We start from the raw sequence: 115,343 nt of genomic DNA, 5'->3' as shown, positions 1-115,343 counted from the left end.
CTTTTACAATGTATCACATTTTACGCCGACTACGCCTTCAATGTCTTTAATGTCATAGTAGACATCGGTCGTGTACCTGTTTTTATGAACGCGGACCTTGACTTCCATGATTGGAAATTCCTTTTCACCCAGGTCATCGATCCGGACGGAGTGCGTTTTAATATCTTTTCTTTTCATTTCTTTTAAAATATCTGTCATTTTGTCTTTATCCGAAAGCGACATTCTGATGCGGATGTCTTTTTCCTGCAGGCGGTCGGGACCGATTTTTCTGATCGCCCATGGTAAAAATTCCACGCTGATCAGGATGAACAGAAGACTGGCAAAGGCTTCTTTATAAAACCCGGCTCCGGTTGCCAGCCCAAGCCCCGCTGCACCCCAGATCATAGCTGATGTTGTCAGGCCGGAAATGACGTCGTTGCTTTTCCGCAAGATGACACCGGCACCGATAAATCCGACGCCGGAGATAATTTGGGCCGGGAGACGCAGCGGGTCCATCATAATGCGATAGTATTTAGGGAAATGATATGCCGCATTAATACTGACGATCGTGAGCATGCATGAGCTGACGGCGATAACGATACAGGTTTTTAATCCGAGCGGCTTATTTTTTAATTCGCGCTCAAGCCCGATGACCATGCCAATCAATGTGGCAATGCCCAATTTTAATAAAATATCAGGGTCAATATACCAGCTCAACAGCAACTTCCCCCTTCTCTAAGGTGTTTTTAAATAAATATGATTTTCTCACAGTATTTATAGCAAAACAAGAGCACAAAAGCCACCAAGCGGTGCTTGATGGCTTATTGCTTACTTTTTGCGTTTTAACAGCTTTTCCATGACACCGAATAATCGATACGAGGCTTTTGCAGGACGTTTCGTGATCAAGCTGCCGATAATACCCGCGATCATACTCAGGAAAAATCCAGGTATCATTTCATAGAGGCCTGTAGAGTCAGCTAAACCAGTTGTAATCCAAATTAATACTGTCGCAGCTCCGACAACCATGGCTGAAAGAGCGCCCCATTCAGTCATCCGTTTCCAATACAGACTCAGAAGAATGGCAGGCCCGAAAGCAGAACCGAATCCGGCCCACGCATACCCAACCAAATCAAGAATCGTACTGCTTGGATTCAAGGACATCAGAATCGCAATGACCGCGATAATGAGCACTGACAGACGGCCGGTCATGACCAATTCTTTATCTGATGCTTCACGTCTGAAAAATGTCCGGTATAAATCCTCTGTCATTGCGCTCGCTGTGACCAGAAGCTGAGAAGAGATCGAACTCATAATCGCTGCTAAAATAGCAGACAGCAAAAATCCCGTAATCAATGGATGGAACAATATTTTAGAAAAAATAATGAAAATCGTTTCAGGATCACTTACAACTACTCCGAATTTATGTGCGTAAGCCACACCGACCAAACCCGTTAAAGTTGAACCGAGAATGGAGATCACCATCCAGCTCATCCCGATTCTGCGCGCGGGTTTTAAATCTTTGATATGCTTAATCGCCATAAAACGGATGATGATATGAGGCTGGCCATAGTAGCCTAAACCCCAGGCCAAATAAGAAATAATGCTAATGACGCTCGCGCCTTTAAAAATATCCAATAGCTTCGGGTCCACGGCTGAAATCTCATGTAAAGCAGGAGAGACGCCGCCCAGCTGGGTAAAAGCAACGATCGGCACAAGCACTAGTGCTGCAAACATGATCGCACCCTGTACAAAGTCAGTCAGACTGACAGCAAGGAAACCGCCAAACAGTGTGTATAACACGACAACGCTCGCAGTCAGCAGGAGTCCAAGTGTATAATCGGCTCCAAAAGCAGATTCAAATAATCTTCCGCCTGATACCATACCAGAAGACGTATACAATGTGAAAAAGATCATAATGATCAAAGCTGATACAATTTTAAGCACTGATGAAGAATGCTGGAATCTTTTATCAAAGAAATCGGGAATTGTAATCGCGTCATCCGCCGCTTCCGTATACGCTCTAAGACGCGGAGCCAAAAGAAGATAATTCGAATACGCACCGATTGTCAAGCCGAGTGCAAGCCATAATGTCGACAAACCTGTGGCGAACATGGCCCCCGGAATTCCCATCAGCATCCATCCGCTCATATCCGCCGCACCGGCAGACAAAGCAGTGACAAACGGGCCGAGTCCTCTTCCCCCAAGCATGTAATCGTTGATATCAGTTGTTTTCCTAAATGAATACCAGCCGATTAACAGCATGGCAGTAAAGTAAATTCCTAACGATATAATAATTTCAATACTCACGTTTTACCCTCTCTTCAATCCTATAAATGTGACATCACCTCTCCAATTGATGGTGCCAGTTAAGTCTGGCGCAAGTGTGACCTATTTTGGTGCACTTGTTAACTTAACCTAACAAAGTATTCCCGGCCATTCAAGCGATGAAACTTTCAGCAGCAGTAAGAAATACCGCTGAAAACCTAGAAGGGACTAATAGATAAAGCGCTTTCATAAATGAATAAAATTAAAAATATTCAGAAAAATATTTTGTTTCTCCTTCGTCTCTTTTTAGTATAAAATATATGAGGTATTGTCTCGAAAACACAAGCCTGTTCCAAGGCGTTTTGTTGCTTTAAAGGGCTTGTTTTTGATATGATCAGTATTATATGACTTAACGGAGAAATATGTGGAGGTGGATCAGATGTCACGAATTTCAATAGAAGAAGTAAAGCACGTTGCGCACCTTGCGAGACTTGCGATTACAGAAGAAGAAGCAAAAATGTTCACTGAACAGCTTGACAGCATCATTTCATTTGCCGAGGAGCTTAATGAGGTTAACACAGACAATGTAGAGCCTACAACTCACGTGCTGCAAATGAAAAATGTCATGAGAGAAGATGAAGCGGGTAAAGGCCTTCCGGTTGAGGACGTTATGAAAAATGCGCCTGACCATAAAGACGGCTATATTCGTGTGCCATCAATTCTGGACTAAAGGAGGGACACAAGAATGTCATTATTTGACCATAAAATCACAGAATTAAAACAGCTCATACATAAAAAAGAGATTAAGATTTCTGATCTGGTTGACGAATCTTATAAACGCATCCAAGCGGTTGATGATAAGGTACAAGCCTTTTTGGCATTAGATGAAGAAAGAGCGCGAGCGTACGCCAAGGAGCTTGATGAAGCGGTTGACGGCCGTTCTGAGCACGGTCTTCTTTTTGGTATGCCGATCGGCGTAAAAGATAATATCGTAACAAAAGGGCTGCGCACAACATGCTCGAGCAAAATTCTCGAAAACTTTGATCCGATTTACGATGCTACTGTTGTTCAGCGCCTTCAAGATGCTGAAGCAGTCACAATCGGAAAATTGAACATGGACGAATTCGCCATGGGCTCATCTACCGAAAACTCAGCTTACAAGCTGACGAAAAACCCTTGGAACTTGGATACAGTTCCCGGCGGTTCAAGCGGCGGTTCAGCGGCTGCGGTTGCTGCGGGAGAAGTTCCGTTTTCTCTTGGATCTGACACAGGCGGCTCCATCCGTCAGCCGGCATCCTTCTGCGGCGTTGTCGGATTAAAGCCAACATACGGACGTGTACCCCGTTACGGATTGGTCGCATTTGCGTCTTCATTAGACCAAATCGGGCCGATTACTCGCACGGTTGAGGACAACGCATTTTTGCTTCAAGCGATTTCCGGCGCAGACAAAATGGACGCTACAAGCGCAAATGTGGATGTTCCTGATTTTCTTTCTTCATTAACTGGCGATATTAAAGGACTGAAAATCGCGGTTCCGAAAGAATATCTAGGTGAAGGTGTCGGCAAAGAAGCGAGAGAATCTGTTCTTGCCGCGCTGAAAGTTCTTGAAGGCCTCGGCGCTACATGGGAAGAAGTGTCTCTTCCGCACAGCAAATATGCGCTTGCGACATATTACCTGCTGTCATCATCTGAAGCGTCAGCCAACCTTGCACGTTTTGACGGCATCCGCTACGGCTACCGCACAGACAACGCGGACAACCTGATCGACCTTTACAAGCAAACGCGTGCTGAAGGTTTCGGAAATGAAGTCAAACGCCGCATCATGCTCGGAACGTTCGCTTTAAGCTCAGGCTACTACGATGCGTACTACAAAAAGGCGCAAAAAGTGCGTACGTTGATTAAGAAAGACTTCGAAGACGTATTTGAGAAATATGATGTGATTGTCGGACCGACGACACCGACACCTGCGTTTAAAATCGGTGAAAACACGAAAGATCCGCTCACAATGTACGCAAACGATATCTTAACGATTCCGGTCAACCTTGCCGGCGTACCGGGAATCAGCGTGCCATGCGGTTTAGCAGACGGACTTCCGCTCGGCCTGCAAATCATCGGAAAACACTTTGATGAAAGCACTGTATACCGCGTTGCTCATGCTTTTGAACAAGCGACAGACCATCATAAAGCAAAACCTGAACTGTAAGGGGTGAAAAGAATTGAACTTTGAAACGGTAATCGGACTTGAAGTCCACGTCGAGTTAAAAACAAAATCAAAAATTTTCTCAAGCTCTCCAACGCCATTCGGCGCGGAGGCGAATACACAGACAAGCGTCATTGACCTCGGATACCCGGGCGTCCTGCCTGTTCTGAACAAAGAAGCTGTTGAATTCGCAATGAAAGCCGCTATGGCGCTCAACTGTGAGGTCGCAACGGATACGAAGTTTGACCGCAAAAACTATTTCTATCCGGACAACCCGAAAGCGTACCAAATTTCTCAATTTGATAAGCCAATCGGCGAAAACGGCTGGATCGAAATTGAAGTCGACGGAAAAACAAAACGCATCGGCATCACACGTCTTCACCTTGAAGAAGATGCCGGAAAACTGACGCATACAGGAGACGGCTATTCTCTTGTTGACTACAACCGCCAGGGAACGCCGCTAGTTGAGATCGTATCAGAGCCGGATATCCGCACGCCGGAAGAAGCGTACGCGTACCTGGAAAAGCTGAAGTCCATCATCCAATACACAGGCGTTTCTGACTGTAAAATGGAAGAAGGCTCGCTACGCTGTGATGCCAATATCTCTCTTCGTCCGATCGGCCAAGAGGAATTCGGCACAAAAACAGAATTGAAAAACTTGAACTCCTTCGCGTTTGTTCAAAAAGGCCTTGAGCATGAAGAAAAACGCCAGGAGCAGGTTCTTCTTTCCGGCGGCGTCATCCAGCAGGAAACACGCCGTTACGACGAAGCAACGAAGAAAACCATTCTTATGCGTGTCAAAGAGGGATCTGACGATTACCGTTACTTCCCGGAGCCAGACCTTGTCGAGCTCTACATTGACGATGAGTGGAAGGAGCGCGTAAAAGCAAGCATTCCTGAGCTTCCGGATGAGCGCCGCAAGCGTTACATTGAAGAGCTTGGCTTGCCTGCATATGACGCGATGGTTCTGACGCTGACAAAAGAAATGGCTGATTTCTTTGAAGAAACCGTTCAAAACGGCGCTGAAGTTAAACAAGCGTCTAACTGGCTGATGGGTGAGGTATCAGCTTATCTGAACGCTGAGCAAAAAGAGCTTGCCGACGTTGCGCTGACACCTGAAGGCCTTGCCGGCATGATCAAATTGATTGAAAAAGGAACCATTTCTTCTAAGATCGCGAAGAAAGTGTTTAAGGAATTGATTGAAAAAGGCGGCGACGCTGAGAAGATTGTCAAAGAGAAAGGCCTCGTTCAGATTTCTGACGAAGGCGTGCTTCTGAAGCTTGTCACAGAGGCGCTTGACAACAATCCTCAATCAATCGAAGACTTTAAAAACGGGAAAGACCGTGCGATCGGCTTCCTTGTCGGACAGATTATGAAAGCGTCCAAAGGACAAGCCAACCCGCCGATGGTCAACAAAATCCTGCTTGAAGAAATTAAAAAACGCTAATATAAAAAAAGCAGCCTGCCTCTTGAGAGAGGGGGCTGCTTTTTTATGGTCAAATCGAGATGAAGACAGAGATCAGAGCCCGAAGCTTTTCAACTTCTTTGTGATTGGTTCCGGTTAAATTGGACAGCATGCCTTTCATAATCGGCTTGCGCGGTTTATCCTGAGACAGTTCTTCCGCGATGACATCAAGCGACACGGTGATATCCTCGGGCAGCGTGCTGTTTTCTTTCACTTTCTGAATGTCCTCAAGCAGCTGTTCTTTGCCCGCGGGCATCAGTCTGAAAATGTCTTTTGGCACAATCGGATTGAGAGTTGAACGACTCAGTCCCTGTACAAGGTCATCCAGTCTTTCGATGATAAAGGCTGAGATTTCTTCTGCATCGATGCTGAGCTCACCGTTAAATATCATGACATTCATATAGGAATGTACAATGCCTCTTGCCATGATGGAAAGGTCTGCGACGTACCGTTCGATTCCCTCGCCATAAGACGCCAGCAAGGCGTTCCGGTACAGTTTATCCGTCTCCGCGGTTATTTTGTAAAAGTATTGCTTGATCTCTTGATTCTCCGGAATGATATTTTCGGTAAGCAAAAGAACAATAAAATCTCTATGATCCCGGAAATCTTCAAATTGAGCGCCGATTTGCTTTTTCAGCACTTCCTTAGGCGATTTTTCGGCGAGATCCTCTTCTATATGTTTCATTTTTTTCATAGACATGCCGATGTAATATTCGCAGGCTGATAACAGCAGCGCTTCTTTCGATTTGAAATGCAAATAAAAAGCGCCCTTCGAGATGCCGCATTCATTGGCGATTTCCTGGATTGTCGTAGCTGTGAATCCTTTTGTCGCAAATAAATGAATGCTGGTTTTTATGATTCTTTCTTTTTTTTCATTCATGACGTGCTTCCCCTTAATCCTTGAAAAATTTAGTAAAATTTTCTCGTATATGAGTTGACGTTGTTGCAATATAACGTTTAGTATTATATAGAATGACCAGTCAGTCAATAAAAAATGTAATGGAGGATATGATGAATCACGTTATTAATTTTGTTCTGAAAAACAAATTCGCCGTATGGCTGATGACGATTATTGTAACGGCAGCCGGATTGTATGCGGGTATGAATATGAAGCAAGAATCCATTCCTGACGTGAACATGCCTTACTTGACGATCAGCACCACATATCCGGGCGCGACGCCAAGCCAAGTGGCTGATGAGGTGACCAAACCGGTTGAACAAGCGGTGCAGAATCTGGATGGGGTCAGTGTTGTGACTTCGACCTCCTATGAAAACGCATCGTCGGTCATGATTGAATATGACTATGAGAAAGATATGGACAAAGCCAAAACAGAAGCGGCTGAGGCATTAGAAAACGCCAGCCTGCCTGATGACGCGAAGGATCCGGAAATTTCACGCTACAGCTTGAACTCCTTCCCGATTCTGACGCTGAGCGTGTCCAGCGATAAAGACAATCTGCAAGAGCTGACGAAAAAAGTGGAGGACAGCCTCGTTACGAAGCTTGAAGGTATAGAAGGCGTTGCTTCAGTCCAAGTATCAGGGCAGCAGGTTGAAGAAGTTGAATTTTCTTTCAAAGAAGACAAACTGAAAGATTACGGCCTTGATGAAGATACAGTCAAACAAGTGATTCAAGGTTCTGATGTGACAACTCCGCTTGGATTGTACACATTCGGAAATCAAGAGAAATCTGTCGTCGTCAGCGGCGATATTGAAACCATTAAAGATTTGAAGAATATGAGAATCCCGACGGCATCTGCTTCAAGTGCAGGCAGCAGCGCAGCATCTCAAGCGGCGGCCCAAAGTGCACAAGCGGCAGCGCAGGCGCAGCAAAGCGCGAGCACAGCTGTGCCGACGGTCAAGCTTTCTGACATTGCCACAATGAAAGATGTGAAAAAAGCTGAATCTGTTTCACGCACAAATGGCAAAAACAGCATCGGCATCAACGTCGTTAAAGCAAACGATGCGAATACAGTAGAGGTTGCAGACAATGTCAAAGATGAGTTGAAGCAGTTCAAAGAAGACCATAAAGGCTTCGATTACAGCGCAACACTTGACATGGCAGAGCCAATCACACAGTCAGTTGAAACGATGTTAAGCAAAGCCGTTTTCGGTGCTATTTTCGCGATTGTGATTATTCTCTTATTCTTAAGAGATATCAAATCAACATTAATTTCAATAATTTCTATTCCATTATCACTGCTGATCGCGCTTCTTGTGCTGAACCAGCTGGATATCACACTGAATATCATGACGCTAGGCGCAATGACCGTGGCCATCGGACGTGTAGTCGATGACTCGATCGTTGTTATCGAAAATATTTACCGCCGCATGAGGCTCAAAGATGAACCGCTCCGCGGAAAAGCCTTGGTCCGTGAAGCGACGAAGGAAATGTTTAAACCGATCATGTCATCGACGATCGTGACAATCGCGGTGTTCCTGCCGCTCGCGCTTGTAGGCGGACAAATCGGTGAATTGTTTCTTCCATTCGCTTTAACAATCGTATTTGCGCTTGCCGCATCCCTGTTGATTTCGATCACGCTTGTGCCGATGCTCGCGCACAGCCTGTTCAAAAAATCATTATCGGGCGCGCCGGTCAAAGCGAAAGAACATAAACCTAGCAGACTGGCAGGCTTCTATAAAAAAGTTCTGAACTGGGCGCTGAGCCACAAATGGATCACGTCTATCATCGCTGTTCTAATGCTGCTGGGAAGCTTGTTCCTCGTACCGTTAATCGGTGCCAGCTACCTGCCGTCCCAAGAAGAAAAAACGATGCAGCTCACATACAGCCCTGAGCCGGGGGAAACGAAAAAAGAAGCCGAAGCTGAAGCTGAAAAAGCGGAAAAAATTCTGCTTGACCGCAAGCATGTCGATACGGTCCAGTACTCATTAGGCTCTGGCAGCCCGCTTGCCGGGGGAGATTCAAACGGTGCGTTGTTCTATATCAAATATGAAAGCGACACGCCTGATTTTGATAAAGAAAAAGACAACGTGCTAAAGAAAATCCAAGATCAGTCAGATCGCGGAGAATGGAAGTCACAGGACTTCAGCTCTTCAGGCAATAACAATGAATTAACATATTATGTGTATGGCGATTCAGAAAACGATATTAAAGACACGGTCAAAGACATTGAAAAAATCATGAAAGATGAAAAGGATCTGAAAAACGTAAGCTCAGGCCTTTCCAGCACATATGATGAGTACACATTTGTCGCTGACCAAGAAAAATTAAGCAAACTCGGTTTAACCGCGTCTCACATTTCTCAGGCCTTAATGACACAAACAGCACAAGAACCGCTCACAACCGTGAAAAAAGACGGCAAAGAGCTTGATGTGAACATTAAGACGGAAAAAGACGAGTATAAGAGTGTGAAAGATTTAGAGAACAAAAAGATCACTTCTCCGACTGGCCAGGAAGTCAAAATCGGCGATGTCGCCAAAGTGAAAGAAGGATCAACCTCTGATACGGTTTCAAAACGTGATGGAAAAGTCTATGCGGATGTCACAGGTGAAGTGACAACAGACAACGTCACAGCTGTATCAGCTGATGTCCAGAAGAAAATTGATAAGCTTGACCTTCCTGATAACGTATCAATTGATACAGGCGGCGTATCCGCAGATATCGCTGATTCCTTCACGAAGCTCGGTTTAGCGATGCTGGCCGCAATAGCGATCGTCTACCTCGTGCTTGTGATTACATTCGGCGGAGCCCTAGCGCCATTTGCGATTCTGTTCTCATTGCCGTTCACAGTCATCGGTGCCCTGGTCGGACTATATGTATCAGGTGAAACGATCAGTCTGAACGCGATGATCGGTATGCTCATGCTGATCGGTATCGTTGTCACGAATGCCATTGTCTTAATTGATCGCGTCATTCATAAGGAAGCGGAAGGACTGTCTACGAGAGAAGCGCTTCTAGAAGCCGGCTCTACACGACTCCGTCCGATCCTGATGACAGCCATTGCGACAATCGGCGCCTTGATTCCATTAGCGCTCGGCTTTGAAGGCGGAAGCCAGGTCATTTCAAAAGGACTCGGCGTAACGGTTATCGGCGGTTTAATCAGTTCAACGCTTCTGACGCTCCTGATCGTGCCAATCGTATATGAAGTATTGGCGAAGTTCCGCAAGAAAAAACCGGGAACGGAAGAAGAGTAAAAAACAAAAAGCCTCAGCTCTGCTGAGGCTTTTGTGCGTTTTCACCTGTAAGATTATGTACATTTTGTTGCGATTTTTTTAACTCATAGTATAATTAAAGGTTGTTAGTGTAAAAATGGATCGGATACTCTTAAGTAGGATGATGAGATAATGAAACGTGCACGCATAATATACAATCCGACTTCGGGACGGGAGATCTTTAAAAAGCATCTGGCCCAGGTCCTGCAAAAATTTGAACAAGCCGGTTATGAAACCTCCACCCATGCCACGACATGCGCAGGAGACGCAACGCACGCCGCCAAGGAAGCGGCATTGCGTGAGTTCGACTTAATCGTTGCAGCGGGCGGGGACGGAACGATCAACGAGGTCGTCAACGGACTTGCGCCTTTAGACAACCGTCCGACACTCGGTGTGATTCCTGTCGGCACAACAAACGACTTTGCCAGAGCGCTCAATATTCCGCGCGAGGATATTTTAAAAGCTGCAGATACGGTCATTAACGGAGCTGCCCGCCCGATTGATATCGGACAGGTCAACGGCCAGTATTTTATCAATATCGCCGGAGGAGGCCGCCTGACGGAGCTGACGTACGACGTGCCAAGCAAACTCAAAACGATGCTCGGCCAGCTTGCTTATTATTTAAAGGGAATGGAAATGCTGCCTTCACTTCGACCGACAGAAGTCGAGATTGAATATGACGGCAAGCTGTTTCAAGGTGAAATCATGCTGTTTTTGGTCACGCTGACAAATTCCGTCGGCGGGTTCGAAAAGCTCGCACCGGATTCCAGCCTGAATGACGGCATGTTTGATTTGATGATACTAAAGAAAGCAAACCTTGCTGAATTTATCAGAGTCGCGACGATGGCGCTCCGCGGCGAACACATCAACGACCAGCACATTATTTATACAAAAGCGAACCGCGTGAAAGTCAATGTATCAGAAAAGATGCAGCTGAATCTGGACGGCGAATACGGCGGCATGCTGCCGGGCGAATTCGTGAATCTGTACCGGCACATTCACGTCATCATGCCGGAAGAGAAAGCGGAACAGCTGGATGACTAAAAACTTGGCTTAAATAGGCCAAGTTTTTCTTTCGCTTAAAACTAGAGGTGATTATAGATGAAAATGAAACCCCCAGTAGAAAAAAACGAATACTACGACGTGACATTTGAGGATTTGACCCACGAAGGAGCGGGCGTCGCAAAGGTGCAGGGCTTCCCGATCTTCGTGCCGAACGCCCTGCCGGAGGAAAAAGCCCAAATCAAAGTGACACGCGTCAAAAAAGGGTTCGCCTTCGGCCGACTGATTGAGCTGAAGGAAGAAAGCCCGCATAGAACCGACGCCCCATGCCCGATTTACAAGCAATGCGGCGGCTGCCAGCTCCAGCACATGACCTATGAAGGCCAGCTCTTGTTTAAACAGAAACAGGTCAAAGACGTCCTAGAACGCATCGGCAAGCTGGACCTGTCAAACGTCACCGTACACCCGACACTCGGCATGGAAGACCCGTGGAACTACAGAAACAAAGCGCAGGTACCGGTAGGAGAACGGGAAGGCGGACTCGTCGCCGGATTCTATCAGCAAAGAAGCCATGACATCATCGACATGAGCGCCTGCCTGATCCAGCAATCCAAAAACGACGCAGCCGTCCAAGCCGTCAAAGACATTTGCGCAAACTACGGGGTCAAAGCTTACAACGAAGAACGCCACAAAGGCTGGCTTCGCCACATCATGGTCAGATACGGCGTCGTTACGGGTGAAATGATGATCGTCTTCATCACAAAAACAAACGACTTCCCGCACAAAGCGAAGATTATCGAAGACATCACAGCGCAATTCCCGCACGTTAAATCCATCGTGCAAAACATCAACCCAAATAAGACAAACGTCATCTTCGGCAACGAAACAAACGTTATCTGGGGCGAAGAATACATCTACGATCTCATCGGAGACGTCAAATTCGCCATCTCCGCCAGATCATTCTACCAGGTCAACCCGGAGCAAACCAAAGTGCTGTACGACAAAGCGCTTGAGTACGCGGAGTTGAAGGGCGAGGAGACCGTCATCGACGCCTACTGCGGCATCGGAACAATTTCTCTATTCTTGGCGAAGCAGGCGAAAAAAGTGTACGGCGTAGAAATCGTGCCTGAAGCAATTGAAGATGCGAAACGAAACGCCGAATTAAACGGCATCACAAACGCAGAGTTCGCGGTCGGGGAAGCGGAAACCGTGATTCCAAAGTGGTATGAAGAAGGCATCACGGCCGATACGCTAGTTGTAGACCCGCCAAGAAAAGGCTGCGACGAAGCCCTCCTGCGGACGATTGTGGAGATGAAACCGAAGCGGGTGGTGTATGTGTCCTGTAATCCTGGCACGCTTGCGAGAGACTTGCGGGTGCTTGAGGATGGCGGGTATCAGACGCTCGAAGTACAGCCTGTGGATATGTTTCCGCATACGAATCATGTAGAGTGTGTGGCGAAGCTTATATTGAAATAAACAGTGTCTTCTTTTAGAGGACACTTTCTTTTTTTATAAATTATTAAAAAATGAATGAAGTGAAGTATTGCTTTTTTTACTGATAAAAATATAAAACTAGCTTATTTGAATGTGGTAAAATTATAACAAATAAGTTTTTTAGTGTTAAATATCATATAAATTCAAATGTTACACTTTTAAAATGATAGTAAAAATGAAAAGGTGAAAGAAATGATAGTTTATGAAGCTACAAAAGAAGAGTTTCTAAGTGATGTGTTTGACGATAAATTGGTGACGAATATCTGTAAAAACTACAATGATAAAATTGGCAGAATAAATGAGAGAGAGGTTAGATCTTGGGATAACTCTATGCAGTACATGTACAGGGTATTAAGTGATAGAGAAATTCCTAAGGACGCAGGAATTGCTATTGAGTTCAAAATACCCCATACTTCAAAGCGTATTGATTTTCTTATATCTGGATCAGATAAGGATGATCGTTCATCTGTTGTGATTGTAGAACTTAAACAATGGGAGAAAGTAGAGAAAATTGATGGTAAAGAGGCTATCGTTAAAACGTTTATAAATCAAGGTTTACGTGAGACAACCCACCCCTCTTATCAAGCTTGGTCTTATGCTGCATTAATTAAAGACTATAATGAAAATGCTCAGAAAGAAGATATTAATCTATATCCTTGTGCATACTTACATAACTACTTGAATCAGGGTACAGATGATCCGTTAATTGATTCAATATATGATTATTATATAAAAGAAGCACCTGTTTTTATCAAAGGTGATTCAGGTAAGCTTCGTGATTTCATTAAAAAGTATGTTAAGTATGGAGACAACAAAGAAATTCTATATACAATAGATAAAGGCAGAATAAGGCCTTCAAAGTCTCTTCAAGATTTGTTAAACAGTATGCTTCAAGGTAATCAAGAGTTTATGATGATTGATGATCAAAAAGTCGTTTATGAGGCTGCTTTACATTTGGCAAATGAAGCGTTACGTACAAACACAAAACAAGTCTTAGTTGTTGAAGGCGGCCCTGGTACAGGAAAGTCTGTTCTTGCAATAAATTTATTAGTAGAAGCAACAAATCGAAGTCTGGTTGCACAATATGTAACAAAAAATGCAGCTCCCAGAAATATATATGCTACTAAGTTAAAACAAAATTTTCGAAAGGGGCACATTGATAATTTATTTACAGGATCGGGCAGTTATGTTAATGCTCCATCAGATGAATTTGATGTTCTGATTGTTGATGAATCGCATCGATTAAATGAAAAATCAGGGTTATTTAATAACCTTGGGGAAAATCAAATTAAGGAAATAATAAATGCTTCCAAACTTTCTGTTTTTTTTATAGATGAACGTCAAAGAGTGACGCTAAAGGATATTGGGAGCATTGATACAATTCATAAATTCTCAAAAGAATTAGGTGCCAAGATTACAAATATGAAACTGGATTCACAGTTTCGTTGCAATGGTTCAGATGGTTATATAAGCTGGTTAGATGATGTTCTGCAAATTCGGGAAACTGCGAATTCTAATTATATTGGAACGAACTATGATTTTCGTATATATAAAAATCCAAATGAACTGCGTAAAGAGATAGAAAAGCTGAATAAAGTTAATAATAAATCTCGAATAGTTGCCGGTTACTGTTGGAATTGGGTGAAGGAAGGAAAAGCTAAAACAGAATTCCATGATATCGAGATTCCTGAATATCAATTCGGAATGAGTTGGAATTTAAATAACTCTGACACGTGGGCAATTGATGAAGATTCTGTTAATGAGATAGGTTGTATACACACATGCCAAGGTTTGGAATTTGACTATGTAGGTGTAATTATAGGTGATGATCTAGTATGCAGGGATGGAGTAGTATTGACCGATCATTCAAAGCGGGCAAAAACAGATACCTCCTTACGTGGTTTGAAGAAAATGTTAAAGCAAAATTCAGATAAAGCTGAGAAACTTGCAGACGAAATTATTCGCAACACATACAGAACATTGATGACTCGGGGACAGAAAGGCTGTTTTATTTATTGCATAGACAAAGAACTGGAAAATTACTTTTTAAAGAGAATGAAACAGATGCAAATGAATTATAAAGAGAATGAGTTTTTTAAGACTTCATCAGTTGCTGAAGAAAAAGCACAATACAGGTATTAAATAACATGATGCTATTAAAACAGACGCAGCCAAAAGCTGCGTCTTGTTCTTAACCAAGCGTTCCGTTTTCTGCAATCGTCATTTCTTTGTCAAAGATGGTTTTGTCTGCTAGGGAGTTCGTTGAATCGTTTGCAGCTTTGCTTGTCATGTTTCTGGATGCCACATTTACTTCATTTACTAAGGAAGAACTGATAAAGCTTACACCGATCAAAGCAATTACAGCGCACAAAGTCAGTTTAAATCTCATACAAACAATCCCCTCTCTGAATTTGTTTGCGGGCATGAACCATCTTTTTGAAACAGATAACAGAATCATCCATCTGCCCAATATCAGTATAAAACTTTGCGGCTAATAATGCCAACTCTTCCATATAAGGATATCCTTGGGATGTCTCTAATTTGTTGAAAACATTTAATAAAATGGACGCTTCTCCTTGCTTGATAAACAGCGCCTGCAATCCTTCAAACATAATTTTAAATAGATCATCGTCGAATTTACATGCGAAGCGTACGCCTTTTCTGAAACAATCCATTGCCTGTTCTTGTTTGTGTTGAAGAAAATAAATTAAGGCTAAATCGTGGTAAGCTTGTGTCAAGTTGTTGAAATTTGATTTTTTAAATTGGAGTATTGATTGCTCCATGTATTTTGCTGCTTTCGTCAATTCGCCCATTTTAAGATAACAATTTCCGATATTGAATAAAGCTTGGCCGTAAATCCGCTTGTTTTTGCTTTCAAGCAGCCGTGCGCCTTTTAGTGCCTGTTCGAGGTGAGGGAGCGCCTTTTCATGACTTTCTAGGTCATCGTAGTTTCCTGCGATCACAAAATGGCATTGTATGCGGCGGACTGAGTAAAGGTCGTGCGTTTTATAAATGTTATACGCCTGAGAAGAATAGTGCATGGATACGTGGGTTTGTTTCATATGATAAAACACTTCAGCCATTTTAAAATAAAATTCCGCTCGCTCAATTTCATCTGAAATATAGGGAATTGTGTTTTCCGCTTTTTGATAGAATGTAATGGCACTTAAGAAATTGCCCTCTTTGAATTCATACATCCCTTGAAAAAAGTAATAGTAGTATTCAACGAGTTTTTCCATCTTCCTGTTGCTGCCTTCAATTCTCTTTAAATATTCTGATAACTCCATTTGATTTCCTTCAGATGGGATCACATAGTCGATCATAAGCTGATGACGAAATGCAATGAGCTGATAGTAAATCAAGAGGTCTTGGTCTTCTTCCATGTTGTCAATGTCCCGTTCGATCTCAGCTTTAAGCATTTCAGCATCTGTCACATTAAACTTTTGAATATGCCGGTTCCACTCATTAATTTTCATCCCAACGTGCGGAGACGAAATCATGCCCAAACTTCTCACCCTTCCTCTTCTCACTAATTATGTAAATTTTATCAATACTGAAATTTAATAGGAAGGGGTTGAGAGACCGCAAAATAAATTTTCGGTGCAGTCCGCAAAAGGGAGTTTGGGTGTTTGTTTTGTGAAGGTTAGTGAATTCTCAATAAGTGAATTTTGAATTTCGGTTATTATGATTGAGTCATTACATAAATTAACTGGCATCAACACATAAACGATGTTTACCGCAATGAAGACACTTAAAAAGGTATCCTTGCAAAGTTCCGTTGTTCACTAACCAGCTTTTGAATTCCTCTCTTGTCATACGATAGTCATTGCATATGCTGTTAATATCGTTATCTAACTCATCTTCTAAATGACTGATTTCTTTCCATCCAACATATTGGACAATGGCACAAAAGTCTCCGCAATGACTCAGCCAATATTCTTGCTGCCAGCCGAAGTAACCCGGTGATCTATGTATTAGTTCATCGATGAATGTTTCATTTTCCACTTCATCACAGCGGCCCGGATCTTGGAATTCACCATCATACAATTTGGCTGCTGATCCGTCAGAAATGCACCATGGACAAATTCCTTCTACATCATCTATTGAATAGAAAGGACCTTCATATACGTATTCACGTTCTTGATTACATACAGGGCAGGTTGTCTTTTCTTTACTAATTACATTTAATGCAACTGAGTTTGGATTGTATTTAAACGTTGGAAGTGACATGGTTTATCCTCCTAATGTCCGCTTTTAGACTGTATGTACTTTCTAAAAAAGTTTTTACCGACTCTCTCTTAGGGTGGGTTCCCAAGTGTTCATAAACCCAAATTGCTTTCCGCTGAGAGATTGTGTATTGGGATTGTAAAACATCCTCATAATCGTATTCTATTGAGAATTTTCCGTTTATCTCTAGCTGAAGTGTTAAGTTCGTCCAGACATCCTGGTTATTTTTTCTTTGAACTCATCTCGTAATTCCTCAAATGAGTCATGTAATTCGAATAATAATTCATCATAAACGTCCTCACTAACATGAAAATGTTCAGGAATATTATGAGAATAGATATAATCCTCACCTTGCGGAGGATTGAAATAAAAGAAAACCTTAGAAGAATCGTCGAGTATTTCTGCATAAAGAATGACTTTTTCCCACAGAAGGAATGATTTCGTTAATGCCTTCTGCTATCTGTTGATATAATTCACCCATTTTTTCTGCTTCCATAGTAACCTCCAGTTTTATTTCAAAAGCTATATCAAATTTATAGATGTAGGTAGCTAAATAAAAATTCTTTATCATCCTGGTCTTCAGGCAAAGTTCCAAGAGTTTTGTACTCCCATAATGCAATTCTTTGATACCCATCTAATTCAGAGGCCAAAATATCGTCATCATTATAATCAAGTTGGAATTGACCATTGCTCTCCAATGTCAATGTAAGGTTAGTCCAAACCTGATCATTATTATTTTTGTGCGCAATTCTTAATTTCTCAAAAAGTTCTCGGATTTCCATTAATAAAGTTTTGAAGATATCTTTACTTATGTTGTATCGGGCAGGTATATCTTGTGAATAAATAAGTTGATGTTTTTCCGGTGTCTTGAAGTGAAAGAGAACCATAGTAGAGTCATCTAATACTTCTGCATAAAGATAAATTATTGTCCATTCACAAGGTATGATGTCATTTAATTTCTCACTAATAATCTGGTACAAATCTTGCATTTTTTAGTTTCCAATCTTTTCACCTCAGTCGTCGAGAAATCCTAGTTATAAAAAATAGCCCAGCAGTGAAGAGCTGAACTATTTTTGATCATTGCTTATTCTTCTTCCGAATTGAGATAGCGTTCCAAGAACTCCCTGTTTTTCTTACCTGTAGGAACCAAACCTAAATTGTTATATTCCCAAACAACTTGACGTTGAGTACCGTTTAGTTCTGAAGCAATAACATCATCATAATCATAGTCAATTGAAAACTTTCCGGTATGCTCTAGCTTGAGTGTAAGGTTAGTCCACACATCTGAGTTACTCGCTTTCCATTCATCCCTTAACTCATCAAATAAATCTTGTAGTTCGATTAACAAGTCATCATAAATTTGTTCACTTACTTGATAATGTTCCGGAATATCATGTGAATAAATGAAATCTTCACTATTTTTTGTATTAAAGAAAAAGTATACTTCTCTAGAGTCATCTAAAATCTCTGCGTATAGAGCAATTTTATTCCATTCTGCTGGAATCATTTCATTAATTTGTTCTGCTATTTTTTGATATAATTGGCCCATTTTTTCTGTCTCCATAATATCAACCTCCTGCTTGGTTTCTTATTGTCATATTTTTATATCTGCCATCACCAACTTTATACTTTACTTTAAATAAAGTTGGTCTCAATGAATCGCCTTGATAAACATTTTCTATTTGCACACTAACTGTTTCGGGAGGCTCTTCTTTAAGGGCTTTTGCCCACTCCTGCTCCATTTCATACCATTTCCCGCCGCTCCTATTAATCTGAGAATTCATCGGCACGATATTGTCAAACTGGCCTGAGCCTTTGAATTGGGTGGCGATTAAATGCCCGCCATCATCGTCGGGATTTCGGTCTTGGGGCTTTCCAGCGTTTGATTGCGCATATTGATTTCGTTTTGCTTCTCCCAGCTGCAGGTCTGCTTTGACACTTGTAATTCTACCATAGTTGTCTGTGGTGTACGTGTAGCCTTCTTTTGTTTTATAAACGACATTTGGCTTTAGCACTTTCTTTCTGCTCCATTTTGCGTAATGCTCGCCGTATTTGACGGTTACCGGCGGTACATGTGGCGCTGGTGTTCGTCTTCCGCTTGCTGAGATTCCGTACGGTTTCGGCAGGATGACTTTGGCGAATTTCTGCAGTCCTTCTTTAAGTGTGACCCCGTTGACTGCGTTGTAAGGAACGCCTGCCGGCACTAAATCGTGACGGGGATGATAGGGGAGAATATCCGCAAGTTTGAGATCTCCGATTTGATTTAATTTGGTTTTGACGTGTTTTTTTGATATTTCAACGCCTGTGTTTACTTTTTGTTTGATGTGATCAATGGTTTGTTTTGAGACTGTTATGGCTTTTTGAGCTTTTGCTGATTTGCTTGCTGCTGTTTTGACTTTGGTCGTCACTTTGGCAGCTGTGCCTGTTTTAGAGACGGCGCCAACGCCTTTTGTGCCGACAACTGATGTGACAACAGTGCCAACCGCATATGACACCCATCTTGCTCTTGAGTAGGTGTCGCCATTCACCATGTCTTTTTGGTACGATTCTTCGATTGCTGCTGAAATGGCTTCATACGTTTTGATCGGGTGAGCCACCGCTCCAGTAATCGCTTCAACGGTTCCGCCAGGATCTGTGACCATATCCCACAGGCCTACGACCGCATCCTTTCCAGAATCATAAAGGCCGACGGCAACCCCTTTGAAGCCTGCTTCAAGCTCACGCGTGTTTTCAATTTGGGTGAAGTATCTTTGCTGTTCTGCTGTCAGATTTTCATAGCCGATCGTTTTTGCCATTGAGTAAAATTCATCAGCATCCGCATAATCGTAGTTTTTCAGTCTTTCTTTCAGTTTTTCAATCTCGCGTTCCTTCTCTTCCTCTTTCTTAACCTTCAAGTAAGCCTCAGCCCGCTTTTCAATATCGCCTTTTTTCTTATGTATGTCACTCTCACGATATGCCTTGGCGTTGTAGTGGATAGGTGTGGCGTTTTTGCCTTTGCCCGTTGCCTCTTGGAGCTTTTGGAAGTCGGACTTGATGAATTGTTCGTTTGGTTCTGACAGGGCGTATTCGGTCTTTAGGTCTTCGTCCAAGGCGTCCAATTTTTCCAGTGTTTTTTTGCGTTTGTCGTTGGCATCGGCTAGCTCGTCTTTGAAGGTTTCTGTTGAAAACAGGTCGAGCGGGATGATGTCGTCGATATCGTTTAAGATGTCTTTCATTGCTTTTTTCTGTTCGGACATGATGGACTTTGATGTTTTATGGGCGTTTGCCAGTTCGTGCTCCAGAAAGGATTCTTCGATGTATGCATCAGAGATGCCTTTGTCCTCCGCGGCTCCGGCGATGCTGTTGAAAAATGCGATTTTCATGTCGATATAGTCGATCCATTGGTCGGTGGCGCCGACGTGGTCGTGGTAGAAGGCTTTGATGTTGCTGGCGCCTTTTCCTGAGAATTCGCTGTCACTTAGATCGGCAACGCTTTTTAACGCTTTTCTCAAGTTAACCATTTGCGTTCTTAGTTCTTTGTACTCTTTTGCACGATCTGTCGCTTCCGAAAGCAGTGTTTTCGCTTCAAATACTTTCATGACCATTTCCCTTCTTTTGTTCGCTCGATATCAAAATTTTACCACGAAGCGGGATGAGAGAGGCTGTGAGAACATGTTTTGGTGGAAAAATGAGTCATTAGGCGTGTGTCTATATACATAGGTTTGATATGATGATGATAGATCAATAAAAAGGGGAAGAGCTCATTTGGATAAAGAATTCTTAATCATAAAGATAAAGGATATTCAAAAAGACGACACGCTAACGAACCGCGCCTGCGGGAACTGGGATATGAAATTGTCCAGAGCAAAGGAATGTAAACGGGCAATTGTTGTTCGGAGCGGTGTGATTTTAAATGTTTACAAGATCGTAGACGCTTGGGAATCTGATGAACCCGCCAAGATCACTAAAACGAATAATAGAGTTCGGTTTCAATTGGCAGAGTGCCGTGATTATTCTTATTTGATTGGCAATATGCTGAAAACGAAAACGCAAAATCCAGTTTCGAGTCTATCCTTAGAAACCCTAATGGAACTAGTAAATTAAAAGGAGCCCAGCATGTATCTCTATAAAGTAAACAATCAAAACCAAATCGAAGATATTCGTGAGAAACCGTTTAAAAAAGAAAAAGAGATTCAGGATTTATGTGAAGCCAATCTTCAGCAGATGTTGGGTCTTAGGTTTGTGAAATCGGAATTCAGGATCAGCCATTTCCGCATTGATACGTTGGCGTTTGATGATGAGACGAACGCTTTTGTGATTATCGAGTATAAAAATACGAAGAACTTTAGTGTTGTCGACCAAGGGTATGCTTATTTAGCGGCGATGCTTAATCATAAAGCTGATTTTATTCTTGAATACAATGAGAATCATGATCGTCCGTTAAAGCGGGATGATGTGGACTGGTCGCAGTCGAAGGTCATTTTTATTTCCCCTGTTTTTACGGTGTATCAAAAGCAATCCATCCATTTTAAAGATCTGCCAATTGAATTGTGGGAGATGAAAAGATACGAAAATGATCTGATTCATATGAACCAAATGAAAGCGGATGGCGTATCCGAGTCGATTAAGACCATTTCGCGGCAAAGTGAGACCATTCAAGAGGTCAGTAAAGAAATTAAAGTGTTTTCTGAAGAGGATCACCTTGCAGATAAGCCGTTTGACACCACAGAGCTTTATCAGCAGCTAAAGGAGTTCATTTTAAATTTGGATGATCATATTTCAATCAAATCGACGAAGATTTATATCGCGTTTACGTCAAATAAGCGGAACTTCGTGGATATTTCTCTTTTAAAAAGCGGGCTTAAGGTGTGGGTGAATATGAAAAAGGGAGAATTGCACGATCCGGAAAAGAGAATGCGCGATGTTTCTGAGACCGGCCACTGGGGAAATGGCGACTATGAAATTTTTATAAAAGACGACGAAAACATTGAATATATCATGGGATTGATCAAGCAATCCTATGAGAAAAATAAGTGAGGGCTTCCATTGAGGAGTTCTTTTTTTATGGGGTTACAAGGGAAATGTACAGAGTATGTTGAAAACGATATAGAGTTTTGAACCATATACTGGGAGTTGTTTATATGAAAAAGCGTTTTATACTATTGGGCTTGTGCGCAAGTGTTTTTATATTGGCTGTATATATTTATTTTCAAAATAAGAATACGCATCCTGTCCAGTCTTCCGCCATACACCCCGAAGAAGACCGCATCTTTTTTATTTACTCCAATCCTTTCATCAAAGAAAGCACGCTGCTTTCGACTTCAACAGGCGACAGGTTTAATAGGCGCACGTTCAAGGTGGCGGATGTGCCTTATATTCAAACGAAATCTGACGCATCAACAGACCTTGTGTTATTAGCGGAGCACGAGTCTTTTTATTACACGCTGGAGAAGGATGTGATCAAAGAGCATCCGCTATCAGATCCATTTGCGTTTTGGTATGAGGGGAAGGATGTTTCTGTAAAGGCTTATAACGTTGATACGACGGGGAATGAGATCCATATAAACGATAGAAAAACGGAAAAGGAATATAGTCTTACTTTGCCTTCGCTTGTCACGATGGGTTCTAATGATGAGAACTATATTTATATCATCCAAAGCATGTCTCTTTATGTGATCGATAGAAAAACAGAGGAAATTGTTAAGACTCTGGGTTTAGCCTCATACGCAGATACATTCGCAGACTCCGAGAATTTTATTGTCGCGAGCTCGGAGCACAAATTGACTGTTATTGAAAAAGGGACATGGAAGACGACATATATTCCGTATCCCGATGATCTTGAATACGCTGATACCGTGTACTATGACAAAAAAAGCGGCCATTTTCACGTGACGTATGAAGACAAAGAGGGTGAGGCTAACTTGCTGGAATATGGGAAGGATTTTTCTTTTCACGCATACGATTTGAAATTCCCTTATATGGAGGCGAAGTTTAAGGGGAATCAACTGTATATTGTTGCTCAGGAAGAGCATAAGAAGGGCATTGGCGGGTACGTGGGTGTGTTTGATATTAAATCTAAGAAGAAGCTTTATCAGTTTGATTTGCCTGAGGAACAGGTGAAGGTTCAGGATTTTGTTGTGGTTGATTAGAGTCCAAAGCTATAGTCTTGAAAATCTCCTTCGGCTGAATAATAGAATTTGTTAACTTCAGCTTGATAGCGGTTATTGATAATGAAAAGAGTAACATTTGATGACACTAGTTTCTGCGGATGTAATGACATTTCAGGGGCAGGTCCATCAGCTAAGGCAAAAAATTAATAACTGGGATCATTCAGACTATATGGCAAACAGTATATTCCAATCTCTCCTTTTCTGAAAGTAACGGCTGCCGAGAAAATGTCGACAGCCGTAATTTTTTTCTTAACATATCGTCGATGTTCCGCACAAGAAATCTTCTCAAAAAGCGGGCGAATGAGGTACGAAGAAAATCCTTGTTCCGACAACATGTATCAATACATAGACTTCTCTTTTATCCCAGAAAAGCATGGTTTTCACAACAATCGTTGATTACTCTTTTTTTGATCTATAAATTTAGTTTTATGATTCATATATTAAGTGCTACATTGCATGTTTAACGCCTTTTTTAACAAGGAACCAGTTTGCGGGATAGCTTGTTGCTGTTCCTAAGATCATGGCGATTTGCATCATGAACCAAAATACGGGATCGTTAGGTTCAGGCGCATTAGAGGCAAAAATTCCGTAATGAACAATTGCCATCCAACCGAACATGCCGATTTCAAAGGCTATTAAGGATAACGTGTCTGCTTTAATGGCAGCCACAAAACCTTTTCCCCAGCCCATTCCTTTATTCATTGGAACAATAGAAAAGACTTGGAAAAATATCCCGAATAGGTATGCGAGAATGAATTCAACGACATAATCCGCAAATAAAGTTGATCCCGCAATCGCAAGACCTGTTAGAAAAACCAAAGGTGCGCCAATAAGATCCCCGATAGCACATCCGCTGGAACAATGGCTTGTAGAAACAAAAACGCTTTGATAGAAGGGCTTATTACCGTGCCCGTGACTTTGATGATTCATTTCCTTATGAGTGCTATGATGAAAATGTTCCCCGTGATTCGTATTCATTTGTGAATGTTTTTGGTTTTTCGTTTGACGTCCCATCGTCCAATAAAACCAAATCGCAAATGGCCCTAAATAGAGTCCTTGTATTGGCCAAACCACACTCATAATTTTCATCTTTTGCGGGTATCTAACCACATCTACGAGTATAGTGAAAAAAGATAAAACTCCTAAAAGTATCGCGGTATAAGCTATCACATCGAGTGTACTCATAACCAACCTCCGTTTTGATGTATATTCCGACGATACCCAGTACCCCTGTTGTTAAAACAGGTCTGACTCCTTAGAATAAGACAAATAAAAACACGCCTTCCAGTTTGAGAACGGATCAACAAGGGGGCCTATGCCGCAACGTATCTATAGGCCTTTTTTGTTGATAAGGGAGTCATGTTTTACAAACGGGGGAAGTGGATATGGTATAAATGAAATCATTCTTGAGGAGGTTTACGAATGGCATATGAACAATATCAATCATTAGTTGAGACGCTGCACGACTGCATGGTGGCATGCAACCATTGCTATGATGCCTGTTTAAAAGAAGAAAATGAAAATATGATGGCGGATTGCATTCGGCTGGACCGGGAATGTGCTGATATTTGTGCGTATGTTGCGCAAGCGATTGTAAGAGGCACGCCGTTTGTTTCTGAGCTGACACAGGCTTGTGCGGCGATTTGTGAGGCTTGCGGAAATGAATGCAAAAAGCATGACAAAGAGCATTGCCAGGATTGCGCCGAGGCTTGTTTTTCCTGTGCCGAGGCTTGTAAACAGGCGGTTTAAACATTGAGACAAACAAGGGCTTGAAACAGTGGAGATGAGACTGTTTCAAGCCCTTTTTTATTCAGATGGAGAATTTTCTTTTTTATCAATATACAGAGTGCCGTCTGTTTGAACTTCTGCGTAAAATACTTCTTTAGGATGTTGGATGCCAGATTCTTTTAGCTGGTCCATCAGCCATTGTTTGTTCAGATTCAATTTTTTCAAGTTGTCTTCTCTCACTTTCCCATCGGCTATGACTGAAGCGGGATGGGAAACCTTCGCATTTTCTCCTTGAACGTTCATATCCTTTTTCGTCACGTTTTGTTTTGCTTGCTTTTTCAGGACGGATAAACTGCCGTCCGTTTCAAAAATGGCATAATCGACATCGGCTAAGGAAAATATATTTTTTTTGCGCAGTAAGGTTTGTAAAGCATCGAGATCAAGACGGACGCTTCTTAACTGCTTATCCATTATTTTACCTTTTCTTATTAAGATGACCGGCTGCCCTTCAACAGCAAACCGAAAAGCGGGGAACTTAATATCCAGAAATCCGACGATGATTGTAAAAGCACTCCAGGCAAACAGGGCGATGAATCCATTTCTGATGTTGAGGGTGGAGTCAATGGCAAGCGAGGCTCCGATGGTTCCAATGGAAATGGCTGAAACAAAGTTAAAAAAGGTCAGCTGGGCGATTTCTTTTCTGCCCATCAGTCTCGTTAACACCAACAAGGTGATAAAGGCGATGATCAGTCTAATGATCAGTTGAGGAATAGGCATTGGCGAAAGCTCCTTCTATATAGATTCGATTCATATGTTTTTTATTTTCATCATTCTTTGGGAAAACAATGCACCATTTTTTCAATCGTTCATAGCCTATATAGACAATAAAGGAGGGATGTTCATATGAAACTTCCTGCCGCGGATCTGGGGATAATGGCAGAGCATTTGAGCACCCATGAAGGTGTGATTTCTAAGCTGAAAGCATACGGATCTACTGTTCGGCATCGCGATTTGAGGGATTTGCTCCACCTGCATGCGAATCTTTTAAGAACTCATGTCACGGCGATGCTGGCACTGATCAATCCGGATCAAACGAGTGAGGTGTATTTGCCTGAAATGCCGCACGTTCATTTTCACCAGCATTCAGGAGCTCTTTCGGCTGCTGAAAAAGATATCGCTCTGGAGGCTAGGTCGACCGCAAAACTCATGGGAAGCGATAATTTTAATTCGGCATTAATGATGAAACATCCTAACGTGAGGAATATTCATCTTCAAATGTCTTTCCAAAATGCCGCGCTGCAAATGCTGTATACCCGTCTGATCAGAAGAGGAAATGGTGAATTTGTTCCGATGGCCAGTGAACAAATGCAGCGGCTGACGCTGCAGCACTATCAGCATGTCGGGAATGAGTGAACCATAGGTGAAAGCTTTTCCAATGATCAAATGGAAAGGCTTTTTTGAGTGAAAGATACATAAAAAGGGAACCCCAAATAATGAATTTTATTTGAGGAGGTGCTTTTGCTTGGACATGCTTCAGAAAGAAATTCAGGTTGGGGAGCACAGATTATTTTACCGGACTGCAGGTGTCGGCAGCAAAACGATTTTCTGTTACATGGAATTCCGACAAACTCTTTTTTGTGGATGAATGTGATTCCGCAGCTGGCAAAGGAGTACATTGTTATTGCTCCTGATATGCTTGGCATTCAGAAAGTAAACGTTGTCGGGCATGATCTGGGCGGAGGAGTCGCTCAAATATTAGCTGTCCAGTATCCGGATCGGGTAGAGAGTTTTGTTGTCATTGATGACGTGACCTTCAGCAACTGGCCGCTGCCTAAAGTTGTATCGCTGCGGTATCCGACAGCGCCTGAGTTTGAGCCGTCTCCATATTTCATTGAGCGGATGATCAGGGAAGGGGTCTTTCATCAGCAGATGGTTACCCCTGAGATTCTTCAAGCATTTATCGCGCCGTTTGACCATGAAAACGGACCAAGGGAGTTACAGGAAGCTTCCCTCGCGCTTGAACATCATCAAACAGAAGATGTGGTTCCCGGGCTTCAGGGAGTGCGCGTACCGGCCACGTTTTTATATGGACAATATGATCGGTACCTTCCTCCATACTGGGGATTCAAGCTGCAGGAAACGGTCCTGAATTCCACGTTTAAAGTGCTTCCGGAATGCAGCCATTATTCCATGCTGGACAATCCTTTATTGGTGTCTCAAGAGATTGCGGCCCATATGAATCAAATGAATGGATAACACGTAATGCCTGACAGTTTCCGATATGATTTCTCTGTCAGGCATTTGTTGTTTACGGAAAAACGAATTGACAGGATGAAAAAACAATTTCTTCCTTTTATCTTGTTTTCAAATTTTTGGGTTGATAAAATATGACATATCTTACATAGAGGGAGGGAAGCCGTTGAGTCAAGCCATACCGTCTTCGCGTGTTGGTGTTAAGATTAATGAATGGTACAAGATGATTCGTCAATTTAGTGTTCCGGATGCTGAGATTCTCAAAGCGGAGGTGGAGCAGGACATTCAGCAGATGGAAGAGGATCAGGATTTGCTGATCTATTATTCTCTCATGTGTTTTCGGCACCAGCTGATGCTGGATTATTTAGAGCCGGGACAAACATACGGGAATCGCCCTACAGTGACAGAGCTTCGGAAAACGATTGAAACTCCTCAGAAAAAACTCACAGGCCTTTTGAAATACTACTCTTTGTTTTTCCGCGGCATGTATGAATTTGATCAGAAAGAATATGTGGAAGCGATCGGGTTTTATCGCGAGGCGGAGAACGAGCTGCCGTTTGTGTCAGATGAAATCGAGAAAGCGGAATTCCATTTTAAAGTGGCGGAAGCGTATTACCATATGAAGCAAACGCATGTGTCGATGCATCATATCCTTCAAGCTTTAGACATTTATCAAAAACATCCTCTATACAGTGTTAGAACCATACAAAGCTTGTTTGTGATCGCCGGAAACTATGATGACTTCAAGCATTATGACAGAGCGCTCCCGCATTTAGAAGCGGCGTTGGGATTAGCAATGGACATCCAAAACGACCGGTTTATCGCCATTTCTTTGTTGAACATCGCGAACAGCTATGACAGATCAGGAGACTATCATATGGCGGTAGAACACTATCAAAAAGCGGCGAAAGTAAGCAGGAAAACGGTACCTGATCTGCTTCCGAAAGTCTTGTTAGGTTTAAGCTGGACACGATGTAAAGCTGGCCGGAAACAAGAGGCGTTTCAGTCAATAGAAGAAGGATTAGCACATATTACAACATATCCGCAACGGACGTCTTATAAATTCTATAAAGAATTATATACGTTCTTGCAGGCCGTGTACAAAGAGGCTGTTGACGAAAGCAAAATTTATGATCTTTTAAACTTTTTTGAAAAAAAGAACCTGCACGCTTACATTGAAGCATGTGCCCGAAGTGCTGCCGCTGTTTTTGAGAGCCGCTGTCATTTTGAACACGCTGCCGCGTTTTATCGAAAAGTGCTGAAAGCCCAAGAAGATATTCAAAAAGGAGAGTGTTTATATGCTTATTAAGAAAAAAGTGATGATGTGCCTTGCTGTTACCCTGATTTGCGGAAGCATTTCGGTTCCTTTCCTGACAAAGTCCGGCGATTTTAAGGAATCAACGGATCGAAACACGACGTATATCGATCATTCCCCTCACAATAGTATTGCTGATCAGGAGAAGAAAGCCCTTAGCTAGGGCTTTTTTCTTGCTTTACGGAAGAAGTTCATCCTTTTACACCGCTGCATTCCTTCTATTTCTAACGCAAGACACTCGAAACAACCAAACCATTTGAGGTATAATGGATAAAGTGAATAACAATATGTAGATAGATATATATGAAAGAGAGTGGAGCATCATGGGCCGTAAGTGGAACAATATTAAAGAGAAGAAGGCGTCTAAAGACGCGAATACGAGCCGGATTTATGCCAAGTTTGGCCGTGAGATTTATGTGGCGGCCAAGCAGGGCGAGCCTGATCCGGAATCCAATCAGGCGCTGAAGGTTGTGCTTGAGCGCGCGAAGACGTACAGCGTGCCGAAAAATATCATTGAGCGTGCGATTGAGAAAGCGAAGGGCGGAGCGGAAGAGAATTTCGATGAGCTTCGTTATGAGGGCTTCGGACCGAACGGATCAATGATCATCGTTGATGCACTGACGAATAATGTAAACCGTACGGCGCCGGAAGTGCGTGCGGCGTTCGGGAAAAACGGCGGAAATATGGGTGTAAGCGGATCTGTCGCTTACATGTTTGACGCGACAGCAGTTATCGGTGTGGATGGCAAAACAGCTGACGAAGCGCTTGAAATTCTGATGGAAGCCGATGTCGATGTCCGTGACATTTTAGAAGAAGATGAGAGCGTCATTGTATATGCAGAGCCGGATCAATTCCATGCGGTGCAGGAGGCGTTTAAAAACGCGGGCGTTGAGGAATTTACTGTTGCCGAGCTGACGATGCTTGCGCAAAGTGAAGTGACGCTTCCGGATGATGCGAAGGAACAATTTGAAAAATTGATTGATGTATTAGAGGATTTGGAAGATGTTCAGCAGGTGTACCACAACGTTGATTTAGGTGAATGAGAAATGAGCAGGCTGTGGTGGCCTGCTTTTTTCTTTTCCCCTGAATTTGTATGAGCTGTAATGGGCGGCCGCCTATACGATCTGTAAGATATTCTCATACTCTGGACTGTAACCTATGTGAAGGAGAGAGTGAATATGACTGATATGGATACAAGACATATCTATGGCGGACCTGGTTTTGGCGTTTCTCCAGGCTATGGCATGCAAGCTGGAGGCTACCCGGGCTACGGCATGCAAAGCGGAGGCTACCCGGGCTACGGCATGCAAGACGGAGGCTACCCGGGCTACGGCATGCAAAGTGGAGGCTACCCGGGCTACGGCATGCAAGACGGAGGCTACCCCGGCTACGGCATGCAAAGTGGAGGCTACCCAGGCTACGGTATGCAAAGTGGGGGCTACCCGGGCTACGGCATGCAAGACGGGGGCTACCCGGGCTACGGCATGCAAGACGGAGGCTACCCGGGCTACGGCATGCAAGACGGAGGCTACCCGGGCTACGGTATGCAAAGTGGAGGCTACCCGGGCTACGGCATGCAAAGTGGAGGCTACCCGGGCTACGGCATGCAAAGCGGAGGCTACCCGGGCTACGGCATGCAAGACGGAGGCTATCCGGGATCTGTAAGTTCTCCGAGCTACGGCATGTACCATGAGAATGATGGGAATCCACATCATCAAGAGGATAATCCCCATCATCATGAAGGAAAAGATAATCACCACCATATGGGCCACTGGGGAAAAGACTGCTATAAATAAAGATGATGTAAAAAGGGACACTCTTGCAGACCAAGGGTGTTTTTTATCTTTTAATTGAAATGAAAAAGCTCAGTTGCGTTTTCGGTCATAATCATACCTCCTGCCTCATACCTATTAAGGTCATTGTATTTAAGAAAGGAGGAGCGGGAATGAAGGATATGCAGCCGTTTACGCCTGTTAAATCATACACGCCCTTTCACAGCCGTTTTGATCCCTGTCCGCCCATAGGGAAGAAATATTACAGAACGCCGCCTAATCTCTATATGACCTTTCAGCCTGAGCATATGGAGCAGTTTTCGCCGATGGAGGCTTTAAGGAAAGGCACCCTTTGGAAGGATCTCTATGATTTTTATGAAAACCCTTATCGAGGGGGAGACGCACATGGCAAAAAAGGTTGATGCCGAGTATTACCGTCAGCTTGAGCAAATTCAAGCCGCGGATTTTGTGCTTGTTGAGCTGAGCCTTTATTTAGATACACATCCTCACGATGAAGACGCGCTGAAGCAATTCAATCAATATTCCGGCTATTCAAGGCACTTAAAAAGAAAGTTCGAATCCTCTTACGGACCGCTTTTGCAGTACGGCAACAGCCCCGCGGGCGAGGATTGGGATTGGAATCAAGGGCCTTGGCCGTGGCAAGTATAAGGAGGAATGCCTGAATGTGGGTGTATGAAAAGAAGCTGCAATACCCTGTTAAGGTCAGTACGTGCAATCCGACGCTGGCGAAATATTTGATTGAACAGTATGGCGGAGCGGACGGCGAGCTGGCCGCGGCTCTCCGTTATTTGAACCAGCGGTATACGATTCCTGATAAAGTCATCGGCCTTTTAACGGATATCGGCACGGAGGAGTTTGCCCATTTGGAAATGATCGCGACCATGGTGTATAAGTTAACTAAAGACGCCACGCCGGAGCAGCTGCGTGAAGCGGGGCTTGGCGAACATTACGTGAATCATGACAGCGCGCTGTTTTATCATAATGCGGCGGGTGTGCCGTTTACAGCGACTTATATTCAGGCGAAGGGCGATCCGATTGCCGATTTATATGAAGACATTGCGGCAGAAGAAAAAGCGCGGGCGACGTATCAATGGCTGATAGATATCTCCGATGATCCTGATTTGAATGATTCCCTGCGTTTTTTGCGTGAGCGTGAAATTGTGCATTCCATGCGCTTCAGAGAAGCGGTTGAAATTTTAAAAGAAGAGCGGGATAAAAAGAAGTTTTTCTAACGGGCAGCCGGGCCTCTCTTTCATGCACCCCTTTTACATACAGAGAAAATGTCTGTTTTTGCTGGAAGGTCTGCATTATAATCAAGGTGTGTGCAAGCTTACTTTTGGATTGGGAGGCCTTTATGTCATCTTTTAAGATTACGAATGAAACACTAGCTGATGGAATTTGCGCGTGTCCGGCCGTGTATGAGGATGCAGAATCGATTACCGGGCTGCTCGTCCGAACAGCTGAATGGCTCCGGGATCGGGGCTCTAACCAATGGAGCGGACTGCTGGAAGGGCAAGATACACACGATATCATGGGTTCAATTGAAAATGGACATGTGTTTGTGTTTAAAAAAGGTGAAGAGCTTGCGGCTGTCGTGATGCTGCTGCCGGAACCGAGCGAGTGGGATCAGACGCTTTGGGGAGACGATGGGCATGGGGCGTCCATTTATTTGCATCGTCTGGCGGTCAGCCGCCGGTTTGCGGGACAAGGACTTGGGGCGCGCGTTCTTCATTGGGCGGAGACGGCTATTGACTATCCGGGGAAAACACGGATTCGGCTTGACTGTGTCGCTGATAATGACGCCTTACACTCGTTTTATCGGCGTATGGGATATGAGTTCATGGGTGCTGATGCATCCGGTTATCATTTATTTGAGAAAGAGCTTGCGGCAGAATAAGCGTCCTTTATAGGAGGCTTTTTTGTCTTTTTCTAAAAAGGGGGGACATGGGATGGGGTCACTTGTTTTTGTGATAGGGATCGTAACGGCTTGTCTGTTCGCTAGCGTATCCGTTTTTGTACGGGGGAAGCTTCCTGACAAAAGGTGGCCGGAATGGATATTGGCCGGGCTGATTGTCCTTGGTGTGCTTGCCATCTGGTACAGCCTCGTGTATGTACGCGGCTGGGAGGGGGCTGCGCTCGGCATGCTTGGATTTCAGGTCATTTGCGGAGCTATTGCTGGATATTTGATCGAAAAGGCCATTCAGCGATACAGGAAAAGATAAGGGCGTCTGCTGTCTCAAAAGATGTCGAATTTTTCACGGGGCGGCAGGAATTTTCTTTCGAAAAGAGAAATACATATTACTTTAAAATGAAAGCGTTTTCTGAATCGGGAAGGTGATGTTAATGATACACAGTGTGACGAATGGGCTGAATCGTTTTTGTACGTGGGTGATGAGACTAGCTTATTTGAATGTGCTTTGGCTCTTGTTTTCTCTTGCGGGTCTGGTTGTGTTTGGGCTGTTGCCCGCTACCGCCGCGATGTTTTCAGTGGCGAGAGAATGGGCGAAGGGGAACACGGATGCACCGGTGTTTTCTGTCTTTTTTCGGGCGTTTCAAAAGGAGTGGAGGGCATCGCAGCTTCTCGGGCTCATGCTTGTGACGGCCGGCCTGTTTCTGTTTGCGGATATGCGGATTGCGGCTCAGATGAATCAGCCTGTGCTCGTCAATGTGTTCCTGAGCATCAGCTTGATTTTCGCGTTTGTTGTGCTGTACGTGTTTCCGGTGTTTTCTCATTTTGATGTGAAAATCAGGGAAGTGCTGAGCATCAGTTTTTTGATTGCCTTCAGCCGTCCGGCGGTGACGCTCATGATGGCGGCGGGCGCTGTCGGTGTGTTGTTTCTCGTGCTTTTTCATGTTGTGTTTCTGCTGTTTTTCAGCGGGAGTTTACTTAGCCTGATCTTAACGAAGCTATCCTTTAAAGCGTTTCGGTCAATGGATCAGCGTCAGGAAAAAGAAAAGGCGGCATGAAAAAAAGAGTCGCGGGCTGGTACAGACGGATGAAGATTAAGGATAAGCTGTTTGTGTTTCTATCTTTGATTATGGCCGTGTCCTTTCTGTTTGTATACAGCGGGGTGCAGTACGCCTTTCATGTGTATGATGAGCAGATTTACCGCAAGTCGTCGGAGGTGCTGCGGATGTCTTCTGAAAGGATCGAAGACGAGCTGAAAAAGATAGAGGATGTGTCATATGAAATCATTACGAACGAACAGATTCAGCGCATCCTGAGCATGCAAAATCGTGATGATACGTACGATCAGTATCAAATGAAGCAGGAGCTGTGGGATCAGCTGGCGGAATATGCCGGCGATGAAAAGTACATCGATTCCATTCATTTGATTGACGCCCGCGGCTCAGAGTATTCAGCCGGAAGCAGTTCCTCAGATCTTTTGAAGCAGCAGCAGAAAGAGGTGTTTACACGAGCCAAAGCGAAAAATGGAAGAAATCTTTGGATGACGCTCGGCGGTTCAGATCCTGTCCTCATTTCAGCGCGGCAGATCAGATCCTATCATCAGCTGAGTTTGAACGGTTTGGGCATGGTGCTGATTCAAGTCAAGGTGAAACAGATGATTCGTGATTTGCCAAAGGATTGGGGCGATGCGGTCGGAGACATCATGATCGCCGACCAAGGCGGGAATTTGGTGTACTCGGCACATGCTTCGGTGTTGGCGTCCGAGGCGGCAAAGGAGACGCTGAAGCACCCTGGTTATGACCTGATAAAAAAGAATGGCAAACGTTACTTTATTTCTTTCCTTCAATCATCCTATCAAAATTGGAGCTACTATAACGTCATCCCCTTTGATCAGATGTTCGAAAAAATTTCCTTTATGAAAACGGTGATCGGCACGTGTTTTCTCCTGTTTTTCTGTGCGGTTTTGCTTTTCGGAAGAAAAATCGCCAACAGCATCACGGAGCCGATTGAGCAGCTTGTGTCCGCGATGAAATCGGTGCAGGACGGCGGCATTGAGGCTGGGGTATCGCTTTCTCTGCCGGAACATACACAGGATGAGGCCGGCATGCTGAACCGCCATTTTACTGTCATGATGAAACGGATTAACGAGCTTATGGAAGAAAATGTGGAAAAGCAGCTCATCATTAAAGAAACCGAATTGAAGGCACTGCAAGCCCAGATCAACCCGCACTTTTTATATAATACGCTCGAGTCCATCAATTGGCTGGCAAAGGCGAATCAGCAAAAGCAAATTTCAAAAATGGTGGAATCGCTCGGCTTTCTGCTGCGAAACAGCATTCATATGAAAAAAGATACAGTGACCATTCAGGAGGAGGCGGACATCGTTCTTCACTATATGACCATTCAGCGGTTTCGATTTGAAGAGCGCCTGAATTTTACTTTGGATATCGACGAAGAAGTAAAGCATTGCCTTATTCCGAAACTGACGCTTCAGCCGCTGGTTGAAAATGCGATTCAATACGCGCTTGAGCCCTTCACCAGGCCGTGCGCCATCCGCCTTCAGGCGAAAAAAATGAAGAACTGTGCCTGTATTACGGTCGAAGATAACGGTCCCGGCATGGATGAACAGATGCTCGAAACATCGGGCGGAAGAGGAATCGGGCTTTGGAATATTCGTGAACGCATCAAGCTGACATTCGGAGAGCCGTACGGCTTGCGCATTCATAGTGAGCAAGACAAGGGAACGAGGATTGTGATCACAATACCGTGCCGAAATGAGGTGGCGTGATGTATAAGATACTGCTGGCTGATGATGAGAGGATTATTCTTGACGGAATGGCGGGAATCATTGAGTGGGAGGCGCTTGGCGCTTCATTGATCGGCAAAGCGCAGAACGGGAATGAAGCGTATGACAAGATCTTAAGCAAGCAGCCGGATATTGTCATTACAGACGTGAAAATGCCCGGTATGGACGGGCTTGAGCTGATTAAGAAGGTGTCAGCCGCCAGTCCGTCGGTTCAATTTATCGTCTTATCCGGGTTTGGAGAGTTTGAGTACGCGAAGGAAGCCATGAAATACGGGGTAAAGCATTATTTGCTGAAGCCCTGCAATGAACAGCAGATTATCAGCTCGCTGGAGGAGATCATGGCCGAGCTGAAGCAGTTCGATGTGCGGAAAAAGAGAACCGCTCATCTGAAGCATGAGCTCGATCATATCCGTTCCTTTGCCGCCGATCAATACTTGGAGGGCTTGATCGCCGGTGTAGCCCAGCTGTCACCGCTGCCTTCACTTGCCGGAAAAAAGGTCCGCCTCCTGATTTTAAAAGGGGAACAACCTGTTGATGTCGGGGCCAGAGAGACATTCGGTTCGGCGCTGACAGCGGTTTGCAGCAGCGGAGAATGGACGGTGCTCGCCGTGGAGGAAAACGCCGCTGAAAAGGCGGCGGACGTTTTCGGGGACGATCGGATGGCAATCAGCCAGGCGGGAGAACTCCGGCACGCGGGGCAGCTGTTTCGGGACACCATCGAAACGTCTGGTGACCTGCACGGGAGCGCAGTGATTTCAAAAATGATCAGGCTTGTTGCCGATGAGCTCGGAAATCCGAATCTGTCCTTAAAATGGGCGGCGAAGGATATGCTGTTTATGAATCCTGATTATCTGGGAAAATTATTTAAACAGGAAACAGGCGAGAAATTTTCCCAATACGTGACGCGAGTGCGTCTTGAACATGCGATGAAGCAGATGAAAATCAGGCGGGACGCGAGTGTCTCAGAAATCGCGGAAGAAATCGGGTTTGGCGATAATCCGAAGTATTTCAGTCTCGTCTTTAAAAAATATACCGGTCTGACACCGTCAGAATTCAGAAAAAAACAGGGAGGCGCTTCCGCAGGATAGCCATCTCTGTTTTTTTTACTTTCCCCACTGTTTTTTGAGTGTTTCGCCCTATCTGAACGCTTTAAAATAAAATGTAAGCACTTACATTAAAGGGGGGGATTGATTTGAAGAAGATTTGCTACGTGCTGCTGTCGCTTGTCTGCGTCTTTTTTTTCAGCGGATGTTCCGCGGGTGAAGAGGCATCGGGGAAAAAAGAAGACATTACGCTCAGAATCGCATGGTGGGGCGGGCAGCCAAGGCATGATTATACAACGAAGGTAATTGAACTTTACGAAAAAAAGAATCCGCACGTCCATATTGACGCAGAATTTGCGAACTGGGATGACTACTGGAAAAAGCTTGCGCCGATGTCTGCCGCCGGCCAGCTTCCCGATGTCATTCAAATGGATACCGCTTATTTGGCACAATACGGCAAGAAGAACCAGCTGGAAGATTTAACGCCGTATACAAAGGATGGAACGATTGATGTCAGTTCAATCGACGAGAATATGCTGTCGGGCGGAAAAATTGACAATAAGCTCTATGGGTTTACGCTGGGCGTCAACGTGCTGTCTGTGATTGCCAATGATGATTTGCTGAAGAAAGCCGGTGCGTCCGTCAATCAGGAAAACTGGACGTGGGAGGATTACGAGAAGCTGGCGTATGATCTTCAAGAACAAGCCGGCGTCTACGGCTCCAACGGCATGCATCCGCCTGATATTTTCTTCCCTTATTATTTGCGCACGAAGGGTGAGCGTTTTTATAAAGAAGACGGCACAGGCCTCGCGTATCAGGATGATCAGCTGTTTGTCGATTATTTTGAACGGCAGCTGAGGCTGGTGAAAGCGAAAACATCTCCAACGCCCGATGAAAGCGCACAGATTAAAGGGATGGAGGACGACTTTATCGTCAAAGGCAAGTCGGCGATTACGTGGAACTACTCCAATCAATATTTGGGTTTTGCCCAGCTGACAGACTCGCCGCTGTCTCTTTATTTGCCGCCGGAGCAAATGAAGGAAAAGGCGCTGACGCTGAAGCCGAGTATGCTGTTTTCGATTCCGAAAAGCTCTGAGCATAAAAAAGAGGCCGCGAAGTTTATTGATTTCTTCGTGAATAATGATGAAGCGAATCAGCTGATTAAAGGCGAGCGGGGAGTGCCGGTATCCGACAAAGTGGCGGATGCGATTAAACCAAAGCTGAATGAGGAAGAAGCCAATATCGTTGAATATGTAGAAACCGCTTCAAAACACATCAGCAAAGCCGATCCGCCGGAGCCCGTGGGAAGCGCGGAGGTCATCAAGCTGCTGAAGGATACGTCTGATCAAATTCTGTTTCAGAAGGTATCGCCGGAAAAAGCCGCCAAAACGTTCCGGAAGCAGGCCAATGACATTTTAGAGAGGAATAATTGACGGGAAATGGGGCTGACGCAATGAAAAAAAGCCGGAGTATGAGAAAAGACAATCTGGCGGGATACGCTTTTATTTCTCCGTTTATTATCGGGTTCCTTTGTTTTACGGTGATTCCGATGGGAGCGTCCCTGTTTCTGTCCTTCACAAGCTATGACTTGTTTACGGCGCCGAAATGGATCGGGCTCGATAACTACAAGGAAATGTTTACGGGTGACGAAAAGTATTGGCAGTCGCTGAAGGTGACGTTTACGTATGTGCTTGCCGGGGTTCCGCTCCGCCTCGGCTTCGCGCTTTTTATCGCTGTCATTTTAAACAATGCATCAAAAGGAACGGCCATTTACAGAACGCTCTTTTATCTGCCTTCGATCATCGGCGGGAGCGTGGCCGTGGCGATTATGTGGCGCAATATTTTTGGCAATGACGGGGTCATCAATGCGCTGCTGTTTTTTGTGGGGATTGATCAAAAAATTCTTTGGTATCAGGACCCGACAAGTGCGCTGTGGACATTGATTTTGCTGTCCATCTGGCAGTTCGGGTCATCGATGCTGATTTTTCTGGCCGGCCTGAAAAACATTCCGTCTTCGTATTTGGAAGCGGCCAGTGTGGACGGGGCAAATCGGGTGCAGCGTTTCTTTCAAATTACGCTTCCGATTCTCACGCCGATTATCTTCTTTAATCTAGTGATGCAGACGATTTCTGCTTTTATGACGTTTACACCTGCCTATATCATTTCAAAGGGAGAGGGCGGGCCGCTTGACGGGACGCTTTTATATTCGCTTTATTTGTTCCAGCGGGCGTTTAACTATTTTCAAATGGGCTACGCATCGGCGATGGCGTGGGTCATGCTGATCATTGTCGGGCTGATTACGCTGATTTTGTTTAAGACATCGGCCTATTGGGTTCATTACGAGTCAAAGGAGGAATGACGGATGGAGCCGGTCAACCAGCCTGTCAGAGAAGCCCCGGTTTTTGAGAGAAAAAAAGCCGGACGCGTCAGGCTCAAGCGCATACTGTTCCATGTTTTTACGGCATCGCTGGCGGTGTTATTGCTGTACCCGGTCATTTGGCTGTTTGTCAGCTCGTTTAAGGAAAGCTCCAGTATTTTTACAACCTCTCATTCTCTCATTCCCGACCCTTTTATTCTCAGCAACTATGCGGAAGGATGGAAGGGCATTGCGGGGCAGCCGTTTCTGACCTTTATTAAAAACTCGGCGATCATTGTCGGGCTGTCCACAATCGGCGCCGTCCTGTCATCGGCTGTCATTGCATACGGATTTGCGCGCATCCCGTTTAAGGGAAAAGCGTTTTGGTTCGTCTGCATGATGGGGACGTTAATGCTGCCGCATGAAGTGCTGATGATTCCGCAGTATATTTTGTTTGCGAAATTAGGCTGGCTGAATTCTTTTAAACCGATTGTCGTTCCGCCATTTTTCGGGCATGCGTTTTTTATTTTTCTGATGATCCAGTTTATCCGGACGATTCCCGAGGAGTTGGATGAAGCGGCGAGAATCGACGGATGCGGGCGCTTTGCCTGCTTTTGGCGGATTATTCTGCCGCTGATTGCCCCAGCGCTTGCGACGTCTGCGATTTTCTCCTTCTATTGGAAGTGGGAGGAGCTGATTCAGCCGCTTTTGTACTTGAATAAACCTGAGCTTTACTCTGTTTCACTCGCGCTGAAGCTTTTCCTCGATACGGAATCAGCTTCGAACTGGGGCGCGATGTTTGCCATGTCGGCTGTCTCGTTATTGCCTGTGATTCTTGTATTCTTTTTGTTTCAGAAGTATATCGTTCAGGGCATTAGTACGACCGGATTAAAATAAAAAGGAGTGTTGCAGATGGCACAGCTTATCTTTGATGAAGAAAAGGTCACATCCGTCATTGACCGGATTGTAAAAAGGACATTTCAAATGGATTTTGCATGGGATTGGCCGGGCGGCGTGGCGTTTTACGGTGTGGCGGAGGCGTATGAAGCGACGGAAAACGAGGAATATATCAATCTGTTAAAAACGTGGGTTGATGAACAGCTTGAGGATGGGCTGCCGCTGCTTTCGATCAACGGAGTTTCCATCGGCCATACGCTTTTGTTTCTCCACAAGGTGACGGGTGATCACGTGTATTTGGAAACGGCGGGTGAGATGGCGGAATATGTGCTGCATAAGGCGCCGCGCTTTGGCGAGGGGATCCTTCAGCATACGGTTAATTCGACGGAATACGTGTTTCCTGAGCAGGCATGGGCGGACACGCTGATGATGGCAGGGCTGTTTATGCTGAGAATCGGGCGGGTGATGGAGCGTGAGGATTATTTTGAAGATGGTCTGCGCCAGTTCCACGGACATGAAGATGTGCTTCAGGACCCTGTCACGAATTTGTACTACCACGCCTGGGACAACAAAGCGCAAAATCATCTGTCGGGGATTTATTGGGGCAGGGCGAACGGCTGGGCCGCACTTACGATGGCGAAGGCGCTTCCGCTCATTGAGGTGACGCATCCTTCTTTTATGATCATTGACGGCTCGCTCAGAGACCAGCTGAGCGCGCTCGTCCGGCTGCAGGATGAATCAGGGCTCTGGCACACCATTTTGGATGATCCGGATTCGTATCTCGAGGTTTCGGCTTCGGCGGGGATTGCATCTGCTCTTTTGCCGAACGGAAAGCTGTATACAAAATACGCGCAGAAATCGCTTGCCGCCATTTTGGATGCGGTGGAAGAGGACGGACGGGTCAGCAAGGTATCGGCCGGAACAGCCGTCATGAAAAATGCCGAAGGATACAAACAGGTGCCTTACAAACGAATACAAGGATGGGGACAGGGACTTGCGCTGACTTTTCTTGCTGATGTGCTGAGAACGAAAAAACGCGTGTATCAGTAAAGCGGCGGCGGGGGGAAAGGGATGAAAAAACAGCCTCAACAGAAGGAACAGGTTTCACGCTGGAAGGGAACGTATTTCAAAAGAAACTTTGTCTTTATTTTGCTGATTGCCTGTATTCCCGGATTGCTGACTGGCGGCGCTATCTATTTTCTTTCGATCGACAAGGTGGAGAAGGAACTGCAGAGGTCGCATGAAACACAGGTGGCGCGTGAAGTCAGCCGGATGGATGAAAAGCTGGGAGTGCTGGAGCTGACTCTCACCCAGATGGCGTACGATTCTTCGCTGATGAATGGATTGGCAGAGAAGGATTTGGAGAAAGATTATACGTTCTCCTATCAATTAACGAAAAAGCTGTTTCTTTTACGGGACCAGCAGCCGCTGATCGAGCAGGCTTCCATCTTTCTGAACAGCCCCCGGCCTCTTGTGCTGAGCCCTGAATACAGCGCTTTGACAGAACAGGAGACGCTTCGCAAGTATCGCTCGCTGCTTGCCTCGGACAACAGTATTTATTGGAACCGATCCGGAAATCAAGCGATGCTGATCCAGCTCATTCCGGGTTCGGCGGAGAAACCGTTCGGCGCGATCATGCTGGCGGTTGATCCGTTAGAAATGGAGTCGATCCTGCAAAGCTTGTCCCCTTATCCTGAGGGCAGTGCGCTGCTTCTGGACCAAAATCGGGAAGTGCTTTTTCAGGAAGGAGAAAAGGATTTAGAAAAGACTTTAATTGAAGAGATAAAAAAACAGCCGGACGAGAAAGGGCATTTTCAGATGGAATGGGGCGGCACGTTGTATTCCGTCTCCTTTGGAGAAATGAACCGCATGCATCAGCAGTGGACCTTTGTGTCAGCGGCGCCTCTTTCAGCCATTACAGCGCCGATGGTGTTTTTATCAAAAGTGATCATCGTCATGCTTGGCATTTGCATCGGCTTAGCGGTGTGCATGACGTGGTACGCAGCAAAAAAAATCTATCGCCCCATTCAGCATTTGCTTGGCTTGTTTACCGGGGGAGAGAAGAAAACATGGCAGGTGTCCGGGCAGGATGAATTCAAGTGGATTGAAAAGCGATGGCATGACCTATCCCTTGAAAGCCGGAAGCTTCAGGAGCAGCTCCTGCGGCAGACGCCCCATATGAAAAAGAGTTTTTTGCAGCACCTCTTGCAGGGCGATTTTTACTATGACAACGAGGCAAGTCTCAGATCACGGATGGAGGAGGCTGGATGGAACATCGGAGAAAACGTGTTTCAGGTGCTTGATCTTCAGGTGACAGGGCTCCGTTGTGAAACAAGCATCTTCCGCGCCGGTGATGAACAGCTCGCTGTATTTACCCTGACCAATCTGGCCGAGGAGCTTGCGGCAAAACGCTGTTTTCAGCCCTCCATTCTTCATATCGGCCGGCTTTCCGTCACCGTGCTTGTGATGAAAACAAACAGAGCTGATCTGAGGGCGTACGTAACGGAGCTTGCACACCAATTTGACGATCTCACCGGATTACACCTGACCGGGACGATGAGCAGGAAGACGGAGCTCGTCACGGAAATCCGTTCTTTATATCAGGATGTGAAAAGCGGAAAATCCCACAGGCGGTTTGCCAACCGGCATCAGGTGATTGATTTACAGGCCGGCTTCCCTCAGGATGAGCAGTCCGCCCCTTATTACCCTTTTGAGCTGGAAAAACAAATTGTTCGGGCCATCCGTCTGGAAAGAAAACAGGAAGCCGAGGACCTGATACGTGTCTGCATGGAGGAACTGGCGGAAAAGGCGGGCATAGACAGACATGTGCACTCCGCCCTGATTCAAGTGTTTTCCCGCATTCAGGAGGATATTCTGCATTCCGGGCTCAATCCGAGCGAACTGTTTCAGCATCGGGATCTGCTTCTGGAGATTTCAGAATTGCGCGAATCCGGTGAAGCGGCGGCCTGGCTGATGGATGCTGTCGTTACACCATATCTTTCCAAGCTTGAGGGCAGAAAAAACAGACAGGAAAAGCAGCTGGCGGAACGTGTGATGGCCATGATTCATGAACAGTATATGGCGGATCTTTCGCTGGAAAGCTGTGCCGATGCGCTTGGCATGAATTCATACACGTTAAGCAAGGCATTTAAGCAAGTAACCGGCATTAATTTTATTGATTATGTGACCCAAATCAGAATTGAAAAGGCGAAAGAGCTGCTGGTGAATACGAATAAGAAAATTCTTGACGTGTCAGAAGAAGTCGGCTACCGACACAATTACTTTAACCGGATTTTTAAAAAACAGGTCGGCGTGCCGCCGGGTGTCTTCAGGCAAATGTATCAGGAAACGCCGTGAAAGGAGAGGGCATGTGATGGAAAAAGCGATTCAAGTGTTTTTAGCGGGGGATTCCACCGTGAGTGACTGCCCGCCTCATGAAGCGCCTATGGCGGGGTGGGGGCAGGTATTCGGGCAATTGTTTTCTAAAGATGTGAAGGTGCGCAATCACGCCAAAGGAGGAGCGAGCACCAATTCTTTTGTGGAGGAAGGAAGGCTTCAGGCGATTGCTGACCGTATCATGCCAGGCGATTATTTGTTTATTCAATTCGGCCACAATGACCAGAAACCGCGGGGGACGCAGCCGTACTCTACGTTTCAGCAGTTTCTCACCCTGTTTGCAGATACGGCACGCGAAAAGGGAGCGCATCCTGTGTTCGTCACATCAGTGCAGCGCCGCCGCTTTGATGAAAACGGGCGGATCGAGCATACGCTTGACGAATATCCTGATGCGATGAAAGCACTGGCAAAGGAGCTTGCTGTGCCCGTGATCGATCTGCTGGCGAAAACAAAGGTGCTGTATGAAGCATACGGACCGGAGGAGTCGAAGCGATTGTTCGTTTGGCTTCAGCCGAATGAACATCCGAATTATCCGGAAGGCATTGCGGACAATACGCATTTTTCGGAAGAAGGGGCGATGGAGGTTGCGAAGCTTGTGGCAGAAGGCATTGAGGAACTCGGCCTTCCGCTGAAGGACCATCTCGTGAGCCGGGAGGGAAAAGAATATGTATAAGGAAGGCGCGTGCCTGTACCGCAATCCGCTCCGGTCAGCAAGCGATGTGAAGGATTGGCGGATGGAGGGGGGCGGACAGATTTCATTTGACGATCGCCGCTTGCACCTGTCGCATGTTCAGGACGAAGCACACTTTGTCTATTGGTGCCCGGAAACCTTTCCGGACGGCATCATTGTGACGTGGGATTTCTCGCCGATTGAGCAGCCTGGACTTTGTATGCTGTTTTTTTCCGCTGCGGGGATTGGAGGCGAGGATTTGTTTGATCCAAGTCTCAAGAAAAGAACGGGAAAGTACCCTGAATATCATTCAGGAGACATCAACGCGCTCCACCTGTCGTATTTCCGCAGAAAATACGCGGAAGAAAGAGCGTTCCGCACCTGCAATTTAAGAAAAAGCCGCGGTTTCCACCTCGCCGCGATGGGAGCTGACCCGCTGCCTTCTCCAGACGACGCTGATTCTCCGTATCAGATGAAGCTCATCAAAGACAAAGGCTATGTGCACTTTTCAATCAATGATCTGCCCATTCTTGAGTGGACGGACGACGGCAGCGCACATGGGCCTGTGTTAACAAAAGGAAAAATCGGGCTCCGGCAGATGGCGCCCATGAAGGCGGCTTATCGAGATTTTGCCGTGCACCAAGCGGTGAGAAGATGAAAACAACGGTAACGGATGCGCTTTACGCAGGATGCGAAGCGGTGGTGAAAATCGCGTGGCTCAACGGGTTATGGCTGTTGTTTACGCTTTTGGGCGGGATTCTTTTCGGCTGGGCGCCGAGCACAGCCGCGATGTGTGCGGTCATACGAAAATGGCTGATGGGGCAAAAGGATGTCCCGGTGTTTCCGTTATTTTTCGATATCTACAAAAAAGAATTTCTCAAGGTCAATGCGATCGGATTGGCGTTTGCGGCTCTTTTGCTCATATTGTCCGCGAATTATCATTATTTTTCTGCCAGTACGGATTGGCTGTCCTTTGCCGTAACAAGCTGCACGCTGCTTGCTGGGTTTTTGTATATCATTGCCTTAATGTATGTGTTTCCCCTTTACGTGCACTACCAGCTCCCGCTTCGTAAATATATTCCGCAAGCGCTGCTGTATGGCGCCATGCGGCCGCTGACGACCGGCTGTATGCTGATCGGGTGCGGATTTGTCCTTTATTTGCTGTATACGCTCCCGGGCCTGATCCCCTTTTACGGCCCTTGTTTATTTGGGCTTGTGTCGATGTTTTTTGCTTTCAGGGGGTTTCAAAAGACGGAGGCCCAGCACCGCCAAGCCGGGTAACAAAAAAGTGACCATTTCGCAAAAGAGTGCAGTGTCTGAATAAGGCGGATGCAAAAAAGTGAAATTGAAGGCAGCTCATACAGCGCATAAAATCCAATTTGAGTAAGCGCTTACAAATGAATGAGAAGGAGCTGTCTGATGAATACACGAAGGAAACGCATGTTTACCGCTGTGATGTTGCTGGTCTTGTTGGTGATGGGGGCCTCTGTATGTCCTGTGAAAGCTGAAGGGGCAGCGCGGCAGATGGAAGGGCTGAACCGGGGGCTTGTGGCAGTCAAGACGGACGGCGGCATTTTTGTCAGCTGGCGGTTTCTTGGCACTGAAAATGCATCTGTTTTGTTCAATGTGTACAGAGACGGGCAAAAGCTGAATGCCGCACCTGTCAAAAGCACGAACTATGTGGATCAAAACGGATCGGCGGCCTCCACGTATACGATTCGGGCTATCGTAAACGGAACCGAACAGGCGGCTTCTGAAAAAGCCTCCGTATGGGCGCAGCCGTATCATTCCATCCGGCTGGATAAACCGGCTGGCGGCACGTCGCCAAAGGGTGAAGCTTACACGTACAGCGCCAATGACGCCAGTGTTGGCGATGTGGATGGCGACGGGCAATATGAGCTGATCCTGAAATGGGACCCGTCTAATTCAAAGGACAACTCACAGGATGGCTATACGGGTGACGTGCTGATTGACGCGTATAAACTGGATGGAACGAAGCTATGGCGGATTAATCTCGGCAAAAACATCAGAGCGGGAGCGCACTACACCCAGTTTATGGTGTATGACCTTGATGGTGACGGAAAAGCGGAAGTGGCGATGAAAACGGCGGACGGGACAAAAGACGGCACGGGCAAAGTAATTGGAAATGCCAATGCTGATTACAGAAATGAACAGGGGCGTGTGCTTTCAGGCTCTGAATATCTCACTGTGTTTCAAGGTGCAACCGGGAAAGAGCTTGTCACAACAAATTTTGAACCGGCCCGCGGCAATGTGTCAGATTGGGGAGACAGCTACGGCAACCGGGTTGACCGGTTTCTAGCTGGGATTGCCTACCTCGACGGACAGCGGCCGAGCTTGATCATGACTAGAGGGTATTATGCCAAAACCATGCTTGTCGCCTATAACTTCAGAGACGGAAAGCTGTCAAAGCTATGGACGCTCGATTCTTCGAAGTCGGGAAATGAAGCGTTTGCCGGACAGGGGAATCACAGCCTGAGCATTGCGGATGTTGATGGAGACGGAAAAGATGAGATCATTTTTGGCTCAATGGCTGTTGATCATGACGGCAAAGGCATGTATTCGACTGGCTTAGGCCACGGGGATGCCCTCCATACCGGGGATCTTGATCCGAGCCGGCCGGGTCTTGAGGTGTTTCAGGTGCATGAGGACAAAAACGCAAAATACGGCTTATCCTTCCGTGATGCGGCAACCGGGAAAATCCTTTGGGGTGTTTATGCCGGCAAGGATGTAGGCCGGGGCATGGCTGCTGATATTGACCCGCGTTATCCGGGACAGGAAGTGTGGGCGAACGGTTCTCTTTACACAGCGAAAGGGGTCAAAATCGGAAGCAGTGTTCCGTCCTCGACCAACTTCGGCATTTGGTGGGACGGCGACTTGCTGCGGGAACAGCTGGACAGTAACCGAATCGATAAGTGGGATTATCAAAACGGCGTATCGAAAAATATTTTGACTGCTTCAGGGGCGGCCGCCAACAATGGCACAAAAGCAACACCGGCGCTGCAGGCTGATCTGCTCGGTGACTGGCGTGAGGAAGTTGTGTGGCGAACGGAGGACAGCAGTGCGCTGCGCATTTACACGACGACCATTCCGACTGAGCACAGGCTGTACACGCTGATGCACGATCCTGTGTACCGGCTTGGCATCGCCTGGCAAAATGTCGCGTATAACCAGCCGCCGCACACAAGCTTCTTTTTAGGAGACGGCATGGCGGAACAGCCAAAACCGAATATGTATACGCCTTAACAGAAAGGGGGAAGGAACGGGCTGCGCACAGCCCGTTCCCATTAAAATGAAACCAAAAAAGAGGCAGATGGAATACTTGACCAGAGGTTTAATTGCGGTCAAGACAGAGCAGGGCGTGTTTGTCAGCTGGCGTTTTCTCGGAACGGATCATGAGACGACGGTTTTTCACCTTTATCGAGATGGAAAGCGAATCACCCGCGAGCCGATCGCGGACAGCACGAATTTTCTCGATCAAAACGGAACGGCGGACGCTGTTTATCAGGTGGCGGCCGTCAATAAAGGACGGGAAGAAAAGCTGTCCAAAGAAACTCCCGTCTGGCGGGAAAATGTCCTGGAGGTTCCGCTTAACAAACCGGAAGGCGGTGTGACGCCGGACGGAAAGCCGTACACCTACAGCGCCAATGATGCCAGTGTCGGGGATGTGGACGGGGATGGAGAATATGAAATCATCTTGAAGTGGGACCCGTCTAATTCTAAAGACAACGCCCATAACGGATATACCGGGGACGTTCTCATAGATGCCTATAAACTGGACGGCACCTTTTTGTGGCGCATCGACCTCGGCAGAAACATTAGAGCGGGCGCGCATTATACCCAGTTTATGGTCTATGACCTAGACGGTGACGGAAAAGCAGAAATCGCCATGAAAACAGCCGACGGCACAACAGACGGGAAAGGAAACGTCATTGGCGATGAACATGCCGATTTTAGGAACGAACAGGGCAGAATCCTGTCCGGTCCGGAATATTTGACGGTGTTTAAAGGAGAAACCGGTGAAGCGCTAACGACCGTGGAATATGAACCGCCCCGCGGCAAACTGGAAGATTGGGGAGACGGATACGGCAACCGGATGGACCGTTTTCTCGCCGGAATCGCTTATTTGGACGGGGAGCGGCCGAGCCTCGTGATGGCGCGCGGCTACTATACGAGAGCGGTGCTCGCGGCATACGATTTCAGAAACGGAAGGCTGAAAAAACGCTGGATATTTGACTCCAATCAGCCGGGCCATGAAGCGTACGCAGGGCAGGGGAACCACAGCTTGAGTGTGGCGGACGTTGACGGAGACGGGAAGGATGAAATCATTTACGGCGCCATGGCGGTTGATCATGACGGCACAGGCCTGTACACAACGGGGCTTGGACACGGAGACGCGATGCATGTAGGTGATCTAGATCCGTCCCGAAAAGGGCTTGAAGTGTTTCAGGTGCATGAGGATGCCTCGAAGCCGTACGGACTGTCGCTGCGTGATGCCGGAACGGGCGAGATTTTGTGGGGCGTTCATGCTGGGACAGATGTCGGCAGAGGCATGGCGGCCCATATTGATCCAAACTACAAAGGATCGCTCGTCTGGGGAATTGATCCGCCGGGCAATGACGGAATGTCATATGGGCTTTTTACAAGCAAAGGAGAAAAAATCAGCGACAAAGCGCCAGCCTCAGCCAATTTTGCCATCTGGTGGGACGGCGACTTGGTCAGGGAACTGCTCGATCATGACTGGGACGGAACGATCGGCAGGCCGAAGATTGAAAAATGGGATGCTGAAAACCGCTGTCTGAAAACAATTTTTCAGCCGGCCGGCGTGCTGTCTAACAACTGGACAAAAGGAAACCCTGTTCTTCAGGCCAACCTGTTCGGAGATTGGCGGGAAGAAGTGATATGGAGAACGGAGGACAGCAGCGCGCTCCGCATCTATACATCGACACATCTCACCGGCCACCGCTTGTACACGCTCATGCATGACCCGGTTTACCGGCTCGGCATCGCCTGGCAGAATACCGCCTACAACCAGCCGCCGCATACGGGCTTTTATCTTGGAACGGGAATGAAAAAACCGCCGAAGCCCGCCCTGTACACAGCGGGAAGCAAAACGGAGACGCGGCTATAGGAGGAACGTATCGTATATAAAGCAAAAGCTGGTCGCTTTGAAAGGATGGCGTACGGGCAGGTTCAGGCGTTGCACGCACCGGTTTTCTGACCATGATCGAAATCATATTAAAACAAAAAAAACGAGGGGGAATGAGGAATGGCAAATCATATTTATCTTGCCGGTGATTCGACGGTTCAAAGGTATGGAGACAGCACAAATCAAGGGGGCTGGGGACAGTTTCTCGGCTCGCATCTGCCGGAGCATATTCAGGTGATCAACAGAGCGATCGGGGGAAGAAGCTCGAAAACATTTGTGGAAGAAGGCAGGCTTCAGGCGATTCTGGAGGTGATTGAGCCGGGTGACTGGCTGTTTGTGCAGATGGGCCATAATGACGCGTCGAAAAATAAGCCGGAGCGCTACACCGAGCCTTATACCACCTATAAACAATATTTAAAGCAGTATATCGCAGGCGCGCGGGAAAAAGGCGCCCAGCCGCTGCTCATCACCCCTGTAGCCCGCTTTCATTACGAAAACGGCGTGTTTTTGAACGACTTTCCTGATTATTGCATTGCCATGAAACAGACGGCTGCTGAGGAGAATGTCCAGCTCATTGATCTCATGGAGAAAAGCCTCGCTTTCTTTACCGAGAAGGGTGAGGAAAAGGTGTACACCTATTTTATGGTATCGGAAGGAATAAACGATTACACACACTTTACAAAAAAAGGCGCAAATGAAATGGCCAAACTCGTGGCAAAAGGCATCAAGGAGCTCGGCCTGCCATTGACAGAATCGATCATCAAAGAAGGGTGAAGAATGTGAGGAGAAAACTGTATCATGGCGCTTGCTATTACCCGGAATTATGGGATGAGGAAACGATTCAGCAGGATATTGACAAGATGCGTGAAGTTGGCGTGAATGTTGTGCGGATCGGCGAGTTTGCCTGGTCTGTCATGGAGCCGGAAGAAGGGAAAATTGACGTCGGTTTTTTCAAAGAGATCATCACCCGGCTGTATGACAACGGTATCGAAACGATCATGTGCACGCCGACGCCTACACCGCCGATTTGGCTGTCGCACGGCCGGCCGGAGCGCATGCATGTAAACGAAAAAAGGGAGGTCATGGGGCACGGCTCCCGTCAGCATACTTGTACGAACAACCCGTATTTCCGAAAAAAAGCCGCCATGATTACCACAAGCATCGCCAAGGAGCTTGGCCAGCTCCCGGGCCTGATCGGCTGGCAGCTAGACAATGAGTTTAAATGCCATGTTGCTGCATGCATGTGTGAGACGTGCTTGCACTTATGGCATGACTGGCTCAGAAACCGCTATGGCGTGATTGAGCGGTTAAACGAGGCATGGGGAACCGATGTGTGGAGCGAAACGTACCAGGCGTTTGAGCAGGTTCCGCAGCCGGGGCCGGCCCCGTTTCTGCATCACGCCTCTCTAAGCACAATGTATCAGCTGTTTTCGATGGAGATGATCGCTTCATTTGCGGATGAACAGGCCAAAATCATCCGCTGTTATTCGGATGCGCCGGTCACGCATAACAGCTCTGTCATGTTCAGCGTGGACAATGAGCGGATCTTTCAGAATCTCGATTTTGCCTCCTATGATACGTACGCTTCGCAGGAAAACGCCTCCGCCTTTTTACTGAACTGTGATTTGTGGAGGAATTTGAAACAAGGGCGCCCGTTTTGGATTTTGGAAACAAGTCCGTCGTATGCCGCTTCGCTTGAAAGCTCCGCTTTTCCGCATGCTGATGGGTATTTACAGGCCGAAGCCGTATCTTCCTACGCCTTAGGGAGCGATGGCTTTTGCTATTGGCTGTGGCGCCAGCAGCGTTCAGGAAGCGAGATTTCACACGGTTCGGTTCTCAGTGCCTGGGGTGAGCCGGCTGTTGGTTACCAGAATGTGCTGGCGGTCGAGCGGGCAAGAAAGGAGATCGAATCAATTATTCTATCGACAGAACCTGTTCAAGCCGAGGCGGCGATGACATACTCCGACAGAGCAAAAGCTTTTATCAAAACAGAGCCTCATCGGGGGCTCCAGCACCGTTCGCTTGTGACGCATTTTTATGAGCGTATGCTCCATACTGGGATTCACCGTGACCTTATTCCGGAAGGCGTTCCGCTGGACGGCTACCGCCTGCTGTTTACGCCATTTGTGCCGTATCTGTCTTCCGAATTTATCAACAAAGCTTTGGCATTCGCTGAAGCGGGAGGCATCTGGATCGCCGGGCCGCTGACAGGCGGGCGCACAAATGAGCATACGATTCATACGGATTGCGGGCTTGGAGAACTTGAGAAAACAGCCGGGATCAAAACGCTATATACCTTTCCAATGAACGAGAACGTGAATACAGGAAAAGCGTTTGGCATCACTGCGCCGCTCGGGCTGTGGAGTGCGGTGTTTGATACAGAGAGCGGAAGCACGCTTGGCACGGTTGAATCAGGACCTGGAGCAGGCCATGCGTTTCTGACAGAACGGAAACTCGGCAAAGGGAAAATTGTCATGCTTGGATCGCTTCCATCCGGTCAAGAAGGGGATGCGATGCTGGAAGCGCTCGTCAGGCATTACGCAGCGGAAGCAGCCATCTCCGTTCGGTCGGATGTGACACCCGGCACGATCGTTGCCCCGCGCAAAGGGGATCACGGCATGGTGTGGATCATCGTCAATATGGATGGAGAAGGCGGAAGCGTGACACTGCCTGAAGCGGGAACGGATCTGTTGACGAACCGTTCGGCGAAAGCGGGGAGGCTGGCGGTCGGACCGCATGAATACCATGTGATTCAGTTTGACAATCACAGCTGATTCTTTGCATTGAATCAGCTTTTTTCTATGGAGGGAGAGAACTGATGAAAAAGATCAAATGGTTATCAAAGCAGCCGAAGGTGACAAGCGGTGTAACGTGGGGCGTGCCATGGAAAAAAGGAGAATTGAAAAAAGGTGACCCTCTGGCGCTTGTGAATGAAAAGGCGGAAAGCCAATTTGTGCAAAGCGAACCGTCGGCCTATTGGCCGGACGGGAGCATCAAGTGGACGAAGCACGCGGCGGTGTTCGGCGGACAGGAACATCAAAGCTTTACAGTGCAAATAGAAGAAGCCCCGCAGCCAATAGAAACCCTCAGCATCAATGAGTCAGAGCATGACATGCAAGTGGATACAGGAACGCTCGTCTGTACCATCCATAAAACAGGCTCCGATCTCATTCAATCATTGCAGATCAACGGAAAGCCGATCGCCGCAGGCGGGAGGCTCGTTGCCATAAGAGAAACGAGACGGGAGTCGGCGGCGGAAACGGTTCTTTTTCAGGAAGCGTCTATCAGCCTCATCAAACGTGCGGTGATTGAGAAGCAAGGCCCTGTCAAAGCGGTGATCAAAATAGAGGGTGTGCATATCCTTCAAAAAACAAATGAGGAATGGCTGCCGTTTGTGGTCAGATTGACGTTTTATGCCGGGCTTTCTGAGATCGGCATCGTGCACTCGCAGCTGATCGACAGAAATGGCAAACAAGAATTCATTAAAGGGCTCGGCATCGTGTTTGATCTTTTTTTGGAAGGGGAGCCGTACAACCGCCATTTCCGTTTTGCGGGAGAGAAAGGGATGTATAAAGAACCCGCCCAGCTGTTTGGCACACGTAAATTCAATGAACGGTATCCGCTTTATCAAAAGCAAATCAATGGCGAAACGCTGTCACCAAGTGAAGAGCATAAAGAATGGTTTGCTCACGGCACACAGAACGCGGTTTGGAATGATGTCAAAATCGTTCAGGATTCCAGCGATCATTACAGCCTGTCAAAACGGACCGGAAAAGACTATGCGTGGGTCGGCATGCTGCATGGCAGCCGGGCGAAGGGGCTCTTCTATGCGGGCGGCGAAAATGGCGGCATGGCTCTCGGCCTGCGGTATTTCTTTGAAAAATATCCGTCAGCACTGGAAATCAAAGGTCTCGCCAGCGGCCATCCAAAAATGACCGTCTGGCTTTGGCCCCCGGACGGAGAAGCGATGGATTTACGGCATTATACAGGAAACACCTATGTGGCCAGCGCTTATGAAGGCTTTGATGAAATGCGTTCTGACCCGACCGGCATTGCCAACACAAATGAAATCAGCCTGTCGTGTTTTTCGCGCATGCCGTCTGAGGATGCCCTCAATGCGCTCGCTGACAAATGGCAAGCGCCGCCGCTGCTTGTATGCGAGCCGGACGTCTATTACGAGTCAAAAACGCTAGGGGTTTGGAGTGTCATCGACACCTCCCATCCGCTCAAAAAAGAACTGGAAGAACAGCTCGACGCTGCCTTTCAATTTTACAAAAAGGAAGTAGAGCAGCGCAGGTGGTACGGGTTTTGGCATTATGGCGATGTCATGCATACGTATGATCCGATCCGGCATATGTGGCGCTATGATCTGGGCGGATACGCATGGCAAAACAATGAGCTCGTTCCGACCTTATGGCTGTGGCAGGCGTTTTTCCGCTCAGGCCGTGAGGATATCTATCGCATGGCAGAAGCCATGACCCGCCACACGAGCGAAACGGACAGCTTTCATCTCGGTGAATACGCGGGTCTTGGCTCACGGCATAACGTTGTGCATTGGGGATGCGGCTGCAAGGAAGCGAGGATCAGCATGGCCGGTCTTTATAAATTTTATTATTATTTGACGGGAGATGAGCGGACGGGAGATCTTTTGACAGAAGTGAAGGACGCCGATTACGCCCTCGTCAAAACCGATCCGATGCGCGCTTTTTACGAGAAAGGCAAGCATCCGACCCACGCCAGAACGGGACCTGACTGGGCGGCGTTTTGCTCGAACTGGCTGGCGGAATGGGAGCGAACCGAGAATCCAGATTATCTCAAGAAAATCCAAACGGGCATCAGCTGTCTGAAGCGGCTGCCGCTCCGCTTATTATCCGGCCCGACATTCGAATATGATCCGGCGACCTCGATGCTTCATCATATGGGCGACGGCATAGCGGGCGGATATCATATGATCATTGCCTTCGGTGCGCCGCAAGTATGGATGGAGCTGGCTGAGCTTCTTGATGACCGGGAATGGGAGGAAATGCTGAGTGAATTCGGCGAATTTTACACACTCAGTGATGAAGAAAAACGGAAACAAAGTGGAGGAGCGCTTCATGACGGGCATTTTCACTGGCCGATGTTCGCCGCTGCCATGACAGCCTATGCAGCGAGAAACAAACAGGATCAGAATCTCGCCGCCAAAGCGTGGAATCTTTTGCTTGATGATAAGCTGAGCCATACGCCGCTTCCGATCCAACCAGAGCGCATTGAGACATGGACGCAGCTGGAAGAGCTCCCGTGGGTGACAACCAACACCGTCTCTCAATGGTGTTTAAACGTCATTGCGGCGCTGGAATTAATCGGAGATGCCCTTCCGGCAAAAAAAGAGACATCCGGCAAAAAAGGATAACAGCCGGATTTTCATAGGAGAATTGGTGCAAAAAATGAAGATTGCAAGAATTTATGTAAGCGCTTTATATTAGGAGGGGCAAAGGGGAATTGCAAAATGAGAAAAAGGGGGACTTACGCATCATGAAAAATAGAATACGAAAAAAATGGCTGGCCTTGCCGCTCGCTGCCATGCTGATCGCCGGATGCAGCAATTCGGAAACATCCAATTCAGCAAGCGGCTCGAAAGACACGATCAAAATCATGGCGCCGCTCTTATCGCCGGAAAGCCCGAGTGAAAAGAGCCCTTCATTAAAAGCGCTCGAAAAATACACAGGAAAAGAGATTAAGGTCACATGGGTGCCTGATTCATCCTACAACGACAAGTTCAACATCGTCATGGCCTCCGGAGAGATGCCTCATGCGATTGTGATTAAAGATAAGTCAGCCGGCTTTATCAAGTCTGTCAAAGCAGGGGCATTTTGGGAGCTGTCTCCTTATTTAAAAGACTACAAGAATTTAAGCCAGGCAGATGAAAAGATTTTGAAGAACAGCTCTGTGAACGGCGAGGTGTACGGAATCTACAGAACGAGGGACCTGATCAGAGCGTGTATGATCATCAGAACCGACTGGCTTGAAAATGTCGGTTTGGAAATGCCGGAAACGCTTGATGATTTCTATGAAGTGCTGAAAGCTTTTAAGGAAAAAGATCCTGACGGTAACGGCAAGGATGATACGTACGGTATGGTCGTCCCGAAATGGATGGGGCTCGGCAATGGAAGCCCGTGGGATGTTCTGCAAATCTGGTTCGGCGCACCGAACCGTTACGGCGTTGAAAATGGAAAGCTCATTCCTGATTTTACAACGAAGGAGTACATGGATGCGCTCAAGTTCTTTAAAAAGCTTTATGATGAGGGCTTGATCAATAAGGACTTTGCGGTCATGGATTCAGCGAAGTGGAATGATCCGGTTGTGAAAGGAAAAGCGGGTGTCATCGTTGATACCGGCTCCAGAGCGTCTCAAATCCAAAGCGCGATGGAGGAGGCGGATGAGTCGAACAAGGATGTGATTGACATCGTCGGCTCGCTTGAGGGGCCGAATGGCAAGCGCACCTTCCCGACATCCGGCTATTCAGGGATGATCACGATACCAAAATCAAGCGTCAAAACCGAAAAAGAGCTGAAAGAGGTGCTGTCCTTCCTGGATAAAATAAATGATAAGGAAGCGCAGATTCTCACGAACAACGGAGTGGAAGGCCGCAATTATGAGCTCAAGGACGGCGTATTCACCTCGCTTGAAAAAAACAACAAATCCCTTCTTTATGAGCATGAAGGCTTGGCGCAGTTCAGCATGTCGATTCCGAAAAGCGAGTATTACATCGAAGACCAGAAAACAAAGCTCTTTCAGCATCGCAAGGACATCATCACCGAAGGAGAAAAAATAGCCGTCTTTAACCCGGCTGAGTCGCTTGTATCTGATGTCTATACCCAAAAAGGAGCCCAGCTTGACAACATCATTCTCGACGCGAGAACGCAATTTATCATCGGAGAAATTGATGAAAAAGGATTCGGGGATGCGGTGGAGCTTTGGGAAAAAAGCGGCGGCAATGAACTGATGAAGGACTTGAACAAATTGTATCAATCGACAAAATAAACCGATGCGCCTGCCGTTCGGCGGGAGCGCCGGTATCACGAAAGGAGAACAGATATGGAAACTGTGCCGAAGAAGGGAGATGCACCTGTTCTCACTGCTGGAAAAGGCATCAGCTGGATGGCTGCGTTCAAACGGGACAAATGGCTTTATCTTCTGCTTATTCCCGGCCTGCTTTATTTTTTGGTATTCAAATACTTGCCGATGTGGGGCGTGCTGATCGCATTTAAAGACTATTCGCCTTATCTCGGCTTCTGGAAAAGCGAATGGGTCGGCTTTGATTATTTCAAAGACTTTTTTATGAATCCGGATTTTTTCCGGCTGCTGCGCAATACTCTTATGCTGGCGAGTCTGGACCTTTTGTTTGCCTTTCCCGCGCCTCTCATTTTGGCCTTGCTTTTGAATGAGGTGAGGAAGGCCGTGTATAAAAGGTGCATCCAAACTTTTATTTACGTGCCCCATTTTGTGTCATGGACAATTGTGGTCAGCATCACCTTTGTTTTCTTTACTGTCGATACAGGTGTGATCAACAAATTGATCATGGGCCTGACAGGTGAGCAGATATCCTTCTTATCGGATGCGGACTGGTTCCGGCCGATGATTGTGATGCAAAGCATCTGGAAGGAGACGGGCTGGGGCACGATTTTATTTCTGGCCGCGCTGGCGACAGTTGATCAGGAGCAGTATGAAGCCGCCATTATGGACGGAGCGGGCCGGTTCAGGAGAATGTGGCATATTACGCTGCCGGCGATCAGAAGCACCATTATCGTTCTGTTAATTTTAAGAATCGGCAGCTTTTTGAATCTCGGCTTTGAACAGGTATATTTGATGACGAACTCGCTCAACCGGAGCGTGGCTGACATTTTTGACACGTACGTGTACATGATGGGGATTACCCAAGGCGCGTACAGCTACAGCACGGCGGTCGGTTTGTTTAAATCGGTTGTCGGGATTATCTTGATTTTCGGCGCCAATTACATTGCGAAAAAGTTTGATCAGGAAGGATTGTTTTAGAGGAGGGAGAGGTATGGCTGACATTCACACTATGCACAACACAAAAGCCGGACGGGTGTTTGACGTCTGCAACTTTCTGTTTCTCGGCGGAGTCGGCGCGATTACCATTTTGCCGTTTTTGTATATTATCGCCGGTTCCTTTGCGACAGAAGCGGAACTCGCCCAGCGCAGCTTCTTTATTTTCCCGAAAACCTTTACACTTGATGCTTACAAGTATGTGTTTTCGACACCGACGTTCATCCGAAGCATGGGCGTCTCCATCTTCATCACCGTGGTCGGGACGGCTGTGCAGCTGTTTTTCACCTTTACGATGGCGTATCCGCTGGCGAAGCGGCATGTGAAGGGACGGAATCTGCTGTTGAATCTGGTCATTTTCTCTATGCTCTTTTCCGGCGGCATGATTCCGACATACCTTGTCGTGAAATCACTTGGCCTTTTGGATACGTATTGGGCATTGATTCTGCCGATGGCGATTAATCCGTTCAACCTGATTATTATCAAAAACTTCTTTCAGCAGCTGCCGCGCGAGCTGGAGGAATCGGCAAAAATTGACGGCTGTTCAGAAATCGGCGTTTTCTGGCGGATCGCCCTGCCGCTGTCAAAGCCAGTCATTGCGACTTTTGCGCTGTTTTATGCGGTCGGGATTTGGAATGATTTCTTCCACGCTCTCTTATATATCAATGACAGTGCAAAATGGCCGCTGCAAATGGTGCTTCGCCAAGTCACAATCTTATCGGATTTAACGGCGACCAATGGCGATACGATGCAAAATGCCGTCCCGCCGGAGCAGGGGATTAAACTCGCCGTCATTGTCATTGCGACACTTCCGATTTTGGCGGTCTACCCGTTCTTACAAAAACACTTTGCAAAAGGAATACTGATTGGTTCGGTGAAAGGTTGAGAAAGGGAGTGTTTCCTATCAGTACGTTAGATCAAATTAAAATCGCCTATATCGGCGGGGGATCCCAAGGCTGGGCCAGAAGCCTGATGAATGATCTGTCGATTGATGAGCGGATGTCAGGCACGGTGGCGCTTTATGATCTTGATTTTGAAGCGGCTCAGAAAAACGAAATGATCGGCAATCACAGCGGAGAAGGCAGATGGAGGTACGAAGCGGTTTCTACTTTGAAAAAGGCGTTATCGGGCGCGGATATCGTCATCATTTCTATTTTGCCGGGTTCATTGAATGATATGGAAGTCGATGTCCACTTGCCTGAGCGCTGCGGCATTTATCAATCCGTAGGTGATACTGTCGGGCCGGGCGGAATCATCAGAGGCTTGCGGGCTGTTCCGATGTTGGTGGAAATTGCCCGGGCAATAAGAGACTACGCACCTGAATCATGGGTCATCAATTATACAAACCCGATGTCTGTCTGTACAAAAGTGCTGTATAAAGTGTTTCCCGGCATCAAAGCGATTGGTTGCTGCCACGAGGTATTTGGCACGCAAAAGCTGCTGGCGGAAATGGTCAAAGAAAGGCTCGGAGTAGAGGTGCTGCGGCGTGAAGATATCCGCGTCAATGTCCTGGGCATTAACCATTTCACATGGATCACGGAAGCCTCTTACCGCCATATTGATCTGCTGCCTGTATTCCATGAATTCAGCGCGCATTATGGGGAATCAGGATATGAGCTGGAGGGGGAAAGCTGGAGGGACAGCGTCTTTCGTTCGGCGCACCGTGTGGCGTTTGATTTATTTGATACGTATGGCGCCATCCCCGCTGCGGGTGACAGGCATCTGGCGGAATTTCTTCCCGGCCCTTACCTCAAACAGCCTGAGTCATGGAAATTTCATCTCACACCTGTATCATTCAGAAAACAAGACAGAGAGGAGAAACGAAAAGAATCAGAACGATTAATCGTGCAAAAACGGGGCGCTGCCGGGAAGGCCTCGGGAGAAGAAGGGGTGAACATCATAGCGGCTCTTATCGGAGTGGGTGAACTTGTCACGAATGTAAATGCGCCGAATCAAGGCCAAGTTTCCAATCTTCCTTTACAAGCGATTGTCGAAACGAACGCCTTGATTACCCGCAACAGCGTCCAGCCGATTTTCTCTGGAGCGCTGCCGAAAGGTGTGGAAATGCTGGCGTCTAGGCACGTATCCAATCAGGAGGCAGTGGTGGAAGCCGGTTTGACAAAGAATCGCACGCTCGCTTTCCAGGCCTTTCTCAATGATCCGCTTGTCACGATTGACCGCAGTGATGCAGAACCGCTTTTTGATGACATGCTGGCAAAGCACCAAATGATGTGAAAAACGTCAGCCGGCGAACGGGCTGATTTTTTTATCGAAATCAGCAGTTTCGGTTTAGAAAAAGTTCAGTTGTCCATAATGGTAGTAGCTCTTAAGAAGTAGGTGCTATCAACTGTGGGAGATTATGTAAATGTAGCAATTGAATTAGTTTGCGGTCTCGGCATTTTATTTGTCATTTTGAAATTCCTTGGGAAAACCCAATTCTCTCAACTCACCCCGTTTGACTTTATTTCTGCCTTAGTTTTAGGAGAACTGGTCGGAAATGCCGTCTACGATCATGAAATCAAGATAAAAGAAATTATTTTTGCTTCACTCCTATGGGGCTTTCTTATCTTTTTAATTGAATTGATTACACAAAAACTAAAAGGAACCAGAAAGTTTCTGGAAGGCGAACCGAATATTGTGATTCATAAAGGAAAAGTGAAATACAAGATGCTGAAGAAAAACAAGCTCGATATTAATCAGCTGCAAAGCCTTCTAAGGCAACAAGGGTGTTTTTCGATTCAGGAAGTGGAATATGCGATTCTGGAAACAAACGGAATGATCAGTGTACTCCCGAAAGCCGATTTCGGTAAACCGACCAGAAAAGATATGAACCTTCCGATAAATGAAGTGTCTTTGCCGATTACGTTAATTCTTGATGGGGAGATTGTGTATGATAACCTGTCAGAAGCGGGTGTGGATGAACAATGGCTGAAGCAATCGCTGCAAAAGCAAGGCGTTGAAAAGGCTGAGGACGTCCTATACGCGGAGTGGCATGCCGACCAGCCGCTATATGTCACCACATATAGAGAAGGCAGTTCGTCATGACCGTAAAAAAGAGCTTGCAGCTCATGCAAGCTCTTTTCATTATTCATGAGTCCCTTGTTTAACAGCTCTTACATGATACATGCTCACTTCAGTGCTGATCAGGTAGTCAGGCTTTGGTTTGCCCTTGTTCGCTTTATGGCCGGCGATATGCGCATCGCTTTTTTCCCATTGCTTCCAGTAATCCTCAGATTCCCAGCGAATCATGACAACAACTTCCTCATCACCGCGGCGGACGTTTTTCTCAAGCACTGTTACATCAATTATGCCTTCTTGTTTTTCAATGATTCCTTCAGCACTGAAACGTTCGATTACTTTGTCTGCATGGCCTTCTTTTACCGTCATTTTTCTCAACTGAACAAACATCTGTCTCTCTCCAATCATTCTCATATATGAATAATTGTAAATGAAATTCATTCTCAATGTCAAAGAAAGAGCACGGCGGAATAAAGCTACCGTCATCGTTATTCTTTTAATAAAAATACATTGCCGTCTTCGTCCTTAAATTGAACGAAGGTGCCCCACTCCATTTGATTGGGCTCACCAAGAAATTCTATACCGTTTGCTTTCATTTTCTCGTATGTACCAAAGATGTCTTCACATTCAAACACGATGGAAGCTTTCATTTGTTCAGAGCCTTTCATCATGGCTTTCGGGTAAATGACTAAACGAGTCTGGGCTCCTTTTGGCGCAACCTCCAGCCAGCTTACGTCAGGTCCCATCGGGTGGTCCGCCGCAATATCAAAGCCAACCTTCTCCGCCCAAAATTGCTTCGCTTTTTGCTGGTCCTCAACATATACAGCAACAGTGCCAATTTGTTTGATCATAGGGAAACCTCCAATTTGAAAGATAATGATACTATAACCTATTCCTGGCCGAAGTAACATAAAAAATCAGCCGGCAAAACCGGCTGATTTTTCGATTAATACGAGCAGCTTACAACATCTATCAAATTTGTGTCTAAGGCGAAATAAATCCAGCGCCGCCGGTAAGAATCCCAATAAAAGCCGCCGACGGATCTTCTGCCAAGGATAATCGGGTAGAACCAGAATGAGCTGCCGTTGGTTAACCAAACATAGGTAAATCGGAAGAGGCATGGCTGAATGGCAACGGGCTCAACTAAATAAGTGCCTGCTTGAGCGCTCTGCGGCTTTTTCGGTTTCGCCGGTTTTTGTGAAGGCGGGGGACCCTGCGGCGCGCCGCCGCCGATGCCAGGAACGGAGCCGCCGCCGATACCTGGCACAGCGCCGCCGCCAATGCCAGACCATGGATAGCCATCTGGATAACGGTAATCATATTCAAAAACAGGCCATGGTTCATAAAAATGCCCGGCAAACATATAAGGATCAGTATAATACATGTGATAACGTCCTTTCTCATTGTAAACTGTACATCTGCAGTTTATGCATGCGGACTTAGATTGGTGCATTCGCCTATGGATAAAACTGGAATGCGCTCCGGAGGCAGAATCATATCATTTTTCTCTAGTCCCATTCACAATTCCGATTTATACTTTTATAATAAAAGAGCTTCTACTATGAAAAAGGAGACAGACCGTGAATATCGATCAATTATTATATCAATATATCATAGACAACACTGCGGATATTACTGAGAAATGGTTCAGTTTACGATGTCAGCTGAAAGGTGAGCTATATTCCGCCGACAATTTAAGTGAAGAAATGAAAAAGCAGTTAACCGAGCAGCATACGTTTACCAATATCACAATCGCAAGCGCGTTTTTGGAGGATCAAACTGAGTTTCAAAAAAATCTGGCAAAATGGGCGCTAACCGTTGCGAAAAACAGGGTAGAGCAAGATGTTCAGGTGCATGAGGTCGTAGAAGCCATCTCAAACTCCAGAATCTCATTCTGGGGCGCAGTCGTTTCTTTTATAAAAGAGAATCGGGATATCGTCACAAATCAGGATGCCGACCGATGGAACCGGATTGTGAATCAGTCGTTTGATAAGCTGATTATTGAGTTTTCTGAGCAGTATCAAAAATTTATGCTGCTGAGGCTCACGTCTCAGCAGGAACTGATTTCTGAGCTGGGTTGTCCGGTGATTTCCATTGCAGATGGAATCGGGATATTGCCGCTTATCGGCTCCATTGATACAAAACGGGCACAGGTCATTTTAGAAACAGTGCCGGTCAGCTGTATCGAGAGAAAAATCACAAGCCTTGTCGTTGATCTTTCGGGTGTTCCGATTGTGGATACCATGGTGGCGCAGCAGCTGTACAACCTGTCAAAAACACTTTTCTTACTAGGCGTAAAAGCTGTATTTTCAGGGATTCGCCCGGATGTGGCCCAGACATCGATTCAATTGGGGCTTGATTTCAGTGAATACGAAACGTATGGCACGCTGAAGCAGGCATTAGAAAACATGGGCGTCCGCTGTATTGTGGAGCAATTAGAAGAAAACAAATAGGAAGTTGTTCAGGCATATGATTGTCCGCCAACGGATGATCATATGCCTTTTGGCTTTCCCAACCAACCTCAGTTTTGGCACCGTGACAGTTCTTGATTTGCCAAAAGGTATTGAATAGAAAATCATCGTTTGTCGCTGAAAAGGAAAGAAGGGAGTCTTGGCGTAAAGGCGTTTGGTTTCTTTAAATTTTCCTTAAAACACATACATATTTCATCCAATTTTTATATAATAGACCTTTAAGATCATATTTTGGGAGGATTTTTGACATGCAAGCTACGGTTCACGAGAGTAAGCAATCGATCATGCAGCGTATTTTGACAGTCTTTGTTTTCACATTATTAATCGCGACTGTCGGTCTTTTTATCGGCCAATTTGTTCCTGCCGCTTTGATGCTGCCGCTTTCTATTCTTGAAGTGGGAATGATTATTCTGGCCTTCTGGATGCGCAGAAAAAAAGCGGTTGGGTATGCGTTTGTATATACATTCGCGTTTGTTTCCGGCATCACCTTATTTCCGATCGTCAGCCACTACGCTTCCATCGCCGGCGCCTATGTCGTGCTTGAAGCCTTTGGTTCTACATTTGTCATTTTTGCTGTTCTAGGCACAATCGGCGCGAAAATGAAGAAGGATTTATCCTTCCTGTCGTCATTTCTGCTAGTTGCCGTGCTCGCACTTGTAGCGGTCGGCATTTTCAACATTTTCAGTCCGTTAAACTCAGCGGCGATGATGGCGTATTCCGTGATCGGAACCATCGTCTTTTCCCTTTACATTTTGTATGATTTGAACCAAATCAAACACCGCCATATTACGGAAGACTTAATTCCGGTTATGGCATTATCGCTGTACCTTGACTTTATCAACTTGTTCATCAACCTGCTTCGTTTCTTCGGCATTTTGAGCAGCGATGATTAATCAGAGAGCGCCTGTCATTGATTGGCGCTTTTTGTATGTATGTGATCAGGTAACAGTTAAACCATGATTGAGTCTAGTCCTCGCTTAATTCTTCTTACACCCTTTTCGATTTCCTCAAGGCTCAGATGGCCGAAGCCAAGCAGCCATTTTGAATTATGGCTTTGAGATAATCTAGTATAATCATTTGCCGGATAGATATGAACCCGTTCCTTTTTTAATGCCTGCTGAAACTTGTCACTCGGATGATCATACTGAAAGTCGACCGCTAAATGAAGACCTGTGCTTTCACCCATAATGCAAATGGATGAAAATTCTTCCTTCAGCAGTTTTGTTAACAGATTATTTTTTTGCTTATATATCTTATTGGCTTTTCTGATCTGACGGTCAAGGTGGCCCTGTGAAATAAATTCAGCAAGTGCTTTCTGCTCGAAAAGGGAGGAATGCAGGTCGTTGTACCACTTTTCTTTTCTGCATTGTTCAATCAGTTCATCGGGCAAAATCAAATAGCCGATACGAAGAGCGGGCGACAATGTTTTACTGAATGTGCCAATATAAATCACACGGTCAGGATCAAGCTCATAGAGCGAACTGATAACGGGGCTAGTATAGCGAAATTCACTGTCATAATCATCTTCTACAATATAAGTGTTATGGTGCCTCGCGTATTGAATTAATTCAATTCTTCTTTGAATCGGCAGTGTTCCGCCGAGTGGAAATTGGTGGGATGGCGTCACATAGATCAGCTTTGGGGCTTCTTTGAATTTAAGATGTTTGGTGACTGCACCCAGCTGGTCTACTTCAAGAGAGTGCATTGAGCAGTTCTTTTGGTTGAATATTCGGTAAATATCAATTGAACAAGGATCTTCTAAGCAAATTGAATCACCAGGATGAACCAAGGCATGAGACAAAATAGAAAGTCCTTGTGCGGCCCCATTTGTAATGATGATGTTTTCACTGGAGCAGCAAATTCCTCGTTTTAAATAGAGATAATCAGCTAAAGCCTTTCTCAAATCATACAGTCCCTCAGGTTTGCCATACCCGAATAACTGCTTTGGGCTATTTTTCATCGTTTCACTGTACACCCTTTGCCATTGAATTCTCGGAAATAAATGCAGGTCGGGCATTCCCGTTTTGAAATCTACAATATCCCCGGTATCAGTATGACAGCGATTAGTGAGAATAGCAGGTTTTTGGTCTTCTATATTCTTACGTTTTGCACAATCTAATAAAACACCTTTGGATATAAAGCTCCCGGCCCCTTGCCTACTTTCAATGTATCCTTCGGCATATAGCAATTCATAGGCCGAAATGACAACATTTCTGGATATCTTTAACTCTTTGGAAAGTTCCCTTGTTGAAGGGATTTTCCATCCATCCTTTAGCCGGCCCGATAAAATTTCTTGTCTGATTTGGATGTAAATCTGTCTTGTAAGCGGTACTTTTGAGCTTTTATTTACCTTAATCCAAAGCATAGTGCGCACTCCTTCATTGTATAAAATACTTTTTTAGATAAATTATCAGAAAGAAATTTTATCCATTTTATAACGATTTTCGATATAAAATGGTACTGCTGTTTTTTTTGGTAATGGACCTATAATTGTAAATACTACCATGATATATTAATTACGCAAGTGAGAGATTGTTTAACAATATAAGGAAAAAGGAGTGTTGGAGTGACAGCGTTTAATCGTTATATTAAGAAAATAATAAATGGGAAACACCTCAACAGAGAAGAAGCCTATCAATGTATGAAACATATATTGGAAGATGGTTACAATGCAGTGCAAACAGGAGCGCTGCTCACCTCGCTTACGATCAAAGGGGAAACAAAAGACGAGCTGATTGGTTTTGTCCGTGCGATACGGGACAAAATGATACCCTTTGAAAGGACTAAAGAAGTGCTTGATACATGCGGAACAGGCGGTGATGGTAGCAATTCGTTTAATGCATCAACGACAGCCTCCCTGATTTCTTCTTCTGCAGGCATACCCGTAGCCAAAAACGGAAACAGGTCTTCTACCAGCAAATGCGGAAGTGCTGATTTATTAGAAGCGTTAGGGCTTAACATAGGATTGCCCGCAATACAATCACAGCAACTGTTAGAATCAACTGATTTTACCTTTTTATTTTCTCAATTCTTTCATCCGAAACTTAAAAAACTGGCGTCTATCAGAAGAAATCTGACTTTTCGGACTTGTTTTAATTTAATTGGACCTTTGTGCAGTCCAGCAATGCCTGAAAGACAGCTGTTAGGTGTGCCCGATCCAAAGCTGATCCCATTTTTCGCCGAGTTATTACTGGAATTAGGGGTGGAAAGAGCTTTAATTGTCAGTAGTATGGATGGGTTAGATGAAATCAGTGTATCAGCCCCTACCTCTATTTGTGAGATAGATCACAAAGAGACGAAAGAATATATCATTCATCCAGAACATTTTAATGTGTACTGGCGCAATGCCGAAGAGGTCAGATGTGACAGTTTAGAAGATAGCGTCAAGGCTTTTTACAGCGTGTTAGATTGTCAGCAATCGGCTATTAATGATTTTTGCATTATGAATGCCGGAGCCGCTCTATATCTTGGAAGGAAAGCTGACAGTATAAAACAAGGTACTGAGCTGGCACGAGAGCTGCTAATCTCAGGAAAAGTTAAAGAACATTTTTTTCATATTAAAAATGAAAGTCAGCGTTTGACAGAAGGAGAGCAGCTACATGAACATGTTAGACCAAATTATTGAATACAAGTATTCTGAAGTGATAGAAAAGAAAAAATGCAAGCCTGAGTCGGACTTAATAGATATGATTCAGACTGCCAGGAAAACAAGAGACTTTTATAAAGCGATCCAAAAACCGAATATGTCTCTTATCGCTGAAGTGAAGAAGAAATCTCCTTCAAAAGGCTTGATTCGGAAGGACTTTGATCCGCTCAAACTAGCCAGGATATATGATAAAAGCGGAGCAAGCGCAATCTCAGTACTCATCGATGAAAAGTTTTTTGGAGGCAGTGTGGAGTATTTGAGAAAAGTCGCTAACGACCCAGATATTACAATACCAGTTATGTATAAGGAATTTATTGTTGACCCCTATCAAATCTATGAAGCGAGAGCAAACGGAGCAGACGCTGTTTTAATCATTGTCAGAGCGATAGATCAAACACTATTATCGGAGCTTATTCAATTGGCTTATGACTTAGATATGGATGTACTTACCGAGACGTTTACACCCGAAGAAGTCACAAAGTCCATTGAAGCAGGCGCAAAAATTATCGGGGTAAATAACCGTGATCTGCAAACCTTTGAAGTGGATCTGGAGAAATCAAAAGTAATGAAAAAACGAATTCCTGATGAGTATCTTGCTGTTAGTGAAAGCGGTATCTTAACAAGGCAGGATATACTGGCAGCACAGGAATTGGGATTTGATGGGATGCTCGTCGGAGAAACCATTTTAAGGGCTGATAGTGTAGAAGAGAAAGTGAAGGAGTTAACAAAATTTTGAGCTAGGGGGAGACGAATGTGAATGGTTTATTCGGTGAATATGGCGGAGCATACGTAGCTGAAACACTTGTCAGCAATTTAAATGAATTTGACAGAAGTTTTGAAAGGCTGATGGCTGACAGTACGTTTATTGACGAGTATCATACGCTGCTAAGAGAGTTTGTGGGAAGACCCACTCCACTTACATATTTAAAGCAGCTCAGTACAGCATCCAAAGAAGGGCCTGCCATTTACCTGAAAAGAGAAGATTTGACTCATACGGGAGCTCACAAAATTAATAATGCACTCGGACAGGCGCTTATGGCCAAAAAATTAGGAAAAGAGAGAATTGTTGCCGAAACAGGTGCAGGTCAGCACGGTGTGGCTGTTGCAACAGTTTGTGGTTTTCTCAATCTTAATTGCGTTATTTATATGGGGGCGTATGATGCGGAAAGACAGCGTATGAATGTTCAGCGGATGAAGCTTTTAGGAGCTGATGTAAAACTTGTCCATCAGGGGACAAAAACGTTAAAAGACGCAATTAATGAAGCGATTCGCGATTGGGTTTCTTACGCCGATACGACTCATTATTTGTTAGGTTCAGCGGTAGGGCCACATCCTTTTCCGTCCATCGTCCGCCAATTTCAATCGATCATTGGAAAGGAAGCGAAAGAACAGATGATACAGGCGATCGGGGGGCTTCCGGATTATGTCATTGCCTGTGTCGGTGGAGGAAGCAATGCAATCGGCATGTTCAGCGCTTTTCTTGAGGAATCCGATGTGAAACTGATTGGCGTTCAGGCAGGCGGAGCGGGTCTTGAGAGCGGACATCATGCATCGCCATTGCTGGTCGGACAAAGCGGAATTGTTCAAGGAATGAAAACGTATGTCCTGCAGGATGATGATGGACAAATTCTTGAAACTAAAAGCATAGCACCCGGTCTCGATTATCCTGGAGCGGGTCCGGAGCACAGCTATTTAAAAGATTTGGGAAGAGTGGAATACACGTCTGTAAATGATCAGCAGGCATTAGATGCATTTCAGTTATTATCCAGAAAAGAAGGAATTATACCTGCACTTGAGTCTTCTCATGCTGTAGCCAAGGCAGTGGAACTTGCTAACCAATTAACGGGGGACAAAACCATTTTGGTGAATCTTTCGGGGCGAGGCGATAAAGACTTGGATCAGGCGCTTTCAGCTATCGAAACAAGGCAAAAAGAGGGGGCTTCCTTATGAAACAGCACACAGTTGAAGCGATGTTTAAAGATTTGGAGAGAAAAGGGCAAAAAGCGCTGATTCCATATATTCCGGTTGGATACCCTCGTTTAGATGAAACCATAGATTACATTGAATGCATCAGTAAGGCTGGAGCCGATATGATTGAATTGGGTGTTCCATTTTCTGATCCGCTTGCGGACGGGCCTGTCATCCAGGAAGCAGCGCAGATAGCACTCCAGCAGGGGGTTACTCTTCGAAAATGTTTGGAAACTGTAAAAGCTATTCGGGCAAGCGGAAATACAATACCTATTGCGTTGATGGGCTACTGTAATTCATTCTCTGCTTATCAATTTGAAACGTTTGCCGCAGACGCTGAAGAAGCAGGAGTGAACGCCTTGATCATTCCTGATTTACCGCCGGAAATGTCCGAAAATTGGGTTAATTGCGCAAGGAAGCATCATATTGACATCATTTTCTTCATTGCTCCGACAACAAAGGAAGAACGGATCGAGGTTATTTCTAAAGCCGGATCAGGTTTTGTCTATTGTATTTCCGATCTTGGCGTAACAGGTGAAAGAGATACGGTACCAGTCGATTTACCAGAGTTTATAAATCATCTCAGGGGAAAAATAAAGCTTCCTTTAGCAATTGGTTTTGGCATATCCACACCAGACCATGTCAGAGAAGTCAGTTCATTTGCTGATGGTGCCATTGTAGGGAGCGCGCTGATCAGGCTGATAAAAGAAACACCCAGGGATGAGCGGCTTCAAGCTTTATCCGTATTTATATCTAATTTAAAAGATAGTACAAAATCAGTCCATTTGAATAGATGAGGTGAGAATGTTGAGTGTAGTCAAAATCTGCGGCATCAAAACGATGCTAGAAGCAGAAGAAGCTGTTGCGGCTGGAGCACAGGCTGTTGGGTTCGTTTTCTCTGAGGAAAGTAAACGATACGTTACGCCTCACCAAGCGCGGGAGATCATTCTGAAGCTGCCCCCTTTTGTATCCGCTGTTGGCGTTTTTGTAAATGAAAATCTAACGAAAGTAAATGAAATTGTTGCCAGCTGTAGATTGACATTTGCCCAGCTGCACGGTGAAGAGCCGCCGGAATATTGTGAACGGGTGATTTGTCCCGTGATTAAAACCATTAAAGTAAGGTGTGAACAGGATTTACACGCATTCAGCTGTTATAAAGCGCATTCATTTTTGCTGGATAGCTACGTGAAAGGAAGTCAGGGAGGGACAGGACAAACTTTCAATTGGGAGCTGGCCAAAGACGTTTCCAGCAGGCAACGTGTGATACTGGCCGGAGGGCTGACGCCGAACAATATAACGGAGGCGCTGGAAACGGTTAAACCTCAAGGAATTGATGTAAGCAGCGGTGTCGAAACCGGCGGCAAAAAAGATTTTTATAAAATGAGAGAACTGATCCGGCAATGCAGGCACTACCAAAACGTGAGGTTAGGAGAGAATGCGTCATGCTGCAGCCAATAATCATTGGATTTGGAAGATCGGGAAGAGATCTGCATTTGCGATGTTTACGGAAGGCTGCGGCATCAGAGGAAGCTGAAGACTTGATTCATCAACAGGTCATCGTGATCGATCCGTATATTAAAAACAATTCCTCCGAAGATGTGGCGTTTTGCGGGAGTCTTCAAGAGGCTGCTGTACTTCGGCCATCAATCTGTCAGGATGCTGTTCTGCATATTTGCACTCCACCATCGGCACATATCTCTGTTATTAAGGAAGCTGCTTCGGTTGGGTTTAGACATATGATTGTGGAAAAGCCGCTTACGGATGATGTTGGTGAGATTAATGAGCTGATCAAATCAGTAGAGGAACATCAGCTTGATGTTATCGTTGTCGCGAATTGGCTGTCCAGCCGATTAACCGCTAAAATTCAAACATTTTTAGAACAAAAAACGTTTGGGAAGCTGCAAGCTGTCTATCTGCAGCAGGATAAGCCGAGATTTTGCCGTACACTTGAAAACTCATCACATGGCGATGCATTTGATATTGAGGCACCGCATCAAATGGCGCTCGCGTGCTTTTTACAAGGAGCCGATGCTGAAGTCATCGCTTCGGAGACAAAAGATATGGTGATCGGCCAGCAGCGGTATATGCGCCTTGGCGGAGCGGAAGCTGTTCTTAAGCATGCGAACGGAACCCGTACATATATTGCATCGAATTTAACATCATTCATTAAACAAAGAACCGTTAAAATTCAATTCGAGCAATATACAATTATTGGTCATTTCCCGCCTGATGGAAGCGACAGCTATTCAAACATGTCTATATATAACAGTGCTAACGAAATGATTCATTCAGAATTAATTTACGATGACCCTTTAAGTTTATGTTTTATTGAATACTATCAATATTTCCACGGTATCTCTCAAGTAAAACCAGTTAGTGATATTTATTTTAATCAAAAGGTCATTCAATTACTTGAAGAAGCCAAAGCCAAAAGTGATGCAAAATTACATACAAAAGGAGCAGTCATATGACAGTAAAGAAAGACATGAGGGTTCCATTTTTCTCCGGCAAAATTTCTTTCCACAAACGATGGAGCCAAATCTCAGAGAGACTGGATGAAGTCATTTCAGAAGGTAAATTTATTGACGGAGGTGCTGTCCGCTCTTTTGAAGCAGCTATACAGAATTATACAGGCGCAAAACATGCCATAGCAGTGAACAACGCAACAGACGCACTGCAAATCATTTTGAAGGCGGCGGGCATTCAGCATGGAGATGAGGTGATCGTACCTTGCTACTCCTTTTTTGCCTCAGCTTCGAGTATTGCGAATGTAGGCGCCATTCCAGTGTTTACAGACATTGAGCCTGAAACGTACAACATTTGCCCTGAACAAATTGAAGAAAAAATCACCCCAAACACAAAAGCAATTATGGTTGTTCATCTTTTTACACAAATGGCTGATATCAAAAAGCTGAAAGAAATTGCAGAAAAACACAATCTGATTCTGCTGGAAGATAGTGCCGAGGCGATTGGTATGAAAGCTGAAGGTCTCCATGCCGGCCTTCACGGTCTGGCGGGTGTCCTATCCTTTTTTCCAACAAAAACGCTGGGAGGAATTGGCGACGGGGGCATGATTCTAACCAATGATGATGAGTTCGCTAAAACCTGTCGTTTACTTAGGCATCACGGCAAACAGGGGACAGAGTATTATCATGACATCATCGGTTATAACAGTAGAATGGATGATATTCAAGCAGCGGTCTTAGAGGAGAAATTAAGACATTTGCACGAAGATATTGTCCGCAGAAAAAAATTGGCAGAAAGATATGATGAAAGACTGAAAGAGCTTCATCCCGTAGTAACGACGCCAACAGTTGTGGAGAAACCATATCGTGCTGTCCATGTATATTATGTGTATTTAATAGAAGCTGATAACAGAAGTGAACTTGCAGCTTATTTGCAAAAAAGAGGAATAGAAACAGAAGCTTATTATCCATATCCGCTTCATGTGCAGCCATGCTTTCAGCATCTCAATTATAAATATGGAGACTTCCCGCATGCTGAGAGAGCATCAACTCGTGCGTTAGGCCTACCGTTATACCCAGACTTAACCGAAGATGAGCTTGATTATGTGTGTGATGTTATAACAGACTTTTACGAGGGTGGAGGCAACTTATGATACAGCCATATCAAAACTATCAATTGAGATATAAAAATGAGAAAGAAAGAATAAAATCTATCGTTTACGAAGCGGGAATGTCAGATCAGTTTATTTTAAAGGAAAAGGTCGCTCGTCTTGAAGAAAAAATAAAAGAATATACAGGTGCTCCTTACGCAACGGCAGTATCGAACGGCACTTCTGCCTTGATCATCATATTGAAAGCACTTGGTGTCAAACCCGGTGTGGACGTCCTGACGCCGGCATTCTCCTTTATTGCGACAGCGAGCTGTATTTCTCTTCTCGGTGGAAACCCGATATTTGTCGATATCGATAAGAAAACAGGAATGATTGATCCTGATGATGTTAAGCGGAAAATAACACCTTCGTCCCGCGTCATCATTGCTGCACATTTATTCTCTGTCATGGCTAATATGCATAGATTGAGAGATATTGCAGATGAGCATGGACTGTTTTTGGTCGAAGATAGTGCCGTCGCGCTCGGGGGAACTATAGATGGCGTATCAGCTGGACTATTGGGTGACATCGGCCTGTACTCGTTTTTCCCTGCAAAACCGATCGGGGGGATTGGTGACGGGGGCATGATTGTCACCAAAGATGATGAATTAGCAGCAAGATGCAAAATGCTGAGAAACCATGGTCAAGAAGCAGGCAAACGGTTTTATCACACTTTAATAGGCTATAACTATCGAATGGATGAACTAGTGGCCGACTTCATTACACAGCGGCTGGAACAGTTGGAGCAAATCATAGAAACACGAGGTGAACTTGCGGAACTGTATCATAAAGAGCTGGCATCTTCCGCAACTTATGTATCCTTGCCTCCAAAAACGGAGTATCAGCGAGTGTACTACACATACCTTGTACAAGCTGAATACCGTGATGAGCTTCAGTCATTTTTAGAAGAGAAAGGGATTGAGACTGTTGTTTTTTATCCTCTTGCCATTCATGAGCAAAAAGCTTATCAGCATTTGGGGCATCAGCAAGGAGATTTCCCAAATGCGGAGCAATTCGCGAGTAAGAGCTTAGCGTTTCCTTTGTATCCTGAGATGAGACATGCCGACGTGCGCCAGATCACAGAAAGGGTGAATGAATTTTATGCGGCTAAACAACATTAGTCTTAGCGGGATAGCGGATGAAGCTGCCCAAACGCTTGATATGCAGATTAAAGCTCATCAAATGCTGGGGTGGCAGAGCATTGAGCTCCGGTCTATTCAAGGTTTATCTATTGATGAACTTGACGAGGATGCCTTCAATGATGTGATTTCTTTGATCCAGTCGCATGAAATGAAAGTAACTGCTATTTCTTCAAAAGTGGGAAATTGGGAAAGACCAATTACATTCGATAAGGAAACTGAAACAGAAGAACTAAAAAGAATAGCTGAACGCATGCACCGTCTGAAAACACGTTACGTTCGGATTATGTCTTATCCCAATGACGGATTAGAGCCGCAGGAATGGAAGGAAAAAGTCATCGCTCGCGTCCAAGAGCTGACAACATTAGCGGAGCAGGAAGACATTATTTTGCTGCATGAGAACTGTGCCGGCTGGGGCGGACAAAGTGCAGCGCATACAATTGAATTAATCACATCCATAAACAGTAAAGCATTAAGGGTTTTGTTTGATATCGGAAACGGAATCACTTACGGCTATGACAGTTTATCCTTTTTAAAGGCTGTTGATCCTTATGTGGAGTACGTTCATTTGAAAGACAGCTTGAATGATGGTCAGAACATTCATTTTACCTTCCCAGGAGCCGGTGAATCGAAAGTGGCGGAGTGTTTGGCTTATTTAGCAGATCGGGGTTATAAAGGCGTCATATCGATTGAACCGCATATTCATCTGATTCCTCATCTTGGTGAATCTCCCGGTAATCAGAACGATCTCTTTGCTTCATATATTAGTTATGGAAGGGAAACGGAGCAATTGGTCAGGTCGATCATGAAAACAGGAGTAAACAATGGCTGATTTATTTACTGAATATTATGTCGATTTATTGACGGATTTGCTGAATATCAACACGATAACTCCGATGGAAACAGGAGTTGCCGGACACCATGAATACGCGTTGAAACGTTATGCAGAAGCTGCTTCACACCTAGGGTTTAAACAGGTTTATTTTGCTTCTCCGATGGAAAATTATATTCTCAGACCTGAAATACCGGGGGCTGTAAAAGAGATGTATGCAAAAATGGGCGATGCTTTTTTAAGCTCGCAGCCCAATCTGGTTATGGAGCTGGGTGATTCACAGGAACGAGAAGCAACCATTATGTTCAACTTTCATATCGATACAGTTGAAGGATACGAAATGGCAAGCTATCGAAATGAGAGTTTTTTTGGTCGGGGAGCCGTTGACATGAAGGGACCGGCAACTGCGCTGTTGGCGGGGCTGCAAGCAGCTCTTGAGAAAGAGCCCTCGCTTACCGGAAATATGAAGGTGCTCATACAGGCTGTCTCTGGAGAAGAGGGAGGCGCAATGGGAGTGTATGGGACAAAGCTTCTTTGTGAAAGAGGATACGTTGGCGCTCTGAATGTATTTATAGAACCGACGGAACGTTTATTTTTCGATCATTCCACAACGTCAATGACTGTACAAATCACTGTTGATGGAAACGATTCAACCGACGATGCCCCTGCTGCAGGTCATAATGCCACCTTGGTTTTAGGATTCCTCGCTCAGTTTATGGCGAAGGCGCTATCAAAGCGCTTAAACGATACGGATGCAAAAATGTGCCTTTCCGGTTTGCATACAGGCCGCATGCACAACAAGGTGTATGGATCAGGGGTTCTTAAGTGGAATTTCGCCTACTCTTCAATGGAGCAGCACAATGTAATTGAGAAGCTTGTAGAAGATAGCTATTCCGAAGCGATGAAAGCCTTTGTTTTTCAATTTGCCGATGTTCCTGATGCTGCAAAAACTGTAAGAGAAATAGACAGTATATGTACCTTAACGTGGGTGAAGAAGGAACTCCCAGTATTAAATAATAAGAATAAAGCAAAAAGAGCTTTACTCGAGGAATCTGGCTTGAAGCTGCTTCCCCGTCATATGCAATCAAAAGCGTTTACCTGTGATGCGATGTGGGCGCAAGGTGACGGAATGTATACGGTTGTATATGGACCAGGCAGCCTGGAAATCAATAATGCACACGGAAAAAATGAATATATCGAAAAGGCTGAATTGGAGAAGTTCAGCATGGACATCAAAAAGCTGATTTTACATGTTAATGAGAAAACAAAGAAACGGGTGCTCAAATGAACTTTTACACATTTAAAGAAGATCAGTTATCTGAGTTTGTCAAAAATACTTTTATTCATCACGGTTTGCGGGACGATCATGCTGAAACTGCTGCCGCTGTGCTGGCATACGCCGATTTAAACGGATTCTCAACACATGGAATCGCCAACTTGGAAAAAATCTACTTAACGAAAATTCAAAACGGCGATATGAATCCAAAAGCCGAAGTGCGGCATGTCATCGACCATCAGGCGATTTCGGTTTTAGATGCTCAGCACGGCATTGGGCTCGTCGTTGGTGATACGGCGATGAAAATTGCAATTGAAAAAGCGAAAACGTTCGGTGTCGGGATGGTAACCGTCAGAAACAGCTCTCACTTCGGGAGTGCAGGCTATTACAGCCATAAAACATTACAAGAAAATATGCTTGGTTTTTCCATGACCAATTTAGGTTCACAAGGAGTGGCACCGCCGATGGGGGGGACGGTAAATATGCTTGGTACAAACCCTATCAGTGTAAGCGCACCTTCACAAGAACTGCCGCCCTTCTTATTAGATATGAGTACGACTGTTGCAGCTACCGGGAAAATAAAAGAAGCCGCGAGACAGGGGCGGTCTATTCCTGAGGGATGGCTGGTCAACAAGGAAGGCCAAACGACAACAAATCCGCATGACTACATTAATGGACAAGGGTTTATCCAGTACCTTGGCGGAAGACCGGAAATGGGAGGAAATAAGGGATACGGCTTGGCGCTGTTAGTAGATATTCTATGCGGACTGCTTTCAGGGGCGGACATCGGCCCCCATTCCGGTGTATTGTCGAATAAAGGGTCTGGGGAGAATGACTATAATGTCGGCCATTTCTTTATGGCCATCAATATTGATGCATTCGTTCCAGTCTCACAATTCAAACACCGTATGGAACAAATGCTAAGTACGCTAATGGCTTGTCCAACAACACAAACAGCCGAACAAGTCATTTATCCAGGTTATCTTGAAGGGGTGAAGAAGAAGGAGAACATTACGGTAGATGAAGTGGTATTCAGTTCTTTATCCAACTTAGCGAAACAGACGGGAATTAGCATACCTAAATATACACAGGATTCAAAAGTCTATTCTTAATCAATTGGGGGATAACATTATGAAAATTGGAATCATTGGGTTGGGCGTCATCTCAAAATATTATGTAGAGGCCATTAAACAGCTAGACTCATTTACACTGACAGCGGTATGCGATATACAAAAAGAAAAAATGAGTCCCTTCCTTGAGGCGAAGCACTACACAGATTATCGGACGTTTTTAGAAAAGGCCGATATTGATGCTGTTGTCATTAATGTTCCGAATCATATGCACTATGACATTTGCCGCTATGCATTGGAGTGCGGTCATCATATTTGCTGCGAAAAACCGCTGACAATTGAACTGAAGGATGCTGACCGCCTGGCTGAACGTTCTCAACAAGTACAGAAGACACTATTTACAGCATTTCACAGAAGGTACAATATTAATTTTCTGAATGAAATGAAAAAAATAGACCTAACACAAATCAAAAGCGTAAAAGCCCGTTACTTAGAAGATATTAAAGAACACGCCGGAAATGACAGCTGGTATCTCGAACCGGACCAGTGTGGAGGCGGATGTGTTGCTGATAACGGACCGAATGTATTTGATACGCTATCTTATTTCTTGGGCAAGCTTGATGTAACAGGCGTACAAATATGGAACAATGCGAATGACATTGATGTACAAGCTGTTATTCATTTGAAAAATGGTGACGGCGTAGAGGCACAAGTGGAGCTTGATTGGGAATTTCCTCATGGAGAAAGAAAAGATGTTGATATTACGCTGCTAGACGGTACCACGATTCATATTGATATGCTGAAGGATTTTGAAGCGTTTAAATCCTCGCTCTATCATGAGTACGAAGAAATTTTAAAAGATTTCAAAGCCAGCATCGCTGCAGGAAATTGCTTCGGAGAAAGCGGTCAGGATGCTGTCCGTCTTGTACAAGAAGCGTATAGCTTTGGAAGAGTAACCTTATAAGGGAGCTAAACAATGAAAAATGCAGCTATAAAGCGGATGGTAACAGGACGGTTTGTGAAACTTTTATTTCATAAACAGGATAAACGAAACATGGTTTTAGAAAACTTTCAAACTAGATGTATCAGAGAAAAAGAGATTCATGAAATTGTGACAACTGATCAGGAAGCATATGAACCCGGACAGCAAATAGGAAGGGTCGGTTTCTTGGGATTTGTTGAGATGGACATAGGCGGGGTTATACAGAAGGGTGATCGTGTGTATATCAATGAAACGTATCTTGGCGTTGTTGCCGGATTTGATGCCTGCCATTTTCCGAATCACTATAACATTATCATTCAGACGGATCTTCTGCTGTCAGCAACTGATATTGATCTGTCTGTAGAAGAAGAAATCCGTTTTGTGAGTCCGGGAGATCGAACAATATGAATAAGGAGTCAGTATTCCAGATTCATATAACAGAAGATGTACGTAACGCTTTTCCGCATCTTATTATTTTTGCTGCTGACATTCAGGTAGGCAATCTCAAAAGTGAGACGGAAGAAGTTATGAAATTGCTTTGGGAGAAAGAGCATGCACAGTGGCGGGGGAAGACAAAGCAGGATGTAAAACAAACGGATGTAATCAAAGCATACAATGCTTTTTTTGAATCAATCGGACTCCAGACGAAAAAGACACCTCCGTCCGTTCAAAATATGATTCAACGCTTTTTATTGAAAGATCAATTAATCAAATATCCGAAAATTAATCCTATTGTCGATGCTTTGAACGTGGCTGCAGTGCAAAGCTTGATTCCTTTGGGAGCGTTTGACTTGGATAAGATTAATGGTGAGGTGAGACTGGATGTCAGCTCTGCCGGTGAATCGTTTTTACCGGTGAATTCTGACCATGAAATTCGCCTGTCAACAGGCGGTCTTGTCATAAGGGATGACAGCAGAATTTTATCCCAATTTTGCTATAGAGACAGTGATTATCAAAAAATAACGGATCAATCTGCTAGAATTCGCATTATGGGGTGCCGAGTAGAAGGCATTCGTGACATAGATGTGATTAAGGCTGTTAACGAGACAGTCCATATTTTAACGACTTTATATGAAGATTGTGCAATGATTTAACTCATTTATTCTAGGAGGGCTGCGAGATGGAAATTTTGGAAAGAATCAAGCGCAAGCAAGCGTCGATCGGCATTGCTGGCCTTGGATATGTAGGGCTTCCGCTAGCTGCTGCTTACGCTGAAAACGGATTTTCTGTCATGGGGATTGACAGTGATCCGGAAAAAGTGAAACTGATCAATCAGGGAATCAATTATATAGATGGTATTGATCTTGAAAAGGTCGTAGCAGACGGCCGGTTAAAAGCTGCGGATCACTATGAAGAGATTCACAAGCTTGATGTAATGATCATATGCGTCCCGACTCCGCTTGATCAAAATCAGCAGCCTGACATTTCATATATTGTCAATGTAATGAACCATGTCAAAAAACGATTGAAAAAAGGCAGCCTCATTATATTAGAATCCACAACCTATCCGGGAACAACTGAAGACATTATTCAGCAAGCCGTAACTGAAGAAGGATTCATCGTTGGAGAGGATATCTACATTTGCTTCTCGCCTGAAAGAATTGACCCAGGTAACCGAAATTTTACAATCAAAAATACAACAAAGGTAATCGGAGGAATTACGCCTAAATGTTTGGAACGGGGACAATTACTGTACAGCCACATTATTGATACCGTGTTTCCGGTTTCTTCCCCGCGGGTTGCCGAAATGTCAAAGCTGCTGGAAAACACATTCCGAAGCATTAATATCGCTTTTATCAATGAAATGGCGCTGATGTGCGAGAAGCTAGAAGTGAATATATGGGAGGTTATAAAGGCGGCTTCTACAAAGCCATTCGGGTTTATGCCGTTTTATCCCGGCCCGGGGATCGGAGGGCATTGTATTCCGCTTGATCCGATGTATCTGTCCTGGAAAGCCAGAGGAGAAAATTTTTTCAGCCGTTTTATTGAAACAGCGCAGGAAATCAATAAACAAATGCCTCAGCACATTGTTGGCAAAATCAGTGAAATCTTGAACGAAGCGAAAAAATGCCTGAATGGCGCATCTATTTTGCTGCTGGGGATGGCATATAAGCCGAATGTAAGTGATTGCAGAGAATCACCGAGTCTTGATGTATATGAGTTGTTAACAGAAATGGGTGCAAAGGTCAGTGTGAATGAACCGTTTTGTGAGAATATTTTTGACCGGAATGGAGCTAAAATGGATAACAGACCGCTTCATTACAGCCAATTTGCTGAATATGACTGTGTAGTGCTATTAACACCACATTCTCTGTACGATCCGGATCTGCTGACATCTTCAGCAAAGGCCCTTCTTGATACAAGAAACTTGACTGATGGAATTCATCAAGACCATGTTTATGTTATCGGCAGCCCGGTAAAGAAAAGAAAGCGGAAGCAGCTTCTCCCAAATTAAAAAGCAAAGTTTCGACTTTAAGATGAGATGAATCACAAGGAACTGGCTTTCAAATGGATCTATTATTTTCTTGTGGAATGGACCTGTAACAAACCAATTTTACATGCTATGTTTAACAAAAATGTTAGGTGATGTATGATGAAAAATCAATTAAGCGCATATATTTCCCTGGGAACGGCCATGGCAATCGTCGGCAGCTCTGTCGTCGTCGGCAAGCTGATGGTCGAGCGCATTCCGGTCTTTCTATCCTCGGGACTGCGTTTTTTGCTGGCTGCTATTGTATTGCTGACGCTGCTGTTTTGCATTGAAAAAGGGTTCCCGGCTTTGACGAAAAAAGATGTGCTTGTATTGCTGGTGCAATCATTCACAGGCGTGTTTTTGTTCAGTATTTGCCTGCTGTATGGGGTTCAATATACGACTGGAACGGAAAGCGGCATTTTGACAAGCACAACACCGATGGTAATCGGTATTTTATCCTTTTTCCTGCTGAGAGAAAAAATAGAGAAAAAGACGTTGATCGGCATTTTGCTTGCGGTTTGCGGCGTGATGGCGATTAATCTGTTTGGAACAGGGAGCCAAGACGGGACGCCGCACGCCTTATTTGGCAACATGCTGATCATTGCTGCAGTCATAGGCGAAGCGTTGTTTACATTGATGGCCAAGCTGCTGTCTCCGCATATTTCGGCATTGGCGATTTCAACCTTCGTATCGCTCTTCGGCTTCCTGTTTTTTCTCCCGTTTGCTTTGGTTGAGGCCTCTTCATTTGATTTCAGTGTTCCGTCAGTTTTGGAGTGGTCGTATGTGCTGTATTACGCGCTTTTTGTCACCGTTTTGGCGTTTTACTTATGGTATAGCGGAGTGACGAAGGTGACGGCGGGGGTATCGGGCATTTTCACATCCGTTCTTCCAGTCTCCGCTGTCATTTTGTCAGGTGTGATATTGAAGGAGCCGTTTGAGCTAGTGCATCTGATCGGCATTGTATGCGTCATCAGCGGCATATTTGTTACGGTCATAAAGAAAAAACAGCCGGATACGTATCCGGCTTCAAAAGAAAAGACGCTGTAGCCTGTCCGGTCGGACGGGTTTTTTAGTCTTTAAACACGCTCAGTTTTTCAAAAAGATCGCGGAAGAGCTGATTGGGGAGTGCTCTGCGGTGTTGAGGGAAGGATATTAAATAGGAAAAGTCCAGAGTTGAATTCTGGACTTTTTATTCTTGCTCTGTTTTATTCCGTATCCGCTCAATCACCTCATGCAGCCCCTCAGGCTTATAAAACTCCACCGGGGAACTGCCCTTCTCAAATGAAATCGTTTCGGCTTCAATCAGCGCGACATAGCGCCCGTTCACTTTTGCGAGATGAATCGACTCGCCAAAATCAGCTAGCAATCCCTTAATCTCGGTATCTCCGACTTTCATTTTCAGCTGGGCTTCCGGGGTGTGCTCGATGATTTGGGCGGAGGCTTCGATGACCTGATGGGTGTCGAGGCGCTCTTGGATTTCGCGTTTTTCGCTTGCTTCCCAAATTTCGATGTCTTGTTCAAATTGCTTCAGCTCTTCGCTGTTGTCTTCAAATGTCTCGTAGACGTGCTCCTGCACCATGTTCATGACCTGGTGTTTCATGATTTCCGGCATTGATTCGCCGTACTCGACGAATTTGAGAAAGTCCTCGAAATAGCGGGCGTGCGAGGATTGGTGGATTTTCAGCTCGCCTTCCTCGATCATTCCTTCCTCCGGCATGTACGGGTATTGGATGCTTTTCATGTTTTTTGTCGTAATCGCCATTTCGACTTTTTTAATGAGAGAAGACGCGTCTGAAATGCGGGCGACTTTCGACTCGAAATCACATTTCATAATAAAGACAAACGACTCGTCGAAGTATTTTCTCGGAACGGCCGAAGCCACAAGGAACACGCCGCCGCGGACCGCGCTCGTGTCGAGGTACGTGCGGACGAACTGCTCGCTCAGCTCGTTAAAGTCTTCTTTTGTTTCCGCCAGGCGCGCCCGGTTGAACATGTTGTAGTTCGGATTGGAATCAAGCTCGTGGCCGGGTTCGACGATAAAATGGCCGATTTTCGTCGGCACCTGTTCAGACTGCGGATGGCGGTCGGCTTTCCGTTTGACGATTTTTTTCAGTTCTCCGTCTAGAAAGTCCTTCAGCTCGCTTTCTTCAAATTCACCCGTATCAAGGGTTTGGAAGTGCTTGAACTGCTTGTTGGCCTGCTCATCCTTGCCTTCCACCTGTATGACATAAAAGGATAAAAATCGAATTTCAAAATCCATAAATGAACTCACCTTATTCGCGTATTGTACAGCTTCTCAAGTATAGAAAAAACAATGTTCATACGTCAATCTGAGGAACGGAATAATCATCACCATGAAAGGGAAATGTAGTCAAATAGAAGGCATTTCATACGGAAAGGAATGGTTCGATGAAGGAAACAAGCCCGATTCCTCAGCCGAAGACGTTTGGGCCGCTTGGCAACCTGCCTTTAATTGATAAAGACAAACCGACGATTTCGCTGATCAAACTGGCGGAAGAGCAGGGGCCAATTTTTCAAATCCATACACCTGCGGGCACGACTATTGTGGTGTCCGGCCATGAGTTGGTGAAGGAGGTTTGTGATGAAGAGCGATTTGACAAAAGCATTGAAGGCGCCTTGGAGAAGGTTCGCGCGTTTTCGGGTGACGGATTGTTTACAAGCTGGACGCATGAGCCTAACTGGAGAAAAGCGCACAACATTCTGATGCCGACATTCAGCCAGCGGGCAATGAAGGATTATCATGAAAAAATGGTCGATATCGCTGTTCAGCTCATCCAAAAGTGGGCCAGGCTCAATCCGAATGAAGCAGTCGATGTTCCCGCTGATATGACGCGGCTGACGCTGGACACGATTGGGCTGTGCGGGTTTAACTATCGCTTTAACAGCTATTACAGAGAAACGCCCCATCCGTTTATCAACAGCATGGTGCGCGCGCTTGATGAAGCGATGCACCAGATGCAGCGGCTTGATTTTCAAGATAAGCTTATGGTGAGGACAAAGCGACAATTTCATCATGATATTCAAACGATGTTTTCGTTAGTCGACAGCATTATTGCAGAGCGCAAGGCGGATGGGGATCAGGGTGAAAAAGATTTGCTCGCCCGCATGCTGAAGGTGGAAGATCCTGAGACCGGAGAAAAGCTTGACGATGAAAATATTCGTTTTCAGATCATTACGTTTTTGATTGCCGGACATGAAACAACGAGCGGCCTGCTATCCTTTGGGATCTACTTTTTATTGAATCATCCCGACAAACTGAAAAAGGCGTATGAAGAGGTCGACCGGGTGCTGACGGATGCAGCGCCGACCTACAAACAAGTGCTTGAGCTGAAATACATCCGGATGATTTTAAATGAATCCCTGCGTTTATGGCCGACAGCCCCGGCTTTCAGCCTTTATCCAAAGGAAGACACAGTCATTGGCGGAAAGTACCCGATTACGACGAAAGACAGAATTTCTGTGCTGATTCCGCAGCTTCACCGAGATCGAGACGCTTGGGGAGAGGATGCCGAGGAATTCCGTCCAGAACGGTTCGAACAGCAGGACCAGGTGCCCCATCATGCGTACAAACCGTTCGGAAATGGACAGCGGGCCTGTATCGGTATGCAGTTTGCCCTTCATGAAGCCACACTTGTGCTGGGCATGATATTAAAATATTTCACGTTGATTGATCATGAGAATTATGAGCTTGATATCAAGCAAACCTTGACACTCAAGCCGGGCGATTTTCGTATCAGGGTTCAAACACGGAACCAGGAAGCCATTCATGCCGACGTCCCGGCAGCTGACAAGGCGGCGTCTGATGAGCAAAAAGAGAAAGCGGAAGCAAAGGGCGCATCGGTCATCGGCCTCAACAACCGGCCGCTTTTCGTCCTATATGGCTCTGATACCGGCACCGCGGAAGGCGTCGCCCGGGAGCTTGCCGATACAGCCGGTCTTCACGGCGTAAGAACTGAAGTGGCGCCTCTGAACGATCAGATTGGAAAGCTCCCGAAAGATGGAGCGGTAGTCATTGTGACCTCTTCCTATAACGGAAAACCGCCAAACAATGCGAGGCAGTTCGTGCAGTGGCTTCAAGAAATCAAATCGGGTGAGCTTGAGGGCGTCCGTTACGCGGTATTTGGCTGTGGTGATCATAACTGGGCGAGCACGTATCAGGACGTGCCGAGATTCATTGATGAGCAGCTTGCGGAGAAAGGCGCGACTCGGTTTTCTGCGCGCGGAGAAGGTGATGTAAGCGGTGATTTTGAAGGGCAGCTTGACGAGTGGAAAAAAAGCATGTGGGCGGACGCCATCAAAGCATTCGGACTGGAGCTTAATGAAAACGCCGATAAGGAACGAAGCACGCTGAGCCTCCAGTTTGTCAGAGAGCTTGGAGAGTCCCCGCTGGCCCGATCGTACGAAGCGGTTCACGCATCCATCGCCGAAAATCGTGAACTCCAGTCCGCGGACAGCGATCGCAGCACTCGCCATATCGAAATCGCATTGCCGCCGGAGGTTGAATATCGTGAGGGGGATCATCTTGGCGTATTGCCGAGGAACAGCCAAACCAATGTCAGCCGGATTCTTCACCGCTTCGGTCTGAAGGGAACCGACCAAGTGACACTGTCGGCAAGCGGGCGCAGTGCGGGGCATCTGCCTTTAGGCCGCCCTGTCAGCCTGCAAGACCTTCTTAGCTACAGCGTCGAGGTGCAGGAAGCCGCCACTAGGGCGCAAATCCGGGAGCTGGCGGCGTTTACAGTCTGTCCGCCTCATAAACGCGAATTGGAAGAACTGGCGGCAGAGGGTGTCTACCAGGAACACATATTGAAAAAACGGATTTCCATGCTAGATCTGCTTGAACAATATGAAGCGTGCGACATGCCGTTTGAACGATTTTTAGAGCTTTTACGGCCATTAAAACCAAGATATTACTCGATTTCTAGCTCGCCAAGGGTGAATCCGGAGCAAGCATCCATTACAGTCGGTGTTGTGCGCGGTCCTGCATGGAGCGGTCTTGGCGAGTACAGGGGCGTGGCTTCAAATGACTTAGCTGAGCGCCATACGGGTGATGATGTCGTGATGTTTATCCGCACACCGGAATCCCGGTTTCAGCTTCCGGAAGACCCGGAAACCCCGATCATTATGGTCGGTCCGGGCACAGGGGTAGCGCCATTCCGCGGCTTTCTCCAAGCGCGCGCAGCTTTAAAGCGAGAGGGAAAAACGCTCGGCGAAGCTCATCTCTATTTCGGATGCAGGAACGATCGTGATTTTATTTACCGGGATGAGCTTGAGCAGTTTGAAAAAGACGGAATCGCCACTGTCCACACAGCTTTTTCCAGAAAAGAAGGCATGCCGAAAACGTATGTTCAGCATCTCATGGCTGATCATGCAGAAACATTACTTTCAATTCTTGATCGCGGAGGCAGGCTCTACGTATGCGGCGACGGCAGCAAAATGGCCCCGGATGTGGAGGCCGCACTGCAAAAAGCGTATCAGGCTGTTCATGGCACCGGCGAACAAGAATCGCAAAACTGGCTGAAACATCTGCAGGATACGGGCGCGTATGCTAAAGATGTCTGGTCAGGGATATAGATCATGGAGACTGGAGACATCCAGTCTTTTTTTGTCCTTGCAAAAAAATTGTGATCGCGCATACAATCACCACAGCCCGTCTGAAGGGCGGGCTGTCCATAAGACCTATTTTTCGTTTTTGCTAGTTTATGTTATTCTTATACTCGGTATCTATTTTTTTAAAAAAGGCACACATGAAAAAAGAAGTCTTTTTTATTTCCGAGAAAAAATGTGAAACGAAACGAAGGCTTCGTGCGTCCAATGGTTGGTCTGAAATAGGTGCAATAAAAATGGTATGGTGCAAAACATAAATATTCCGGGCTTACCGCGGTGTATTTATTTGTTGTGTGATGCCTTGATTTTGTTTGGAAAGAAGGAATTGGAAGACAGGATAAAGAGCAGGTAAATATGAATAAAGACTTAAAGTGTTTAAGAAAGTAGAGGTTGCTATGAAGAAACTTTTCTCTTACAAACTTAGCTTTTTTGTGCTGGCTGTTATACTGTTTTGGGCAAAAACGTATTTATCCTACAAGGCAGAGTTTAACCTAGGGGTAAAAGGCACAACCCAGGAGATCCTCCTGGTATTTAACCCGTTCTCAAGCGCTGTCTTCTTTTTAGGACTGGCTTTGCTTGCGAAAGGGCGCAAATCAGCGATTATCATGCTGATAATCGATTTTGTGATGACATTTGTGTTATACGCGAATATTTTATTCTATCGTTTCTTTGACGATTTCTTGACGTTCCCGAACATTAAACAGTCCGGCAACGTCGGAAACATGGGAGACGGGATTTTCAGCATCATGGCCGCTCATGATATTTTCTATTTCTTAGATATTATGATTTTGATTGCGGTATTGATCTGGAGACCTGAATTAAAAGAATACAAAATGAAAAAACGCTTTGCGTCTTTGGTGATCCTTTCCGGGGTCGCACTGTTTTTCATCAACCTGCACTATGCGGAAAAAGACCGACCGCAGCTGCTGACAAGAACGTTTGACCGCAATTATATCGTGAAATATTTAGGTCTTTACAATTACACCATTTATGACGGTGTGCAGACGGCTCAAACGGAATCACAAAGAGCCTACGCCAGCAGCGATGATTTAACAAGTGTCGAGAATTACACGACGTCTCATTATGCGAAACCGAATGCCGAGTACTTCGGTTCTGCCAAAGGCAAAAACATCATTAAGATTCACCTGGAAAGCTTCCAGACATTCCTGATTGATTATAAGCTGAACGGTGAAGAGGTGACGCCTTTCTTAAATAAACTCGCACACGGCGCAGAAGATATGATGTATTTTGATAACTTTTTCCATCAAACCGGCCAGGGAAAAACATCCGATGCCGAGCTGACAATGGACAACTCCATCTTCGGCCTTCCTGAAGGCTCCGCGTTTGTGACGAAGGGCGAAAACACATACCAGTCGCTTCCGGCGATTTTAGACCAGAAGGAAGGCTACACAAGCGCTGTTATGCATGGTGACTACAAATCATTCTGGAACCGTGACCAGGTTTATAAACATATTGGGTATGACGAGTTCTTCGACGCAAGCAGTTATGACATGTCTGAAGAAAACCTCGTGAATATGGGACTCAAGGATAAGCCGTTCTTTACAGAATCGATTCCTAAACTTGAATCTCTTAAACAGCCGTTTTACGCGCATTTGATTACGTTGACACACCATTATCCGTTTAACCTGGATGAAAAAGATGCGACCATTAAGAAAGCGACAACGGGTGATAAAACAGTTGATAATTACTTCCAGACAGCCCGTTACCTTGACGAGTCGCTTGAGCAATTCTTCAAGGAACTGAAGGAAGCCGGCCTTTATGACAATTCAGTCATTATGCTTTACGGTGACCACAACGGTATTTCTGAAAACCATAACCGCGCGATGAAAGAGATTCTCGGAAAAGAAATTACAGATTACCAAAACGCGCAGAACCAGCGCGTGCCTCTGATGATCCGCGTGCCTGGCAAAAAAGGCGGAGTGAACCATACGTATGGCGGCGAAATTGACGTTATGCCGACACTTCTGCACTTGCAAGGTATTGATTCGCAGAAATATATCAACTTCGGCACTGATTTATTGTCTAAAGACCACGATGATACAGTGGCGTTCAGAAACGGCGACTTCGTGACGCCGAAGTACACATCAGTCGACAATATCATTTACGATACGAAGACAGGTGAAAAACTGGAAGCGAATGAAGAAACGAAGAATCTGAAAACAAGAGTGAGCCAGCAGCTGAGTCTCTCAGACAGTGTCCTGTACAAAGACTTGCTGAGATTCCACAAACTGAGTGATTTCAAAGCCGTTGATCCGTCTGACTATCATTACGGCAAGGAAAAAGAAATCAAATAAGACGAGAAAGAGCCTTGAGCGGGCACATTGCCTTCGCTCAAGGCTCTTTTTTTGGTTACATAACCAACTTGAAAAAATAGATTCCATTTGGTCACCAAGGCCGGCTTTCTCTCATATCATTACAGTAGAATTTGAAACCGGTATTGAAGTGGACAAATTATCGGGGAAACGCCTTGGTAGATTGTAAAGATTACCAGGTTTCGAACTCAATATTCATAGAGATGAGGGGTAGAGATGAAAGCGGTCATTCTCTGCGGCGGAAAAGGAACGAGAATGAGTGAAGTCACGAACGACATTCCTAAACCGCTCGCCATGATAGGCGGCAAACCGATTCTATGGCATATTATGAAAATCTATCAGTACTACGGAGTAAACGAGTTTATTCTGCTTTTGGGCTATAAAGGAGAAAAAATCAAAGAATACTTTCTCGATTATGAATGGAAGCACAACAGCCTGACTCTCGACAGCTCTACGGGAGAGGTGCAGATGCTGGGGCAGCCTGAAACGTGGAAAATGACGTTTTTGGAGACAGGGGAAGACACGCTGACAGCCGGAAGAATTTTGCAGGCAAAAGACTATATCGGCGATGAAACGTTTCTGCTCACCTATGGGGACGGGCTGGCCAATATCAATCTTTTCCATCTCATCAGCTATCATCAGGCAAAAGGTGCTGCCGCGACTGTCACCGGTATTGACAAAGTCTCGCAGTTCGGCACCTTGACGGTTGAAGACGGCATGGCGAAAACATTTTCTGAGAAAACATCGAGTGACGGAATCATCAATGGCGGATTCTTTGTTCTCAGTCCCAAGGTTTTCGAATATTTGCCGAAGGACGGGAACATGATGTTCGAAGATGAACCGCTGAAGAACCTTGCCAAAGACGGAGAACTTGCCGTGTACCGCCATTACGGATTTTGGACGGCCATCGATACGTATAAAAATCTCTTAGAAGTCAACAAAATGTGGGATCAAGGACAACAAGTATGGAAGGTATGGTGAACTGATTTGAGTTTCTGGAAAAATAAAAACGTATTTGTCACGGGGTGTACAGGTCTTTTAGGAAGCTATTTGGTGAAAGAACTGATCGAACAGGGCGCCAACGTGACGGGGCTTGTCAGAGATCATGTGCCGCAATCCAATCTTTATCAGGGAGAACATATCAAGAAAATGAACATCGTGCGGGGCTCTCTTGAAGACTTGCCTGTGATTGAACGCACGCTTGGCGAGTATGAAATTGACACAGTCTTTCACCTCGCCGCACAAGCGATTGTCGGCGTGGCAAACCGCAACCCGATTTCCACCTTTGAAGCGAATATCCTCGGTACGTGGAATGTTCTCGAAGCCTGCCGGAAGCACCCGTTAATCAAGCGGGTCATTGTCGCTTCAAGTGATAAAGCTTACGGCGATCAAGAGAACCTTCCGTACGATGAAAATATGCCGCTGCAAGGCAAACATCCGTACGACGTCTCGAAAAGCTGCGCAGATCTGATCAGCCACACGTATTATCACACATACGGGGTTCCGGTCTGCATCACGCGCTGCGGAAACCTGTACGGCGGCGGGGATTTGAACTTCAACCGCATCATTCCGCAAACGATTCAGCTTGTGCTGAACGGGGAAGCGCCGGAAATCCGCAGCGACGGCACGTTTGTCCGCGACTACTTTTATATCGAAGATGCCGTTCAGGCTTATTTGCTTCTGGCAGAAAAAATGGAAGAAAACAATCTTGCCGGAGAGGCCTTTAACTTCAGCAATGAGATTCAGCTGACCGTACTTGAACTGGTTGAAAAAATATTGAAGAAAATGAGCAGCAGCCTGAAGCCAAAGGTGCTGAATCAGGGAAGCAATGAAATCAAACATCAATATTTATCCGCGGAAAAAGCGAGAAAGCTGCTGCATTGGACACCGGTCTACACCATTGATGAGGGACTAGAAAAAACGATTGAGTGGTATACGGAATTCTTCAAAAAGTAATATGAAACGAGGTGAACATGACTGTGACCAGCGCATATTGCACCGTTTTATCAAAAGGGAGATTATATCAGGCAGTCGCCTTATTTAAGTCGTTGGAGCAAGTTGATCCAAACAGCCCTATATTTACATTATGCATGGATGAAGATACGCACCGTGTCTTACAGAAACTGAAGATGAAGCAGCTGAACCTTGTGCCGGTGTCCGCGCTCGAAAATGAACGGCTTCTGAAGCTCAAGGAAACAAGAGATCAAAGCGAGTACTGCTGGACGATGAAGCCGATCTTCCTGCAAGCTGTGCTGAACAGCAACCCCGAGCTGGAGCGTGTGACGTATATTGACGGGGATCTCTTTTTCTATGCCGATCCATCGCCGATTTTTGAAAACCAGCCGGACTGCTCGGTGCTGCTTTCACGGGGTGATATCGTCATCCCTTCCTTCGAAAAAGAGCAGATTGTCATGCTGCAGCGCCTTTTAGGCAGATATAACTCCGGCTTTATCAGCTTCAAGCGTGATGATGACGGCACGGACTGCTTGGAATGGTGGAAGGAACGCTGTCTTGAGGAGTGTAAAAATGCCCCGGGTGAAGGGAAATTCGGTGATCAAGGCTATTTGGATTATATGTCTGGGCTGTTTTCGAACGTATGTGACATCACGACACCCGGTGTCAACGTCGGCCACTGGAACTACGGGCAGCATACGTTTTCCTGGGAGGATGGAAGGATCGTGCTGGAGGATGGCAGCCCGCTGATTTTTTACCATTTCAGCGGATACCGAATCGTCAGCATCAATGAAATCAAACAGATTCATGAAACAACCCGCACAGACCTGCCGTTTGTGCATGAGCTGTATCAAGAAACACTGCCGCATATCATTCAGCACATCAACACGTTAGACCCTGAATTTGACGGTTTTGCTTCAAAAGATGATAACAAATAAATGATTAAATACAGGAAGTGAAAATGAAGTGAAAGCAAGCGTTATTATTCCTGCATATAATTCAAAGGAGCGTCTCTATAACAGCCTTCTGTCATTAAACCAGCAGGAGTGCGATGAAGAATTTGAAGTCATTGTAGCAGACAATGGCTCTGAGGATGGGACGCTCCCAATGCTTGAGACATTTCAAGCAGATTTTCCGCTGATCTTTACACGGATTAAAGAAAACAGGGGCATTGCGTATGGACGAAATCAAGCGCTTCGCAACGCCAGAGGAGATATCCTGATTTTTCATGACAGCGATATGCTTGCGGCAAAGGACCTTGTGGCAAAGCATATTAAAGCCCATGAGAACGAAGAGAATCTTGTGGTGTGCGGTTTGTTTTGGAAACGGATCTACAGTTTTTATTATGAACGCTTTGAAGATGAACATAAGGAACAGCTCGCAAAGCTCGTAGACGAAATGCCGAAGAAAGACAAACAAAAGCTGCTGAAGGAAGAGGACATCAAAAACGGAAGCTTTCTGGACAAAAGCTTCGACCTTGATACCGACTTTATTGACGTGCTCAAGCGGATTTTAGATGAGTACAGCGATGACCTGAAAGGCTACCATATGCCATGGCGCTTTTTTATCACGAATAATTCCTCTGTCAAACGCAAGCATGTGACTGACCTCGGTTTATTTGATGAAGGCATTGTGCGGTACGGATTTGAGGATTATGACCTCGGAATCAGGCTTCATCAGGCCGGGCTGACGTTCAGGCTGCATCGCGATATTGTCAGTGTTCATCAAGAGCACCCGAGCAATTGTAAGTCGGTAGACGATATTCGGGCAAATATTGCCTACATGTGCGATAAATACAACAACATCCGCTCCTTAGACGTTCATCTCGCTTTTAACGGGCCGTTCCCGCCTGACATGACGAACGGCATCATGGCTGATATTCAAAAGCTTTTGGAAGCTCGCAAATACGACATGCTGCTGAATCTGTTTCTTGAGCTGCTTCATGTTGTCAAAGAACGCAACATTGACCCGGATTGGCAAAAGAAAGCCCCTAGGGTGACGGCGAAAAACTTTGATTTACAAACTGTCCGTAAGCTTCTGCCAAAAGCGAAGAAAAAGCTTGGCGTAAATGATTTCGCCAACGCGCTGTATGCGCTTGTCAACGATTTGCTGCACGTGGATCTTAGATAATTGGATGTGGTATGGTGAGTACATTTCATTTTTCAACAATAGTGTCAAGGACGCATATCTTTAAGCTCATGCCGATGATTCATTCGCTCCATGAGCATTGCGATGATTTTCATTTGTATGTGCTGTGTGTCGATCAAAAAGCGTATGAGTTGCTTCAGCACGTGCCATGGGAGCATGTGACCTTTGTGCAGCTGCATGAAATGGAAGACCCGGAGCTGCTGAAAGCGAAAAGCAATCGAACGTTTCATGAATATTGCTGGACATTAAAACCCGCTTTTTTGTTCCATGTTATGAGCAAATGGAATGATGCGGAATACTTTGCCCATATGGATACCGATCTGTTTTTCTTTTCTGATCCAGCATGTATTTTTGCCGAAAACCCAGCGGCTTCTCTATATTTGACTGATCACCGGAACTCGCCGCGGTTCCTGTCCTACTATGAACGGACCGGCCGCTTTAACACAGGCTTTGTCGGTGCCGCGAATACGAAAGAAGCATATGAAGCGGTGTGGCAGTGGAGACAGGACTGCATTGCATTTTGTACAGTAGAAATGAATACGGAACGAAAGACATACGGTGACCAAAGGTATGTGGAGAAGTGGCCGTCGCAGTATAAGGATGTGCATATTGTCAAATCAATCGGGGCCAATACAGCGCTTTGGAATATCGAAAACTATAAGGTCGGGCAAAAGGACGGCCGCGTGTATGTCGATGAAACGCCGCTGGTGTTCTATCATTTCTCCGGGTTCACATTGGTGACGGAAAAAGAGTTTAATCTTTGCTGGTATTATCAGATTGAAGACGAAGCGGCAATTGAAATGATTTATATGCCGTATGTGTTAAACCTGAAAAGATGGATTGACGAAATACAGGCGGCGTTCCCGGACTTTGCGGACGGTTTTATTCCAAAGCACGCGGTGCCGGATACTCATTTTGTACAGCTCGATTAAAAAATCCCTGCCGCATGGCAGGGGTTTTTCAGCGTGTCGACAAACCCTCGCATTCGTTGTCAGTCCTGCGCGTTGGTGCTCACTTATGCCATTCTCTCAGCTTCTGATCGCTCGGCAATAGGAAGGCTAGGATGCCGAGCACAGGGAGAAAGGCGGTGGCAATCATCGTCGGGGTCAGTCCCGCGGCGTCAATCAGAGCGCCCAACGCTACAGCGCCAATCGCGCCCATCCCGAAGGCGAGCCCGACAGTCAAACCGGACATTGTACCGATTTTTCCGGGAACAAGCTCCTGTGCGTAGACAACCGTTACTGAAAAGCTCGACATCAGCACTAAGCCGATTAATGCGAGCACGCCATAGGCGAGCACAGGTCCTGCAAATGGAAGAAAAATCGCCAGCGGCGCCGAGCACAGCAGCGAACAGAGGATCACGAAGCGTTTTCCGAAACGATCTGCGAGCGGGCCGCCGACAAACGTGCCGACAGCGCCGAACAGCAAAAAGACAAAAATATAACTCTGCGCCTGCTGGATGCTTACGTGATATGTATCGATCGCGTAAAACGTGTAAAAGTTGCCGATCGCACTCATATACCAAGAACGCGCAAAAATTAAAAATATAATCATGATAAGAGCAGAAATAACAGACTTGGTAATGGCCGTGTTTTCAGCCGTTTTCTTTTGTTTGCCGGACTTCTGGGTAAGGCTTCCGAGACGTGCGGCGTACCATTTCGCAATATACAGCAGAAACATAACAGCAAGCGCGGCGACAAGCGTGAACCAAACGGCGCCGAATTGCCCGAGCGGCACAAGGATCAGCGCGGTGATGAGAGGCGCCATCGCCTGGCCTGAGTTTCCGCCCACCTGATAGATCGACTGGGCGAGCCCGCGTTTTGTGCCGGCGGCCATGTATGCCACACGGGAGCCTTCCGGATGGAAAATGGCCGAACCTAATCCGATGAAAAACACACAGCATAAGATCGTTATGAATGAGGGGGCAAATGCAAGGCCAAAAATGCCGAGCATGCTGGCGGTCAGGCCGATTGGCAGCGCGTAAGGCAGCGGCCGTTTATCGGTATACCAGCCGACGACAGGCTGCATCACAGATGACACCATGTTTAATGTGAAAGCGATGATGCCGAGCTGTGTAAACGTCAGGCTCATGGAGCGTTCCAAAATAGGAAACATGGCCGGAATCACGGCTTGCAGCGAATCGTTGAGCATATGGCAGATTCCAATGATCACCAAAATCGGATACACCGTGGTGCCTGGTTTTTGAACGGTTTTTTCTTTTAACGGGGCGGCGATAGCCAATTGAGTTTCCTCCTTACATATATAACCAAAGCATACCACCATATTATTCATAAGGTGAAGAATTTATCAAGAGGTAAAAAGACTCTCCAAAAAGAAAAACATCAGCCTAATGAGCAGCTGACGTTATTTTTGATATTCAAAATGTGATACAGCTCTTCAAGCTTACGAATCTCATAAGTTGGCACTGTTTCTGACTTATTCGGCTTCATGTCAGGGTTAATCCAGCAAGTATCAAGCCCGGCGAGCTGTCCGCCTTTGATATCGGCAGTCAGCGAATCACCGATAATTAATGCGTGCTCTGCTGAAAATGAGGGAATCCGTTCAAACACGTAATCGAAATATTCCTTCATTGGCTTTTGGTAGCCGGTGTCTTCAGATACGAAAATATCTTTAAAAAACGGAAATAATCCTGAATCACGGAGACGCTTGTACTGCGTCTTAGACACGCCGTTTGTCACGATATACAAATCAAACTGATACTGCAGGTTTGAGATGAGATCAAAGGCGCCGTCAACAAGCTGATGCCCTTCTTCAAGAAAGCTACGGTATTTTTGCTCAAGCAAGGTGCCGTCCGCCTCATAACTGTATTCCTTGAACAAAGCGGCAAAACGGGTGTTCACGACTTCATCCCGTGTCATTTTTCCTTCTTCAAAGGCACTCCAGAGACCTTGATTGATTGTTTTATACTGCATCTTCATTTCATCTGTTAAAGGAATGTTCTGATCTTCAAACAGCAAACGCAGCGCTAATGCTTCTGCCGCTCTAAAATCAAGGATGGTATCATCTACATCAAATAATAAAGTGCGGTATTGTTTCATCGGTTTGTCTCCCTTTCTGCATATGTCCTTCAAAGTATAGCACATAAAAAAAGGAAAAAGCCGGCTGGTGAGGCACCGCCGGCTGAAAAGAGATTATTTGTTTAATAAACTATGTTTCCTCGAATACAGGAAGTAAACCAGCGTTCCAACTGCGATCCAGATGGCAAATGAAAGCCATGTGACGCCGGGAAGGCTGTACATGAACCATAGGCAGATGCCAGCGCTGATAATTGGCACAACCGGAACGAACGGCACTCTGAAGGACGCTTTAATTTCCGGATGTTTTTTTCTTAATACGATAACAGCGATGGAAATGACCGTAAACGCGGCCAGCGTTCCCATGTTCACCAGATGAGCCAGCGTTCCGAGGTTGATAAAGCCGGCGATTCCCGCCGCAACGATACCTGTCAGCCATGTGTTGCGGAACGGGGTTTTAAACGACGGATGAACCTTTGCGAACAATCCAGGCAGAAGGCCGTCTCTGCTCATGGCAAATGTCAAGCGGACCTGAGCGTACAGCAAAGCGAGCATAACCGTCGTAATCCCGATAATGGCACCGACAGAAATAATTCCTGCAACAGCATCTTGGCCGACGAATTTAAGCGCAAAGGACACCGGATCTCCGACATCCAATTTGGTATAAGGCATCATGCCTGTCAGCACAAGCGATACCGTGATGTATAGAACCGTACAGACGGCAAGAGCTGAAATAATGCCGACGGGCATGTTTTTTTGCGGGTTTTTCACTTCCTCTGAAGCGTTAGAAACGGCGTCAAATCCGAGATACGCGAAGAATACAGTTGCCGCGCTGACAATGACGCCTTTCATCCCGAACGGCATAAAAGGAGACCAGTTATCCGGTTTGACATAACCGATGCCGACAATAATGAACAATAAAATGATCCCGATTTTCATCAGCACGATGACGTTGTTAAACCGTGTGCTTTCTTTGACGCCTCGGCTGACAATCGCAGTGATGATGAGAATGATCACTGCGGCCGGAAGATTAAACACGGCGCCCGGCGTGCTCCCCGGCGCCCCTGCCAATGCGGCCGGAATATGAAGGTTGAAGCCGGCAAGCAGTGATTGAAAGTATGAAGACCAGCCGGTGGCAACAGCCGACAGCGCAATGACATATTCAAGCATGAGATCCCATCCGATCAAAAAGGCAAGCAGCTCTCCGAGTGTCACGTAGGAGTATGAGTACACGCTTCCCGAAATCGGAATCGAAGACGAAAATTCAGCATAGCAGAAGGCAGCGAGCGCGCAGGCGAGCCCCGCTAAAATAAACGATATGATGAGGGCGGGACCTGCGCCGGTCGCGGCCACTGTTCCTGTAATGACAAAAATCCCTGTACCGATGACACAACCGATACCGAGCAAGGTTAAATCAAATGCGCTTAACGTACGAGCAAGGCTTTTTGACTTGCTCTGCGCACTCAATGTTTCGAGCGTTTTTTTTCTAAATAATGAACTCATCAAAAGTTCCTCCTGAAAAATTCAAAATATTCTAATCATTATACCCAATTCTTGTTGTATTATATTGTCGGAATTTGGCGCAGTCAATAAAATATTTTTCCACTTTAAATGATAGAAGCGAAAAAGCGTTGGTGTATCACAGGATAGTAATTTTTACTAATTAGATATTCAATTTTATGCAGGCTGAACCGATAGAAACAATAGATTCGCCCATATTTTGACTTGCGGTTAAAAAGGAGATGCTGACCATGTTTCAATATGAAGAGTTGAATAAACAGTTTATCGGCGGGAAATGGCAGGAAGGCAGCAGCCCAAATGTATTGGAAAACAAAAATCCTTATACTCAAAAAACATTCACAGCCTTCAAAAAAGCGACTGCTGACGATGTAGATGAAGCGTATCGGGCAGCGGCGCTGGCGAAGAAAAAATGGGATGCGGTGAATCCGTTCGAGAAAAGAACCATTTTAGAAAAAGCCGTCACATATATTGAAGAGAACGAAGAAGCCATCATTTATTTAATTATGGAAGAGCTTGGAGGAACAAGGCTTAAAGCGGCCTTTGAAATCGGGCTTGTCAAAAACATCATGAAAGAAGCGGCAACGTTCCCTGTCCGTATGGAAGGGAAAATTCTTCCGTCAACAATAGACGGCAAGGAAAATAGATTATATCGCGTGCCGGCAGGTGTTGTCGGCGTTATCAGTCCATTTAACTTCCCATTCTTTTTATCTATGAAATCAGTGGCGCCCGCACTCGGAGCCGGCAATGGCGTCGTGTTAAAGCCGCATGAGGAAACTCCGATTTGTGGCGGTACACTGATTGCAAAAATCTTTGAGAACGCGGGAATTCCAGAGGGGCTGCTGAATGTCGTTGTCACCGACATTGCAGAAATCGGAGACAGCTTTGTCGAACACCCCGTGCCGCGTATCATCTCATTTACAGGTTCTACGAAAGTCGGCAGCTACATCGGCCAGCTTGCGATGAAGCATTTTAAAAAGCCGCTTCTTGAACTCGGCGGCAACAGCGCTTTCATCGTGCTTGAGGATGCTGATATTGAATATGCGGTCAATGCGGCGGTGTTCAGCCGATTTACACACCAAGGACAGATTTGCATGTCAGCCAACCGGGTGCTTGTTCATTCTTCTATTTATGACAAGTTCCTAGAGCTGTATCAGGAAAAAGTGGAATCGCTGAAAGTCGGCGATCCGATGGACCCTGACACGATTATCGGACCATTAATCAACAGCAGACAGACGGACGGGCTAATGAAATCTGTGGAGCAAGCGATTGAAGAAGGCGCTGTTCCAGTGAAGCTTGGCGGATTTAACGGGACGATCGTGGAGCCGACGATCTTAAAAGACGTGAAACCGTTCATGAGCATCGCCAAGGAAGAGCTGTTCGGACCTGTCGTCTCCTTTATGAAGTTTGCTTCAGAAGATGAAGCGGTGGATATCGCAAACGAAACCCCGTTTGGCTTGAGCGGTGCTGTACATACATCAAATCTTGAGCGCGGCGTGGCTTTTGCGAAGCGAGTTGAAACAGGCATGATTCATGTCAATGACACGACCATCAATGATGAACCGAATGTGGCCTTCGGCGGTGAAAAGCAATCCGGTCTCGGCCGTTTGAACGGAGAATGGAGCCTTGAAGAATTTACGACACTGAAATGGATCTCGGTCCAGCACGAAAAACGCAGCTTCCCTTATTAAGAAAAGGAGTGAATGGAATTGAGCATAACGGAAAAAGAAACCGCAGACCTTCTGGACGCGTTTGTCAAAGTAGCCCCATATTTAAACAGCCTGATACAGGACGATATCACTATCGGCATTTACGATACGGAAAAACTGCTCGTAAATATACCGGCCAAAACCTTTTCTCTAAACGTAAAAGCCGGTGATCCGCTGCAGGAAGGGGATATTATCACAGACGCCATCCGCAGCAATCAGAAGAAGACGAGCATGGTTCCGAAAGAATTGTTCGGATTTCCATTGATCGCACGCGCCATCCCGCTCCACGACGAAAATGGAAGAGTGATTGGAGGCGTCGGCCTCGGAACGAGCCTTGAGGAGTCGTCTAAGCTGCATGATGTGGCGGAAAGCTTATCAGCCATTGTTGAACAAACAGCCGCAGCGATTTCCGATATTTCTGATTCAATCAACGGATTTTCATCTCAAATGACGGGGATTTCCTCCCAGGCGAAAAAGGTCAGCGAAAGCGCGGGTGAAATCGCCGATATTTCAGTAACCGTGAAAGGCATCTCTGACCAAAGCAATCTGCTTGGCTTAAACGCTGCGATCGAAGCGGCGAGAGCGGGCGAGTACGGAAAAGGCTTCTCTGTCGTCGCAGATGAAATCAGAAAGCTTGCAACGCATTCGAAAGAAAATGTCGGCCAGATTGACCAGATCACGAAAAAAATCCATAGCCTTCTGAAAGGGCTGGAGGAATCCATTGAGTCGATTAATCAACATACAGACGGACAAGCCGCTGCCGTTGAACAAATTTCCGCCACGATGCAGGAGATTTCAGGAAGCGCGCAGCATCTCGCAAAAATGGCAGAAAACGCGCTTGAGGAAGAATAAGAGACCGGGGACAAACGTCCCTGGTCTTTTTCTATCCTGCATTTCCATGAAATTTGTCTGACGTTTTACTAGTTTTATTCCAGCGGCTGATTTAAAATGTACACATGAACTTACGTGAGGATTGATAGGAATCATGAGTATATTAAAAGCGGAAAATCTGTATAAAACATACGGAGATAAAACATTATTTGACCATATCTCCTTTCATATTGAAGAGAATGAGAGAATCGGATTGATCGGACCGAACGGAACAGGAAAATCAACGCTGCTGAAAGTGATCGCCAGCTTGGAATCTACCGAAGAGGGAGACATCACGAAATCCGGCAGCGTGCACGTCGAATTTCTTCATCAAGATCCGGAGCTGCCTGCGGGACAAACTGTGCTGGAGCATATCTATTCCGGTGAATCGGCTGTGATGAAAACCTTGCGTGAATATGAAAAAGCGCTGTATGAACTGGGCAAAGATCCGGAAAATGAACAGCGCCAGAAGCACCTGCTGGCGGCGCAGGCAAAAATGGACGCGAACAACGCGTGGGATGCGAACACCCTGGCGAAAACCGTATTGTCTAAGCTGGGCGTCAACGACGTAACAAAGCCGGTCAACGAGCTTTCAGGCGGTCAGAAAAAACGGGTGGCCATTGCCAAAAACTTAATTCAGCCCGCTGATCTGCTCATTTTAGACGAGCCGACGAACCATTTGGATAATGAAACGATTGAGTGGCTTGAAGGATATTTAAGTCAATATCCCGGCTCTGTCATGCTGGTGACGCACGACAGGTATTTCTTAAATCGTGTCACGAACCGCATTTATGAGCTCGAACGAGGCAGCCTCTACACGTACAAAGGCAACTATGAAGTGTTTTTAGAAAAACGCGCGGAACGGGAAGCGCAGGCTGAGCAAAAGGAAACGAAGCGCCAAAACCTGCTGCGCCGCGAACTGGCTTGGCTGAGACGGGGAGCGAAAGCCCGTTCCACAAAACAAAAGGCAAGAATTGACCGAGTGGAGGCGCTTAAGGAGCAGAAAGGCACTCAGTCATCGGGCTCACTCGACTTTGCGATTGGCTCCCATCGTCTTGGCAAACAGGTCATTGAAGCGGAGAACGTGATGATCGCTTATGACGGCCGCAAGCTTGTCGATCGCTTTCATGAACTGGTCATACCGGGTGAACGGATTGGGATTATCGGGCCGAACGGCATCGGAAAAACAACGCTGTTAAACACCCTTGCCGGCCGGCATACTCCTGACAGCGGCCATATTACGATCGGACAGACGGTCAGAATCGGCTACTATACGCAGGATCATAGTGAAATGAAAGGCGAGATAAAGGTCATTGAATATATAAAAGCAACGGCGGAAGTCGTCAAAACAGCGGAAGGTGATATCATTACAGCTGAACAAATGCTCGAGCGTTTCCTCTTTCCGCGTTCGATGCAGCAGACGTATATCCGCAAGCTGTCCGGCGGAGAAAAACGCCGTTTATACTTGCTTCAGGTTCTCATGCAGGAGCCGAATGTCCTGTTTCTCGATGAGCCGACGAACGATTTGGATACTGAAACATTAAGCGTTCTGGAGGATTATATTGACCAGTTCCCCGGTGTCGTCATCACTGTATCCCATGATCGCTACTTCCTTGACCGTGTCGTCGATCGTTTGATTGTGTTTGAAGGAAATGGCGTCATTTCCCGCTTCCAAGGCTCCTACAGCGATTATATGGAGGAGTCAAAAACGAAAAAAACAGCTGAAAAACCGGCTGCTGAAGTAAAACCTGCTGAAGCCGAGCCGAAGAAAAAACGAAAAAAGCTTTCTTACAAAGATCAGCTTGAATGGGATGGCATCGAAGATAAAATTGCCCAGCTAGAAGAAAAGCATGAGCAGCTCGAAGCTGACATCGCCGCAGCAGGCAGCGATTTTGGAAAAATCCAAGAGCTGATGGCCGAGCAGGCAAAAACAGCGGAAGAGCTTGAGGCTGCCATGGACCGGTGGACAGAATTGTCCCTCATGATAGAAGAGCTGGATAGCTGAAAAAAAGTGCGGCCCGCAGGTGCCGCGCTTTTTTCACATAATGTACAAAAACGAACCGGCCAGCTTATGATAGGATGGAATTGTGTGTCAGCGGCACACGGAAAACCAACGGAGATGATGAAGTATGACATGGACGATCGTGATGTTAATCCTCATGAGTCTTGTAAAAATCGTATTAACCTGTCTTCCAACAGGCGTCATGGAATGGCTGCTCAGCAAATTCGCGGTGCACGCCAAGCTGAGTGACGAAAATGCCGTTCTCTCTCTAGATGGAAAATGTCTCGAGGGCGAAGAGAAACAGAAAGTGATTGCGCAATTCAACGAAGCTGTCTTTCTGGAGAAATATTATATTTACCCAGGTGACGAAGAGCGTTATTTATATCCGGAAAACGGCGGCACGCCGCTGGTGATAGATACGAAAAAAGGCAAAAAAGATGTGAAACTGTTTGTATACAGCTATGACGACCATATCGACGTCATCAAACAATACAAGAAGAAAGTCATTGCGTATCAATTGCTTTCTGAAAGCCTTCAAAAGCAGTCTCTGTCAGTGACAGGAAGTTTAGCTTAAATAGGAAGGTGAAAAACGAGTGCTTTGTGCCACTCGTTTTTTTATTGTATTTCAAAACTTTACGTTTACGTTAAGGTTCAAAAGGTGTATAATGGTAACAGAAACGGCGAAGGGGGATTTACCTTGGAATGGATGAAGATTGATCAAGTAGCCAAAAGAAGCGGGCTGACTAAGCGTACCATCCGATTTTATGAAGAAATCGGCTTGATTCCCGCGCCGAAACGGACAGACGGCGGCGTAAGGCTATATTCAGAGGATGATATGGAGGAGCTTGAAAAAGTCATCAGCACAAAAGAGGTGCTCGGGTTTTCCCTTCAGGAGCTTCAGCATTTCATGGAAACCAGCCGCCAGTTAGAGTTAAACAAAGAGGGGTATTTGTTGTCACTGGATCCTAAGGAACGGAAAGAAAAACTGGAGGAAATTCAGGAAAGCCTGAATCACCAGCTGGATTTGATTGATGAGAAAATCCGTACATTCCAAAGCTTTAAAGAACGCCTGCAAGGCATGAAAAATAAAGCGGAACGTGCCATTCAATCAATCGAATAAAAAATTTTCCAAACGCTATTTTGTAGCGTTTCTTTTAATGGAATAAAAATGGAGGTCAAGTCAAATGGATAAGACAACACAAGTGAATCAGAAGCCGGGCTTGCTCAGTCAGCCGAAAGCGGTATGGGCTGTCGCGTTTGCCTGTGTGATTTCCTTTATGGGAATCGGGCTGGTCGATCCAATTCTTCCGGCAATTGCCGCACAATTACATGCTTCACCTAGTGAAGTATCACTCTTGTTTACAAGTTATTTGCTTGTCACCGGATTTATGATGTTTTTCTCAGGAGCCATTTCCAGCCGTATCGGCGCGAAATGGACATTAATTCTAGGACTTATTTTTATTATTGTGTTTGCGGGGCTTGGCGGCAGCTCAAGCTCAATTGCCCAGTTAGTCGGCTATCGCGGCGGCTGGGGATTAGGGAATGCTTTGTTTATTTCAACTGCGCTTGCGGTCATCGTCGGCGTGTCAGTCGGGGGCAGCGCCCAAGCGATCATTTTGTATGAGGCGGCGCTCGGTCTCGGGATTTCCGTCGGGCCGCTTGCAGGCGGAGAGCTTGGAAGCATGTCATGGCGCGCGCCGTTTTTCGGTGTATCTATCCTGATGTTTATTGCGTTAATCGCGATTTCTTTCATGCTGCCGAAATTGCCGAAACCGGCGAAACGCGTCGGTGTGTTTGATGCCATGAAGGCGCTCAAATATAAAGGGCTGCTGACAATGGCGGCATCGGCGTTCTTATACAACTTTGGTTTTTTTATTTTGCTTGCTTATTCTCCGTTCGTGCTGGATTTAGATGAACATGGTCTCGGTTATGTCTTCTTCGGCTGGGGCCTTCTGCTGGCGATTACGTCAGTCTTTACGGCGCCGCTCGTGCACAAAGCGCTTGGCACAGTGCGTTCGCTCGTCGTGCTCTTTATCGCCTTTGCGGCCATTCTTATCATCATGGGAATCTGGACAGACCATCAGACATTGATTATTACTTGTATCGTTGTCGCTGGTGCTGTCCTTGGTATGGTCAACACGATTATGACAACAGCTGTGATGGGAGCTGCGCCGGTTGAACGTTCAATCGCGTCTTCAGCCTACAGCTCAGTCCGTTTCATCGGCGGCGCGCTCGCTCCGTGGATTGCGGGAATGCTGTCAGAGCACTTCACAGCAAGCACGCCGTATACGGTAGGCGGGATCGTCGTTTTTGTCGGCATGCTTGTCCTTCTCATGGGACGTAAACATCTTGCCGGAATTAAGGGGGGTCATTAATAACGAAAGACACTGCTCGTGAGGCAGTGTCTTTTTTTAATCGTGGAATCTTCCCATTACAATCGTGTTGTAGTAGTTTCCGTCAGAAAGCAATTTCTCCTTTTTTAAGATTCCTTCTGCTTCAAATCCGTATGTCTTATAGAGTGAAATGGCTCTTTCATTTATTTCCAGGACATTCAGTGAGATTTTTTTCATTCCGTTTGTATCCGCCCAAGAGAGAGATTGCTGTAAAAGATGCTTCCCAATGCCATAACCCCAAAATTCTTTTAACACGCATACACCGAACTCCGCTTTATGAGAGGATCGTTTTAAATCAGTTCCCTCACATCTGGAAAACCCCGCGAGCCTTTCCTGCACTTCAGCCACTAAAAATAAGTTTCTCTTTTTCTCAGTATCTTCCTTTATCCGTTGTTCAAAATCCGGTACATCTATAAAATCCTCGCCTTTCTCTCGATCCATGTATTCCGTTTCACCATCAATCTTCAGCCTTAAGGCAGACAGCTTTTGTGCCTCTTCTACACGAGCTGATCGAATAGTATACTGAAGCCCATTTACATTGAATTCTTTTTTTTCGATGATCATGTTATACCCCTTTACTGTCAGTATGTGTTATTCGTTATAATGGCATCATAATCGAAATGGTGCAGGGGAAGGACAGCCTTTATGACAAAATTTTACTATTTAACGGCTAAAACGCCTTTAGAAACCGGTTTTTTCAGGCAGCAAGAACGGCATTCGCGGAAAGGGCATCCGCTTAGGTCAGGCATCGACGCGGCGGGCATTTATCTTGAAGAAACTGAGGATGTATCCGTTCATCTACGATTGCCATATCAGGTGATGGTCCATGCTGTAGAGGGGACGTTTGCCATGGATAAGGCAAAGCCTGACGAATATGATCAGAAGTGTTTACAGGCATTGTATCAATACATACACAGCGTCATGAAAAACAGCTTTTCTGTCGAGTGGTTCACCGCATGGGCTGATGAGGAGGACTTTGAGCTATCGGCCAAAAGAGAGCTGACACTTGATGAATTCACATCGCCATTGCAGCTCATTTTAAAAGACAGAGAGCTTCTGAGAATCGTTCAGAAAAAATGGCACTAAAAAACCCGCCCTTCAGTAGGCGGGTTTTCTTCGATTTAAAGCACTTTCGTCGTCCAAGACTCGCAGTTCCACGTTTCTGTCGCGATATCCATATAAAACTCTGGCTCGTGGGAAATGAGCAGAATCGAGCCTTTGTATTCTTTGAGCGCGCGCTTGAGCTCTTCCTTCGCGTCGACATCCAAGTGGTTTGTCGGCTCATCGAGCACCAGCAGGTTTGTTTCTGAATTGATCAGCTTGCACAATCTGACTTTCGCTTTTTCGCCCCCGCTTAATACGGAGACGCGGCTTTCGATATGTTTTGTTGTCAGCCCGCATTTGGCCAGAGCGGCCCGGATTTCGTACTGCGTGTAAGAAGGGAATTCGCTCCATACCTCTTCAATGCACGTATTGTTGTTTGATTCCTTGACCTCTTGCTCGAAATAGCCGGTAAAAAGGTGTTCGCCGCGTTCAACCGAGCCTTCAAGCGGCTGGATTTCGCCAAGCAGGCTTTTCAGCAAGGTCGTTTTTCCGATCCCGTTCGCGCCGTAAAGGGCGATTTTTTGGCCGCGCTCCATGCGGAGATTGAGCGGACGTGACAGCGGGGAATCGTAACCAATGACTAAATCCTTCGTTTCAAATATCAGCTTGCCTGACGTTCTTGCCGGCTTGAAGTGGAATTCCGGCTTTGGCTTTTCTGCCGCAAGCTCGATCATATCCATCTTATCGAGTTTCTTTTGGCGGGACATCGCCATGTTTCTTGTGCTGACACGGGCTTTGTTGCGGGCAACGAAATCCTTCAGCTCCGCGACTTCTTGCTGCTGCTTTTTGTAGGCTGCTTCAAGCTGCTGTTTCTTCACCTCGTAGACTTCCATAAACTGATGGTAGTCGCCGACATAGCGTGTGAGCTCTTGATTTTCAACATGATAAATCAGGTTGATGACGCTGTTTAAGAACGGAATGTCATGGGAAATCAGGATAAACGCGTTCTCGTATTCCTGCAGGTAGCGTTTCAGCCACTCAATATGCTGCTCATCAAGATAGTTGGTCGGCTCATCGAGAAGCAGAATTTCCGGTTTTTCAAGGAGAAGCTTGGCGAGAAGAACCTTGGTGCGCTGTCCGCCGCTCAAATCGGTGACATCACGCTCCAATCCGATATCGCTCAAACCGAGTCCCCGGGCGATTTCTTCCACCTTAGAATCAATGACATAAAAATCATTATTCGTCAGCGCGTCTTGAATCACGCCGACTTCTTCAAGCAGCTTTTCGAGTTCATCGGGATCAGCTTCGCCCATTTTGTTGTAAATCTCGTTCATTTCCTCTTCCATCGCAAATAAATAATGGAACGCGTCTTTTAGGACATCACGAATGGATTTTCCTTTTTCCAGCACGGTATGCTGATCCAGATAGCCGACACGGACATTTTTTGACCATTCGACTTTTCCCTCATCAGGTTCAAGCTTTCCGGTAATAATATTCATGAAGGTGGATTTTCCTTCACCGTTTGCGCCGATCAGCCCGACGTGCTCGCCTTTTAGCAGGCGGAAGGAGACGTTATTAAAAATGGCCCGGTCACCGAAGCCGTGACTTAAATCCTTTACAGATAAAATACTCATATTTACACCTCTATCGTTTATCAAACACGCACAATCGGCGTGTATTATTCACCCTTATGATTATAAAGGAGGAATCGAAATGTTGAAAGGTATAGGAAAGAAAAAGAAAAATTGCGTTCTGGGCGAGCTTTTGAGATACTATGGAATAGATTTCACGAATTGAGGAGAACAAAAATGACGCAAACTTGGCCATTTTTACATAATGCACAATCATTTATACAAGAGAATTGGAATGCTTCCGGCTTTCAAAAGCCGACGCCTGTTCAGGAACAGGCGGCTCAGCTGATTATGGACGGAAAGGATGTCATCGCGGAATCGCCGACAGGCACAGGCAAGACGCTGGCGTACGCGCTTCCGGTCATGGAGCGGATCAAACCAGATCAGAAGCATCCGCAGACAGTGATCTTAGCGCCTTCGCGTGAGCTGGTGATGCAGATCTTTCAGGTGATTCAGGATTGGAAAGCGGGCTCGGAGCTGCGCGCGGCTTCCTTAATCGGCGGGGCGAACGTGAAGAAGCAGGTCGAAAAGCTGAAGAAACATCCGCATATCATTGTCGGCACGCCAGGCAGGGTGTTTGAACTGATTAAAGCGAAGAAATTAAAGATGCATGAAGTGAAAACGATCGTGCTTGATGAAACGGATCAACTTATCCTGCCGGAGCATCGCGAAACGATCAAGCAAATCATGAAAACGACATTAAGAGACCGCCAGCTTCTGTGCTTCTCTGCCACGCTCAAAAAGGAAACAGAGGACGTGATCCGCGAATTGGCGCATGAGCCTGAGGTGTTGAAGGTGCAGCGAAGCAAGGCGGAAGCTGGGAAAGTGGAACATCAATATCTGATTTGCGACCAGCGGGACAAAGTGAAGCTGCTGCAAAAGCTGTCAAGGCTTCAAGGCATGCAGGCACTCGTGTTTGTGAGAGATATCGGCAACCTGAGTGTGTATGCGGAAAAGCTGGAGTATCACCATGTCGATCTCGGCGTGCTGCACAGTGAAGCGAAAAAAATGGAGCGTGCGAAAATCATTGCCGCATTCGAAGACGGGGAATTCCCGCTCTTATTGGCGACTGACATTGCCGCACGCGGCTTGGACATTGAAAACCTGCCGTACGTGATTCATGCCGATATTCCTGACGAAGATGGCTACGTTCACAGATCAGGCCGAACAGGCCGAGCTGGGAAAGAAGGGAACGTACTGAGCCTCGTCACAAAACTGGAAGAGTCAAAGCTGAAGAAAATGGCGAAGAAGCTTGGTGTGGAGCTGAGTGAAGCTGTGTATGCAGGCGGAAAACTGAAAACGAAATAAAAAGGAGGGCGAAAAGCCCTTCTTTTTTGTTGTAAAATAATAGAAAAGGTTATGCGCGGGGGTGGGGAGATGGCTTCAATAGACAGATTTCAAATAGTGAAGGAGCCTGAGCTGAAAATCATTGAACACTGGTTCCGAAATGAGGATACCAGGCGGAGAATGGATGGGATGTTGCCATTAGATGTGTGGTATGCACGAGTGAATGAAGATGAAAACGATTCTGTCATCATGGCATATGACGGGCAGCTGCCGGCGGGAATGGTCGTTATGGAGTTCGTGGAGGAGCGGGCGTATATTGGATTGATCGTCAATCCTTTGTACCGGCTTCAAGGGTATGGAAAACAGATATTGCAAAACCTGCGTAATCATCCTGATTTGACGAGAGTGCGGGAATGGGCCGCGTGCATTGAAGAAGACAATCAAATTAGTGTGGCTTGCTTTCAAGCAGCGGGATTTACGTTGGAAGACACTGAACCTGATGAAGATGGCTTTCTCACTTTGATTCTTCGTATCTGACCTCATACAAAAACAAAAGGAGGGCGAAAAGCCCTCCTTGTTTTCATTATCATATCAGCTCGGATCACTGACTTTGATCAGCTGTTTTCCTTTATTTTCGCCTTTAAACAAGCCGAGAAACGCGTCAGGAATGTTTTCGAAGCCTTCTGTGATGGTTTCCTCGTAATGAAGCTTTCCATCCTTCAGCCATTCGGCCAGCTGTTTTGCTCCTTCAGGAAAACGGTCGGAGTAGTCGCCTACGATAAACCCTTGCATCAGCGACTTCGTTTTGATCAGCTTCGATTGGACGCGGGGGCCCATGTCATCCGCATCGCTTTCCGCATTATAGGAAGAAATGGCACCGCACACCGGAATGCGGGCAAATTCATTGAGCAGGTTCATGACCGCATCTGAAATCGGCCCGCCGACATTGTCAAAGTATACGTCGACACCGTCAGGACAAGCGTTTTCAAGTGCTTTTTGAATATCATCAGCTGTTTTGTAATTGATGGCTTCGTCAAACTGCAGCTCCTGTTTTAAATAGGCGATTTTTTCATCAGAGCCCGCGATGCCGACAACTCGCGCGCCTTTGATTTTGGCAATTTGTCCAACCGTTGAACCGACGGCTCCCGCAGCTCCGGAGACAACTACGGTTTCGCCTTCTTTCGGGCGCCCGATGTCCAGCAGCCCAAAATATGCCGTCAAGCCGGTCATTCCTAAAATGCCGAGATAGGCCGAAGCGGGAGCGAGGCTTGTATCAATTTTTCGCAAGGCAGACTCGCTCACAGCGGAAAATTCCTGCCAGCTGAGGTTTCCGATGACGATATCGCCTTTTTTCAGATGCTCGCCGTCTGACACGACTTCAGCGATCACCCCGCCAGAGAGCGGTTCATCCAAGGCGAAGGGCTCAACATATGACTTCGTATCCTGCATACGGCCGCGCATATAAGGGTCAACGGATACATAAAGCGTTTTGACAAGCACTTCCCCTTGTTTCGGCTCGGGGACCGGAATGGTTTCAAAGCGAAAGTCTTCATGAACGGGAACACCTTGCGGACGTTTTGCTAATTGAATTTGCTGCTGAGATGCTGTCATTTTCATCCTCCTATCACTTCATTGACACCACTGTAACATGGAGAGGAGGAGAAATACAAAAGGTAAGCTGGCATACAAAAAAGGAGAGGGGTTTCCTCTCCTTTTTATGTCGCCCGTAATTTCGGGCACAGCCCCGTCGGCAGGCACATGGGCTTCTGGTCGATCGGGCTTCTCATGATGCAGCATTCCAAGCCGAAGACTTCACGGAAAAACGGCTGGGTAAACACATCTTCCGGTGTACCGGCATTGTATATTTTTCCGTCCAGCACACTGATCAGATAGTCGGCATATTGAGCGGCCTGGTTTAAATCATGGAGCACCATCACAACGGTGCGGCCGTGATCGCGGTTCAGCTTTTTCAGCAGTTCAAGCACTTCAATCTGGTGTGAAATGTCTAAATACGTGGTCGGTTCATCAAGCAAAAGTAAATCAGTGCCTTGAGCAAGCGCCATGGAAATCCATGCTCTTTGTCTTTGGCCGCCTGAGAGGGCATCCAGTGTCCGTTCTTTCAGCTCAATCATTCCCGTTGCTTCTAGCGCCCACTCTACCATATCGTGATCCTCTTGGGTATGCTTGGATAATAGCTTTTTATGAGGATGTCTGCCAAAATAGCATAATTCCTCCACTGTCAATCCTTCAGGCGCCTGAGGCGATTGAGGAAGAATGGCCAGCTTTTTGGCGACTTCTTTTGACGGCTGGCGGTGTATATCTTTTCCTTCCAATAGGACCGTACCGCTTTTTGGAGCCATCAGCCTGGCGAGCGATTTGAGGATTGTTGATTTCCCGCAGCCATTGGCACCGATAAGCGCAGTGATTTTTCCTTCTTCTATCTTTAAGTCGACTCCGTCAATAATCACCGTGCTGTCATATGAAAGAGTGAGCTGGTCTGCAGCCAGTTTTCCCATGGTATCCTCTCCCTACTGTTTCCTCGCTTCGAATTTCAATAAATATAAGAAATAAGGCGCGCCGATCACGGCTGTTAATATTCCGGCAGGTATTTCAACCGGAGGCATGATGCTGCGCCCTAACGTATCTGCAATTAATAAGATAATAGCACCAATCAATGCCGATGCAGGCAGTAAATATTTAGCTTTTTCTCCGGTAAGCCGTCTGGCGATATGCGGGGCAAGCAAGCCGATAAAACCGATTGAGCCGACGACGGCTACACAGCTTCCCGCCAGTGCAACCGCGGTGAAAATCAGAATGAACCGCAGCCGGTTTGCGTTTTCGCCGAGACCCTGCGCAAGCTCATCACCGAGTGACATAAGATCCAGTTTCGGTATGAGAATGCAGATGATCGGCAAAAGAATCAATAGCCATGGCGCAAGCAACTTGACTTCTTCCCAATTTCTTCCCCAGAGGCTGCCTGTCAGCCAAATGAGTGCAGCATTCACGTCGCCCGGAAACTTGACCATCATATATTGCATCCCGGCATGGCAGACCGCGCCTAATGCGATGCCTGATAAAGCCAATGAAGAGGGCTGAATGCCTTTTTTTCGGGCGATCATTAACAATAGTACAGCAATAATGGCTGCTCCGGCAAATGCGGAGAACGGAAGCACGTACACCGGCGATTCAGGAAACATTAGAATCACTGCCATCGCCGCGAGTCCGGACCCCTTTGAAATGCCGACAACGTCAGGGGAAGCGAGCGGATTGCGGATGACGCCCTGCAAAATCGCTCCGGCCGCGGCCAGTCCGGCACCGGCCAAAATCGCTAATAGTATCCGTGGAAGGCGGTATTGCTGGATGATGAATTCAAAAGATTGATCCAGGCCCAGCAAATTCGTCACCACCGCATCCGGGGAAATGTATAATGCACCGAAGCCGATGCTGATGATAGACAGAACGATCAGAAGCACGGCCAATATGAGTATCGCCAGCAAGGGGCGTTTTTGCTTTCTGGTTGTTTTCTTCATTTCAGATTTCGCCCTTTCCTTGCCAAATATAAGAAGAATGGTGTTCCGATAATCGCGGTGACAATGCCGACCGGTGATTCATAAGGAAAGGCGATCCATCTGGCCAGAACATCTGCGTACACCAGCAAAATAGCACCGAACAGCGCTGAAAACGGAAGCACATATTGATAATGTTCTCCGATCAGCTTGCGGACAATATGCGGAACGAGCAGTCCGACAAAGCCGATCGGCCCGGCGACGGCTACGGAAGCGCCGGAAAGAATTAAAATGACAAAACTAATCAGAATCCGGATGCCGTTCATATTTTGCCCAAGCCCTTTTGCCGTTTCGTCACCGAGACCGAGAACAGAAATAGAACCGGAAAACATGAGGGCCAGCCCGATGCCGATGACAGAAAACGGAGCGATGGTCATGACGTCCTGCCAATTGCTGCCGTCTATCGCGCCTGTCATCCAGTACAGAACATCCTCTCCCGACTCATTTAATATAATGATGGCCTGTGTCATGGAGGAGAGGAACAAATGCACCGCCATTCCTGACAGCGCCAGCTTGACAGGTGTCATTCCGCCGGATGAGGCAATCGTATACACAATCGCGCCTCCTGCGGCCGCACCCGCAAAAGCGAATACAACGGAGGAATAGGGCGATGCCGGCAGAATGACGAGAGCGGCAACAACAAAAAGAGACGCACCCGCATTTACACCGAAAATTTGAGGCGAAGCCAAAGGGTTTCTGGTCATGGCCTGCATCAGCGCCCCTGCTACGGCCAGGCTGGCGCCGACGAAAACGCCGATTAATGTGCGGGGAAGGCGAAGAGTAGAGATGATGAGCTGTTCCTTTGAACCGTCCCATACAAAAAGGTATTTCAATGAATCTATGATGCTGATATCTGAGGCTCCTACTGAAAGATTCAGCCCAAGCCCGAATATCAAAATGATTAGTGCGATGAGGAACATCATCAGTCTTGATGATGAACGCCGTTTGGCTGAATGATACAACAGTCTCACTTCCTTACTGCGTCTGGTTGCAAAAACGAAGAAGCAAGGATATCCCCTCGCTTCTCATTGTCCTACTTATTATACACTTTTTTAAGCACGTCTTTGGCGCTTGTTTCACTAGACTTGATGCCTCTGAATCTTGTCCAAGTGTCACGGTCCGCATCATAGACTTGTCCGTTTTTCACCGCTTTGAGATTTTTCCAGAGCGGATTCGTTTTCCATTCATCTACAATGGTCTTGCCTTCATTGGCTGAAATGAACAAAATATCCGGGTCGATTTTGCTTAGTTGCTCGAGGCTGACCTCTTGATAGGCGTTATCCGATTTGACAGCGTGTGTAAAACCGAGCATTTTAAAGATTTCTCCGTCATAAGATGATGACGTATGAAGCTGGAATGAATCTGCTCTTGCAACCCCGAGGACGATGCTGCGGTCTTCATCTTTCGGAAGTTCCGCTTTTAGATTGTTGATGACTTTGTTGTGCTCGGCAAGCTTTTCTTTTCCTTCATCTTCTTTATTTAAGGCTTTAGCAATGGTTGTAAAGCTGTCGATCGTCTCGTCATATGTCGCTTCCCGGCTTTTTAATTCAATCGTCGGGGCGATTTGTTTCAGCTGTTTATAAATGTTTTTATGGCGCTCAGCGTCAGCGATGATTAAATCAGGATCCAAGGAACTGATGACCTCCAGATTCGGTTCGCTGCGTGTGCCTACAGATGTATAATCAATTGAGCTGCCGACAAGCTTTTTAATCATATCTTTTTTGTTGTCATCGGCGATGCCCGCCGGCGTAATGCCGAGATTGTATACAGCATCCAAGAATGAAAGCTCAAGGACAACCACTCGTTTAGGTGTGCCGCTTACTGTTGTTTTTTCTTCTTCGTGCTGGATCACTCTGGAATCCTTAGACTTGCTTTCGCTGCTTCCGCTGTTATTCTGGCTGGATGAACAGCCCGATACAATGAAGCAGGCGATTAATAAAACACTCATGATGGCAATCAACTTGTTAGAATAGGTGCGCATGTCATTCTTCCTTTTTTTAGATTTAGTAATGAGAATCATTATCACATGTAAACACTATAATAACATGGCTCATCATGTCAATATTTTTTAAATAAAGAAAGATGCGGGCTTACTGCTTTTTCATGAAAGCATCATCAGACACAAATAAATGGTATACAGCATTGCCGTGTCTGCGGGATAAAAACGCATTGGCATTGGCTTTAGAGGTTTCAAGCATGTCAGCGTTGACATATGGAAGGAGAGCGCCGAGATAGCCGGTCAATTTCTTTTCTATTTCTTCTGAGAGTGCGAATTCAATGTCGCCAATATTCATGATAATCGAGAAAACAAAGTCGATATCGATTTGAAATTTTTCCTCAGCAAAGACCGCCAGCTCGTGAATTCCGGGTGAACAGCCGGTCCGCTGATGGAAAATCTGTTTGACTAAATCACTCACAATCCATGCATTGTATTGCTGTTCTGGTGAAAAGTATTGCATTAGACATACCTCCTGCTTGTACGGATAAAGACAGCCATTCATGATCGTTTGCTCCGTGCAGCGGTTTCTCTTTGATTTTGACTTTTCTGAAAATATACGTCGTTCCTATCACTTTACCATGGGCGCAAAATAAATGGCTACTACCATTCTTCCTGTTTTTCTCCTCAATGTTCTGGAATCTGTTTTATCAATATGCGAACGGGTATAAAAGAAACATAGAAAACATGAAGGAGGAATGTTGAAATGAAACCAGTTGTAAAAGAGTATACAAACGACGAACAGCTTATGAAGGATGTGGAAGAATTACAGCAAATGGGTGTCGCGAAAGAGGATGTATATGTCTTAGCTCACGACGATGACAGAACGGAACGGCTGGCAGACAACACGAATGCCAACACGATCGGAGCCAAAGAAACGGGTCTCAAGCACGCGGTAGGAAACATGTTTAATAAAAAGGGAGACGAGCTACGCAATCAAATTCATGAAATCGGCTTTTCTGAAGATGAGGCCGCTCAATTCGAAAAACGTTTAGATGAAGGGAAAGTGCTTCTTTTTGTGACAGATAATGAAAAAGTGAAATCCTGGGCTTAAAGCAGGGATATAACCCAAAAGGCAAACTTTGGCCTTTTGGGTTTTTTGCGGTCTTTGCGGTGTATGGTTTGCAGAATGCCGCAATAAGATAGCGGAACATTTTCGGTTCTGCATGCCCCTCAATTTGCTATTATAATCTTTGTGAGAAATTGGAATATAATCTCACAAAATAGAAATTGGGGGTTCATAGAGAATGAAAAAAGTGATGTTAGCTACGGCTCTATTGTTAGGGTTGACTCCAGCTGGCGCGAATGCGGCGGATTTAGGCCATCAGACGTTAGGGTCAAATGATGGCTGGGGCGCGTACTCGACAGGCACGACAGGCGGATCAAAAGCATCGTCGTCGAACGTGTATACCGTCAGCAACAGAAACCAACTTGTCTCTGCGTTAGGCAAGAAAACGGATACGACGCCTAAAATCATTTACATCAAGGGTACGATTGACATGAATGTCGATGACAACCTGAAGCCGCTTGGCGCAGATGATTATGCTGACCCAGAGTACGATTTGAACAAATATTTAAAAGCTTATGATCCAAGCACATGGGGCAAAAAAGAGCCTTCCGGCACACAGGAAGAAGCCAGAGAACGTTCTCAAAAAAACCAAAAAGCAAGAGTGATGGTTGACATTCCTGCGAATACAACGATTGTCGGTTCAGGGACAAATGCCAAAATCGTGGGCGGAAACTTCCAAATCAAGAGTGATAATGTCATCATCCGCAACATCGAATTCCAGGATGCTTATGACTATTTTCCGCAATGGGACCCGACTGACGGTAGCTCAGGAAACTGGAACTCACAATATGACAACATCACAATAAACGGCGGCACGCATATATGGATTGACCATTGCACATTTAATGACGGATCCCGTCCTGACAGTACATCACCAAAGTATTACGGAAGAGAATATCAGCATCATGACGGCCAAACAGATGCTTCTAACGGCGCCAACTATATCACGATGTCTTACAACTATTATCACGATCATGATAAAAGCTCCATTTTCGGATCAAGCGACAGCAAAACCTCCGATGATGGCAAATTAAAAATTACGCTTCACCATAACCGCTACAAAAATATTGTTCAGCGCGCACCGAGAGTCCGCTTCGGGCAAGTGCACGTATACAACAACTATTATGAAGGCAGCAAAAGCTCATCCGGATATGCTTTCAGTTATGCATGGGGAATCGGCAAGTCATCTAAAATCTATGCTCAAAACAATGTCATTGACGTACCGGGACTGTCAGCTGAGAAAACAATCAGCGTGTTTAAGGGTGGAACGGCTTTATATGACTCAGGCACATTGCTGAATGGCACGCGGATCAGCGCATCAGCTGCAAACGGGCTGAGCTCTTCTGTCGGCTGGACACCATCTCTCCACGGCACAATCGATGATTCCGCGAATGTGAAATCGAATGTTATATCTCAAGCGGGTGCGGGTAAAGTAAATTAAGAAATGAAAAACACAAAGGGCAGCTCACCTTTGTGTTTTTTTAATTAATTAAATTATTTATTAATTTAGTTAAGGAGTAGAATGGGAAAGGGGATTAGAAAACAAGTATATAGGAGGAGACCTATTTATGGCTTCAGAAAAAGACGCAGGAAAACAGTCAGCAGTAAAACTTGTACCATTGCTTATTACTGTCGCTGTGGGATTGATCATCTGGTTTATTCCCGCTCCGTCCGGACTTGAACCTAAAGCTTGGCATTTGTTTGCGATCTTTGTCGCTACAATTATCGGCTTTATCTCCAAGCCCTTGCCAATGGGTGCAATCGCCATTTTTGCATTGGCGGTTACTGCACTAACTGGAACACTATCAATTGAGGATACATTAAGCGGATTCGGGAATAAGACCATCTGGCTGATCGTCATCGCATTCTTTATTTCCCGGGGATTTATCAAAACCGGACTCGGTGCGAGAATTTCGTATGTATTCGTTCAGAAATTCGGAAAAAAAACCCTTGGGCTTTCTTATTCACTGCTGTTCAGTGATTTAATACTTTCACCTGCTATTCCAAGTAATACGGCGCGTGCAGGAGGCATTATCTTTCCTATTATCAGATCATTATCCGAAACATTCGGATCAAGCCCGGCAAATGGAACAGAGAGAAAAATCGGCGCATTCTTATTAAAAACCGGTTTTCAGGGGAACCTGATCACATCTGCCATGTTCTTAACGGCGATGGCAGCGAACCCGCTGATTGCCAAGCTGGCCCATGATGTCGCAGGGGTGGACTTAACATGGACAAGCTGGGCAATCGCCGCGATTGTGCCGGGGCTTGTAAGCTTAATCATCACACCGCTTGTGATTTATAAGCTGTATCCGCCGGAAATCAAAGAAACACCGG

Annotated in this window: 104 protein-coding genes and 4 pseudogenes (1 of these 108 running past the window's edge); 80 read left to right on the top strand and 28 right to left on the bottom strand. The window is 45.9% G+C overall.

Annotated elements, in window-relative coordinates:
- Window positions 1-3: 3 nt before the first annotated feature.
- Window positions 4-702, bottom strand: a complete 699-nt coding sequence (locus V6D44_RS16365; protein WP_087991375.1) for an MgtC/SapB family protein — start codon at window positions 700-702, stop codon at window positions 4-6.
- Window positions 703-807: 105 nt separating this feature from the next.
- Complete coding sequence (gene putP, locus V6D44_RS16360) at window positions 808-2,286, bottom strand: sodium/proline symporter PutP (protein ID WP_087991376.1); 1,479 nt, start codon at window positions 2,284-2,286, stop codon at window positions 808-810.
- A gap of 397 nt (window positions 2,287-2,683) precedes the next feature.
- On the opposite strand from putP, the gene gatC reads away from it, so the two are divergent.
- From gatC to gatB, 3 genes are read left to right on the top strand one after another with little or no spacing between them, the layout of a single operon-like run.
- A complete protein-coding gene (gatC, locus tag V6D44_RS16355) occupies window positions 2,684-2,974 on the top strand; it encodes an Asp-tRNA(Asn)/Glu-tRNA(Gln) amidotransferase subunit GatC (RefSeq protein WP_087991377.1) in 291 nt (96 codons plus the stop codon).
- Between the two features lie 15 nt (window positions 2,975-2,989).
- Window positions 2,990-4,447: an Asp-tRNA(Asn)/Glu-tRNA(Gln) amidotransferase subunit GatA gene (gatA, locus tag V6D44_RS16350; RefSeq protein WP_148963520.1), complete on the top strand. Its 1,458-nt coding sequence runs from the start codon at window positions 2,990-2,992 to the stop codon at window positions 4,445-4,447.
- Between the two features lie 13 nt (window positions 4,448-4,460).
- Window positions 4,461-5,891, top strand: a complete 1,431-nt coding sequence (gene gatB, locus V6D44_RS16345) for an Asp-tRNA(Asn)/Glu-tRNA(Gln) amidotransferase subunit GatB (protein WP_087991379.1) — start codon at window positions 4,461-4,463, stop codon at window positions 5,889-5,891.
- Between the two features lie 33 nt (window positions 5,892-5,924).
- Here the strand turns inward: gatB and V6D44_RS16340 are convergent.
- Window positions 5,925-6,789 (bottom strand): annotated as a pseudogene (locus V6D44_RS16340) (TetR/AcrR family transcriptional regulator); the annotation flags it as partial.
- Between the two features lie 131 nt (window positions 6,790-6,920).
- On the opposite strand from V6D44_RS16340, the gene srfP reads away from it, so the two are divergent.
- The 4 genes from srfP (at window position 6,921) to V6D44_RS16320 (ending at window position 14,717) form a co-directional block, all read left to right on the top strand.
- The gene (srfP, locus tag V6D44_RS16335; protein WP_333516751.1) at window positions 6,921-10,061 is read left to right on the top strand and encodes a surfactin resistance protein SrfP; all 3,141 of its coding nucleotides are present in this window, start codon (window positions 6,921-6,923) and stop codon (window positions 10,059-10,061) included.
- Window positions 10,062-10,211: 150 nt separating this feature from the next.
- A complete protein-coding gene (locus tag V6D44_RS16330; protein ID WP_087991382.1) occupies window positions 10,212-11,123 on the top strand; it encodes a diacylglycerol kinase in 912 nt (303 codons plus the stop codon).
- Window positions 11,124-11,180: 57 nt separating this feature from the next.
- On the top strand, window positions 11,181-12,557 hold the full coding sequence (gene rlmD, locus V6D44_RS16325) for a 23S rRNA (uracil(1939)-C(5))-methyltransferase RlmD (protein ID WP_333516737.1): 1,377 nt from the start codon (window positions 11,181-11,183) through the stop codon (window positions 12,555-12,557).
- Window positions 12,558-12,767: 210 nt separating this feature from the next.
- Window positions 12,768-14,717: a DUF2075 domain-containing protein gene (locus tag V6D44_RS16320; protein WP_253268887.1), complete on the top strand. Its 1,950-nt coding sequence runs from the start codon at window positions 12,768-12,770 to the stop codon at window positions 14,715-14,717.
- A gap of 49 nt (window positions 14,718-14,766) precedes the next feature.
- Here the strand turns inward: V6D44_RS16320 and V6D44_RS16315 are convergent, their stop codons facing one another.
- The 7 genes and pseudogenes from V6D44_RS16315 to V6D44_RS16285 all read right to left on the bottom strand — a co-directional run bounded on the left by V6D44_RS16315 (window position 14,767) and on the right by V6D44_RS16285 (window position 20,380).
- Entirely contained in the window at window positions 14,767-14,964 is a 198-nt protein-coding gene (locus V6D44_RS16315; protein ID WP_333516736.1) for a hypothetical protein, read from the bottom strand.
- On the bottom strand, window positions 14,954-16,075 hold the full coding sequence (locus tag V6D44_RS16310; RefSeq protein WP_442893326.1) for a response regulator aspartate phosphatase: 1,122 nt from the start codon (window positions 16,073-16,075) through the stop codon (window positions 14,954-14,956). The genes V6D44_RS16315 and V6D44_RS16310 overlap by 11 nt, the downstream gene beginning before the upstream one ends.
- A 205-nt stretch (window positions 16,076-16,280) precedes the next feature.
- Complete coding sequence (locus V6D44_RS16305) at window positions 16,281-16,805, bottom strand: CbrC family protein (protein WP_333516734.1); 525 nt, start codon at window positions 16,803-16,805, stop codon at window positions 16,281-16,283.
- Window positions 16,786-17,298, bottom strand: a pseudogene (locus V6D44_RS16300) (antitoxin YezG family protein). Before V6D44_RS16300 ends, V6D44_RS16305 begins: the two are co-directional and overlap by 20 nt.
- 37 nt (window positions 17,299-17,335) lie before the next feature.
- Window positions 17,336-17,791 (bottom strand): TIGR01741 family protein, encoded by a 456-nt coding sequence (locus V6D44_RS16295; RefSeq protein ID WP_333516733.1) that lies wholly within the window; start codon window positions 17,789-17,791, stop codon window positions 17,336-17,338.
- A 95-nt stretch (window positions 17,792-17,886) separates the two neighbouring features.
- A complete protein-coding gene (locus V6D44_RS16290) occupies window positions 17,887-18,366 on the bottom strand; it encodes an antitoxin YezG family protein (protein ID WP_253268891.1) in 480 nt (159 codons plus the stop codon).
- A 4-nt stretch (window positions 18,367-18,370) separates the two neighbouring features.
- Window positions 18,371-20,380: a T7SS effector LXG polymorphic toxin gene (locus V6D44_RS16285; RefSeq protein WP_333516732.1), complete on the bottom strand. Its 2,010-nt coding sequence runs from the start codon at window positions 20,378-20,380 to the stop codon at window positions 18,371-18,373.
- Between the two features lie 166 nt (window positions 20,381-20,546).
- On the opposite strand from V6D44_RS16285, the gene V6D44_RS16280 reads away from it, so the two are divergent.
- The 3 genes from V6D44_RS16280 (at window position 20,547) to V6D44_RS16270 (ending at window position 22,930) form a co-directional block, all read left to right on the top strand.
- On the top strand, window positions 20,547-20,885 hold the full coding sequence (locus V6D44_RS16280; protein ID WP_087992467.1) for a hypothetical protein: 339 nt from the start codon (window positions 20,547-20,549) through the stop codon (window positions 20,883-20,885).
- 12 nt (window positions 20,886-20,897) lie between these two features.
- Window positions 20,898-21,818 (top strand): DUF5655 domain-containing protein, encoded by a 921-nt coding sequence (locus V6D44_RS16275; protein ID WP_087992468.1) that lies wholly within the window; start codon window positions 20,898-20,900, stop codon window positions 21,816-21,818.
- A gap of 104 nt (window positions 21,819-21,922) precedes the next feature.
- A complete protein-coding gene (locus V6D44_RS16270) occupies window positions 21,923-22,930 on the top strand; it encodes a hypothetical protein (protein WP_333516731.1) in 1,008 nt (335 codons plus the stop codon).
- 468 nt (window positions 22,931-23,398) lie between these two features.
- On the opposite strand, the gene V6D44_RS16265 is transcribed toward V6D44_RS16270, so the two are convergent.
- Window positions 23,399-24,136 (bottom strand): DUF4396 domain-containing protein, encoded by a 738-nt coding sequence (locus tag V6D44_RS16265; protein WP_333516730.1) that lies wholly within the window; start codon window positions 24,134-24,136, stop codon window positions 23,399-23,401.
- Window positions 24,137-24,373: 237 nt separating this feature from the next.
- On the opposite strand from V6D44_RS16265, the gene V6D44_RS16260 reads away from it, so the two are divergent.
- The gene (locus V6D44_RS16260) at window positions 24,374-24,700 is read left to right on the top strand and encodes a four-helix bundle copper-binding protein (RefSeq protein ID WP_087992471.1); all 327 of its coding nucleotides are present in this window, start codon (window positions 24,374-24,376) and stop codon (window positions 24,698-24,700) included.
- A 57-nt stretch (window positions 24,701-24,757) separates the two neighbouring features.
- Here the strand turns inward: V6D44_RS16260 and V6D44_RS16255 are convergent, their stop codons facing one another.
- Entirely contained in the window at window positions 24,758-25,456 is a 699-nt protein-coding gene (locus tag V6D44_RS16255; RefSeq protein ID WP_087992472.1) for a YetF domain-containing protein, read from the bottom strand.
- Between the two features lie 126 nt (window positions 25,457-25,582).
- On the opposite strand from V6D44_RS16255, the gene V6D44_RS16250 reads away from it, so the two are divergent.
- The 32 genes from V6D44_RS16250 (at window position 25,583) to V6D44_RS16095 (ending at window position 59,378) form a co-directional block, all read left to right on the top strand.
- On the top strand, window positions 25,583-26,092 hold the full coding sequence (locus V6D44_RS16250; RefSeq protein ID WP_087992473.1) for a spore coat protein: 510 nt from the start codon (window positions 25,583-25,585) through the stop codon (window positions 26,090-26,092).
- A gap of 105 nt (window positions 26,093-26,197) precedes the next feature.
- On the top strand, window positions 26,198-26,935 hold the full coding sequence (locus tag V6D44_RS16245) for an alpha/beta fold hydrolase (RefSeq protein WP_242519903.1): 738 nt from the start codon (window positions 26,198-26,200) through the stop codon (window positions 26,933-26,935).
- A gap of 163 nt (window positions 26,936-27,098) precedes the next feature.
- The gene (locus V6D44_RS16240) at window positions 27,099-28,241 is read left to right on the top strand and encodes a Rap family tetratricopeptide repeat protein (RefSeq protein WP_087992474.1); all 1,143 of its coding nucleotides are present in this window, start codon (window positions 27,099-27,101) and stop codon (window positions 28,239-28,241) included.
- Window positions 28,231-28,410: a phosphatase RapH inhibitor gene (locus V6D44_RS16235; RefSeq protein ID WP_202328321.1), complete on the top strand. Its 180-nt coding sequence runs from the start codon at window positions 28,231-28,233 to the stop codon at window positions 28,408-28,410. Before V6D44_RS16240 ends, V6D44_RS16235 begins: the two co-directional genes overlap by 11 nt.
- Window positions 28,411-28,570: 160 nt before the next feature.
- Window positions 28,571-29,290 carry a YebC/PmpR family DNA-binding transcriptional regulator gene (locus V6D44_RS16230; RefSeq protein ID WP_087992476.1) on the top strand — a complete coding sequence of 240 codons (720 nt, stop codon included), beginning with the start codon at window positions 28,571-28,573 and terminating at the stop codon, window positions 29,288-29,290.
- Between the two features lie 135 nt (window positions 29,291-29,425).
- On the top strand, window positions 29,426-30,043 hold the full coding sequence (locus V6D44_RS16225; RefSeq protein WP_442893324.1) for a spore coat protein: 618 nt from the start codon (window positions 29,426-29,428) through the stop codon (window positions 30,041-30,043).
- A 149-nt stretch (window positions 30,044-30,192) separates the two neighbouring features.
- Complete coding sequence (cotJA, locus tag V6D44_RS16220) at window positions 30,193-30,441, top strand: spore coat-associated protein CotJA (protein WP_003219489.1); 249 nt, start codon at window positions 30,193-30,195, stop codon at window positions 30,439-30,441.
- Window positions 30,425-30,688 carry a spore coat protein CotJB gene (gene cotJB, locus V6D44_RS16215; protein ID WP_010329138.1) on the top strand — a complete coding sequence of 88 codons (264 nt, stop codon included), beginning with the start codon at window positions 30,425-30,427 and terminating at the stop codon, window positions 30,686-30,688. Before cotJA ends, cotJB begins: the two co-directional genes overlap by 17 nt.
- A 14-nt stretch (window positions 30,689-30,702) precedes the next feature.
- A complete protein-coding gene (cotJC, locus tag V6D44_RS16210) occupies window positions 30,703-31,272 on the top strand; it encodes a spore coat protein CotJC (protein WP_087992477.1) in 570 nt (189 codons plus the stop codon).
- A 122-nt stretch (window positions 31,273-31,394) separates the two neighbouring features.
- A complete protein-coding gene (locus tag V6D44_RS16205; RefSeq protein WP_202328320.1) occupies window positions 31,395-31,937 on the top strand; it encodes a GNAT family N-acetyltransferase in 543 nt (180 codons plus the stop codon).
- Between the two features lie 22 nt (window positions 31,938-31,959).
- A complete protein-coding gene (locus tag V6D44_RS16200; RefSeq protein ID WP_087992479.1) occupies window positions 31,960-32,262 on the top strand; it encodes a YesK-like family protein in 303 nt (100 codons plus the stop codon).
- Between the two features lie 115 nt (window positions 32,263-32,377).
- On the top strand, window positions 32,378-33,007 hold the full coding sequence (locus tag V6D44_RS16195; RefSeq protein WP_087992480.1) for a YesL family protein: 630 nt from the start codon (window positions 32,378-32,380) through the stop codon (window positions 33,005-33,007).
- Window positions 33,004-34,737, top strand: coding sequence for a cache domain-containing sensor histidine kinase (locus tag V6D44_RS16190; RefSeq protein WP_087992481.1), 1,734 nt, complete (start codon window positions 33,004-33,006; stop codon window positions 34,735-34,737). The genes V6D44_RS16195 and V6D44_RS16190 overlap by 4 nt, the downstream gene beginning before the upstream one ends.
- On the top strand, window positions 34,737-35,843 hold the full coding sequence (locus V6D44_RS16185; RefSeq protein ID WP_087992482.1) for a response regulator transcription factor: 1,107 nt from the start codon (window positions 34,737-34,739) through the stop codon (window positions 35,841-35,843). The genes V6D44_RS16190 and V6D44_RS16185 overlap by 1 nt, the downstream gene beginning before the upstream one ends.
- A 104-nt stretch (window positions 35,844-35,947) precedes the next feature.
- Window positions 35,948-37,231 (top strand): ABC transporter substrate-binding protein, encoded by a 1,284-nt coding sequence (locus V6D44_RS16180; protein ID WP_087992483.1) that lies wholly within the window; start codon window positions 35,948-35,950, stop codon window positions 37,229-37,231.
- Complete coding sequence (locus tag V6D44_RS16175) at window positions 37,228-38,157, top strand: carbohydrate ABC transporter permease (RefSeq protein WP_087992484.1); 930 nt, start codon at window positions 37,228-37,230, stop codon at window positions 38,155-38,157. The genes V6D44_RS16180 and V6D44_RS16175 overlap by 4 nt, the downstream gene beginning before the upstream one ends.
- Window positions 38,158-38,160: 3 nt before the next feature.
- Window positions 38,161-39,051 carry a carbohydrate ABC transporter permease gene (locus tag V6D44_RS16170; protein ID WP_253268899.1) on the top strand — a complete coding sequence of 297 codons (891 nt, stop codon included), beginning with the start codon at window positions 38,161-38,163 and terminating at the stop codon, window positions 39,049-39,051.
- Between the two features lie 15 nt (window positions 39,052-39,066).
- A complete protein-coding gene (gene yesR / locus V6D44_RS16165; protein WP_087992486.1) occupies window positions 39,067-40,101 on the top strand; it encodes a rhamnogalacturonyl hydrolase YesR in 1,035 nt (344 codons plus the stop codon).
- A 21-nt stretch (window positions 40,102-40,122) separates the two neighbouring features.
- Entirely contained in the window at window positions 40,123-42,408 is a 2,286-nt protein-coding gene (locus tag V6D44_RS16160) for a helix-turn-helix domain-containing protein (RefSeq protein WP_333516729.1), read from the top strand.
- Between the two features lie 13 nt (window positions 42,409-42,421).
- Window positions 42,422-43,120, top strand: a complete 699-nt coding sequence (locus V6D44_RS16155; RefSeq protein ID WP_087992488.1) for a rhamnogalacturonan acetylesterase — start codon at window positions 42,422-42,424, stop codon at window positions 43,118-43,120.
- Window positions 43,113-43,775, top strand: coding sequence for a YesU family protein (locus V6D44_RS16150; protein ID WP_087992489.1), 663 nt, complete (start codon window positions 43,113-43,115; stop codon window positions 43,773-43,775). The genes V6D44_RS16155 and V6D44_RS16150 overlap by 8 nt, the downstream gene beginning before the upstream one ends.
- Window positions 43,772-44,398, top strand: a complete 627-nt coding sequence (locus V6D44_RS16145) for a YesL family protein (protein ID WP_087992490.1) — start codon at window positions 43,772-43,774, stop codon at window positions 44,396-44,398. Before V6D44_RS16150 ends, V6D44_RS16145 begins: the two co-directional genes overlap by 4 nt.
- Before the next feature lie 138 nt (window positions 44,399-44,536).
- Window positions 44,537-46,381 carry a rhamnogalacturonan lyase gene (gene rhgW, locus V6D44_RS16140; protein ID WP_442893323.1) on the top strand — a complete coding sequence of 615 codons (1,845 nt, stop codon included), beginning with the start codon at window positions 44,537-44,539 and terminating at the stop codon, window positions 46,379-46,381.
- A 46-nt stretch (window positions 46,382-46,427) separates the two neighbouring features.
- The gene (locus V6D44_RS16135; protein ID WP_333516727.1) at window positions 46,428-48,266 is read left to right on the top strand and encodes a rhamnogalacturonan lyase; all 1,839 of its coding nucleotides are present in this window, start codon (window positions 46,428-46,430) and stop codon (window positions 48,264-48,266) included.
- A gap of 138 nt (window positions 48,267-48,404) precedes the next feature.
- On the top strand, window positions 48,405-49,058 hold the full coding sequence (locus V6D44_RS16130; protein ID WP_333516726.1) for a rhamnogalacturonan acetylesterase: 654 nt from the start codon (window positions 48,405-48,407) through the stop codon (window positions 49,056-49,058).
- A 5-nt stretch (window positions 49,059-49,063) separates the two neighbouring features.
- A complete protein-coding gene (locus tag V6D44_RS16125) occupies window positions 49,064-51,058 on the top strand; it encodes a beta-galactosidase (protein WP_333516725.1) in 1,995 nt (664 codons plus the stop codon).
- Between the two features lie 44 nt (window positions 51,059-51,102).
- Window positions 51,103-53,676 (top strand): exo-rhamnogalacturonan lyase family protein, encoded by a 2,574-nt coding sequence (locus V6D44_RS16120; protein ID WP_333516724.1) that lies wholly within the window; start codon window positions 51,103-51,105, stop codon window positions 53,674-53,676.
- Window positions 53,677-53,798: 122 nt separating this feature from the next.
- A complete protein-coding gene (locus V6D44_RS16115) occupies window positions 53,799-55,307 on the top strand; it encodes an extracellular solute-binding protein (protein ID WP_087992636.1) in 1,509 nt (502 codons plus the stop codon).
- A 54-nt stretch (window positions 55,308-55,361) separates the two neighbouring features.
- The gene (locus V6D44_RS16110; RefSeq protein WP_087992496.1) at window positions 55,362-56,318 is read left to right on the top strand and encodes an ABC transporter permease; all 957 of its coding nucleotides are present in this window, start codon (window positions 55,362-55,364) and stop codon (window positions 56,316-56,318) included.
- A 13-nt stretch (window positions 56,319-56,331) separates the two neighbouring features.
- A complete protein-coding gene (locus tag V6D44_RS16105) occupies window positions 56,332-57,219 on the top strand; it encodes a carbohydrate ABC transporter permease (RefSeq protein ID WP_333516723.1) in 888 nt (295 codons plus the stop codon).
- An 8-nt stretch (window positions 57,220-57,227) separates the two neighbouring features.
- On the top strand, window positions 57,228-58,568 hold the full coding sequence (lplD, locus tag V6D44_RS16100) for an alpha-galacturonidase LplD (protein WP_333516722.1): 1,341 nt from the start codon (window positions 57,228-57,230) through the stop codon (window positions 58,566-58,568).
- A 114-nt stretch (window positions 58,569-58,682) separates the two neighbouring features.
- A complete protein-coding gene (locus V6D44_RS16095) occupies window positions 58,683-59,378 on the top strand; it encodes a DUF421 domain-containing protein (protein ID WP_087992498.1) in 696 nt (231 codons plus the stop codon).
- 39 nt (window positions 59,379-59,417) lie between these two features.
- On the opposite strand, the gene hmoA is transcribed toward V6D44_RS16095, so the two are convergent.
- The 3 genes from hmoA to V6D44_RS16080 all read right to left on the bottom strand — a co-directional run bounded on the left by hmoA (window position 59,418) and on the right by V6D44_RS16080 (window position 60,735).
- The gene (gene hmoA, locus V6D44_RS16090; protein WP_141113415.1) at window positions 59,418-59,741 is read right to left on the bottom strand and encodes a heme-degrading oxygenase HmoA; all 324 of its coding nucleotides are present in this window, start codon (window positions 59,739-59,741) and stop codon (window positions 59,418-59,420) included.
- 98 nt (window positions 59,742-59,839) lie between these two features.
- On the bottom strand, window positions 59,840-60,202 hold the full coding sequence (locus V6D44_RS16085; RefSeq protein ID WP_087992499.1) for a VOC family protein: 363 nt from the start codon (window positions 60,200-60,202) through the stop codon (window positions 59,840-59,842).
- Between the two features lie 95 nt (window positions 60,203-60,297).
- Window positions 60,298-60,735: a hypothetical protein gene (locus V6D44_RS16080; RefSeq protein ID WP_333516721.1), complete on the bottom strand. Its 438-nt coding sequence runs from the start codon at window positions 60,733-60,735 to the stop codon at window positions 60,298-60,300.
- Between the two features lie 196 nt (window positions 60,736-60,931).
- On the opposite strand from V6D44_RS16080, the gene V6D44_RS16075 reads away from it, so the two are divergent.
- Together V6D44_RS16075 and V6D44_RS16070 are read left to right on the top strand one after the other, a co-directional pair.
- Complete coding sequence (locus V6D44_RS16075) at window positions 60,932-61,804, top strand: STAS domain-containing protein (RefSeq protein WP_087992501.1); 873 nt, start codon at window positions 60,932-60,934, stop codon at window positions 61,802-61,804.
- A gap of 266 nt (window positions 61,805-62,070) precedes the next feature.
- Window positions 62,071-62,715: a Bax inhibitor-1/YccA family protein gene (locus V6D44_RS16070; protein ID WP_087992502.1), complete on the top strand. Its 645-nt coding sequence runs from the start codon at window positions 62,071-62,073 to the stop codon at window positions 62,713-62,715.
- A gap of 56 nt (window positions 62,716-62,771) precedes the next feature.
- Here V6D44_RS16070 and pdxR read toward each other — a convergent pair whose 3' ends face one another.
- Window positions 62,772-64,187 (bottom strand): MocR-like pyridoxine biosynthesis transcription factor PdxR, encoded by a 1,416-nt coding sequence (gene pdxR / locus V6D44_RS16065; RefSeq protein ID WP_253268909.1) that lies wholly within the window; start codon window positions 64,185-64,187, stop codon window positions 62,772-62,774.
- Window positions 64,188-64,388: 201 nt separating this feature from the next.
- On the opposite strand from pdxR, the gene trpD reads away from it, so the two are divergent.
- The 16 genes from trpD (at window position 64,389) to V6D44_RS15985 (ending at window position 79,871) form a co-directional block, all read left to right on the top strand.
- Window positions 64,389-65,447 carry an anthranilate phosphoribosyltransferase gene (gene trpD, locus V6D44_RS16060; RefSeq protein ID WP_253268910.1) on the top strand — a complete coding sequence of 353 codons (1,059 nt, stop codon included), beginning with the start codon at window positions 64,389-64,391 and terminating at the stop codon, window positions 65,445-65,447.
- Window positions 65,422-66,204 carry an indole-3-glycerol phosphate synthase TrpC gene (trpC, locus tag V6D44_RS16055; RefSeq protein ID WP_253268911.1) on the top strand — a complete coding sequence of 261 codons (783 nt, stop codon included), beginning with the start codon at window positions 65,422-65,424 and terminating at the stop codon, window positions 66,202-66,204. Before trpD ends, trpC begins: the two co-directional genes overlap by 26 nt.
- A gap of 17 nt (window positions 66,205-66,221) precedes the next feature.
- Window positions 66,222-67,418, top strand: a complete 1,197-nt coding sequence (gene trpB, locus V6D44_RS16050) for a tryptophan synthase subunit beta (RefSeq protein ID WP_253268912.1) — start codon at window positions 66,222-66,224, stop codon at window positions 67,416-67,418.
- Window positions 67,415-68,233, top strand: a complete 819-nt coding sequence (trpA, locus tag V6D44_RS16045; protein WP_253268913.1) for a tryptophan synthase subunit alpha — start codon at window positions 67,415-67,417, stop codon at window positions 68,231-68,233. Before trpB ends, trpA begins: the two co-directional genes overlap by 4 nt.
- A 7-nt stretch (window positions 68,234-68,240) precedes the next feature.
- Entirely contained in the window at window positions 68,241-68,894 is a 654-nt protein-coding gene (locus V6D44_RS16040; protein WP_253268914.1) for a phosphoribosylanthranilate isomerase, read from the top strand.
- Window positions 68,879-69,907, top strand: a complete 1,029-nt coding sequence (locus V6D44_RS16035; RefSeq protein ID WP_253268915.1) for a Gfo/Idh/MocA family protein — start codon at window positions 68,879-68,881, stop codon at window positions 69,905-69,907. Before V6D44_RS16040 ends, V6D44_RS16035 begins: the two co-directional genes overlap by 16 nt.
- The gene (locus tag V6D44_RS16030) at window positions 69,904-71,055 is read left to right on the top strand and encodes a DegT/DnrJ/EryC1/StrS family aminotransferase (protein ID WP_253268916.1); all 1,152 of its coding nucleotides are present in this window, start codon (window positions 69,904-69,906) and stop codon (window positions 71,053-71,055) included. The genes V6D44_RS16035 and V6D44_RS16030 overlap by 4 nt, the downstream gene beginning before the upstream one ends.
- Window positions 71,052-72,173 carry a DegT/DnrJ/EryC1/StrS family aminotransferase gene (locus V6D44_RS16025; protein ID WP_253268917.1) on the top strand — a complete coding sequence of 374 codons (1,122 nt, stop codon included), beginning with the start codon at window positions 71,052-71,054 and terminating at the stop codon, window positions 72,171-72,173. The genes V6D44_RS16030 and V6D44_RS16025 overlap by 4 nt, the downstream gene beginning before the upstream one ends.
- Window positions 72,154-73,023 carry a sugar phosphate isomerase/epimerase family protein gene (locus V6D44_RS16020; RefSeq protein WP_253268918.1) on the top strand — a complete coding sequence of 290 codons (870 nt, stop codon included), beginning with the start codon at window positions 72,154-72,156 and terminating at the stop codon, window positions 73,021-73,023. Before V6D44_RS16025 ends, V6D44_RS16020 begins: the two co-directional genes overlap by 20 nt.
- Window positions 73,016-74,311, top strand: a complete 1,296-nt coding sequence (locus V6D44_RS16015; RefSeq protein WP_333516720.1) for a M20/M25/M40 family metallo-hydrolase — start codon at window positions 73,016-73,018, stop codon at window positions 74,309-74,311. Before V6D44_RS16020 ends, V6D44_RS16015 begins: the two co-directional genes overlap by 8 nt.
- Window positions 74,308-75,411: an Ldh family oxidoreductase gene (locus tag V6D44_RS16010; protein ID WP_253268920.1), complete on the top strand. Its 1,104-nt coding sequence runs from the start codon at window positions 74,308-74,310 to the stop codon at window positions 75,409-75,411. Before V6D44_RS16015 ends, V6D44_RS16010 begins: the two co-directional genes overlap by 4 nt.
- 19 nt (window positions 75,412-75,430) lie before the next feature.
- Window positions 75,431-76,333, top strand: a complete 903-nt coding sequence (locus tag V6D44_RS16005) for a Gfo/Idh/MocA family protein (RefSeq protein WP_253268921.1) — start codon at window positions 75,431-75,433, stop codon at window positions 76,331-76,333.
- A gap of 12 nt (window positions 76,334-76,345) precedes the next feature.
- Complete coding sequence (locus V6D44_RS16000; protein ID WP_253268922.1) at window positions 76,346-76,759, top strand: DUF6917 domain-containing protein; 414 nt, start codon at window positions 76,346-76,348, stop codon at window positions 76,757-76,759.
- Window positions 76,756-77,445: a B3/B4 domain-containing protein gene (locus V6D44_RS15995; RefSeq protein ID WP_253268923.1), complete on the top strand. Its 690-nt coding sequence runs from the start codon at window positions 76,756-76,758 to the stop codon at window positions 77,443-77,445. Before V6D44_RS16000 ends, V6D44_RS15995 begins: the two co-directional genes overlap by 4 nt.
- A gap of 26 nt (window positions 77,446-77,471) precedes the next feature.
- Entirely contained in the window at window positions 77,472-78,806 is a 1,335-nt protein-coding gene (locus tag V6D44_RS15990) for a nucleotide sugar dehydrogenase (RefSeq protein ID WP_253268924.1), read from the top strand.
- Window positions 78,807-78,944: 138 nt separating this feature from the next.
- Complete coding sequence (locus V6D44_RS15985; protein ID WP_437177783.1) at window positions 78,945-79,871, top strand: DMT family transporter; 927 nt, start codon at window positions 78,945-78,947, stop codon at window positions 79,869-79,871.
- 142 nt (window positions 79,872-80,013) lie between these two features.
- On the opposite strand, the gene V6D44_RS15980 is transcribed toward V6D44_RS15985, so the two are convergent.
- Entirely contained in the window at window positions 80,014-81,084 is a 1,071-nt protein-coding gene (locus V6D44_RS15980) for a DUF3900 domain-containing protein (protein ID WP_253268925.1), read from the bottom strand.
- Between the two features lie 149 nt (window positions 81,085-81,233).
- Between V6D44_RS15980 and cypD the strand changes: the two genes are divergently transcribed.
- The 7 genes from cypD (at window position 81,234) to V6D44_RS15945 (ending at window position 91,818) form a co-directional block, all read left to right on the top strand.
- Window positions 81,234-84,419: a bifunctional P-450/NADPH--P450 reductase gene (cypD, locus tag V6D44_RS15975; protein ID WP_333516719.1), complete on the top strand. Its 3,186-nt coding sequence runs from the start codon at window positions 81,234-81,236 to the stop codon at window positions 84,417-84,419.
- 428 nt (window positions 84,420-84,847) lie between these two features.
- On the top strand, window positions 84,848-86,767 hold the full coding sequence (gene ltaS1, locus V6D44_RS15970; RefSeq protein WP_087992506.1) for a lipoteichoic acid synthase LtaS1: 1,920 nt from the start codon (window positions 84,848-84,850) through the stop codon (window positions 86,765-86,767).
- 234 nt (window positions 86,768-87,001) lie between these two features.
- A complete protein-coding gene (locus tag V6D44_RS15965; protein WP_087992507.1) occupies window positions 87,002-87,766 on the top strand; it encodes a glucose-1-phosphate cytidylyltransferase in 765 nt (254 codons plus the stop codon).
- Between the two features lie 6 nt (window positions 87,767-87,772).
- A complete protein-coding gene (locus V6D44_RS15960) occupies window positions 87,773-88,741 on the top strand; it encodes a GDP-mannose 4,6-dehydratase (protein ID WP_333516718.1) in 969 nt (322 codons plus the stop codon).
- Window positions 88,742-88,764: 23 nt separating this feature from the next.
- On the top strand, window positions 88,765-89,676 hold the full coding sequence (locus tag V6D44_RS15955; RefSeq protein ID WP_202328406.1) for a putative nucleotide-diphospho-sugar transferase: 912 nt from the start codon (window positions 88,765-88,767) through the stop codon (window positions 89,674-89,676).
- 28 nt (window positions 89,677-89,704) lie between these two features.
- A complete protein-coding gene (locus V6D44_RS15950) occupies window positions 89,705-90,868 on the top strand; it encodes a glycosyltransferase family 2 protein (RefSeq protein ID WP_333516717.1) in 1,164 nt (387 codons plus the stop codon).
- Window positions 90,869-90,882: 14 nt separating this feature from the next.
- Complete coding sequence (locus V6D44_RS15945; protein WP_087992511.1) at window positions 90,883-91,818, top strand: putative nucleotide-diphospho-sugar transferase; 936 nt, start codon at window positions 90,883-90,885, stop codon at window positions 91,816-91,818.
- Window positions 91,819-91,897: 79 nt separating this feature from the next.
- Here V6D44_RS15945 and V6D44_RS15940 read toward each other — a convergent pair whose 3' ends face one another.
- The 3 genes from V6D44_RS15940 to V6D44_RS15930 form a co-directional block, all read right to left on the bottom strand.
- Window positions 91,898-93,127 (bottom strand): MFS transporter, encoded by a 1,230-nt coding sequence (locus tag V6D44_RS15940; RefSeq protein WP_253268929.1) that lies wholly within the window; start codon window positions 93,125-93,127, stop codon window positions 91,898-91,900.
- A 101-nt stretch (window positions 93,128-93,228) separates the two neighbouring features.
- The gene (locus V6D44_RS15935) at window positions 93,229-93,945 is read right to left on the bottom strand and encodes a YjjG family noncanonical pyrimidine nucleotidase (RefSeq protein WP_087992513.1); all 717 of its coding nucleotides are present in this window, start codon (window positions 93,943-93,945) and stop codon (window positions 93,229-93,231) included.
- A 93-nt stretch (window positions 93,946-94,038) separates the two neighbouring features.
- Window positions 94,039-95,424 (bottom strand): amino acid permease, encoded by a 1,386-nt coding sequence (locus tag V6D44_RS15930; RefSeq protein WP_087992514.1) that lies wholly within the window; start codon window positions 95,422-95,424, stop codon window positions 94,039-94,041.
- Window positions 95,425-95,672: 248 nt separating this feature from the next.
- Here V6D44_RS15930 and yfmT point away from each other — a divergent pair, with 248 nt between their 5' ends.
- The 6 genes and pseudogenes from yfmT (at window position 95,673) to V6D44_RS15900 (ending at window position 102,395) form a co-directional block, all read left to right on the top strand.
- Window positions 95,673-97,130: a benzaldehyde dehydrogenase gene (gene yfmT, locus V6D44_RS15925; protein WP_087992515.1), complete on the top strand. Its 1,458-nt coding sequence runs from the start codon at window positions 95,673-95,675 to the stop codon at window positions 97,128-97,130.
- Window positions 97,131-97,634: 504 nt separating this feature from the next.
- Window positions 97,635-98,000, top strand: a pseudogene (locus V6D44_RS21175) (methyl-accepting chemotaxis protein); the annotation flags it as partial.
- A 133-nt stretch (window positions 98,001-98,133) separates the two neighbouring features.
- Complete coding sequence (locus tag V6D44_RS15915; RefSeq protein ID WP_253268930.1) at window positions 98,134-100,023, top strand: ABC-F family ATP-binding cassette domain-containing protein; 1,890 nt, start codon at window positions 98,134-98,136, stop codon at window positions 100,021-100,023.
- Window positions 100,024-100,147: 124 nt separating this feature from the next.
- Complete coding sequence (locus tag V6D44_RS15910) at window positions 100,148-100,594, top strand: YfmQ family protein (RefSeq protein ID WP_087992518.1); 447 nt, start codon at window positions 100,148-100,150, stop codon at window positions 100,592-100,594.
- A 123-nt stretch (window positions 100,595-100,717) separates the two neighbouring features.
- Window positions 100,718-101,140, top strand: a complete 423-nt coding sequence (locus tag V6D44_RS15905) for a MerR family transcriptional regulator (RefSeq protein ID WP_010330336.1) — start codon at window positions 100,718-100,720, stop codon at window positions 101,138-101,140.
- Window positions 101,141-101,204: 64 nt separating this feature from the next.
- Window positions 101,205-102,395, top strand: coding sequence for an MFS transporter (locus V6D44_RS15900; protein ID WP_253268931.1), 1,191 nt, complete (start codon window positions 101,205-101,207; stop codon window positions 102,393-102,395).
- Window positions 102,396-102,431: 36 nt separating this feature from the next.
- Here V6D44_RS15900 and V6D44_RS15895 read toward each other — a convergent pair whose 3' ends face one another.
- Window positions 102,432-102,977, bottom strand: coding sequence for a GNAT family N-acetyltransferase (locus V6D44_RS15895; protein ID WP_333516716.1), 546 nt, complete (start codon window positions 102,975-102,977; stop codon window positions 102,432-102,434).
- A gap of 285 nt (window positions 102,978-103,262) precedes the next feature.
- Here V6D44_RS15895 and V6D44_RS15890 point away from each other — a divergent pair.
- Window positions 103,263-103,416, top strand: a pseudogene (locus V6D44_RS15890) (hypothetical protein).
- 118 nt (window positions 103,417-103,534) lie between these two features.
- Here the strand turns inward: V6D44_RS15890 and V6D44_RS15885 are convergent.
- Window positions 103,535-105,091 (bottom strand): ABC-F family ATP-binding cassette domain-containing protein, encoded by a 1,557-nt coding sequence (locus V6D44_RS15885; RefSeq protein ID WP_003223006.1) that lies wholly within the window; start codon window positions 105,089-105,091, stop codon window positions 103,535-103,537.
- Window positions 105,092-105,265: 174 nt separating this feature from the next.
- Here V6D44_RS15885 and V6D44_RS15880 point away from each other — a divergent pair, with 174 nt between their 5' ends.
- Window positions 105,266-106,396: a DEAD/DEAH box helicase gene (locus V6D44_RS15880; protein WP_333516715.1), complete on the top strand. Its 1,131-nt coding sequence runs from the start codon at window positions 105,266-105,268 to the stop codon at window positions 106,394-106,396.
- A 69-nt stretch (window positions 106,397-106,465) separates the two neighbouring features.
- Entirely contained in the window at window positions 106,466-106,912 is a 447-nt protein-coding gene (locus V6D44_RS15875; protein ID WP_087992523.1) for a GNAT family N-acetyltransferase, read from the top strand.
- 54 nt (window positions 106,913-106,966) lie between these two features.
- Here V6D44_RS15875 and V6D44_RS15870 read toward each other — a convergent pair whose 3' ends face one another.
- From V6D44_RS15870 to V6D44_RS15845, 6 genes are all read right to left on the bottom strand, one after another.
- The gene (locus V6D44_RS15870; RefSeq protein ID WP_333516714.1) at window positions 106,967-107,986 is read right to left on the bottom strand and encodes an NADP-dependent oxidoreductase; all 1,020 of its coding nucleotides are present in this window, start codon (window positions 107,984-107,986) and stop codon (window positions 106,967-106,969) included.
- 104 nt (window positions 107,987-108,090) lie between these two features.
- The gene (gene yfmF / locus V6D44_RS15865; protein WP_087992525.1) at window positions 108,091-108,891 is read right to left on the bottom strand and encodes a Fe(3+)-citrate ABC transporter ATP-binding protein YfmF; all 801 of its coding nucleotides are present in this window, start codon (window positions 108,889-108,891) and stop codon (window positions 108,091-108,093) included.
- Between the two features lie 12 nt (window positions 108,892-108,903).
- The gene (yfmE, locus tag V6D44_RS15860; RefSeq protein ID WP_333516713.1) at window positions 108,904-109,905 is read right to left on the bottom strand and encodes a Fe(3+)-citrate ABC transporter permease YfmE; all 1,002 of its coding nucleotides are present in this window, start codon (window positions 109,903-109,905) and stop codon (window positions 108,904-108,906) included.
- Window positions 109,902-110,903, bottom strand: a complete 1,002-nt coding sequence (gene fecD / locus V6D44_RS15855) for a Fe(3+) dicitrate ABC transporter permease FecD (RefSeq protein ID WP_087992527.1) — start codon at window positions 110,901-110,903, stop codon at window positions 109,902-109,904. The genes yfmE and fecD overlap by 4 nt, the downstream gene beginning before the upstream one ends.
- A gap of 71 nt (window positions 110,904-110,974) precedes the next feature.
- On the bottom strand, window positions 110,975-111,922 hold the full coding sequence (gene yfmC / locus V6D44_RS15850; protein WP_333516712.1) for a Fe(3+)-citrate ABC transporter substrate-binding protein YfmC: 948 nt from the start codon (window positions 111,920-111,922) through the stop codon (window positions 110,975-110,977).
- Window positions 111,923-112,031: 109 nt separating this feature from the next.
- Window positions 112,032-112,400 carry a DUF3212 family protein gene (locus V6D44_RS15845; RefSeq protein ID WP_333516711.1) on the bottom strand — a complete coding sequence of 123 codons (369 nt, stop codon included), beginning with the start codon at window positions 112,398-112,400 and terminating at the stop codon, window positions 112,032-112,034.
- A gap of 243 nt (window positions 112,401-112,643) precedes the next feature.
- On the opposite strand from V6D44_RS15845, the gene V6D44_RS15840 reads away from it, so the two are divergent.
- The 3 genes from V6D44_RS15840 to V6D44_RS15830 all read left to right on the top strand — a co-directional run.
- Window positions 112,644-112,991, top strand: a complete 348-nt coding sequence (locus V6D44_RS15840; RefSeq protein WP_010330324.1) for a general stress protein — start codon at window positions 112,644-112,646, stop codon at window positions 112,989-112,991.
- Window positions 112,992-113,184: 193 nt separating this feature from the next.
- Window positions 113,185-114,447 carry a pectate lyase gene (locus V6D44_RS15835; protein WP_087992530.1) on the top strand — a complete coding sequence of 421 codons (1,263 nt, stop codon included), beginning with the start codon at window positions 113,185-113,187 and terminating at the stop codon, window positions 114,445-114,447.
- Between the two features lie 127 nt (window positions 114,448-114,574).
- Window positions 114,575-115,343 carry the 5' portion of an anion permease gene (locus V6D44_RS15830; RefSeq protein WP_087992531.1) on the top strand. It continues 668 nt past the right edge of the window, so the window shows 769 of its 1,437 coding nt (coding positions 1-769); it begins with the start codon at window positions 114,575-114,577; its stop codon lies beyond the right edge, outside the window.

The sequence above is a fragment of the Bacillus sp. 0209A genome (assembly GCF_036765095.1).
In the GTDB taxonomy this organism is placed as follows: domain Bacteria; phylum Bacillota; class Bacilli; order Bacillales; family Bacillaceae; genus Bacillus; species Bacillus subtilis_G.
Note: the sequence above shows the minus strand (reverse complement) of the source record. Positions and strands in the feature narration are given on the sequence as shown.

Bases quoted from the DNA above. Each gene is read 5' to 3' on its own strand.
- gatC (WP_087991377.1), top strand. From the start codon at position 2,684: ATGTCACGAATTTCAATAGAAGAAGTAAAGCACGTTGCGCACCTTGCG.
- gatA (WP_148963520.1), top strand. From the start codon at position 2,990: ATGTCATTATTTGACCATAAAATCACAGAATTAAAACAGCTCATACAT.
- srfP (WP_333516751.1), top strand. From the start codon at position 6,921: ATGAATCACGTTATTAATTTTGTTCTGAAAAACAAATTCGCCGTATGG.
- V6D44_RS16330 (WP_087991382.1), top strand. From the start codon at position 10,212: ATGAAACGTGCACGCATAATATACAATCCGACTTCGGGACGGGAGATC.
- rlmD (WP_333516737.1), top strand. From the start codon at position 11,181: ATGAAAATGAAACCCCCAGTAGAAAAAAACGAATACTACGACGTGACA.
- V6D44_RS16320 (WP_253268887.1), top strand. From the start codon at position 12,768: ATGATAGTTTATGAAGCTACAAAAGAAGAGTTTCTAAGTGATGTGTTT.
- V6D44_RS16315 (WP_333516736.1), bottom strand. From the start codon at position 14,964: ATGAGATTTAAACTGACTTTGTGCGCTGTAATTGCTTTGATCGGTGTA.
- V6D44_RS16310 (WP_442893326.1), bottom strand. From the start codon at position 16,075: ATGATTTCGTCTCCGCACGTTGGGATGAAAATTAATGAGTGGAACCGG.
- V6D44_RS16305 (WP_333516734.1), bottom strand. From the start codon at position 16,805: ATGTCACTTCCAACGTTTAAATACAATCCAAACTCAGTTGCATTAAAT.
- V6D44_RS16295 (WP_333516733.1), bottom strand. From the start codon at position 17,791: ATGCAAGATTTGTACCAGATTATTAGTGAGAAATTAAATGACATCATA.
- V6D44_RS16290 (WP_253268891.1), bottom strand. From the start codon at position 18,366: ATGGAGACAGAAAAAATGGGCCAATTATATCAAAAAATAGCAGAACAA.
- V6D44_RS16285 (WP_333516732.1), bottom strand. From the start codon at position 20,380: ATGAAAGTATTTGAAGCGAAAACACTGCTTTCGGAAGCGACAGATCGT.
- V6D44_RS16275 (WP_087992468.1), top strand. From the start codon at position 20,898: ATGTATCTCTATAAAGTAAACAATCAAAACCAAATCGAAGATATTCGT.
- V6D44_RS16270 (WP_333516731.1), top strand. From the start codon at position 21,923: ATGAAAAAGCGTTTTATACTATTGGGCTTGTGCGCAAGTGTTTTTATA.
- V6D44_RS16265 (WP_333516730.1), bottom strand. From the start codon at position 24,136: ATGAGTACACTCGATGTGATAGCTTATACCGCGATACTTTTAGGAGTT.
- V6D44_RS16260 (WP_087992471.1), top strand. From the start codon at position 24,374: ATGGCATATGAACAATATCAATCATTAGTTGAGACGCTGCACGACTGC.
- V6D44_RS16255 (WP_087992472.1), bottom strand. From the start codon at position 25,456: ATGCCTATTCCTCAACTGATCATTAGACTGATCATCGCCTTTATCACC.
- V6D44_RS16250 (WP_087992473.1), top strand. From the start codon at position 25,583: ATGAAACTTCCTGCCGCGGATCTGGGGATAATGGCAGAGCATTTGAGC.
- V6D44_RS16235 (WP_202328321.1), top strand. From the start codon at position 28,231: ATGCTTATTAAGAAAAAAGTGATGATGTGCCTTGCTGTTACCCTGATT.
- V6D44_RS16230 (WP_087992476.1), top strand. From the start codon at position 28,571: ATGGGCCGTAAGTGGAACAATATTAAAGAGAAGAAGGCGTCTAAAGAC.
- V6D44_RS16225 (WP_442893324.1), top strand. From the start codon at position 29,426: ATGACTGATATGGATACAAGACATATCTATGGCGGACCTGGTTTTGGC.
- cotJA (WP_003219489.1), top strand. From the start codon at position 30,193: ATGAAGGATATGCAGCCGTTTACGCCTGTTAAATCATACACGCCCTTT.
- cotJB (WP_010329138.1), top strand. From the start codon at position 30,425: ATGGCAAAAAAGGTTGATGCCGAGTATTACCGTCAGCTTGAGCAAATT.
- cotJC (WP_087992477.1), top strand. From the start codon at position 30,703: ATGTGGGTGTATGAAAAGAAGCTGCAATACCCTGTTAAGGTCAGTACG.
- V6D44_RS16205 (WP_202328320.1), top strand. From the start codon at position 31,395: ATGTCATCTTTTAAGATTACGAATGAAACACTAGCTGATGGAATTTGC.
- V6D44_RS16195 (WP_087992480.1), top strand. From the start codon at position 32,378: ATGTTAATGATACACAGTGTGACGAATGGGCTGAATCGTTTTTGTACG.
- V6D44_RS16190 (WP_087992481.1), top strand. From the start codon at position 33,004: ATGAAAAAAAGAGTCGCGGGCTGGTACAGACGGATGAAGATTAAGGAT.
- V6D44_RS16185 (WP_087992482.1), top strand. From the start codon at position 34,737: ATGTATAAGATACTGCTGGCTGATGATGAGAGGATTATTCTTGACGGA.
- V6D44_RS16170 (WP_253268899.1), top strand. From the start codon at position 38,161: ATGGAGCCGGTCAACCAGCCTGTCAGAGAAGCCCCGGTTTTTGAGAGA.
- yesR (WP_087992486.1), top strand. From the start codon at position 39,067: ATGGCACAGCTTATCTTTGATGAAGAAAAGGTCACATCCGTCATTGAC.
- V6D44_RS16160 (WP_333516729.1), top strand. From the start codon at position 40,123: ATGAAAAAACAGCCTCAACAGAAGGAACAGGTTTCACGCTGGAAGGGA.
- V6D44_RS16150 (WP_087992489.1), top strand. From the start codon at position 43,113: ATGTATAAGGAAGGCGCGTGCCTGTACCGCAATCCGCTCCGGTCAGCA.
- V6D44_RS16145 (WP_087992490.1), top strand. From the start codon at position 43,772: ATGAAAACAACGGTAACGGATGCGCTTTACGCAGGATGCGAAGCGGTG.
- rhgW (WP_442893323.1), top strand. From the start codon at position 44,537: ATGAATACACGAAGGAAACGCATGTTTACCGCTGTGATGTTGCTGGTC.
- V6D44_RS16135 (WP_333516727.1), top strand. From the start codon at position 46,428: ATGAAACCAAAAAAGAGGCAGATGGAATACTTGACCAGAGGTTTAATT.
- V6D44_RS16130 (WP_333516726.1), top strand. From the start codon at position 48,405: ATGGCAAATCATATTTATCTTGCCGGTGATTCGACGGTTCAAAGGTAT.
- V6D44_RS16120 (WP_333516724.1), top strand. From the start codon at position 51,103: ATGAAAAAGATCAAATGGTTATCAAAGCAGCCGAAGGTGACAAGCGGT.
- V6D44_RS16115 (WP_087992636.1), top strand. From the start codon at position 53,799: ATGAAAAATAGAATACGAAAAAAATGGCTGGCCTTGCCGCTCGCTGCC.
- V6D44_RS16110 (WP_087992496.1), top strand. From the start codon at position 55,362: ATGGAAACTGTGCCGAAGAAGGGAGATGCACCTGTTCTCACTGCTGGA.
- V6D44_RS16105 (WP_333516723.1), top strand. From the start codon at position 56,332: ATGGCTGACATTCACACTATGCACAACACAAAAGCCGGACGGGTGTTT.
- hmoA (WP_141113415.1), bottom strand. From the start codon at position 59,741: ATGTTTGTTCAGTTGAGAAAAATGACGGTAAAAGAAGGCCATGCAGAC.
- V6D44_RS16085 (WP_087992499.1), bottom strand. From the start codon at position 60,202: ATGATCAAACAAATTGGCACTGTTGCTGTATATGTTGAGGACCAGCAA.
- V6D44_RS16080 (WP_333516721.1), bottom strand. From the start codon at position 60,735: ATGTATTATACTGATCCTTATATGTTTGCCGGGCATTTTTATGAACCA.
- V6D44_RS16070 (WP_087992502.1), top strand. From the start codon at position 62,071: ATGCAAGCTACGGTTCACGAGAGTAAGCAATCGATCATGCAGCGTATT.
- pdxR (WP_253268909.1), bottom strand. From the start codon at position 64,187: ATGCTTTGGATTAAGGTAAATAAAAGCTCAAAAGTACCGCTTACAAGA.
- trpC (WP_253268911.1), top strand. From the start codon at position 65,422: ATGAACATGTTAGACCAAATTATTGAATACAAGTATTCTGAAGTGATA.
- trpA (WP_253268913.1), top strand. From the start codon at position 67,415: ATGAAACAGCACACAGTTGAAGCGATGTTTAAAGATTTGGAGAGAAAA.
- V6D44_RS16040 (WP_253268914.1), top strand. From the start codon at position 68,241: ATGTTGAGTGTAGTCAAAATCTGCGGCATCAAAACGATGCTAGAAGCA.
- V6D44_RS16035 (WP_253268915.1), top strand. From the start codon at position 68,879: ATGCTGCAGCCAATAATCATTGGATTTGGAAGATCGGGAAGAGATCTG.
- V6D44_RS16030 (WP_253268916.1), top strand. From the start codon at position 69,904: ATGACAGTAAAGAAAGACATGAGGGTTCCATTTTTCTCCGGCAAAATT.
- V6D44_RS16025 (WP_253268917.1), top strand. From the start codon at position 71,052: ATGATACAGCCATATCAAAACTATCAATTGAGATATAAAAATGAGAAA.
- V6D44_RS16020 (WP_253268918.1), top strand. From the start codon at position 72,154: ATGCGGCTAAACAACATTAGTCTTAGCGGGATAGCGGATGAAGCTGCC.
- V6D44_RS16015 (WP_333516720.1), top strand. From the start codon at position 73,016: ATGGCTGATTTATTTACTGAATATTATGTCGATTTATTGACGGATTTG.
- V6D44_RS16010 (WP_253268920.1), top strand. From the start codon at position 74,308: ATGAACTTTTACACATTTAAAGAAGATCAGTTATCTGAGTTTGTCAAA.
- V6D44_RS16005 (WP_253268921.1), top strand. From the start codon at position 75,431: ATGAAAATTGGAATCATTGGGTTGGGCGTCATCTCAAAATATTATGTA.
- V6D44_RS16000 (WP_253268922.1), top strand. From the start codon at position 76,346: ATGAAAAATGCAGCTATAAAGCGGATGGTAACAGGACGGTTTGTGAAA.
- V6D44_RS15995 (WP_253268923.1), top strand. From the start codon at position 76,756: ATGAATAAGGAGTCAGTATTCCAGATTCATATAACAGAAGATGTACGT.
- V6D44_RS15990 (WP_253268924.1), top strand. From the start codon at position 77,472: ATGGAAATTTTGGAAAGAATCAAGCGCAAGCAAGCGTCGATCGGCATT.
- V6D44_RS15985 (WP_437177783.1), top strand. From the start codon at position 78,945: ATGAAAAATCAATTAAGCGCATATATTTCCCTGGGAACGGCCATGGCA.
- V6D44_RS15980 (WP_253268925.1), bottom strand. From the start codon at position 81,084: ATGGATTTTGAAATTCGATTTTTATCCTTTTATGTCATACAGGTGGAA.
- cypD (WP_333516719.1), top strand. From the start codon at position 81,234: ATGAAGGAAACAAGCCCGATTCCTCAGCCGAAGACGTTTGGGCCGCTT.
- ltaS1 (WP_087992506.1), top strand. From the start codon at position 84,848: ATGAAGAAACTTTTCTCTTACAAACTTAGCTTTTTTGTGCTGGCTGTT.
- V6D44_RS15965 (WP_087992507.1), top strand. From the start codon at position 87,002: ATGAAAGCGGTCATTCTCTGCGGCGGAAAAGGAACGAGAATGAGTGAA.
- V6D44_RS15935 (WP_087992513.1), bottom strand. From the start codon at position 93,945: ATGAAACAATACCGCACTTTATTATTTGATGTAGATGATACCATCCTT.
- V6D44_RS15930 (WP_087992514.1), bottom strand. From the start codon at position 95,424: ATGAGTTCATTATTTAGAAAAAAAACGCTCGAAACATTGAGTGCGCAG.
- yfmT (WP_087992515.1), top strand. From the start codon at position 95,673: ATGTTTCAATATGAAGAGTTGAATAAACAGTTTATCGGCGGGAAATGG.
- V6D44_RS15915 (WP_253268930.1), top strand. From the start codon at position 98,134: ATGAGTATATTAAAAGCGGAAAATCTGTATAAAACATACGGAGATAAA.
- V6D44_RS15910 (WP_087992518.1), top strand. From the start codon at position 100,148: ATGACATGGACGATCGTGATGTTAATCCTCATGAGTCTTGTAAAAATC.
- V6D44_RS15900 (WP_253268931.1), top strand. From the start codon at position 101,205: ATGGATAAGACAACACAAGTGAATCAGAAGCCGGGCTTGCTCAGTCAG.
- V6D44_RS15895 (WP_333516716.1), bottom strand. From the start codon at position 102,977: ATGATCATCGAAAAAAAAGAATTCAATGTAAATGGGCTTCAGTATACT.
- V6D44_RS15885 (WP_003223006.1), bottom strand. From the start codon at position 105,091: ATGAGTATTTTATCTGTAAAGGATTTAAGTCACGGCTTCGGTGACCGG.
- V6D44_RS15880 (WP_333516715.1), top strand. From the start codon at position 105,266: ATGACGCAAACTTGGCCATTTTTACATAATGCACAATCATTTATACAA.
- V6D44_RS15875 (WP_087992523.1), top strand. From the start codon at position 106,466: ATGGCTTCAATAGACAGATTTCAAATAGTGAAGGAGCCTGAGCTGAAA.
- V6D44_RS15870 (WP_333516714.1), bottom strand. From the start codon at position 107,986: ATGACAGCATCTCAGCAGCAAATTCAATTAGCAAAACGTCCGCAAGGT.
- yfmF (WP_087992525.1), bottom strand. From the start codon at position 108,891: ATGGGAAAACTGGCTGCAGACCAGCTCACTCTTTCATATGACAGCACG.
- yfmE (WP_333516713.1), bottom strand. From the start codon at position 109,905: ATGAAGAAAACAACCAGAAAGCAAAAACGCCCCTTGCTGGCGATACTC.
- yfmC (WP_333516712.1), bottom strand. From the start codon at position 111,922: ATGCGCACCTATTCTAACAAGTTGATTGCCATCATGAGTGTTTTATTA.
- V6D44_RS15845 (WP_333516711.1), bottom strand. From the start codon at position 112,400: ATGCAATACTTTTCACCAGAACAGCAATACAATGCATGGATTGTGAGT.
- V6D44_RS15840 (WP_010330324.1), top strand. From the start codon at position 112,644: ATGAAACCAGTTGTAAAAGAGTATACAAACGACGAACAGCTTATGAAG.
- V6D44_RS15835 (WP_087992530.1), top strand. From the start codon at position 113,185: ATGAAAAAAGTGATGTTAGCTACGGCTCTATTGTTAGGGTTGACTCCA.